Origin of the sequence: Paenibacillus psychroresistens, assembly GCF_009728935.1 — a bacterium.
Lineage (GTDB): Bacteria > Bacillota > Bacilli > Paenibacillales > NBRC-103111 > Paenibacillus_AC > Paenibacillus_AC psychroresistens.
In genome coordinates this window covers 7,909,559-8,024,901 of sequence record NZ_CP034235.1, presented here as the reverse complement: position 1 = coordinate 8,024,901, position 115,343 = coordinate 7,909,559, and the positions used below count along the sequence as shown (strand labels likewise).

The window sequence follows — 115,343 nt, the reverse complement described above, 5'->3', positions numbered from 1 at the left end:
CAGTCAGTAGGTTGGGTATACCTTCGAAAATCTTTTAGTAGTTTTGAGTATTATAGAAACCTTAAAGAAGATTATTTGGACTATTATCTAGGGATAGAATCTCTTGTTGATAGAGAAAGAAAACAGGAATTGGAAAAAAAATTAAAAAATAAAGAAGAAGAAATTAAATTTTATTTAAATTTAGAAAAAAATAACGATGAATTTCAAATTACAAAACTAGTTGATGAAGAGTTTATTGAGGAATCATTAGAGTATATTAAGTCGCACAGTGAAAATCAGGTAAAATTAAATGAAAATGAGGAAGAATATATTTCTAAATGCAATGAACAGAGCTATTTTAAAGAAAGACAGTCTTTACTTCGAAAGGTGTCAAGACATCACAAGGAACAAAACCCTATAAATGGTACATGCCCTGCTTGTGATCAAAAGCTTTCTTTTAGTATAAAAGCATCGTATAAATATCTACAAGAAGAGAATGATACTGAGGTCGAAATGAAAAAATGTAAAGAAATTATAAAGAAACTACAAGGGGAAATCAATTCCCTGGGAAAGAATATAGATACCAACAAACAAAATATATTAAAAGCATATCAAATATTAAAAAAACATTTTAATCATAATATTTCCTATGATAGTTGGCTAGGAAATAAAGTGAATGTAAAATTGATTAACGATATTATATATAAGTTAGGAGTACTGACTACCGAAAAAGTAGACATTGAAAATAGTCTCAAAGAGTTTAAAACTGAAGAAGAGGTTGAAAAATCCAGATCATACAAGAATAAAGAATTTGAGCGTATTTTTCTAGCATATATTGATGATTTAGGTATAAAAACTTTAATAGAAGAAAGATATACATCATTATATAAAATTTCAGCATTTCCTTCACAAGGGGTCGAACTTCATAAAACGGTACTTGCATATAACTTTGCATTAAATAAATTAATTGAAAGTACACAGGATATACATCGTTTTCCATTTATGCTCGATGCAATTTTTAAAGAAGATATTGAGCAACACAATAAAAATGCAATTGTAGAGTTTATTGGAAAATATAAACTTAATGATACTCAATTAATACTATCAATAGCAGAGACAAAAGAAGACGAAAAGAATATACATGAATATAATAAGAGCTATTTTAATGGAAATGCTAAATTGATCTGTATAGGAGAAGGAACTAGAGAACGTGCCTTTTTATCTCTCTATGATGGAAGCATGGAAGATTACTTAGAAGAAACTTTGAATATAATTAATTGAAGGATATTGAATGAGCAACCTGATGGAATTAGATATTTTATTGATATAATGTATTAAATAACACAATATAACAAAATATCTAATTAATATTAAAAAATGACAAGTTTTTATCTCAAATAGGATAGAGGAGATATACTTTTGAAAAAATCAGGTAAAAGTAAAAAACTAGGTAATTTTCCTTCAATAAGCAATTACCTGAAGGGAAATACAATATTAAACTCTACTCAAATTGAAATGCTTCAGAGAATATCAACAAAATTAAATTATTACTCTGATAATTATAATAATCTTCACTCAAATTACGCTCCTGAAGGAATTATTTCATTTCTCCGTGATCAAGTAATTGCTAAAATACAGAATGGTGGTATAAATAGTCAAGAGAGTGAGGAAGCAATAGTTTTGATAAATGAATTTGAAAGTAATCTAAAGCAATTTAATGAATAAATGTTTCACTATAGACTAGCACAAATGTTATTGTGTTTATTTGTTTAAACAAACGGAGTACCAACCTTTAGGTTAGTACTCTATTTTCTCAACAGAAATCAAAATTCGCATCAAAAGTGATACGCTGAACCGTATCACAAGTAAAGCGAATTTTTTTGGTAGGAAGTCTTTTGGGCTTAGGGGGATAAAGGTCCATCCCACCGAATTGGAACGCAGCATAAGGCATTGCCTTAAAAGATAAAATACCAAATTAACACAGTGAATAGATTAAGAATATGTTTACAAAAAAACTGTTTAGGTTTCTCAACATGCTGAGCATTTCTTAGTATAAAGAAATGCTTTTTGTCTTTGTATAAAACTTTAGTGTTATGTTTAAAACAACAATAACATATCTCATAACAATTAAAATATATTGTAAAACAATATGTTTTGTGATAAATTCAATATTGAAAAGGCAAAGTAATTCGTTTATCCACCAGTTGAGGTGATTTGTAAGGCTTTAGAATGTCGGCTTGGCAATATTTTAGAATACAAAAGTAGATAGGGCTTAATATGACAATTATTAGGGGAGGTTTTACCATGGATATTAATAATCATATTATTGAAAATATTTCCAATCCCAATGAGCTGGAGAGAATGTTTAGAAAAGAACCCGAAGCTTTTAAAAAGTCATTCTCATACGCCTGGGAACAAAATCCTGATTCGCAGGTTCTTGCCGTTTGGTATGAAAGATTGCTTTTTAAGGAGACGGCAAATACAGAAAAAGCTTTTTGGCTTCAAAAAGCTTTCTTATTCATGGGCATTTTAGCCATTCTGGCGGGGATAAGCACCAGGGTCATTTTTCATTTTGTCGAACAGCAAGCAATAGCCCCTATTAATCTTGTTTTTGGTATACTTCCCTTTATTGCTGCCTATTTTGTATACAATAACCCCCCCAAAAAAAATGTTCTCTACACCCTTGCATCGCTATTCCTCATCTCCGGATTTTATCTTAATATACTGCCGCTAGAGCTGAAAGACACTATTATCCTGGCTTATATACACCTTCCCATTTTCTTATGGGTATTACTAGGACTTGCATTTGCAGGAAATGAATATAGAATAGGCAGCAAAAGATTAGCCTATCTTAAATTTAATGGGGAATTTGGCATACTCTACGCCAGTATGGCAATCAGCGGGATGTTGCTAACAGCATTAACCATGCAGTTATTTAGAATGGTCGGCATGGATATATCTGAATTCTATTTTAAAAATGTCGTTTTATTTGGTGCTGTCGCTCTCTCCATTGTGGCTGCATACCTTGTATCAAGTAACCTGAAACATTCTAAGAATATTGCACCCTATATAGCCAAAATTTTTAGTCCTCTTGTACTGGCCACAATGTTGGTCTATCTTATAACAGTTATTTGGGTCGGAAAGAATCCGTTCTTGGACCGCAATTTCCTCTTATCCTTCAATGGAATACTTCTTTGTGTATTGGCCGTCACCATATTCTCCATTACCGAAAGCGGCACAAACGAGAAAAAGAACATTTCTGATTATATAAATTTTGCCCTAATCGTTCTTGTTCTTATTATAGACTGTGTGGCTTTATCAGCCATAGTGTTCAGGGTTTCTTCTTACGGGATTACGCCCAACAGACTTGCTGTTTTAGGTGTAAACATACTTATCTTGGCCAATCTAATTTGGATTATGCTCTCCTATATACGTTTTCTACAAAACAAATCCGGACCTTCAGCCATTCAAGATGCTGTTACTAAGTATTTGCCGATTTATGGACTTTGGGCAGCTTTCGTTGCATTTACCTTTCCTTTAATTTTTTAACTCATTCCTGTTCGGGATTCTTTTTTCTCATTTCGAGGAAGATAGGGTTTTTGGAAAACGCTTCGAATTCCTTAGTAGAGACTGAGTTTGCATATATACTTTAAGACATAGTACTTACAACGGATCGCCTATGATATAGGCGGTCTTATTTTTCATTCTATTTCCGAAAATTATCCTGTCGGCTTATTTTATCTAAATCAATTCCCTGTAGAAGAAGTATATTCCTTTAAAGGATAGGGAGGGGATACAAATGGATTGAAGTTGTTGTAGTTGGATGTAAACAGTGTTACTCTAATAACGGTGAACTCAAAACCTATGTTTTGCAATACATCCAATAATAGTCACTATTTTAGTTATAAAGAATTTAGTTATAAAGAAAGGTAATACTATGATAAAAGTTGAAAACTTATCCTACTCATTTCCGCAAAAAGAACTATATAAAAACATTTCATTTACGTTAGAAGAGGCACAACATTGCGCTTTTATAGGAACAAGTGGAAGCGGGAAAAGTACATTGATAGATATATTGATGGATCCAGAAAGATATATGTTCGAGGGCATGTTAGAAATAGACCCGGATTGCAAAATTGGGCATGTAAGTCAATTCTCACAACTAGATAAAACTAAAGAAACAACCGTTTTTGAATATATAGGGGAAGCATTTATTAAGATACAAAATGAAATAACCTCTATTTGTACTGAAATGGAAACATCCTCGGATATTGATTCGTTATTAGAAAAGTATCAATTTGCTTTAGACGCATTTGATTCAATCGGTGGGGATGATTTTGAAAGCAATATTAATAAGAAACTAAATTTAGCAAACCTCATGAAGCTAAAAGATATTAGGGTATCCGACCTGAGTGGTGGGGAATTCAAACTTATTCAAGTGATGAAGGAAATGCTTAGTAGTCCAGATTTAATGATTATGGACGAACCAGATGTATTTTTAGACTTTGAAAACCTAAATGCGCTTAAAGATCTTATTAATTCTCACCAAGGAATACTGTTAGTTGTTACGCACAACCGATATCTATTGAATCATTGTTTCAACAAAATTATACACCTTGAAAACACGGAGATCCAAGAGTTTGATGGGCGATATATGGATTATAACTTCTCATTACTTCAGACTAAAATTGAGTTACAAGAACTGACAATCGCTGATGATGAAAAGATTGAGAGAAACGAGAACCTAATCATTAATCTTAGAGCTATTGCAACTTATAATGCAGAAGCATCTAGAGGGAAAGCATTAAAAGCTAGAGTTAAGTTTCAAGAAAGATTGGAAGCGCGTAGAATCAAAGCGCCATTTGTTGATATTAAGCAACCGAATATTAGTTTTGGTATTGATAATGAAATGGAAGACACCATTGTTATAAATGTCAATAATTATAGTGTTGCCTTTGATGAGTTGCTTTTAGAAAATGTTAACTTTGAGATAAAATCAACTGATAAAGTAGCCATTATTGGTGCAAACGGTACCGGGAAAACGACTTTACTCCGAGATATCTTTAAAAATAATCATGATTCAATTGAAATAAATACGGATGTTAAAATGGCTTATTTATCTCAGGTTCAAGGCGAAATGCTAAAGGATTCTAATACAATCCTAGAAGAATTCATCGATGCTGGATTTAAAACTTACGATGAGGTTAGATCGCATATTTCAAACTATGGCTTTGAAGGAGAAATCGTTAATCGAAAGATAGAATCTTTATCTGGTGGAGAAAAAAATCTGCTTCAATTGGCTAAAGTTGCTGCCAGTAAAGCAAACGTATTGCTTCTTGATGAACCGACAAGCCATTTAGACACCTATGCACAAATAGCGCTGGAGAAAGCCATTGAAGCCTATAAAGGTGCTGTTCTCATGATTTCTCATGATTTCTATTCCGTTGTAAATGGTATGGATTATGTTTTGATCATTGATGATAAGACGATTAGAAAAATGAGTATGCGAAAATTTAGACAAATGATTTATGCTAGTCATTTTGATATGGACTATATAGAAACTGAACAAAATAAAAAATCAGTTGAAATGAAAATAGAATTGGCTTTAAAAGATACTGATTTTGAACTTGCAAAAGTATTGGTTGTTGAGCTAGAAGAGCTGATTAAGCTGCTTTAAATTACAACCCTCTGATTGAAATGATTACAAGAATCCATTATTTTTGGCCATAGCAATGTGTTGAGGATCTTTCTCCAAGAAACTCTGACTTCATCTCTTAATGAATGTAATCAAAATGAAGAAGGAACAACAACGTTGTCCCTTCTCAAACTGTGTAGCTTTAATTCTAAGTTCATATCATATCGTATACATATGCAACAAATATGACCGTAAAATCCATTGAACCGTACCGTAAGTAAAGGCGAAATGAATCACTCCTTTTACAATTGTTATGGTACAATTGTATGCAATAAGACTTATAACGAAATTAAGTTATTGATATATCGCGCCAAGGACATATTATGAAACAGTGCTTTAATAAAGGAGTTGTGTCAAATGAAACGCTCTTCAAAAGCAGAAAACATTCTACGACAAATCAATAGTAAAACTATGCTAGGCGACTTACGAAAAATCGCGAAGGACAATAAAAAAGATCACGAACTAGCTATGGAACTTTGGTCAACCGAAGAGTTTTTGCCCAGACTATTAGCAATCTTAATTATGGACAAAAACCTTCTTTCACAAGATGTGCTAAGTAAGCTTGATAAGGATATGCAGATTCACACATTTGTTGAGCGAAATAACTTAATGGATTGGTTAATGGCTAATCAGCTCACCAAAGACAAGAAGAAAATTGCATTGATGGAGTTATGGGAAAAGAGTCCTTCTGCTCTTCAAAGGCGAGCCTTCTGGTATTATAAAGGGCGATTGAGATGGACTGGACAAACACCGCCTGATAACACCGCAGATTTACTATCTGCAATTGAAGCTAATATTACGCAGGAAGAACCGGAAGTTCAATGGGCTATGAATTTCACCGCAGGCTGGATAGGCGTCTATGATCAAAAGTATCGAGCACGTTGTATTAAACTTGGTGAGAAAACGGGTCTTTATAAAGATGAAATGGTATCAAAGGGCTGTACTCCCAATTATTTGCCGGAGTTCATTGCGATTGAAGTTAACAAAAGAAATAATAATTAGTTACCCCTGAAAAATTCATCAATATGGAAAAAGGATCTGAAAGTAAGCTTCCAGATCCTTTTTGCGTGGAGGGCAATTTTTTATTCCCGCCAACCTCCTGTTCCGACAGCAGTATAAGAGGTTTATTCTGGCTTTCAACTGTTCGCTAAAACATCCATTCTTTCCAGAAAACCCTCCAAAACCTCTTTCGGCACCTCCATAACCTTGATGTCTCCACCTAGGAAAAGCAGCCAATTTGTTATTTCAGCTAAATCCTCCGCATGATGAACATTAATGAAAGTTTTTAGAACAGCAGTAGTTTGATAAGGATTCGTGTATGAAATGGAAATATTTAATGGGTGGTATTTTTTGAACTGGGCAATCGCCTTTGGACCGAGTCCGAGGACTAGGTTGATGGCTTCTTCATCCTTGCTTAGTTGTTCGACAATCTTCTTCTTGCTTATTCTTTTTTTCTCAGGGTATAGTTTGACATCAGTGAGATTGTCGACAGGAATTATCCGCCTCTTTTCCTCCTCTAAGTCAAAGCCTTCAATTTGCCATAAGCTTTTTTCACGATATAGATGCAGTAGGTAAATGGGATAAGACTTTATTTCCTTTCCTTCTTCGACGGAAACCACTAAATAGCTGTCCATAAGAAAGATCTGGATGAGTTGTTCCAACATAGGATGGGGCAGATCTGACAGTTCAAGAAGGTCGGGATTGTGGGGGTTGGTTCCTTCGAACAGCAATATTTGATTTAACAGAACGTATCAAGTGAAAAAACAAATCATTTGATTCATTTAAAAAAAGGAGTGTTGATCATGGCAGCGTATACCCTTGAGGAAAAAGACAGCTTTATCATTCTAGGTATTGGAACGGAGCTAAAGAGCGATTACACAGATTATGCCGGAATGAACAAGGAGAAGGAAAACTTTTGGCGGGCAGTGGAGCAGGATGGAAGGCTTGATGCCTTAAAGGTCATTGCCACGATTGACTACATTTTTGCCGTGAACGAATTGGTGAATCACAAGAGGATGTATTATGCTGGCGTCATAACAGAAGCATCGGTACCGGAAGAACACAGTGTAATCCAATTCCCCAAGGGACAATACCTCGTCATTAAAGGCGAAGGGAAGACGGCTGATGAGTTGAGTAGTAAGCTTACCGGCATTGCCTTTGGACAAGTCTTGCCGGAAGCCGAGAATTTCGCCTATGTTGGCGGACCCAATGCAACGGTTGAGATGGGGCAACGAGACGGTTTCGTATATGGGGAAATGTGGATTCCTGTTGTTAAGAAGTAAACGAGATATAATTCGACATAATTTATAATTAGTAAAAACTTATCAAGTGAAAAAACAAATCATTTAATCCATTTCAAAAAAAGGAGTGTTGATCATGGCAGTGTATACTCTTGAGGAAAAAGACAGTTTTATCGTTCTAGGTATTGGCACGGAGCTGAAGAGCGATTACACAGATTATGGCGGCATGAACAAGGAGAAGGAAAACTTTTGGCGGGCAGTGGAACAGGATGGAAGGCTTGACGCTTTAAAGGCCATTGCCACGAATGACTACATATTTGCCGTGAGCGAAGCTGTAAATCAAAAGATGATGTATTATACTGGTGTCATGACAGAAGCATCGGTACCGCAAGAACATAGAGTTATTCAATTCCCGAAGGGGCAATACCTAGTCGTTAAAGGCGAAGGGAATACGGCGGAAGAGATGAGCAATAAGCTTACCGGCATTGCCTTTGGTCAAGTCTTGCCAGAAGCCCAAATTTTTGCTTATGTTGGCGGACCCAATGCAACGGTTGAGATGGGGCAGCGAGACGGTCTAGTCTATGGTGAAGTATGGATTCCTGTTATTAGGAAATAAACTAGATCATTGGAGGGATGAGAATGTCCTATATCGTTGATTTCAAAAATGTATCTACGGTAGGTTTAGGGTCTTCACCTGTAGCAGAAGCGCTTACTGGTTTACGTGCTAATGAAGCCCGTTACTTTATGAACAAATACAAACATGAATTTACGGTTGTACCCGCTAGCGAAAGTCAGGAGAACCTTGATTATGTGAACCGCATTTTGAAAGAACGTGATATTGCGTTTGCGGCCAAACCTTTAGAAACTTCGCGTTTTCAAGTGGAAAATATTCAATTTACCTACATCTTTTATGAGGATGGTCTTGGGATCAATGTCATGTATACGGTTGATGACCCTAAGAAGCGGGCCGTTGGTTTTAAGCTTTCTGAGGGGATGGAGGTACCAAAGGAGTTGGAAGGTAAGTTTAAGTTTGCTAGGCAGAAGTCTAAACTAGCTGGAACAATTCGGGGCTCGTTCTTTGTAATTAAAGGACAATATTAAAGTAAGACTTGATCGTGGAATTGAACTTCGATCGGTTTGTTTTATTTATATTCATGATTTTGAAACCAGAGAAACTCCTCACAGTTTATTGTGGGGAGTTTCTCTTTGCTATTGAAAATTAGTTTTATAGTAAGCAGTGTAAATATAGATTGAAAATCAAAAGAAGCTTTCTGACCATAACGATATAACTAATGAAAGTATTAATTGTAGAATGATGAACAGAGCGCCGGACAGACTGTACAGATCAAGCTTGTAAACCTCATCGGGGTTGGTCAAGTTGCTATTTTTTAATTTTATATAAACATGACTTTAGTCATATAAATTCACTATTAATGTCGAATAAGAGCTTTTATCCTCATTTCTAGTGACCTTCTGCATCTAGTTTAGAGTAATTCATTTATTATAAAATGAACTGGTTGAGACATGCTTGCTTAAGCGATGAGTTAGATAGATTTTGAGGAGGAATTATGATGCGTGTTAGTTATAAAAGAGGAATTTCCATCCTCTTAATAATATTGATGGTGTTAGGTGGATTGAACGGACTGTTTATCAGAGTTGACAAAGCCTATGCAGAGGTAGCTTTTGCAGGTGGAACGGGTACAATAGGAGACCCATACCGAGTAGCCACAGCTGTCCAGCTCAATGAGCTCAGGAATCATACAGGTGGGGGCATTTATTTCAGGCAGACAGCAGATATTGATTTGAGCATCTATACTAACTGGGTGCCAATAGGTGATCTTGGAGATTCTTTTTTTGGAGGTAACTTGGATGGTAATGGTTTTAAAATCACGAATCTTAAAATCAATCGATCGGGAACTGATAATGTGGGTCTCTTTACAGCGATTGCATATGGAGAACTTAAGAACATAAATCTTGTAAGTATTAATGTGGTTGGTAAAAATAATACAGGCGGCTTGGTAGGGCAAAATCAAGGGACTATCAGCAACAGCTCCGCTACCGGAACTTTGCGCGGTGTAAATAACACTGGTGGATTGGTCGGACTAAATCTAATGTATATCAGAACCTCGTACTCCAAAGTAAATGTGACTGGGGGAACTGGCGTAGGTGGTTTGGCAGGATATAGCCAAGAAGCAATCAGCAGCACCTATGCCACAGGAACTGTAAGCGGGACAAGCCAAGTTGGGGGTTTGGTCGGAACCAACGCGCTTACTATTAATAAGAGCTACGCTACCGGGAAAATAACAGGCTCCAGTGCAGGCGGTTTGATCGGGTCTAATACAGGAACAATCACTAACAGCTTCTATGACAAAACTACAACAAAACAATCGGATACAGGAAAAGGTGTGGGTTATGTAACTGCAAGCATGAAGTTGCTGACAACTTATACCAATGCAGGCTGGAATTTTTCCGTGGTTTGGGGGATGGATTCTGCGGTTAATAGCGGATATCCCTTTTTAGATGCATTGCCAACCTCAGTCATAGCAGGAGTAGCTGTACCGGTAGCGGGTGCAGCGCCAACAGCATCAATTGCTGCAACCTCGGCTTATACTGCGGCGATTGTTTGGTCCCCAGCGGATGCAACCTTTGCTGGAAATACAGCCTATACGGCGACGATCACTCTGACCCCGAAAACCGGATATACATTAGCTGGTATAACGGCAAATTACTTTACTGTTGTTGGAGCCAACTCTACGAATGCAGCGGATTCAGGTGTTATCACAGTGGTATTCCCTGCAACTCAAGCTATAATCATAGCTACAGCCGCTGTAGTGGGAGTAACTGCGCCGGTAAAAGGAGGAACACCCGTAGCATCGATTGCCTCCACAGCACAATATACCGCAGCGATTGCTTGGTCCCCCGAGGATGCAACGTTTGCAGCAAATACAGCATACACGGCGACGATCACTCTGACTCCGAAGGCAGGATATACCTTAACCGGAGTGCCGGCTAACTACTTTACTATAGCCGGAGTTACCGCAACGAATTCAGTTAATGCAGGTGTGATAACAGCGGTATTTCCGTTAACTGAAGCACTAAGTTCTACTGCAACGTTGACATCGACAATTGGAACAGTAAGTACGGGAGTAACAGCGAATGAAACGATCATGGACATTCCATATTTAACAACGCTAACTGCATTGAGGACAGCGATCACGCCTGCAGTGAATGCAACGTTTGATATATATGATGCAGACGGAACAACCTTAGCAACAGCAGCTTTAGCAACAGGACAGAAGCTCATTGTTACTGCCGAGGATAGAATAACGAAGATTACGTATACTTTAACAGTGAATGCACCACCAGACATAACACCACCAGTCATTACATTGATAGGAAACGCAACAGTAAACCTGACCTATGGAGCTAGTTATATGGATGCAGGTGCAACGGCATTGGATAATATCGATGGAGATCGAACGAGCCATATTGTGGTAACAGTTAGCAATGATGTTTATGGGGGAAGTGTACTGAACACAGCGGTAGCCGGGACGTATACGTACCACTACAATGTGAATGATACGGCAGGCAATGCCGCCGTAGAAGTAACTCGAAGTGTAGTAGTAGCAATACAGGATACTACATTGCCAGTCATTACATTGATAGGAAATGCAACAGTAAACCTGACCTATGGAGCCAGCTACACGGATGCGGGTGCAACGGCTTTAGATAATATCGATGGGGATCGAACAAACCATATTGTGGTAACAGTTAGCAACGATGTTTATGGGGGAAGTGTACTGAACACAGCGGTAGCTGGGACGTATACGTTCCACTACAACGTGAGTGATACGGCAGGCAATGAGGCTGTAGAAGTAACTCGAAGTGTAGTAGTAGCTGTACAAGATATCACTCTTCCAGTCATTACATTGATAGGAAACGCAACAGTAAACCTGACCTATGGAGCCAGCTACACGGATGCAGGTGCAACAGCATTGGATAATATCGATGGGGATCGAACGAGCCAAATCGTGGTGACGGTCAGCAATGAAGTTTATGGGGGAAGTGTACTGAACACAGCGGTAGCCGGGACGTATACGTACCACTACAATGTGAATGATACGGCAGGCAATGCCGCCGTAGAAGTAACTCGAAGTGTAGTAGTAGCAATACAGGATACTACATTGCCAGTCATTACATTGATAGGAAATGCAACAGTAAACCTGACCTATGGAGCCAGCTATATGGATGCAGGTGCAACAGCATTGGATAATATCGATGGAGATCGAACGAGCCATATTGTGGTAACAGTTAGCAACGATGTTTATGGGGGAAGTGTACTGAACACAGCGGTAGCTGGGACGTATACGTTCCACTACAACGTGAGTGATACGGCAGGCAATGAGGCTGTAGAAGTAACTCGAAGTGTAGTAGTAGCTGTACAAGATATCACTCTTCCAGTCATTACATTGATAGGAAATGCAACAGTAAACCTGACCTATGGAGCCAGCTATATGGATGCAGGTGCAACGGCATTGGATAATATCGATGGAGATCGAACGAACCATATTGTGGTAACAGTTAGCAACGATGTTTATGGGGGAAGTGTACTGAACACAGCGGTAGCTGGGACGTATACGTTCCACTACAACGTGAGTGATACGGCAGGCAACGAGGCTGTAGAAGTAACTAGAAGTGTAGTGGTAGCCGTACAAGATATCAACCTTCCAGTCATTACATTGATAGGAAATGCAACAGTAAACCTGATCCATGGAGCTACCTATACAGATGCGGGTGCAACGGCTTTAGATAATATCGATGGAGATCGAACGAGCCATATCGTGGTAACGATAAGTAACGATGTTAATGCGGGAAGTGTGCTGAACACAGCGGTAGCCGGGACGTATACGTACCACTACAACGTGAGTGATACGGCAGGAAATGCGGCAGTAGAAGTAACTCGAAGTGTAGTAGTAGCTGTAAAAGATATCACTCTGCCGATCATTACATTAGTTGGAAATGCGAATGTAAACCTGATCCATGGAGCCACCTATACAGATGCGGGTGCAACGGCATTGGATAATATCGATGGAGATCGAACGAGTCATATCGTGGTAACGATTAGTAACGATGTTAACTCGGGAAGCGTGTTGAACACAGCGGTAGCCGGGAAGTATACGTACCACTATAATGTGAGTGATACGGCAGGCAATGCGGCCGTAGAAGTAACTCGAAGTGTAGTAGTAGCTGTAAAAGATATCACTCTGCCGATCATTACATTAGTAGGAAATGCGAATGTAAACCTGATCCATGGAGCCACCTATACAGATGCGGGTGCAACGGCATTGGATAATATCGATGGAGATCGAACGAGTCATATCGTGGTAACGATTAGTAACGATGTTAACTCGGGAAGCGTGCTGAACACAGCGGTAGCCGGGAAGTATACGTACCACTACAATGTGAGTGATACAGCAGGCAATGCGGCCGTAGAAGTAACTCGAAATGTAGTAGTAGCTACACAGGATATCACTCTACCGATCATAACATTGATAGGAAATGCAACAGTAAACCTGACCCATGGAGCCAGTTATATGGATGCGGGTGCAACGGCATTGGATAATATCGATGGAGATCGAACGAGCCATATCGTGGTAACGATAAGTAACGATGTTAATGCGGGAAGTGTGCTGAACACAGCGGTAGCAGGGACGTATACGTACCACTACAACGTGAGTGATACGGCAGGAAATGCAGCCGTAGAAGTAACTCGAAGTGTAGTAGTAGCTACACAGGATATCACTCTACCGATCATAACATTGATAGGAAATGCAACAGTAAACCTGACCCATGGAGCTAGCTATACGGATGCGGGTGCAACGGCATTGGATAATATCGATGGAGATCGAACGAGCCATATTGTGGTGACGATTAGCAATGATGTTAACTCGGGAAGCGTGTTGAACACAGCGGTAGCTGGGAAGTATACATTCCACTACAACGTGAGTGATTCGGCAGGTAACAATGCCGTAGAGAAAACTCGAACAGTTGTTGTGACACCTTATACACAACCAACAAATGTACCGACTGCAACTCCAGCTCCAACAGCAACTCCTTCACCTATATCTACTCCAACTGTTGCACCAACACCTACTGCTACTCCTAAAGTGGATGTATTTATTAATACAGCAGTAAGTACTGGGAACACAGTTAAGAGTATTGAAACTAAAGTTACTGAAGCTTTGAAAAATGATGTTCCTATAGTAGTTCCTACAGATACAAAAGGACATTGGGCAGAAAAGACAATCGACGTATTCCTTAAATTAGGTATTCTTCAGGGGTATGGAGATAAGACAATTAAACCAGATGCAGATATCACGCGTGCTGAATTTGCAACTATTCTTTCTAAAGTATTTGATATAGCAGGTGGTACGTCTATTCCTAATATGGGAGATATCGGTGATCATTGGGCTAAAGATGCTATCGAAAAGCTAACTGCTGCCGGGGTATTAAGTGGTTATGGTGACGGTACATTTAGACCTGATCGTACAATATCGCGCGAAGAAATGATTGTCATTATCTCCCGTATTGTTAACTTATCAGCTGTAGAGTCTGTAACTGATATGGATGAAACCTTCACAGATATTGGCAGTTCTTATGCCAAGGATGCTTTAATTGAAGCTTCCAAAGCTGGGTTAATCAGCGGTAGAGGAGATAACAAGTTAGAGCCTAAGGCTAAGTCGACACGTGCTGAGGCTCTACAATTGATTCTCAATGCGTTAAACTTGAATCCAGAAGTAAAAACATTGTTAGATTCTTTGGGTTAAGGTTAATAAAATGAGTATTGTTCCATAAACACCAATAGGATTGCAAAACATTCGCAAAATAAACGTTAGGAAAGAGCAAAGATTCAAGCTGAAACAAAGCTTGGCTTTGCTCTTTTTACGTTACATCAACCCTCCAGTCGCCAATGAAACTGTATTCTCTTCTTCACAGATTGTTGCTAATTGATGTGATTGTAATCACACAATACAAGGTTGTATCTCATGTATACTTGGCTTCATACCCAGTCAATGAAAGTGAGGAGATTCCATGCTTAGCAGTGAAACAATAAGAATCATTAAATCAACAGTTCCAGTGTTGGAAAAACACGGAACGGATATCACGACACGATTCTATCAATTACTTTTTACGAATCATCCGGAGCTACTGAATATATTTAATCATGCGAATCAGAGTAAAGGAAAACAACAGACTGCTCTTGCCAATGCTGTTTATGCAGCAGCACTGCATATTGATAAGCTGGAGATGATCTTACCGGTAGTGAAACAGATTGCACACAAGCACCGTAGTCTCGGTATTAGAGCGGAGCATTATCCCATAGTTGGAGAAAATCTTCTTGCTGCTATCAAGGATGTTCTTGGTGACATGGCTACGGAGGAAATCATGCAGGCATGGGCGGAGGCTTACGGTGTAATAGCCAATGCCTTTATTGGAGTGGAAGCCGAACTGTATCAACAGTCGGAGAAGCAAAAAGGTGGATGGGCAGGCTTTAGAGCATTTCGAGTAGATAAGAAGGTTAAAGAGAGCGACGTGATTACATCATTTTATCTGGTACCGCAGGATAGGGAAGCAATTGCTTCGTTTAAACCAGGACAGTATATCAGTGTGAAGTTAGAAATACCGGGCGAATCAAATACGCATATACGTCAATATAGTTTGTCTGATACTCCGGGTAAACCTTATTACAGAATTTCCGTCAAGCGAGAAGACGCGATCCTGGATAAGCCAACTGGGAAGGTATCGGCGTACTTACACAAGCATATTGATCAGGAGCATATACTCTGGCTATCGGTACCTTCCGGTGAATTCACTCTGGATGAGCATGACTCTCGACCGATCGTCTTCATTAGTGGCGGGGTTGGATTAACACCGCTAGTCAGTATGCTTAAAACTCTGGCAGAAACCAATCCGAACCGAGCTATCACATTTATTCATGCCGCTCAGAATGGGAGTGTTCATGCCCTAAAACAAGAAGTAGAGGAACTTGCTAGTTGTTCTCCGCAAATATCTGCCTATTGGTGTTATGGTAAGCCAACGAATCTAGATAGAGAGATGAATGCTTATGATAAAGAAGGCATTATCGACTTGCCTTGGCTTCAGCAAGTAATTTCAACTAAGGAAGCGAGCTTCTACTTCTGCGGTCCCGTGCCATTTATGAGAACTGTGAACAGCCTCTTGAAGAAATGGAAAATTAATGCCAATGATATTCATTATGAATTTTTCGGGCCATCTGGCAGTTTGGAAGATGCCCAAGGCTCTGAGCTAGAGGTACCTATCTCGTAATGAGAAGTTTAGGTATGCTCCTCCATTTCTGATTGGCTGCGAAGCAGTCGATTAATTGTCTCGCGACGAAGACCAATGAATTGGCCAATTTCGTCCTGTGTCAACACATCCGTTATAGTGGCAGGTGTGATGTAAGAATGGAACCAGGATTGAAGTTTCCGAAGTTTCTCTACAGGTGAGACTTCGGTTAGTTGGTCGACACGTTGCAGCATCATTCGTAATTTGTCTTGCAGCTGTAAGGCGATGGATTGATATCGTTCCAGGTTTAGTTCTAGCTCCGAATACCATTCCACTTCCGACAGGATATCGATCTCGCAGGTAACGAGGGCCAAGGCTGTCCCGTAATAAGGATTGGGGCTTATTAAAGAATGATGAGGTATGATTTCATCGGGCACAATAATATTGACTAAAATCTGCGATCCATCTTGATGGGTTCGAAGAATTTTTAATAAACCGCTGCGTAGGTGATAAAGCGGTCCAGACTCTCCTTGCCGAAATAAGGTCTCACCTTTGTGTAATATCATGTACATCCTCCATAGTGTAGAAAAGCGAAGGCTGGCACGTTCAGGCATTTCGCTTTTTTATTAATTTATAAGCATTATACCAGTCAGGATAGTTTAACTAAAAACTTGCCGATACATACTAAACGCTGCGAAGACAGTTGATATCTAAACTATAATTTGGTAGCAAATATCCAAGTGAAATTGTAGTATGAAGTAATCTAGTCGATTTATTATTTTCATAGGGGGCGGATGGTACATGTTATTAGATCAATGGAAAGTGCAAACAGACAGAGCTTTTCGTATCTGTACGTTTGGTTCAAGTAATACAGAGCTGTCTTTTGCTAATAACGGGAGACACAATTGGGTGGATTGGTTTTATATTAATCTAAGACAAGAGATTGGAAATCATGTCACTGTGACTAATCTAGGTATTGGCGGAGAATCGACGATTAACTTACTCGATCGAATAGAGCGTGATGTAAAGCCACATCAGCCAGCACTAGTCATTGTTACCATTGGAGGTAATGATGCTAATCAAGAGATGCCTATAAAAGAATATAAGGAACGTTTAAAGGAAATTTGCTCCTTGATCCAGCAGTATCAAGCTATTCCTGTGCTGCAAACCTATTATTGTCCGGTTTATCATCAGGGTAATGATAAATTTCATGCTTTATTTGAAGCTTATATGCAAGTAAATAGAGAATTATCACAAGAACTCGGGATTCCCTTAATTGATCAGTATGCTTTCTTTGAACCATTTTATCGTTCAGAACCTGATGAGTATCAGAAATTAATGAGAGACTGGTTACATGTAAATTATTTGGGGAATTTAGTCATGGCACAAGTGATTTCTCGTACTTTCGGGCTTTCTTCCATTGCAATACCTGATGATATAGCCAACGAATTTGATCCACTTTATGAGAAAATGCTTGCTCTGGTAAAAAAAAAATAAAAAAAGAAAAGGAATGGATGGAAATGTCGTATATCGTTGATTTTAAAAATGTGTCTGCAGTAGGTTTAGAGTCTTCACCTGTAGTAGAAGCGCTTGCTGGTTTACGTGCTAATGAAGCCCGTTACTTTATGAACAAATACAATCATGAATTTACGGTTGTACCAGCTAGCGAAAGTCAGGAGAGCCTTGATTATGTGAACCGCATTTTGAAAGAAGAACGTAATATTGAGTTTGCGGCCAAACCTTTAGAAACATCGCGTTTTCAAGTGGAGAATATCCAATTTACCTACGTCTTTTATGAGGATGGTCTTAGCATCAATGTGATGTATACGGTTGATGACCCTAAGAAGCGGGCCGTTGGATTTAAGCTTTCTGAAGGGATGGAGATTCCAAAGGAGTTAGCAGAAAAGTTTAAGTTTGCTAGACAGAAATCTAAACTAGCTGGAACAATTCGAGGTTCTTATTTTGTAATTAAAGGACAATATTAAAATAAGCTAGAGCGCTAATAAACGGACAGGGATATTGCAAATAAAAAGGACAACCTTCAAAGTAAAAACAAAAACCTGTTGGGTCTGGAACTCAACAGGTTTTTGTCATAATAACGCAGCTTATTTTAACTCGCTAAAAAAATCATGGATCATTTCGGAAACAAGCTGTGGTTCTTCAAGAGCCACAAAATGCCCGCCTTTATTTAACTCTCTCCACTTAATAATATTGGCGAAAAGACGCTGAACAAACTCAATGGGTGGACGCTCAAACTGCTGTAAATCAAATCCCAGTAAATAGCAATTAGATATTAAATGTTGCTAAGACGAGTGCAAGGAGTAATTATAATGGTAGGAATTAATTGGTAAATATGCTATCGTAATTAAATGGCAATTTGACAAAATTCGGCAAGAATGGGGAATGTAAAGAATGAGGAAGTTAGTACATATTATAGCGTTTTTTGCTTTACTGCTAGGTTGTATCGGATTGAAGAGTGGGATTGTTGCTGCGGAAGGAAAGGCACAGATTGTCGATTTGATAGGGAAGAATACGCTGCTAATGAATGACGGAACCATGTGGTCCATGTTCTACGGTACGGACAGCATTCAAATGACGGGGAATATAGCTTCGATTAGTGGTAATGAGGTAGACGGTATTGGCACAACCCGAAGTGGTGATTTAGTTTCCTGGGTATTGGGAGAACTGAAGATTATAGAAGGGCAAACAGGAGTCAAACAAGTAGCTTACCCTTATTGGTTAAAAACAGACGGAACGGTAGTGTCGACAAATCCAAGAATGGACAAGCTTCAAGGAATCGCTTGGATTGCCTCAGATCAAGATAAAAGCTTTGCTTATTTAAAGCAAAATGGAGAACTGAAGGTTAAGAGCTATAATCTTGAAACGACACTTGGAATCATCTCAGATGTATCTTCTATAAAAGCAATGGAGGTGCATTTAGGAAGAGTTGCCGTGCTGTTCAACTCTGGGGCTGTCGTGATTTACTCAGATTCAAATTTCGATGATAAGGGACGTATTGTCCCTTCCAAGATTACCGAAGATGCTGTGGATATTGCCTTAACTCCTGATGCAGGTGATCTGCTGATTGCGCGTAAAGACGGATCTGTGTGGACAACGGGTCATAGCAATGGCCAGTTTAAACTGGATAACCAATTACCTGGATTAGATCAAGTAATTCAATTAGCTTTAGTTAAAAGTATCGATCAATTCTATGCTAAGAAAAACGATGGGAGTTGGGAGTCCTATAGTGCAGGAGATTTGACACCGTTTGATGCACCCATCGTAAAGTCACTGTCGCTCACTACATCAGACGTCAATCCGCTTGTAGGAGATACTGTGCATATTGGAATAAGTGCAACCTATTCTAATAATGGGAAAATCAATGTTCCAGCGTCTGTAGATAATGTAACGGTTGATAAACCTAACTTATTAAAGCTCCTGCCTAACGGAGCGTTTAAAGTAATAGGTGTCGGTCAAACCCAGGTTACAGCAACCACTGGTGGTGTTTCGAAAAGCGTAACTATCTCTTCAAGCTCGCGTTCTAATCTCAAGTATGCCAAGAAAGTAAAGGATGTCGTTTTCGTTCAAGTCAAACCAATAGTCCAAGCTTTAGGTGGCACTGTAGCAACTAAGGATGGAGGAGTGGATATAGTAGTTGGCAATACTAAGCTAACTCTCAAAGCGGGAAGCTTAAACGCTTTGCTGAATGGTGAGAATAAGGTATTAAAATCCGCTCCATTAGCGGACAAAACCGACATTTATATGCCGGCTTCGATCCTGACAGATGTATTTGGTGCTAAGGTGCTGTGGAATGATAAACTAAAGCAAGCCGATATTTCTTTTGGAACCGCACATATGACTATCGTATCAGCAGAAACGGCTGCTTTAGTCAAAAAGGCAGGACAAGGTACTTTAATCAAGTATATTGGTAAAAGCTATTGGATTAATTACTATCAGCAGTGGGATCGTTTCTCCAAGGTTACCGTAACGGATATTCAACCGGATAACAGTGGGAGCTTCACGGTAATTTTCAAATCGGCTGCAGGTAAAAAGGTGAGCAGTGAATCGATGACCGCCTTTAACGTAACCGAGCTTTTTGAAGATGGTGCTTCTTTATTAAAATATGATCCGTATAAGAAATATGCTTGGTCCACCGCAACCTGGAAGTTGGTTAAAGCGGAGGAAGTAGCAATTGGCATGAATAAGGATCAGGTAACGATGTCTTGGGGGGTACCTTATAATAAGAGTGTGCTGTCGTCAAATGGCAAAACAATCGAAATATGGTATTACACTAGTGAGGAAACAGTTGGCTTTGTAAATGGCATTGTTAAATATACGATTACGTAGAATAAACAATTAATTCAATAAATGACAAAAAGGACAACCCTCATAGGATTGTCCTTTTTCCTTTTTTCTCGACGAACTTATCTGTCAGCGGAGTAGAAATTCGTAAAACTAGTAAATGCTCGCAAACTACTCTAGTAAAATCGCCTCAATTTGCTTGTGCAGAGCAGACAGATCGTTGTGAAAGTTAGCTAAGATGAGCAGGGTTCTATTGCGTGCCGTATATCTGGTAAACATGGAAGTATAACCTGCCCAGCCACCATCGTGATAGATTTGCCCTTCCTTCTGATCCGCAAACTCTAGACACCACCCATAGCCATAGGGAACATATTCGCCGCTATTGGTCGAGGAACCCTTGAACAGCTTGGCAAGTGTTTCCCGATTCAGCCATTGATCCGAATAAAGCGCCTGATCCCACAACAGCATATCATCGAGGGTTGAATTAACAGTACCGTCGCCTTGTATGCCATCCAGGTAAATCACATAATCATGCTGCTGTATAAAATCTGGCAGCACATAGCTTTCTTTTGCAGAATCGAATAAATAGGCGTATGCATAGTTATCAAGAGTCGTTTTTGAATATCTTCTATTGAACAAAGTGGTATCCTTCATACCGATCGGTTGAAAAATATACAGAGACAGGAATTCGGCAAAGGACATTCCGGACACATTTTCTATGAGCAATGCCAGTAGGACATAACCGGTATTGCTGTATTCATAGCGGTCATTCACTTCGAAGTGAACGGCCGGTTGATGGATTTTCAACATATTCAGCACATCGGAGTTCACTGCGATTTGCTGTTTGTCCCAATAGAGCTCGAACAAATCCATATAATCCGGTAGGCCAGACGTATGATGAAGCAGATGAGAGACCTCCATACCCGTGTAGGGAAAATCCGGGAATAAGCTCTCCAGCCGGTCATCTAGCTTTAGCTTGCCTTGTTCCTGCAGCAGCATGGCGGCCGCTGCCGTAAAAGCTTTTGATACGGATGCCAGATCAAAGATGGACTGTTCCGTTAAAAGTCTTCCTTGTTCTTTATCCGCAAAGCCGAATGCTCCTTTGTAGATTGGAATACCCTCTTCCGCAACTAACAAACAACCGTTAAAAGCTCCTTGTTCATGCAAAGCCAGTGCAATAGAATGAATGCGTTCCTGTTTGTTCAGCTTTCTCTCCTCCTAAGTTTCACGGACGTATCAATAGTTCGCTTGCGGCTGCAAGCTGCCATTCGAGTGACGTTGCATCGGGATATCCCCATAAATGGTGCAGCATATGCACCTGCCCACGCTTGCCTAGTGCAATCTGCTCACGAATTTGCTGAATCCATGCCGGATCGGTTTCGTCGGAAGCAATTATGAATACCCGGTCACCTATATACCGTAAAAGCTCCGACAAGGGAATGGTTATGGCAAAATGAGGATTATGCCGGGCTAGTGATTCAATTTCCTGTGGGGGCTTAAACCCAAGGACATCATATATAGTTGTAAACCAGACAGGTGCGTACAGCCAAATGTCTTTGTGAGCTCCCAATTTGAGCACAGTTGCCGTTTCAGTTGTGGATAGATAAGTGCTTAGTGTCTGTCTGATGGTGTCTTTGCGTATTTGATAGCGGTTGATCCATAACTTCTCCTGCTGCTCTTTCCCCATCAGTTCGGCAACAATATGCAGATGTTCAAATATGGATTGCTTCCAATCAATCTGCAATGTCGGAGCAATTCGGGATAAATCCTCCAAAAAACCGGGTCTGTTATAATTCCCTGCCAGAATGATGTCCGGATTAAGTGCTGCAATTGCCTCCAGATTGGACTCGGCATCAATCAGACTTGTTGAGCTATCCAGCCTGTCTGCAAAAAGCGGCATACTCCAATTAATTACCCCAACGGGCTTTACACCCAGCGCGAGCAGTTCACCGCTATATTCGAGCGAAACCACCCGAGGCGAGGCTTGCTGAAAATGCCGAACGTAGGTGCCAGGCGTCATCCCCGTACGCTGTTTGAAACGCCTGTTAAAATAGAATTTATCTGGAAATCCGGAATGATTAGCAATGGTATCCTGCGAATCCGAGGTGAGAAGCAGCAGCAGCTTGGCTCGCTTAATCCGCAGGTCGGCTAGATAATCACTTGGGCTTTCGCCCGTCATTTTCTTGAACAGCCTGGAATAATGCCTGACACTCATCATGGCTTCCTTTGCAAGCTGTTCGACGCTTAGCTGCTTATCATAATTTTGATGAAGCTGATCTAGGCTGTGTTCCACAGCTTGGCGAAGCTCACTGCTCCTGCCCTCGGAGGGATAGCTATCCACCATAAAGTCAAGAAACTGCTGAAATGCCGTTTGACAGTGTGTCTTATCCGCGATATATAACGGGTTCCAGCAATCGTAGAGGGTTTTGAGCTGTACCAGCATCTTAGAGAAAGGCTGAATATCCAGCTCGCCTTTACAAGAAAACAAACGATCGCCGATCTCTTTGTCCCTGTCTGCAATTGCAGGAGCGCCTGTTTGGATTTTTTCAAAAGTAAGAAGATGGCAATAAAGATTTCCTTCCGATCTGCATTCCAATTCCGCCACCATTTGGGGTAGCACAAGATAACATTTTCCTGCTAATAAAGGATACTTTCTAGCTTCTATCCGTAAATTCGCCTCACCATGCTCCGCAATAAACAGCATAAAGCTATCTGCGCGAGTCATCCATTTTTCCGTATGGCGATCAGGCAGATTATGGCGGATTTGAATATCCTTCAGAGCATAGCTAGTATCCATTGCTTATTCCTCACTTGGCAGAGTTCGTTTTGAGCACCTCAACGGCTTTTTCGGTTTGTATTTCCAGGGATTTTACATCGGCATTATCCCATGTTTCATCAAGTAAGTAAATATGGCCGTTTTTAAAAGCAGGCGTATTGCGTAACGGGCTGTCAATCAGCTCTTGGTAAGAAGCAGCGTCAACTCGCAGGAAGATGCGATCCACCTTGTATTCGGCCAAGGCTTCCATGGAAATCGCTTCGCCAGCAAAATACGGATCTTTCTCTAATAAAGGTTTTATAGCGTCCGGTGCAGCAAATCCCATTAAATCATATATCCCAGGGAACCAGATTGGGGAGAACATAAATAACCCCTTCGCATTCCCTTTCAGCAGCAATGCAGTTTCCCCCTTCGCTACAAGCGGACTGAGATTCTCCTGCACGGCTTTCTTTTTAACTTCATAACCGGCAATCCAGGCTGTTTCTGCCTGCTCTTTTCCTATCAGTTCAGCAACGTTATGCAGTCGCTCCGCAAAGCTCGTATTCCACTTTAATACGGCTGTTGGTGCTATTTTGGACAATTTTTCAAGCTGTTCAGGTTCAATATAATCCGCAACTATAATTAAATCGGGCTGCAGTTTGATAACCGCCTCCAGGTTAGGCTCGAATTCTCCTACAGATGCTACATCCTTAAGGGCTTCTTTAAAAATATTCAGAAAATAATCATTGGTTCCAGCCGGTGTTACTTCTAACGCCGATAATTCTCCGACATTCTCTAATGCGAGAATTTTCTTGGGTTCCTTTGGAATCTCCAGTTCTTTTCCCAAGCTGTCGGTATAAGCCCTTGTGTCGGTTTTTACGTCATCAGAGCTTTTCCCACAGCCCGACAAGCTCAGTGACAGAAGAATGAGAAATAGGATACAGCCATACTTTTTTAATCCAGACACAAAAAACCACTCCCAATTAATAATGATATTCATTATCATTAAGATTAGCCTTATCATCTGTATAAATCAATGGACTAATCGGACTTTTTGATGCACGGATTAATAATACTTCTAGAGAAAGACAAAAACATTTTGAAGCGCAAGATGATTTGCAGGGCTCTTTATGCTGTCGAAGTTTGTCATTTTGCCGTCATTGGGGGGTGGTATACTTATTTTTGCATGGGAGTATTTTTAAATATTGAACACATTAGGAGGCAAAAGATGAAAGATATTGGCAAAAAAGATCAGGTAGGTCGATGCTTACTTATTCAGTAGCGATAAATGTGAAGTAGAACACAAAGTAGTTCAATATACAAAATAGGAGAGTGTAAAGTGGTAGGTTCAAGCTTATTTTTATCGAATAAGAATAGGGTACGCAGATTTATAGTATTAATGACATTGGTGGTTTTATTGTTCTCACTTGTATCTCAATTAAAAGTTAGTGCTGCAGTAGCAGATCCAAGCACTCCTGCTAAGATTACTGGAGTAGACGTCACTTCTGATGAAACTACTGCAACCGTAACTTGGAACGCAAGTAATCGTATGGACTTAAAAGGTTATGATGTATATATGGACGGAGTGAAGGCTACTTCGGAGTCGGTAACAGGTTTATCTTATACGGCTACTGGTTTGAAGTATGGTACTGAATATAGCTTCGAAGTAACAGCTTCTACCCTAACGGATGAAGAGTCAGTAAAGAGCGATTCTGTATCAATAACGATAGTCAATCCAAATGCTCCTGCAAGCCCTACAGGGGTATCAGTTGTATCGGGAAGTCAGCATGCTGTTATTTCTTGGACGGCAAATACTGAGTATGACCTAGCAGGTTATGAAATTTATAATGGTAATAACCTTGCAGGGCAAGTAAATGCAAATGTTACTTCTTATGATGTGACAGGCTTAACAAATGACTCAACCTATTCGCTTAAGGTACTAGCTGTGAACACAAGTGATAAATATTCAGCTTTCAGCGAAGTCTTTTCTGTTACACCTTTGTCAGATAACTCTAAATTAAAGACTTTAATAATGGGTGGGGGGATCCTTACCCCAGTATTTAGTCCTACCGAGTTAAATTACACTGTGCATGTAACAAGTGACGTTACTTCCGTAACCGTTACTCCGACTGTATCAGAACGTTATGAGACAGTTAAGGTAAACGGGGTTACAGTTGTTCAGAATTTCATGCCAGGAATGCCGGGTTTTCCAGGAATGCCAGGAATGCCGGGTTTTCCAGGAATGCCGCCTATGCCAGGTACTCCTGATATGTTATGGGGTAACACATCAGAAAACCTTCCTGTGCATGCTGGTGCAAACATTATCGACATTGCAGTAACAGCTAAAGATGGTAAAACGGTCAGTCATTACGTAGTGACTGTTTACAAAGCAGGTTCTTCAAATTCCGATTTAAGTGATCTAACTACTTCTGTTGGTGACCTTGATCCTATCTTCAACACAACGGACTCAACTTATTACTTGACTGTAGATGCTGATGTCAGCAGTATGAAAGTCACACCTACAGCAGCTGATAGTCATGCTTCTGTCTCTGTAAACGGGGTTACTGTTACCAGTGGTGATGACTCCCTACCAATCGATCTTAATGTTGGTGACAATGTTATTGAGGTTAATGTAACTGCTGAAGATGGTGATACTAGTCAATCCTACACAATTTATGCCTATCGGGTTTCAAATGATACAAGATTAGGTTATCTTGAAATTTCCGACGGTGAATTAAGTCCTGAATTTAATTCTGCTACTGCATCTTACACGGCTTCGGTATCTAATGATGTAAAGGGTATTGATGTAACGCCAACGGTAGCGTATTACAATTCGTCAGTTACCGTAAACGGTGAACCTTTAACAGACCATTCTAATCCGGCTTTTGCCAAAATAGGAGGGGTATCGCCTTTCGCCCATGTTGCTTTATCTGTGGGATCTAATCCAATTGATATTGAAGTAACTGCAGAAGATGGAACTACTAAAACCTACACAATTAATGTTACACGTGAGGCTTTACCAATACCTTCCGATATTACTAACTTGGTAGAGACTCACACAACGACAACAGTAAACTTTACTTTCTCGCTTCCTACTGATCGTGGTTTTTCTACAGTTAACATTTACATGAATGGTAATGCTGTTGATTCTGTTACTTCAGGTGTATATAACGTGAAAGACCTTACTTCTAACACGTCATACACATTCTTATTCAAAGCGATAAACGAAGCAGGTGCTGAAAGTGTTGGGGTTACACACACAGTTAAGACGGATGCTGTAACACCACCAGTTGACGAGCCTGTAGTTATACCACCAGTTGACGAGCCTGTAGTTATACCGCCAGTTGTAAAACCAGTGGTTACTCCTACTGCAACACCTGCACCTACGCCAACACCTGTAGTTACACCTGCACCTACGCCAACTCCAGTAGTTACACCTGCACCTACGTCAACTCCAGTAGTTAATCAAGATAAGCCTGAGCTTAACGACAAGGTTAACGTTGGTATAATAAGGGCTATTGTAGAAAAGGCACAAAACACACCTTCTAAACCGTTTAGCGATGTACCAGCAAAGTCTTGGAGTGCAGCTACAATTGATCTTGCCACTCGAATGGGAATTGTTTCAGGGGATACAAACAGTTCTTTCAACCCAACAAAACCTACAACTCGAGCCGAATTTGCTACAATGTTCGTTAATGCACTTGGTTTAACTCCAAGCGGTACAGGTAGTTTCTCTGATGCTAAAGGACACTGGGCAGAAGATGCAATTCAAGCTCTTAAGTCTAATGGTATAATTTCAGGTTATGGTGACGGCTCATTCAAACCAAATCAAACTATCTCCAGAGCAGAAATTGTAACTATGATCAGCAAAGTTATGACTATTAAAGCATCCACCTCAGGAAAACAGTTCTCTGATGTTAAAGGTAACTGGGCACAAAATGCTATCAACGCAGCAGCTGATGCAGGAATTATCAGTGGTACGGGGAATGGGAAATTTGACCCTAATGCTAATGCTACCAAAGAACAATCAGTTGCAATGATTCTTCGTATGTTGAACGTTACACTTGATCTTGGACTTAAGCTTTAATATTAACACCTAAAATACGGTAGATACTGAATAATCAGTGTCTACCGTATCTTTTTATTAAGTGTATATGAAGAAGATTTGGGATTTGCCGTTAGAGACAGCGCGGAGGTTCACCTTTGTTAATTTTAGGCTGCAACTCTACTTTTTACCCATTGCATTTATATATTTATTACATATCTTATTAGAGTGAAATAGTCGAACTTTAGGTATAGGATCTCGATATTTTATATAGTAGGAGAGTGATAAAATGTCTAAAAGAGATATACAGTTTATAGATCATTTGAAAGCACCTTATTTACCCCTTTACCATAAATATTTTCCAATGACCTTATTTTGGACTCCCAAGAGCGGTTGCACGACTTTAAATCGGTGGTTTTTTTTCCAGCTTGGATTATTTGATGATGTAAGTCATAGATCAGGTGGAGAGGTTCATAGGTATAGAAATGATATATTCACAAAAGAAACGGAGTATTCATCCATATTAATAGAGAGTCTTTTAGCGGAAAAACAGGATACTTATAAACTTGTTCGTAATCCTTATAGAAGGGCAGTTAGTTCTTTTTTATCTACGATTTGTTCCCCGTGGCTCATTTCCATGTTCCATGGTGATCTTAACAGAGGTATGTCCTTCAAACAATTTTTATATTATCTTAAAAACTTAGGATCAGAAATAAGCTCCGTGGACCCTCATATCGGGCTTCAGTATATTAACGGGGAAGAACATTTTATAAAAAATTATATCTATTTAGAGAACTTCAGCACACATATAAGAGATATTGAAAATAAATATGGCTTATTAGAAGCTCCCCTCTCCGAGATTACAAAATCACCGCACCATTTTGCAGAGAAAATGGTCAAAAAAGGCGAATTTGCGGAGATGATTATGACTATGGGGATATTTGATTGGTCTTTCCCAACTTATGAGAGCCTCTATAATCAAGAAACAAAAGATCTGGTTAGAGAAATATATAGGAAGGATTTTGAAGCATATGGCTATGATCAAGATGATTTAAAATTGGCTTCCACAGTATTGTAGCCGAAAAAAAACTGTCCCCTTTTTGGAAGGAGGCAGCTTTCTTAGAGAAACGGAAAGATTATTGCTTAATTTCGTAAATTTTGTACATCTCATCGAGCATTAGGTTCGCTGCTTTTATGCCACCAGCTGTGTTCCAAATGGCATCATCAACTTTGTAGGCTTGTCCGTTCTTGACTGCATTTAAATTTTTCCATAGCGAGTCATTTGTCCATTCCTGTTCCGTTTGGTTTGCTTTTCCATCGCCAGTTTCATACGTGAAGAAGAATATGCGATCAGCATCTGCTTCCGGAAGCCGCTCCTTATTAATTTCGTCGACAAACGCGTCTTTCGCATTCTTCGTCATTTCTGTACGGGCGATACCGATTTTATCGAAAATAACGCCTGAAAACGTGTTTGTGTGGTAGACACGTGTTTTGCCAGCCATGAAACGAACGACGGATACAGTCTGCTTTAACTTGTCGCCGGCTTTCACTTTGAAATCTTCAATCCGCTTATCGAATGCAGCCATTAGCACATCACCTTCGGCGGTTTTACCCAGCGCTTCTGCATACAGATTGAAGTTGATTTTCCATTCACCGCGCAAATCTTCTGATAGGACGGTCGGAGCGATTGCTTTCAACTGTTCGTATATTTTTTCTTGCCGTTTTTTATTGCCAATGATTAGATCTGGCTGCAGACCAGCAATAAGCTCAAGGTTTGGTTGACCCTCCTCACCAAGCACTGTAACGCCTTCCATGTCAGCTTTGATATGATCATACCACGGATCGCCCGTCCAAGATTTAACGGCACCAATCGGTTTTACTCCAAGAGCTAAGAGTGCTTCAGTACCTTCGTTTGTCAGTACTACAACCTTTAGCGGAGTCCCCTTGATCTCCGTTTCTCCCATAGCGTGCTTTACCTTACGCACTTGATTATCCGTGTTTGCAGCTGTCTCTGGCGGATTCGTTGCCGTGGAATTTGTTTGATTTGCATTGTCGGATGTCTCTTTACTTCCACATCCTGAAAGTACCATAACCAGAATAAGCATCAGCATCCCAAACCAAGCTGTACGGTTACCGTTTGTTTGTGTCCCTCTTACTTTCATGACTTTCTTCCTCCTAAGTTGGTTTTCTTCTCGTTGTGAGAACGATTATCATTTGCAAGTTTAAACTATAAAGGGAAAGCTTTAAACTGTCAATAACTAAATGATAATGATTATCATGTTCATTGACAAGCTGTTTTACTTGCTTTAGAATGCAACAAGAGCATACCTTGACTAAGGATCGCAACCTAGAATAGCTGGTTTAGAAGAAAGTGGATTATATGAGAATTGTTTTTTTAATGGTTTCGCTTATTATTCTTGCGACTGCCATTATGTGCAGCATCGCTTTTGGGATTACGGATATCCCTTTTAGGGTCGTCTGGGAATCATTCACCCATTATAATACGAGTAATGAACATTTGATCATTCGTACAGCCCGAGTTCCCAGAGCGCTAATTGCCGCATCTGTCGGAGCTTGCTTGGCCATTTCAGGGGCGGTCATGCAGGTCATAACACGCAATCCTATTGCCTCACCTAGTACACTTGGAGTAAATTCTGGAGCTGCTTTTTTCATCATTATGTCGTCTGCTTGGCTGGGGATATCGGGTATGCAGGCATTTACTTGGGTTGCGCTAATCGGCGCAACCTTCAGCGGTGGACTTGTCTTCTTGTTAGGAAGTATCGGTAGAGACGGTATGACCCCGCTCAAGGTCACGCTGACTGGAGCCTCCATGACCGCATTTTTTGCCTCGCTTACTCAGGGGCTGATGCTTACGGACGGCAGAATGTTTGATCAGCTACTCGTCTGGCTAGTAGGTTCGGTTGCTGGGCGTGATATGGATCAACTCATATCCGTCTGGCCCTATATGGGAGCAGGTATACTGATCGCTTTACTGCTTTCACGACATTTGAACGTGCTCGTGATGGGGGACGATGTTGCACAAGGACTAGGCCAGAACACTGCATTTATTAAGATGTTCTCGGCGGCTGCAGTCATTCTTCTTGCTGGAAGTTCGGTCGCTATAGCAGGTCCTATCGCCTTCGTAGGAATCATCATCCCACACATCGTTCGGTACCTGATTGGTAGTGATTACCGCTGGATATTGCCATATAGCGCGGTGCTAGGCGCATTGTTGCTGGTAGCGGCCGATTTGGGTTCCCGCTACATCGCCATGCCGAAGGAAATTCCCGTTGGTGTTATGACTGCGATTATTGGAGTACCGTTCTTCGTATATATCGCAAGGAAAGGCAGACGAATGTAATGGGCAAATATAGATCGTTCCGATCGGCAGATTCCAAGTATTCCTTTTTAATAGAGAAAAAAACTATATGGATTAGCATTATTTTGTTTGTGCTCTGTATTATCGTTGTAATAATCAGTACAGGAATTGGCAGTAAATATATCTCACCCTTTGACGTCATTAAAGCTCTTTTAGGTAAGGCAGAGCCTATGGAACAGGTTATTGTGGAGAAGCTGCGTCTGCCGCGGATTATTATCTCCATACTGATCGGTGCTTCTTTAGCTGTTGCGGGGGCTATCTTACAAGGCATCATTAGGAACCCGCTGGCTTCACCGGATGTAGTAGGCATTACGGAAGGGGCTTCTCTTGGCGCTGTTCTTTTTATTTTCTTTTTCGATGGTATAGTATCGATTCATTGGATGCCGCTTGCTTCAATTAGCGGAGCGCTCTTCGTTACTGCGTTGTTGTATATTCTCTCATGGAAGCGTGGAGTTGAACCGTTGCGGCTCATTCTTGTTGGCATAGGCTTTTCGGCAGCTATCAAGTCCATCTCTTATATGTTAATTATCTCGGGTCCTCTAGAGCTAGCCGATCGCTCTATAATTTTTATGAGCGGAAGCATCTATGGGACATCATTGGAGAAGGATGTGTTCACACTGCTGCCTTGGGTAGCAATTCTTCTGCCGATCACTTGGCTGCAAGCCCGAAACGTTAATATTCAAGCACTTGGCGACGATGTTGCCAACAGTGCCGGGGCTCATGTACAGAAGCATCGGCTGGTACTAATTGTACTTAGTGTGGCTCTTGCTGGTTCTGCCGTTGCAATAGGTGGGGCGATCGCCTTCATCGGGTTGATGGCACCGCATATGGCACGCAAGCTCGTGGGCTCGTCTTTTGGCAGTGTGCTGCCTGTCAGAGCTCTGCTTGGAGCACTGATTCTACTAGTGGCGGATTTGGTGGCGCGTACCGCCTTTTTACCACGAGATGTGCCAGCTGGTGTATTAACTGCGGCAATCGGCGCACCGTTTTTTATGTATCTGCTGTACCGTAACCGAAATCGTCGTTATTAAGCCAGGAGGCATGCTGATATGAGTACATTGGAAGCAAAGGGACTTGGATTATCTTATGGAGGCGCATTTATTTTTGAGGATTTGAACCTGGCCATTCCGAAGGGGAAAATTACCGTATTCATTGGTAGTAACGGATGCGGCAAGTCGACGCTGCTCCGCTCCATGGCTAGGCTACTAAAGCCACAGCACGGTTCAGTATTATTGGACGGTGTCGATATTGCCAGCATGTCCACAAAGGAAGTTGCGCGCAAGCTTGCTATTCTTCCTCAGGGACCGACTGCTCCGGAAGGGTTGACAGTGCTGCAGTTGGTCAAACAAGGCCGATACCCTTACCAAAGCTGGCTGAGGATGTGGTCACGCGAGGATGAGGTAGCCGTTCAGAAGGCATTGGAGGCGACGGACATGACCACGCTTTCGGAGCAATCGGTAGATTCGCTTTCTGGCGGGCAGCGGCAGCGCGCATGGATTGCCATGACACTGGCACAGGAGACGCCAATTATTCTGTTGGATGAGCCAACCACCTATCTCGATTTGACACATCAGATCGAAATACTTGACTTACTCTATGAAATGAATGACCGCGATCAGAGCACTATCGTCATGGTGCTTCACGATATCAATCTCGCTTGCCGTTACGCTGATCACATCGTCGCGATCCGAGACGGAATAATAGAGGTGCAGGGGCGACCGGACGAAGTGGTTAATGTGCAGTTAATAGAAACCGTTTTTCGCCTCAAATGTGAAATCATTCCCGATCCTCTTTATGGAACACCTCTATGCATACCATATGATAATAGCAGGCTTCGAGCCGTTCGTGCGGCACAGCATCAAGCGATACATAACGCTCGTGGCTAGAGTTAGAAAGAATGCTAATTTTTTGTATACTTTTAGTTTCAATAGGATGAAACAATCATACATTTTTCACCCTCTCTAAGCCTTCACACAGTTGAAAGGCTTCTTTATTTCACGTACAATAGTAAGTGATAATTATTCTCATTTAAAGTGCTTATATTCGACTGTTGATTAAGAGGGAGGTCTATAATGAATACCAAAACACCAGCTACTCACGGTCCTGTGGATGATGATCGTTCAGGAAGATTAATTTTTTCTCTGAAAGAAATCTTTCATTTTAACGGAGAGTGGCATCAACAGGCGAGGCGAAGAGTTGTCCGCAGCCATACGATTGTTTTCATCAGGGAAGGCTCGGGGACGTTAACGATTGATGGCACAAAATACAAAATTGAGAAAAATAAACTGTTTCTGTTGACGCCGGGCATGCTCGTTGAGGTGTCAGTAGATGCAGGCATCCCACTGGAAACCTATTACCTAACATTTACAATGGCATTGTCAACAAGAAGCAATCAGGCTTGGTCAGTAAGTGAAGTGGAAAAAATTCCGCTAATCAATTACGGCGAGATCGCAGTACAGAACTGGATGCAGGTCGATCATATGATCAGGCGGTTGCATGAGGGGCGGGACGCCAAGACAGGACTGCTTCGCTGGAAGCAGCAGTTGGGGTTTGAGGAGATGCTGTATACCTTAATGGAGGAAGCCAAGACGAACGACGAGGACTCCAATCCGCTATATACTATGGAGCGATCCGCAATTTATATGGATAAGCATTATGCAGACAACATTAAAATCGATGATATGGCCAGACTTAGCGGGTTGAATGCCAGCTCATTCTCGAGATTGTTCAAAAAATCAATAGGTATGCTTCCCAGCGATTACCTGACCCATGTCAGGATAGAACGAGCCAAAGAAATGCTGCAGTATTCGAAGGGGATGCGGGAAGTATCGCAAAACACAGGCTTTTGCGATGAGTATTATTTTAGCCGAATATTTAAAAAGGTTGTAGGCATTCCACCTTCAATTTATGTAAAAAAGAACTGGAATACGGATAGCGCCAGAACGGGTCGCGAGTTGAAAGCGGTAAGAGTGGCAGTGACATATATCGACGAAGTGGATCATTTGATTGCTTTGGGGCTGTTGCCCATTGCTGTACCCAATGATCATAATGAAGACCATACGGAACACATAATCCCATACTTACAGGAATATTTGCAGGACGCCCCGAGAATCGGCTGTGAGCAAACGATCAGCAAAGATCTGCTACGGAAGCTGAATCCCGATATGATCATTGCTTGCAGGTTTATGAGAAATTGGGGAATAACGGAATTGGACAAAATTGCCTCGACTCATTATTATTTCTGGGAGGTGGACTGGCGGAACACCCATCGGGAGCTGGCTAAGGTTCTCGGGCAAGAAGAGAAAGCTGAACGCAATATCGAGCAGTTCAATCGGCAAGTGCTGACCGCCCGCGATACAATGCATAAGCGGGCTGGCGGCAAGAAATTTGTCTTTCTGGAGATGACGCAGCAGGGGATTCGTGTGAGCCCTTACACCAGCAATGGCGGGTGGCTGTTGTTTCAACAGCTCGAACTAACACCGGCTTCGGTCGTTACCGATAATAATTGGAACCAACTGATAATGCCAGAGGAAGCGGCAGCGATTAACGCGGATTATATCATAGTCGGCAGAAGAAGCGGTTCGCAGCAGGTATACAATCAGTTCATGGCGCATTCTGCTGTCCGGAAGAAGAAGCTGCTGGAAGTGCCGCGCTATCCATGGGCTAAGGGTGGCCCTATCGCTTATTCAAATGGAATTAACCATGCTCTGTCCCTTTTTGAAAATATGCACAAATAAATGATCAAAATTGTTAATGGATTAAGTCCTTTGAACATTGTATTATTCTACTGAGGATGATAATCATTTTCAATAGAATAATAGGAGGATTTACAATGAAGCTCAAAAATCAGGCAACAGCTGTTTTTATCAGTTTGTTGATGGTCGTTATTATTGCAGTGGGGTGCGGTACAAAGGAAGAAACTAAGACACAGACAGAATCACCGCAGGCAACTGCAGCGCCAACAGCAGCGCCAACGGCGGTGCCAACCGCATCAGCGGAACCAACGCCCGCAGCCAATCGTATCGTAACAACAATATTGGGGGATGTTGAGATCCCTGCGAATCCCACAAGGATTGCTCTGACCTATCACGATGATATTGACCATCTGATGGCTCTCGGCATTAAGCCCATTGCTGTACCCACTTATGACCGTACCGGCCAAATTGACGGTTACCTGCCTTATTTGGCAGAAGGATTGAAAGGCGTAGAGAAAATTGGCAATGTGCCTAGTGCTGAGGCCATATTATCAACAAATCCTGATCTGATCATTGCAGGCTATTCTCATAAGGATGTTATAGGCGAATTGAATAAAATTGCTCCTACCCTATTTTTTGAATGGAAAATGGACTGGAGAGAAACGCATTTAGCGCTTGGCAAGGCACTAGGCTTGGAAAGCAAGGCACAGGCCAATATAGATGAATACAATGCTTTGCTGGAAGACGCCAAGAGTAAGCTTAAGGCTGCCGTTGGGAATCAGACAGTTGCTTTCATTCGGTTAACAGCTAAGGAAATTCGAATTCACGGGTTGAAGGATCAAGTACCCGGATACATTCTATATGACCAGCTGGGATTGACACCATCCGAAGGGGTACCGAAGGAAACGTGGGCAGAGCCGATTTCCAAGGAAGTTTTTGCACAGATGAAGGTAGACCATATATTCATGCATGTTGATGAGGATTCAGATACCGAATTGCTTAAGAAGGAATTGCTGGAAAATGAGATTTACAAAAATATACCTGCTGTAAAAAATGGACAGGTGCATCTCGTGCCCAACCATCCTTGGAACCGGGGAGGCCCGCTTGCATTCAAAGAGGGCATTCAGCAGGTTCTAGCAGCGTTGATTAAATAATAGTGAACGATTCAGATTAGAGGAGTGGTAAAGGCTAATGACAACTTTAGCTTCTGTAATTCGTAATCGAAGAACAATACGGGAATTTAACGGTCATCCCGTCACTGAGCAACAAATCATTGAAATTCTGGAAACCGCTGTGTGGGCGCCATATCATGCTTCCAAAGAGCCGTGGAGATTCATATTGTTTATGGGTGATAGCAGGCAGCGCCTTGCGTCTGCGGTATTGAGCACTTACTCGCAGGAAGCTCGAGAGAAATATGGTCAGACGCTGATGGATAAGTTCACTGTTGAGACTCCTGCGCATTTAATTGTAATCATGAGCGAAGAATCCGAGCATGCGAGATTGGAGCGGCCAAGACAGTGGGAGGATGCATACGGAGCGACGAGCGCCCTGATTCAGAATATTCAATTACTGGCGTGGGAACAAAACATTGGTATGGTTTGGAAAACAAATGCTTACAACTGGGACCGGAGTTTCTGTGAAGCTATCGGTGTGCTTCCAGGTGAGAAGGTGGTCGGAACGTTGCATCTCGGCTATTATGATGAGAACAAGGTAGCCAACGGTTCGCCGCGAACACCGGTTTCGGATTTATTGACTCTGGCACATCTCTGAGAGCTTGATTAGATTAGTGGTTCACAGGTTTATAAATATCTGAATTTTCAGAATATAGGTACTGATGCCTTAAAATTCGCCTTATTATGATACGCTGAGCCGTGTCATAAGTAAGGCGGATTTTTTGTATTTTCCTCTAAGATGTCCCTTATATAGCTTTGAGAATAAAACCTTCACTGAATTGCAGAAACGATGGTAAAATAGGCGGAACTGCACAATTTTCAAGAGTATAGATTTTTGGCATCCAGAAGAGGGAGAGGCATTGTAATGGATAGTAGTGGTATTGAACTAAAGACATGGATGAATGGTCGTATTCTTGATGTTTCATCCTTTTTGAATATGGCTGTAGTGCTTGCGACATTGGCTCATACGATACATAAGCAGCAAAAAATCATGGGCATTGTAAATCCTGCTGGAATTCGCTTCGAGCTGGAAATGAATCAAGCCTATCTCGTAGAAGACTTGAAGCTCGATTATGCTTATCTATCCCCCGAACAAACAGGTAGAATGAATCGTTTGCCCGATCAACGCAGCGATTTGTATGCACTTGGTATTCTATATTATGAGATGTTTACAGGACAATTGCCGTTTCAGGCACAAGACATGGAAGAATGGGTACATGCCCACCTTGCCATCAATCCCAAATCTCTAAAATTGCTGCGCCCCGACTGGGCTGGTCCACTCGATGAAATGATTATGAAGCTGCTGGCGAAGGAGCCCGAGGAGCGTTATCAGAGTGCTTATGGGTTGTTATTCGATTTAAACCGCTGTCTTTACTCCCTAACAGAAACGGGTGAGATTGCCCCTTTTGAGATTGCTTGTGCGGATGAGGCCAATCGATTTCGTCTCCCGCGAATGTTGTTTGCCCGTGAAAAAGAGGAAGAAGAACTGCGCCGTGCTTTTGCAGCAGCCCAAGCGGGCGCTTCGGCGTTCGTCCTGGTCAGTGGTTTGGCAGGTATCGGAAAAACCGCGCTGATCCAAGGGCTTCAAGAATCGGTTACGAGTGTAGGGGCTAGGTTCATTTCGAGTAAGTGTGATCTGATGAATCATGATATGCCATTTGCGCCATTGCTTCAGGCACTTCAAAAATTGATGCAGCACATCTGGAGTGAGTCGTTGGACAAAGTTGCAGAGTTGAAAAACAAGTTAGCGGGGGCGCTGGGTCAGGGAGCGGGTGTGATTGCAGAGCTTCTGCCGGAAGCCGCGATGCTGCTCGGTGATTTTCCTGCTGTTGAACCATTGCCTTCCGCAGAAGCTGCTGTCCGTTTGCGTCGTTTACTTCCCGTTTTTATAAAGGCTTTTGCCGGCAAGGAATATCCACTTGTGCTTTTTCTGGATGATCTCCAATGGGCGGACCCGGCAACGTTGGACGTGATTCGCACTTTGGCGCACGATCCCTCCTTACAAGGCATCTTATTGATCGGTACATTTCGCACGGAAATATTGGCTGTCGAGGATCTTGGCGGAGAGGACACTACTTCAGCAGCTTTCTGGATGGAAAATACCCTCTCCCTTCAGATGGAGGAAGCATCCATACGGTTGCGGCATATTGCGCTCGAGCCGTTGTCATTGGCGAATGTGCACCGATTCACCGCCTTCGTTCTCCACGAGAATTCAGATCGCATTCGTGTGCTTGCGGAATCGCTTTACCAAAGAACGGGCGGCAACCCATTTCACCTGCACCGCCTTCTGGACAGTTTATACCGTGAAAAAAAGCTGTATTATGATCAGGAACAAGCGATTTGGATGTGGGATGCCGCGGTAGTAAAACAGATGTCAAATGATCCGGATATTCTTCATTTGATCGGGTCTCGACTACACTTGCTGCCGCATGAAACCTTAGATCTGCTTGCTATTGCAGGAGCCATGGGACACCGTTTTCGTCCAGCAACGCTTGCTTTGGTCAGCGGACAATCGCTGCAAGCGACGTTCAAGCTTTTGCGATTTGCCGTAGAAGAAGGTTTAATTCGTCGTGAGAATGACGTGGATGAGGAGGGAATAGATGATTGCTATTATGCCTTTCTACACGATCGCGTACAACAGGCGGCTTATAGCAATGTCTTGGACTCCGACAAACCATTCCTGCACTTGAAGATCGGGCGAGTCTTGCTTAGCCAGAGCCCTGATCTAGGAAAAGAGACCATCTTTGATATGGTGCATCATTTGAATCTCGGCTCGCCTGAAATCGTAGATGAAGCTGAAAAACGGGAGCTGGCCGAGTGTAATCTGCAAGCGGGTCTGAAAGCGAAGATGTCGACTGCGTTCCAGGCAGCGATTCAATTTTTGGAAAAGGGCTTGCAGCTGCTTGGTGAAGCAGGTAAAGCGGGCAAGGATCCGCTTGCTTACCGTTTCATGTTTGAGCTTCCGGAATGCGAGTATATGACGGGGCATGTGGATCGTGCCGGAGCGATGCTCGATCGGCTGATGGCCCTTGCTCATGATCGAGTGGAACGTTCCAGGATATATGTCATCCGCATCCGAATGAATGCTTTTCTAAAAAGAGACGCTATTGCCGTTGAAGTCGGGCTGCAGGCTTTGGCCGAATTCGGATGGGAAATACCCATGAAGCCTTCCAAAACAACTTTAATGAAAGAGCTAGCACTTGCGCAATTGACCTTGTACAGAAAGCGAGATGAACTGAGCTCTTTGCCGTTAAACCGTGAACCTGAGTACGATGCCTTGACCAATCTGATCATGGCGATATCCGCTTCGGCCCACGTTCTCTACCCAGAAATGTCGACTGTACTAAACGCGAAATTCATACGTTATGGTTTGAAGCATGGAAATAACGAAGCCTTTGCGTTTACGCTTTGCGCGTATGGTTTCGTTCTTGTATATCAATTTTTTCCTTTGACCCTAGGGTTTCGCTATATAGAAACAGCTAATCTACTATCATCTTCCTTTGGAAGCATGGCCTTGCAATGTCGGCTTCACTTTTTAAAAGCTCTTGCATTATTAAGTATAGATCCTGAAGAATCGAATAAGCATTTTGATCATTCCGTGCGCTTTGGGCTGGAGTCAGCGGAGCTAGTCTTTGTAGGTCTTGCTGTTACGTTTAGTATTTTTACCCATATGGGGGACATGCCCTCCTTGTCAGCCAAACTGAAAAGGTTTGAAGAAGCTACTTTGCAGCTGCAGGATCAAACCACCATGGAATTGTTTCGCATTGCAAAGTGGTATATAGCGGAAATGCAAGGTGAAAGCCATAACAGGATTGAAACGGATGTGCCAGGTCGCGCGATCGATTTTAACAAAATATACAAGCTAGAGACGTTCTATATCTGCACCTGTCATATGGAAATCGCTTATTTGACCGAGCGGTACCGTGAAGTCTTCGAATGGAGAGAGATCGCCAGAAACACCATCTATACCAAACCTCGGCTGCAGGAGCGTAAACAGAGAGTGTATCAATGCCTTTCATTAGCTGCCCTCTATGTGGAAGCCAAGCCAAACGAGCAGAAAACGATCCGTGCCCAAATTCGCAAAGATTTGCACGACAAAAAGCTGTTTGTTGGTTATTACGGACCGACATCCTCAGCCTATCTGCTGATTCGGGCTGAATACATGCGAATTGAGGGAAACGGGCAAGCGGCGATAAAAGGTTTCGAAGAAGCGATTACTTCCGCGCGCGGGGAAGGCAACAAGCTTATGGAAGCGATAGCTTGTGAACGTGCTTCACTTTACTATAGAGAAGTAAATATCGTTACGGCGGCGGATGCTTTATTGACGGATGCCTGCTCCGCTTATGGGCAATGGGGAGCTGTTGCTAAAGTGGGCCGATTGAAAGCGACTTACCCTGAGCTGTCTCAATCCGCATCAGTGGCGTACGAAGATTATGTTGCTGCGGCTGGAGAAGATGGGCTGGGCACAAAACTAGAGCAATATCCCACTGAAGAAAGCTTCCAAGGTGAAGGCGCACGTGATCAGGGATTCTTACTGGATAACGGTAAAGTGGACATTAACCAAATGGCGGAGTGGCCCAGATCAGCAGATAGACAAGAGGTGATGAGCCAGTTCCTTGCAACGGCGCTGCGATTTTCCGGCGCGGAACGGGGGTATGTGCTGAGCAGACAAGATGAAGTATTCTTCATAGAGGCTGAGCAGGGCGGTATGGACGCGGAGCTGGAAGGTGTTTCTTATGCAGAAGCTATTGTTCGCTACGTCGTCAGAACCGACGAACCGGTTGTGGTTGCCAATGCATCGCAAAGTATTTATGCTACCGATCCGTATATTCGCCGATACCGTCCTCAGTCCATTCTTAGTATGTCTGTGCTTTTTCCAGGCCACACTCAGGCATCTGTCCTTTATTTGGAGAATAACCTGATTTCCAGTGTGTTTACGAAGGACAGGCTTGAGGTGCTGGATATGATGATTGCCCGAATGTATTATCTGAAATCATTAGAGGATTCACGTATTGTACGGAGCGAGACTAGCGATTTGGATAATGGCTCTGAACGTAGTCCCTTAATCACTTCATCTCCTCTTATTGATCCCTTGACTAATCGTGAAAAAGAAATATTGCAGCTGCTAACTGCGGGGTTGTCAAATAAAGAAATCGCAATAGATACACAATTGACTGAAGGCACTGTCAAAAGCCACATTTTTAATATCTATGGAAAGCTTCAAGTTAAGAGACGTGGACAAGCAATCAATGCTGCTAGAGAATTGCATTTGTTGGATTGATCTATACACCGTATAGCGAAATCGCAAAAAAGACGGAAGGTTTAAGCCTTTTCCGGCTTTTTTTTGCGTTTCTATAACTTTAGTTAGGTTTCTTTTCGTTCCTTATGAAGTACTGTAAGGCATAGGTGTGAAAAAAATGTCGTTTAGTGTAAAGATATAACCCACCAAATCTATTAAATTAAGAGGAGACTTATTATGAAAGAAAAGAAATGGTTTAGAAAAATTACATTACTCCTATTGTGCATGTTGCTGACTTTCAATGTCACGGCTTTTGCAAACACAACAGAAGGCGCGGTACAACCTGCAAACGCAGCTCCGACTTCAGACATTACAGGGCACTGGGCAGAAGCCCAAATTTCTTCATGGATCGACAAGGGATTTATTAATGGATATAAAGATGGCAGCTTTAAGCCAGGCAATAATATTACAAGGGCGGAATTCATCACTTTAATCAATCGTTCATTTGGATTTACAGAAACAGCTGAGATCGCATTTAGCGATGTAGCTGCTGACAATTGGGCTTATGCCGAAGTGGCGAAAGCCGTAAAGGCCGGCTATATTACAGGCTATGCCGATGGGACCATTGGAGCGAGCAAACCGATTAGTCGCCAAGAGGTTGCCGTAATTGTAAATCGTTTATTGGCTTTAACGAAAACGGAAAATGCAGCTGCTGCATTTATCGATTCAGCGTCAATCGCTATATGGGCTAAAGACGCAGTAGAAGCAACAGCAGCACAGGGAATTCTAAAAGGTTATGCAGAAGACAATAGCTTCAAACCAAGCAAGTCTATTACACGTGCAGAAGCCGTTGTTACTCTAGATCGCGCTATTACAGTTCGTACCGCATCAGCTTCAACAGTAGCTTACAATACAGCGGGTACTTTCGGACCAGCAACAGGGGTAGACACCGTTAATAAGAATGTGGTTGTAAATGCAGCGGGTGTTAAGCTGCAGAACATGGTCATTAATGGAGACTTATTATTAGCAGAAGGTATTGGCAATGGCGATGCTTTCTTAGAAAATGTCAAAGTCACTGGTAAAGTAACCGTTCAAGGCGGCGGCGAGAACAGTATCCATTTTAACAACTCGGTGCTTGTGGATATTATTATTGATAAAAAAACGGGTACAGGCATTGTGCGTATCGTTTCGGAAGGAACCACTACGGTTGCCTTAGTCATTATCAATTCTCCAGCAACGCTTAAAGAAACGAATTCAACCGGGACAGGCTTTGGAAATGTAAATGTTAGCTCATTACTTCCAGCAGGTTCAAAAGTGACATTAGCGGGCTCTTTTAATACAGTCAATGTCAGCTCACAACAAATTCAAATCGATGTCCCAGAAGGCACAATAAAGAATATGAACGCAAATTCGACTGCAACAGGGATGTTGCTTAACCTTAGCCAAGGGGCGACGATAAACGAACTAGTACTGGATGCTATTGTTAAAATGTTAGGTAAAGGTACCATTGTTCTAGCAACGATGAATACAGCCGGCTCTACATTTGAGACACCTCCAACGACAACGACTACACCAACACCTAAGCCAAGTGCTACACCGACAGCATCACCGACAGCAACCGCAACAACAAAACCGACAGCAACACCGACAGCAACACCGACAGCAACACCAACACCAACACCAACCGCAACCGCAACCGCAACACCGACAGCAACACCAACACCAACACCAACAGCGATACCGGAACCCATAGGCATAGCTGAGTTAAATGCAGCTTCGAGTGTTGAAGCTGTGAAAACCATAATTGAAAAAACAGCCAATCAAACGATATTTGGAATTACGATGACAGATTATACAGCATTAGATGCAGCAGGAAAGCTAGCAGTGGCATTAGCTGTATATAACAACGGAGTGGATTATGCTACTACAGCCCAAGTTAAAATTGCTTTTGATACAGAAGTAGCCGTACAAAAATCCATCAGTGCACCACCAATAGTGGTAAGTGCTGCTTTCATAAGTGAGGGGCCATTTGTTATAACATTTAACAAGCCGGTTATTGCGACATTAAACAATTTTCCAGACTCCATATGGATCAATGGTGGTCAATACTCACTTACAGAAATATCTGGATCAGGAACAAATGCCATTACATTAACCATGTACTATTCAGTTCCTAATGGTGCTTCCACGAGTTCTATAGCAATTAGTGGTGTGACCGACTTAGCAGGCCATGTTATGGTTAGTGTTCCTAATCAATTTATCAGCAGGTACGACATCACTCCGCCAACGGTCAGTAAGCTTGGAGACGGTACTTCAGCTTATGGAGTTCAGAACGGTGTTCCAATTGAATTAAACTTTAACGAAGAGCTATCAGAACTAGCAAAGCACAATATTGAAGCAGCCATAACTGCTAATACAGGACTTCCTTTAGGATATGGTTGGTCTAATATTTATGATGGGAATGATGTTGGTAATATGCTTACTATATCAGCAGTGTTTGACACCCTCTTTACAAACGATGTGATCGTAAATGTAGAAGACAAAAATGGTAATACAGCGGTTGATTTGCTACTGATTGATACATCAAATGATAGTCAGCCTACTGCGCTTTCGGCAGCCTTCACGTCAGCAACAACGCTTGCCGTGACTTTTAGCGAGCCTGTTACAGCAGCGGCAGCCGATTTCACGCCAGGGACAGTAACTCATATCAACAATGTCGGAACAGCAAGCGGGTTCAGTATCTTAGCTGTTGCAGGATATGGAACTACTGTTATTACATTAACAGTAGCGGGTACCCTTGATGCTGCCTCTGCAGCATTGGTTGGGGGGGATACGGCTGTGGTAGGAATTGGGAATGGAATAATGGATGTAACTGGGAATGCTTTGGATCTTGTCCAATCTCTACCGATTACAAAATTCGATAATAAGGGTCCTAAGCTTTTATCAGCGGCATTTACAAGTGAAACTCAGATTGTAATAGTATTCGATGAACCGATTATAGTGGATAGCTTTACCTCTGATTATATGAATAATATTGGAGGACCTTCAGCGGCTGGGAATTTAGTAATCGAAAATTTAGCAGGATCTAATACTAATACAATTACATTAACAGTAAAGGGTACCAACTACCCAGTACCTATCGGCGCTGGGGATTATACATTACTTAGGACTGAGGCTGCAGATGACATTCAAGATTTGGCATTGAATGCATATGATACTACAGCTATCTCTGTTCAGAGACTAGACACTATAAGTCCAACGGTTACAGCAATTGGCAATAGCAATCAAGTTTTTACAATTGCAGCAGGACAGTCAGTCACAGTACATTTTTCTGAACCCTTATACGATATTTCAAAAAACACAGTTGAAATGGCAGTAACTGATCGTGCTCCAGAAAACGCTGATCTCACATATGTATGGTTAAATGAGGTATTGACGATTACGGCAGGGGCAGCAGATGTATCGTTTACAGATTCTGTATATATAGAAGAAATTCAGGATAAAAATGGAAATTATATGGAGAGTCGATCATTGTTAATAGCTTCCAAAGATAACAAGCCACCTATATTAGCTTATTTTCTACCTTATTTCCTTGACACAGAAACAATTAGATTCCGATTTTCAGAAAAGGTAACGGCTAGTATTGGAGACTTTACAGCAGGAGCAATTAATCATAATAATGGGGCAGGATTGGCATCAGGATATACCATTACAGCAATAAGAGGATCAGGAACAGACGAAATTTATTTGACTGTCCAAAGCATAGACAGCAATCCTATTACTAATTCCGATTCGGCAACGATTATGATTAATTCCAGCTTAAAGGACTTGGCTTTGAATTCATTCAATAATTCCGGGAATCCTGTAAGTATTCAATCATATGATTCTCAGGACTAAGGTAAGTCAAATGCATTAGCAACAGCCGAATATGATGAAGATAAACACAAGGACTTCCATAGGGACGTCCTTGTGTTTTGTATTTAAGGATGAGGCCATCAGAGTTCAAGAGTAACGAGGGGGTTTGGAATACAAATAATATAGCCAAACATTGAAACGAGATGTCTTTTCTTTTATTATTAAAAATAACCTCTACACGGAAAAATCTTCTATCTAAAATCCATTTAACCTTATGCTAAAATGGAAAGACTATGTTTATAAGAGTTTATAAGAATAGAAAGGAAGTACATATGAAAATAAATCAATTGATTTCGAACAATATTAATCTATTAGATGCAGCACTACCAGAAGATAAATCGCTAGGGATTGCGGGTTTGTCTGGTTCGGGTAAAACAACTTTTTGTCAAACGATTGGTGAAGAATCCAAGAAGCGTCTGGTCTCATTATTGCCAAAGGCGGAATATCAGTATTTATTTCCTGAGATTATGGAAACCAATTTTAGTGCGATTAAGATGGAAGAGATCCCTTTAGTGCTTTTTCTCGGGAAATCATCGATTTCATCTAATCCTCGTTCTACCATTGGCACACATACGGGTGTTTTTAAAGAGATTCGTGTGACTCTTGCAGAAAAATTCAATCTTTCACCAGAGGTTTTTTCCTTTAATAATGCTTTATCCTGGTGTCCTGATTGTAAAGGGCGCAGTATGACCTCTAATGTTGCTTGTCCAAAGTGCCAGGGGAGGCGCTACAAGGAGGAAGTTGAGCAATATAAGCTGGAATTATTGAATCGACCCCATAGTATTTCCGATATCAACAGCTTAAGTATTGAAACGATTCTTTCGCTTGCGGAGGAATTAAATCTGAGTGAAGCGAAGCAGCACATTCTCCAGAATATGATTAATATGAATATTGGCTACTTAAGCTTAAATCGGATTATGGGAACTTTATCAGGTGGTGAGGTAACACGACATTACTTAGCAGAGTTCATGGCAACTAGTGAGAATTCCGTGATTATTATTGACGAAATCTCCGTTGGGCTTGATCACGAAACACTATTAAAAATTCTCGAACAGATTAAACAATTGGGTTCAAAGAATCAAATTTGGCTCATCGATCATTCTGACACTGTGCTTGATACAACGGATGAGCAATTGTTTTTTGGACCTGGCAGTGGTAAATATGGCGGAAAAATTGTTGAAGAATCACCACGTCCCAAACCCATTCATTGCGAGCTTAATAAGGCAGTGCCCACAGAATACTATCAGTTTCAAGATCTTCACTGTCGTAATATTCAAATGGCTGAAATTCAGGTTCCGAAGAATAGACTTGTCACCTTTTCGGGTGAGTCAGGCTGTGGTAAATCTACACTTGTTAATGAATGTATTGTCAAAGATTTTCAGAAACGGAATCCCAAAGATAAGCTAGTAGTGGTCGGGCAGGATCGCAACCAATCGATTACCAGCCGCTCAACCATTGCGACGTTTCTGGACATTAAAAGGAAGCTTACCAAATATAGCGAAGATATGGATGATATTTTTCAGCGTTCGCTTGAGGATATTATTGATGAACTACCCAATGAAGACATCGTTCATAAACGATTGAGCCTATTGAATAAGCTTGGACTTGGTTATTTGACACTTGAAAGAAAAACACAATCCTTATCGACGGGTGAATTTCAATGTGTTCATTTAGTTTCAGAGCTGTTTGCTAATTCGAAGAACCCACATACGCTATTTATTTTTGACGAGCCGTCTAAAGGGTTATCGCAGAATATTTTAAACCAATTTATTGATAGTGTCAGGGTCATTCTGCAAGATGAATCTGTCTCAATTCTGATGATTGAACACAATGCCTATATGCTGGAAAGCTCTGATTTTATCGTTGATTTTGGAAAACGGCTGCCTGATCCTGTCGAGCATCTGGATGTTGTCAGTCATGATGATTATTATCGTCAAATAAACAGGGACGAAAGCAACGGCCCATTGCATATTCCTTCCACACTTAAGCAGCAAAAAGGGATCCACTACTTACAAGAAAATCAGATAGATTATTTTAAAAAGTCAGAAAACGTTTATAAGGGTGGTATTTTAAAAAGCTTGTCGCCCATGGCCCGTCTGATTTATGGTGAATATGAATCGGATACAATTGCACCTGTGATCGCGATTGATCTTGAACGACATCTGTATAGTCAATATAGCTTTCTCTATGAAATAGGTGGGCTGATCAACCATATTGTGGCTGCTCATCCGACGAATAAAGATACAAAAAGCTTCGATTTTTATAATCTGGACAATCACTGTCCAAGCTGTTCGGGTCGTCGTGTCATGGAACAGTTTGATATGGATATTCTTATTCAAGACAAAACAGTACCGTTCTTCGATGGTTTATTTCTTCCAGAGGTCATGGATGTTCTGAAATATTATCAGCATGCCAAAATACAGTTCATATTTGATGAGATAAAAAACGAGCTTGGCCACGATATCAGTAAAAGCTTTAATGAGATGTCAGCAGCAGAAAAGCATACTTTCTTATATGGCTATTGGGAAAAGTCATTTTATGATAAAGCAGGCAAGGCTTCGCGAACATGGGAAGGCTTTAATTACATTCTTAACCGATATATGGTTATTTCGAAGAACTTGGATATTAAAGAAGCTATGAAAGCCTCCAGAGAAATGATTACCTGCCCCATTTGCCAAGGAACCGTGTTAAAGCATCATAAAAAGCTCAAATTTGGCAGCACGGATATTCGTGAGATTATTCAGCAACCAATTGATCAGGTGATTAAAACCGTAGGAAAGCTACCCCAATTAGAAAAGCTAAAATCTATTGTTGGCGGCGATATAGCACTAACGGCAGAGATCAGCTTAATGCCAAGGGAAACACAGGTTGCGTTGAAAATGCTTGAATTGGAGCTTGCGAGCTTCGTTGGCTATGAAGTGGTTTTACAAAACGCCGTACCATTCCGGGACAAGATTAAAGGCAACCTCGAGGTGATCAGCAGCAAAAACTGGATTACGATCTGTGATTTTGCCGATATTACTGAAACTAGGGAAACTATTATTGATAAGTATTTCACCAATGGCAAATATAAGAAACTAACTTATGTCTACGAAGCGTTTGGTTACGCCAAAATTGTTACACTAATTAATAAGATTAAAGCCATTCATCCCTGCCCGTTCTGTGAGGGGAAGAAGAACATTTCAGAAGATGGTCTTCATGACGGCGTAATGAAGTTATCAGTGCCTTGTGTTAGCTGTTATGTAAGTGGGATCAATGATGAAGGTCGCAAGGAAATCGTTGAGGGCATAGATGTACAAACATGGTTAACTGGTAAAGTAAGTGATGTTGTTGCTGAAAGCTTACTTAACGAAGCCGTTGCGGACATTCCTATTTTCAATCGGATTCGTGAGTTGAATAAACAAGATATGATGTCGGTTTATCAATGTTTGGAGAAAAATACACTTGTTAGCAAGAAATAATTGCAGATGCCAAAGTAAAGGGCGTTCTCCTCGGAGGCGCCTCTTCTTTTTGGCTTTTATAGTACTGCGATGCTGAAAAGCCTACAAGCAGGGAATTGTATAATATTGTCGAAATCTAGTTAAACCAAAAATTATTTTGCTTCATACAAAAATTAAACTTTCACTTAAAAGAGGTGTACCATGTCCACAGCGAACCCTAACGAAATTCAGGCTTATACCCTCTTTACAATGCCGTCCAATCGATCGCAACGCCGATTTACATTTATCATTGGCTTGATCATTGCTGTCATTACGTTATTGTGCGTTCCATTTGCCCGAATGGACTTACTCAAGACGAATACATTCCTGCCGACTTTGCTAGGCACGGTGATCTGTTTTGAGTGGATGACGATTTTCGTGTTCTATAGTCAATTTCGGATCCAACGCAACCCGCAAATTTTGGTCTTGTGCGCAGGGTATTTGTACACTTCTCTAATGACCCTAGCCTATCTAATATTATTTCCAGGGTTCTTTCCACCGAATGTCTTCCACCCGGGCAATCAGACGGCCGAGTATTTGTACGTCTTCTGGCACGCTGGATTCCCTATTGCCATATTGCTCTATACCGTCATGGCTCGTTGGTTTGGAGACGTTCGTTGGAGTAAAAAACAAGCCCTGCGGGGAACCATCGTAGTTGGTGTGGGAGTCGTCGCCATCGTCGCCTGCATCGTATATGTTTCGTTCACTTATGAAAGATGGCTGCCCAATTTGATGAACTTCGGTGTTGTGACGAGGTTGTTTACGTTTGGCTTTGCCCTGCCAATCATGTTACTTAGCTGCGTAGCCTTAGCCGTCTTCTACAGACTGACTCGAGCAGGAACAGTGACTTCGTCCTGGCTCTGCATCGCATTGCTCGCGAACTTATTGGATGTTGGAATCGTCTTGTGCGGAGGAAACCGATTCAGCCTCGGATGGTATGTGTCCAAATTCGATACGTTTATTTTTGCTAATATCGTGCTTGCTGGAATGATTTACGAATTTACCCAAATGTACTTGAAGATGACGGGGCTGTACGATCGAAGCCGGAAGGCAGAACGCCGGATTGCTGAACAAAACAAGATTATCGAACGCATGCTGGTATCGAGCCATGAAGCGATAACGATGTGCGACAATCGTGGCGCGGTTGTGTTTGCCAATGGGAGATTTGAGGAGCTGTTCGGAAGACCTTTGTCCATTGGGGATTCGCTGATAACTTATGTTCAGGGAATGAAGCTGTTGAGTGGGGGAGTGCTTGCCGAAGGGATGCACCGATATTTTGAGAAAACGCAGACCGCCTTCCGGGAGTTCGTTGCCCACCGAGCACCGGATGGAGAGACATACTATTATGAGTGTCATGTCACGCCAATCAGGGATGAGAAAACCACGACCTTTATTGGACACTTGATCGCCTTCGGAAACCGCACTGACACTGTAAATAAGGCGCATAACGATGAATTGACCGGACTGCCAAACCGCCGGTATATCGGGGATTGGCTCGAACGCCGAGTGTCTTTGCAGCAAGCAGAAGAGAATCCTTATGCGGTGCTGTTCCTTGATCTGGACGGGTTTAAGCAGGTGAATGATACGCTGGGGCATGAAATCGGCGACAAACTCTTACAGGAAGTGTCGACCGTGCTCAAACGGTGTACTGACGAGCAGAGTATTGCAGCCCGTTGGGCTGGGGATGAATTTGTGATCCTGGTAGAAAGGGTCGAGCATAGGGTTGATTTGGATCAGCTGGCAAACAGTATTATTTCCGCCGTGCAGCAAATTGAAAAAATCGATGGCTACCCAGTAGCCATCTCCGGCAGCATGGGAATCGCTATGGGCAACGAGGCCGGCATGGATGCCAAGACCATTCTGCATCAGGCAGATCAGGCGATGTACGAGGCTAAGTCGAACGGGAGGAACCGTTACTGCTTTTATAGTGAAACCGCGTAGGCTTGAAAATTGACGGGAACTCGAAGTCTTGATAGAGCCAAGTTACCGGATACTACGTACATCAAAAAATACATAGCACAATTGATTTTAGTGGGACAGCTTGAGCCAATTTCTACAGTCGTTGCAGCTCTTCGATATTTGCCCTATGATAATATATATAAAGGGGTGCTGACGGTGGCAAGAACAAAAGCATTTGATAAGAATGAAGTACTGCATAAAGCCATGAGCGTCTTTGGGAGTCGGGGTTATGAAGGTGCAACGCTGCCGGACTTAATAACTGGGTTGGGCATTGCCCGCCAGAGTTTATATGACACATATGGCACTAAGCGTGATTTATTCCTTACGGCTGTAAAATACTATATGGATCGGAAAAATCACGACCTGCAGGAGCTGTTGGATCAACCGGGAACGGTCACTGAAAAAGTGGAGCAGGCTTTCAGCGCGATAATCAGGGTTCTCGCGGATCCAATCTTGCGCCGGGAGTGTTTCATCATCAGCAGCGCAATCGAGCAGGCGTCTCACGATGAGGAGTTGGCCGCCTACATGCACACGAATAACGAACAAGTGGAGCGGGGTTTTTATACGATGCTGGAGTTGGGGGTGGAAAAGGGCGAACTAAGCCAGGAAGTGAATATCAGAGACCTGAGCTGGTTTCTGGCGCATGAGCGATTAGCCTTGGTATCTGCGGCGAAGCTGGGAATGGATGAACAGAAGCTGGTCAGCATCATGCAAATTGTGCTTTCCGTCCTGAAGTCGAGAGCAGGGGAATTCTAATAGAAGCTGTACAAAAGAAAGGACTGTCCCCGGTCATCTGTGATGACGGTTGGGATAGTCCTTCTGTATGGTTGCTTATGAAATTAGGATTTGCTGAGACCTGGTACTGGTTGTTGAGCCGATTGAAACCAGGTTTTATTGGCCTGGATGAAATCTTCAAGCGAACGCGGCGCTCGTCCGGTTACACGCCATACAGTGTCTGTAACTTGGTCTTCCGATCCTTCCAGGCGGATACGGTTATCCAACCCCGCCAATAAAGCGGCATATGGTGCAGGTACTCCCGCAGCAATCAGTGCGTGCACCAGTTGATCCTCCGTAATGGAGAGATGTTTTACGGTTAGGCCAGTAACCTTATGGATCAAAACAGCTGCTTCAGCATAATTGAGTGATTGAGGTCCAGTAATAATATGCTCGCGGTTGTGCGGTACCTTGTCGGTTAGCGCATGAAAGCCGACCGCGGAAATATCTTCTGCATCCACGAAGCCCACTTTGCCGTCGCTGGTAGCGTTAAAAACTTGCCCTTGCTGACGTATAGTATGCCCGTGTCCGCCTTCGGTGAAATTCTGCATGAAATAAGAAGGGCGAAGCACAGCCCATTCAGGCGCGTGCTTTTGCAGGTACTGATGTATGGGACCGAAAACCGGCCCATGCTCGGACACCGATGCGCTGGATAGTAGTACGAATCGGCGAATGGAAGCATCAAGGGCTTTACGAATAAAGGGAATCATGAATTCTTCGGGATGCATATCCGGTGGAGCAACGAGATAAATTGCACTAATGCCTTGTAAAGCCGCTTCATGGGTGGAGTCATCATACCAATCAAAATTTACATGGTCGGCCAGTGCATTGTCCATCTTGGGTGCGCTGCGTCCGGCACTTCGAATGAGATAGCCTTGATTTATTAAAAGCTGCGAGATACGTGAGGAAGTTTTTCCTTGTCCCCCGGTGAGCAGAATGCGAGTGGATGGTTCAGAATTCATGAGAACAGCTCCTATATAATAAATTGATTAAACCATGGCTAAAGGATTCCAGTAATCCTGATACCGCACAATCTTGCCGTCCCTTAGCTCTACAACAGATATATATTGCTGTTCATAAGGCTTGCCTTCGGCAAGGAGGGTGCCGCTTCCTTCGAACTGTGCAAAGAATACTGGAGAGTTGGCTGACACATGAACAATCGGTGTCGTGAAAGAAGTAATCTCAATCATTTTTTCCAACATTTCAAGGTGCTGTTGCAGCGCTGCTTTGCCTACCAATTGTTTTGAATGCGGCTTTGGGACATAGGGAAATTCAAAAATTACTTCCTCATCAAATAAATCCAGCATTGCAACATAGTCTTTAGAAATAAAACGGTCTACGAAAAGCAGTATGATTTGTTCAGCCTGTTCGGAAGAAATGGTATTCATTCAGATGCCTCGCTTTCTTTGGTGGAATGGACCTTTTTAGCGAAAAGTCGAAAGGTATGGACCTACTATACTTTTTCCGGACTATTTAGTCAAATATATTCAGACTAATTAGTCTGGAAATAGATCAGGTGTAGACTTGTTTATTAAATTCGAATCCATTCACTCGCGGGTATCCTTAGATTGCGAACCGATTAAATATCCGATAATGGTCATTTCGACTGGGAGCACCAGCGACCACAATTCTTGTAATCCGAAGTCGGTCGAACGGTACCTCTCAGGCGTCAAGGTATAGACTAGCGCGATGAGGAGAATACCGAGCGCGATTGTGCCTACGATATATAAGCGGACGTTGTCCCCTGAGCCGAAAAACCTCCCGAGGAAGCCAAGCTCCGCTTTGCGTTTCTCATTCTCCGCGTTCGCGGCGATGATCTTGCTGGCGACTTTAGGGTCTTGAATTTCTAATTTATTCATTAATCCAAGACCCCTTCCCCCGCGTAAAAAGTAAATGTCAGCAGCCATGCCGTCATATCGAAGTTAATGGTTACCTCGTAACGAAGAGACAATTTGCGATTGTTTAGAACGCCGAGATGGATCATGTCCTCATTGCCAGTTGGCTTGCCTCTTGGGAAGTTAACGCATGCGATGCGCACCTCGTTGTAACGGGTAAGCTGTATGTTGGTCGTGAAGTCATCCCGTTCCGCTTCATGTTCAATGCAGAAAACAAACGTTAAAGGATCGTTCTCTTCGGACAACGTGATTTCGATTGGGCTCATTCCGTAGGCGAATACTCTTCCGTGATAAACGACTTCGAATCCACCAGACGTTATTTTCATGCTCATCCCCCCAAGGCAGACTGCCATTCGTACGAGCGTCCTTACTATTTATATGAATAAGGTGATGGGTACATGACAACAGGTATCCGATTTCCCTGAGTATATTTCACACAGGTCTCTGAGAATAATAAAGAAACCACTCCTGTAATAGGAGTGGATCGGATGAATTATTTGATTAGTATAAGCAACGGTAACCGAAAGCACGAGAGTTTCCATCCCAACTTAAATTGTCACTGATGGAAGCTATCGACGATCTGATGCAAATGCCTGTTTATATTCTTCAGGGTTAACCAGTAGCATATACTCCTTAAGCAACCGTAAGAGTTAATGTCCATCCTCCAGCGACATTTCCACTCGATATTTGGTCTATATCATCAACAATGAACAGTCTCCAAGTGCCGTTAGGATTTGTACCGTTGAATGCATTCAGCAAAGTGCTGTATGGAGGTGTCGGAGCAGGAGCAGGGAATGTAATTGTTGGTGGATATACGCTTGGCTGGAACGTCCCCGTTACCAACGGGCCTGCATTGGGAATCATTGTAGCCGCGCTATCATCAAAGGTAACCGTTTGGTTAATCACAACTGCATCACCGCCAGCACTTGCCATTAGATAAACATTTTGTCCTTGGGGTCCAACTAGCAGAATATCGTATTCTTCTGGACGTAGTGAATTTAGTGCATGAAGAGTTACCGTGGCTTTGGTGACGATTCCCACTAACCCCGAAACGTTGATGAGGGAAGGATAAGGTATAGCTGTCTGTGCCGTTGGGATGTCAATGGTGGTGAAATTTGAAAAAGTACTTGTGCTCGTACCTGAAACGCCTGTACTAACTGCGACATTAAGATTAATAACTGGATTTCCGATGTTGTTTAATGATGGGTTACCTACGTTTGAAATTGTATCCGTATCTGTATCTGTATCGTTTTGAGCTTGCGATTGGGCTTGAAGCTGTGCTTGCAGTGAGAGTTGTGCCAGAATATTTTTTAACGCAACATCAATACCGCCATCTTTATCATTATATTTGTGTCCCATGTGATTCATCTCCCTATTATATATGATATTCATTAGTACAATATCCAAATAAATCTATATCCAAATTGGCTAAATAAAACCAAGTTGCTCTCATTGTTTGGCTAAATCTTAATCTAGCTACGTACCAATGTAATATTATTATATGAATAGTCACATTATTTGAAATGGACAAACATCGTGTCAATTAGCACAAAATATCAATTGAGAAAAATATATAGTAGAGAGAGAAGTTTCATAGAGCTTAGATACATTGCGGTGAACTATATCACAAGTGAGGCGGATTTTTTGTGAAAAGCCTTATGGACGGAATTCTCACTATTTATCAGCTTTTAAATAGCTTATAATAGCAGATAGATATATTAATCTATCAACAATTGTAATACACTATGATAGGGTTATAATTAAAACAGAAAAGGTGTCTAACTAGCTCGCGCTTTAACTTGATATGACGCCATAGCAGGAATAACAACATGCTTTCTGCAAATTTTAGGATTAAGGATGGTAAAAATGAGCAGCATAGAAAATAAAACAGACGTTATCTTAATTGGTGCCGGAATCATGAGTGCGACTTTAGGGACAATTCTGAAAGAATTAGCACCAAACTGGGAAATTAAAGTGTTTGAGAAGCTTGCCAACGCAGGTGAAGAAAGCTCTAACGAATGGAATAACGCGGGAACTGGGCATGCGGCACTATGCGAGCTTAACTACACCGTCGAAAAACCGGACGGATCAATAGATATTAGTAAAGCTATCCAAATTAATGAACAGTTTCAGGGTTCCATGCAGTTTTGGTCGTATCTTGTAAACAGCAAGTTGATCAATAATCCCCAGGACTTCATCATGCAATTGCCACATATGAGTATGGTGCAAGGGGAGCAAAATGTAACGTTTTTAAAGAAACGTTTTGAAGCTCTGTCCAACAATCCCCTGTTTCAAGGGATGGAATTTTCCGAAGATCCAGAAAAACTAATGGAATGGATTCCACTTATTATGCAAGGGCGTCCAGCGAATGAAGCTATAGCAGCAACAAAAATCGACTCTGGAACGGATGTCAACTTTGGCGCTTTAACGCGTATGATGTTTGACCACTTAAAGAGTAAAAACGTCGATATACAATACAAACATAGTGTTGATAATTTTAAACGTACTAAAGACGGCTTGTGGGAATTGAAAGTACGCAATGTCCATAGCGGCAACATCGAACGCCATACTGCCAAATTCATCTTTATCGGAGGCGGTGGAGGAAGTGTACATTTACTGCAAAAAACCGGTATTCCGGAAGGAAAACGTATTGGTGGATTCCCGGTTAGCGGGATATTCATGGTGTGTAATAATCCCGAGGTTGTAGCACAGCATCATGCAAAAGTATACGGAAAAGCTAGAGTTGGCGCTCCTCCAATGTCTGTTCCGCATCTTGACACAAGATATATTGATAATAAAAAATCGTTGCTGTTTGGACCGTTTGCCGGCTTCTCACCTAAATTTCTCAAATCTGGTTCCATGTTTGATTTGGTAACTTCAGTAAAACCGGACAATGTTGTAACTATGCTGGCGGCAGGCGCCAAAAACATGCCATTAACTAAATACCTGATCGAGCAAGTCATGTTATCGAAAGAACAGCGTATGGAAGAGTTATGTGAGTTTATCCCGAACGCCAAAATCGAGGATTGGGATTTAGTGGTAGCGGGCCAGCGTGTGCAAGTAATTAAAGACACGAGTGCCGGTAAAGGAACGCTTCAATTTGGTACGGAGGTTATTAGTGCCGCGGATGGCTCAATAGCAGCATTGCTCGGAGCTTCTCCGGGTGCTTCAACTGCCGTTCATGTTATGCTTGAGGTAATTAATAAATGCTTCCCGCAACATATAAAAGAGTGGGAACCGAAAATTAAAGAAATGATTCCTTCTTATGGTGTGTCACTAATGGAAAACTCAGTGCTTCTGCGCGAGATTCATTCTTCAACAGCAGATACGCTTGGCCTAGGCCACAAAGAGCAGTTATTTTCCGTGGCTCAGTAAGGCAATTCAACTTTTGGAGATTTAAAGCCAACTAACCGCACATAACGGCTAGTTGGCTTTTTTGATCGTTCTCGTCTATGCGCTCGGATTATTATTATTTAGCTGAAGCCATGTAGGCATCCATTTGTTTCTGATATTCAGCTAATACTTTGTCGATACCTGCTGATTTCAATTTATCTGCAGCAACTTTGATATGGCTGTCGTAAGAAACAACACCTGAGAAAATCGGGATGATATCGGATGCAATCGCTGCTTTCACGTTAGCCATTTCCCCTTTGACCGGTGTTGAATCAAAGAAAAATCCGGAAGATATAAAGGATTTAGCATCAGGAATGACTTTGAAAATACTAAGATCGGAAGTCATTGCACCGCTATCTTGGCGAATGAAGTTAACGTTGCCAACCATCCAGTCCACATTAAGCGATAGAGGACTTTTCGTTGCCGGATCAATAATCATTTCAATGCCTTTGTCGCCAACTTTTTTATAGGATTTTCCATCTACGCCGTACAGAAATAAATCGTAATTTTCTTGGTTGGTATATAACCAGTTAAGAAATTTCACAGCAGCTTCTGGATGTTTGCTTTGTGCTGTAACTACGTTCACGTTTTTCGCATTCACGAAGCGGTAATTCCCTTTTTCAGGATTGAATTTTCTGTAGGACAAGGAATCCTTCGTCGCATCAGGAAAGCTTGCTTTAAAGGTTTCGTAACCAGCACCATAAGTTCCGGCGCTAAAAGGCCAATTGCCGTCTTTAATTGCTTTGTTTTTCGCATCGCCTGTCATAACTAGAATATCTGGGTTCATTAGTTTTTTAGTATAGGCTTCATGCCAGAATGCGGCTTCTTGTTTAAATTCATCGGATTCAATCCAGTTGGATACTTTTCCATCCTTGTTAATCATAGCTACACTATCACGAACATCAAAAGGAAAAGAGTCGAATGTTCTATTTAATACATCAGATGCCGCGGAACTGAAGTTACTTGGGAAAATTGGTTTAGGCGCAGGAGCTGCGTTGTACAATTTCACGGATGCATCTAACAATTCTTGAGGTGTTTTAAAATCAGAGGAGATATTGTATTTCTTAAATAAAAGGTCATTAGTGGTGAATCCAGTATCCTGTGCCGGCTCGTACCAGTTAGAAGGTATGCCGTATAATTTCCCATCTTTTTTCACTGCGCTGAATACGTCATTGGGAATAACCTTCTTAATATCGGTTCCGAATTCATCCATGCTTTTTGTAATATCTTGTAATGCACCGCGGCCGATGTAGTTCGAAAGAGATATAAAATCGTTCATAACCTGAAACATATCAAAATCTTCATGCGTGGACAGCATGATATTTATCTTTTGTTCCCAAGCTCCCCAATCAATATACTGTTGTTCGACTTGTACATTAAGTCCATCTGCTATTAATTTTTTATTTACTTCTGCAATGGTTTCTTTGTAGCTCTTTGGTTCAGTTCCCGGAACAACGTATTTGAGCGTAACCATAGGTTCATTTGCTTTCGTTTCAGTATTACCAGCTTCAGATGCAGTAGGAGCTGCACTTGAGGAATCGGTTGTGTTCTTGCTTGAACACCCTGCCATAAGAGATACAATTAATGCTGCTGAGATCATGAGACTAAATTTCTTTTTCAAACTTACCCACTCCTTTTGATTTGTTTTTATATTAACCTCTTACGAGATGAATATCATCCTTTGACTGATCCAATGATTAAGCCTTTGATAAAAAAACGTTGTAAATAGGGATATAATAATACAATTGGTCCAATCGTTAAGCAGACAACAGCCATTTTCATGGCTTCCACTGGAAGCTTGAAGCTTAAGCTCGCATTCTGAGGTATTGCCTTCAGCGCATCCAAATTTGATTTGATTTGGAACAAAATATATTGAACCGGATAAAGGTCTTTATTCGTAATAAGCATTATGGAATTAAACCAATCGTTCCAATAAGCAATGGCATAGAAAAGACAGACGGTTGCAATAACAGGTAGACATAATGGCAAATAAATTTGAATGGCTATTCGCATGTCATTGGCACCATCGATATAGGCTGATTCGCGTAGTTCATTCGGAAGACTGTCCATAAAGTTGCGAATCAGGAACATATTAAATGCACTGAACATTAGTGTAGGAATAATAAGCGCCCAAATATTATCGATAAGTCCAAGCTTGTGATTCATAATGTACCAAGGCACAATACCACCATTAAAGAGCGTGGTGATAAAGAAATAAAGAGCAATCATATTGCGATATTTCACTTTGTTGTTCGATAAGGTGTAAGCTGCCATCGTCGTGATGAAAATAGCCAGTGTCGTTCCTACAACAGTTATGAATATGGAAATGGTATAAGCTCTGAATATGACAGCGCTATTCTGGAATAATAGTTTATAGGCTTCTAAAGAAAAATGCTCTGGAAACATACTATAACCATTTTTTTCAATACTGGCTTCACTGGTAAATGAAACGATAACGGTTAGCAGCAAGGGGAACAAGCAGGCTAAACAAAAGAAGGTTAAGAATATATAAATTAAACAAGTGGAGAGTGAAAATCGCTTTTTTTTCATTAGTACAACGCCCCATCCTTGTAGAATTTCCTTGTGATCCAATTTACAAGAAAGACAAGTGTAAATCCTACAATGGATTGGAACAAACCAATTGCAGCTGCATTGGATGGATCACCAACTTGACGAAGCGCTCGGAACACATACGTGTCAATAACGTCAGTTGTAGGATATAACACTCCGTTGTCACCGATAATGGCATAGAGCATACCGAAGTCGCTATAAAATATTTTGCCAAGATTAAGCAGTGTTAATATCATAATGGTAGGTGTAATCAAAGGGATGGTAATACGTCTAATCTTCTGCCATCGAGTGGCTCCATCGATATCAGCAGACTCGTAGAGTGATTGATCAATTCCTGTTATGGTTGCAAGATAAATGATCGAACCAAAGCCGGCTTCCTTCCATATTTTCATTAATACAAGGATCCAAGGCCAAACACTTGGTTTAGAATACCAGCTAATGCCTTCTCCACCGAAGAACGTAATCAACTGATTTATAATTCCGAAATTGGTTGCGAATAGTGCGTACATTAAGTAGCTGACAATAATCCAGGAAATAAAACTGGGGAAAATCATCATAGACTGTGCCATTTTAATAAATAGCTTTTGACGAATTTCATTAAATAGAATGGCGATGGCTACAGCAACAAGGGTTCCAAAAAAGAGAAACAAAAAATTCAGTTTTAATGTGTTCATGGTGACTAGCAGCGCATCACTCGATTTGAAGAAAAAAGCAAAGTTTTGAAAACCGACCCAATCACTATTCAGGATTCCTTTTTGATAATCAAAATGTTGGAATGCAACTAATAAGTAGGGATAGGAAGCATAAGAAAATATAAATACATAAAGAACTGCAGGAAGGACAAGTATATAAGAATAACGGTTTTTCATTAATTCTCTAAGAAAGCTGTTTCTTTTTTTAATTATCATTTCGTTGCCTCCTTTGCTTCTGACTAATCTTAGACTAGTCTGAAATGAAGAAGATGTATATTTGAAATAAGAGTGATTTCTTTTGAAAGGTCAATATATCTTGTTTTCGAAAATGATCATTACAAAACAAAAAAGGACCCTGATAGAAATTGAGGTCCTTTTGCAGTAGTTTAAACAACGGATTTATGAATCTCTGTATTGGGATGGAGACATACCTACATGTTTTTTAAACACAGTTGAGAAATAAGAAACTCCTGGTATACCTACACGCGCAGCGATATCGCCAATCGATTCATTCGATTCCAATAGCATCCGTTTCGCATGAGTTATTCGAACATCCGTTACATAATCATTAAATGTCATCTTCACAAGGCTTTTGAACATCTTACCTAAATAACCGGATGAAAGATTTGTTTTATCTGCTGCATAATTAATCGTCAGTTCAACATCGGCAAAGTTTTCTTGGATTATTTTTTTGATTTCTTCCATGAGCTTTACATTTTTTATTATCGATATGTTAGTTTTGCTTTCTTCGAGAACGGTAACAATTTGAGTGCAAAAGTTCAAAAGGATTAGCTTAATTTCTTCTAAAGTTTCTACTTGCTGGATTTGAGTGAAAATATTATACATATTATTTGAATTTACTTCCCACATTTCTGTAATATTCTCAAATTCCCTAATAATCGAAAGTAGTAAGAAATTCGTGTACTGAATAATTTGCGTTGAAGGATAGCTAGAAATATAAGTATTCCAATCCATGATATCGTTTTGAATGGATTTTAAATCGCATAATTTAATAGAATCAATCAATTTTCTTTCTTTATAGGATGGATATCGCAAGGATGTAGTGCTGTCTTGTGCTACTCGACTGGAATCAACAATGCAGCTATGTCCAAAAATTAGGCGATAACCAATATATTCTTGAGCAGAGTGATAGGAATTAGATAATAGTTCAAGCGAATCGCACCAATTGCCGAGACCAGCCGAAACAGTGATTTTATAATACATCTGAATGGCATCTTGAATCTCAGCTATGAGGAGATAAAGCACATCATGCTGCCCTGCATGATCCGATTGGATGAGAATAATGATCTCTTCTTCTACCGTAGCGATTTCATTAATGTAATCCTTTCCTAATATTTCTTGCGCAATATTTCCAATAGCAAAAAGGATTAATTCACGATCCAAATGAAAAAAACTTTTTCTGAATGTTTGCAGGAAGTCTATTTTGAACAAAATGACTCTTAAATAGGGGCCTTTTAAACGTTCCTTCCACTCCTGCTCCATTTGTAAATCATTTATTTTAACCTGACCGTTTAAATGAGAGATGATCCAGCCATTTTTCAATAATTGCTTCGAATGATTTAGTTTAGACTGCATCATTTTAGCGGAATCGTACTCTTTTGTGAACACATTGGATAATAGGAGATACTCATCTTTTTTAAGTAAAGTGCCTTCATCGATTTCTTTTCCACGGGATTCTGTAACGCGATCCACTAAAGCTCGGACAGGGTTATAAATATTGGCAGTGACAAATAATGAGATGACAATTCCAAAGACAATTAGAAGCAATGTAACGGTAAATATCCATTTGCGTAAGGTGTACAGATTGGATAATAATTCGTTATACGGACGTGTAGTGACAAACACCCAATCGAGTGTAGATGATTTGACATAGGTGATTAAATTTTTCTGATGATCTAAGGTTTGCACAAAGCTACCTTGCTTTTTTGAGCTGGACAAAATCCTATGTATGTAATCTTGTGTAGAAAAATCTTTCATAAAGTATTCTGAATTGGTATGTGATAGCACTTGACCGGATGCGTCTATTACAAAGGTATTAGCATTCTTAATAGATGAATTAATATTTCCAATTGTGTTTTGGATATACGATTCATTCAAATCGAACACTATCGCTGATTGGGGTCTGTTCGTAATGGCTTGCCAATCTGAAACAATACGAAATGACAATAGGCGGAGTTGGACGTTAGTAATCGTTCGTATTTTTCTAGGGTAAAAGGTGATAAAGCTTCGATCTGCTTGTTCAATTACGAGCGGGTCTTCAGGTAAACCCAAGCGGTCAACATATTCTCCGTTTTGAAAATTATATAAACTAATATCCGCTAAGAACGGGTATATGCTCTGTACCTTGGAAATGATTATATTGGCGTTTGAGTTTATTAATTTATTTACTTTATCCGCATACATAAAAGAAATTATATCGTTATCGACGCTCAGCTGAGCTGTAAGATCTTGAATTTGTTTGTATGCTAGGCTTGATGTATAACTAACCTGCGATAACATTTCTTTGGAGGATATATCAATTTGCTTCACCGTTTCAATGGAGAATAAAGTATAAAGAATCGTGCTTACAATTGACATGGACAAAACAATAAGTAATAAATAAGACAAAAACAATCTTCGATAAATGCGATATTGACGAATACGCTTAAGAAATACCACTGGGTTAACTCCTTTGGTTTGCATACTTTGTATGTTAACTCCGATGGAAAGGGATGACAAGATTTGTTTGATATTATTAGGAGGGAGATTTTCTTCACCATCCCAAGACATTTTTTTTATAATCATTAATTATCTTCTTTTCGATATTAGATCTTAGGGAGGAAATCTCAACGATAAAATGATTGTATAGTTCATCAGTCAATTGATATTTGGCGGGATTATCTTTTAAAGAATTAATGTAGGATATCCGATTTACAGTAGGTGGATGAGTTACATCAAGCTTTGAATTCGACATTAAATTAAGTCTTCGTATCCGCTCTAACTCTTTACTAGGGATTTGGGCAACCTGGTTTTGAAATTCATCGAGTAAAGGATTTGAGTTGGGGTTGTTAATTGTTTTCTGGATACTGAAGTCAAAAAGAGAATCAAGATGCAGCTTGTCAAGCATGGCTAGTTTTGCATCCTTTCCGGAGATCATGACAGCATGATTATCAGCCATGTATTCAGCTCGCTGCGAATCTAACCAATCTAACTGACAGATACAATATAAATACATATAGATCAACTTTGATACAAGCAGCAAAAATAGATTAACGGGAATCATAAATAAAGCAATAATAGCAGTAAATTCAAGAGTTTCATATAGTCGGGCAGGCTTTATCATTTGGTACCATCTGGATAGTGTACTCATAGCGGAACCTATAAATATGCTCCTGTTCAGGTCTCCATTTATTCCATGCGCTAGTTCATGAGAAATTAATGATACTAATTCCTGCTTCTTAAGGATGGAAATCAGCGGTAACCCCAAATGCATAATTTTTTTTCTTTTAAAGCCTACTTGAGCGAAGGAAGCATTAAATTCCCCATTAATAATAATTCCATAGACTTTTTTTGTGTTAAATAGAGAGGATATCTCATCCACGATCTGGTAAGTAACAGGGAATTGTTCTCGTGATAGAGGTTTGGCAGTTAGCTTATAACCAATAGGGCGTGTTGCCCAAGCAATAAATACTAACAATAATCCAAACAGCATAGGCAAAATGAATGGATACATAGCTATTATTAAATATATTCCACTTAAGAGTAAGCCGAAGCTAAGAATGTGGACCAAGGCGCTGAAGCATAAAGTTATTATTTTCTGAAAAGTAACCTTGGGGAGGAGTTCTCCATTCTGAATCATTAAGCTGAGCATTTTCTCACTTGATCGTTTTCCAGCTTTTAGATATATTTTCTCGAACAAAGTTTTAGGCTCTTTATTTTCTTCTGGCTTTACGTTCCAATTACATTTATCGCACCATGCTACAAAGCCATGATCTTTAATAATGATTTCTTGGCACTGAGGGCAACTAAGTTGCTTCTTCTTTTCCATATCTATTCCCATTTCTAGTAGTCTCCTTTTGAAATAAATAGACATTTTCAATGTTTCAACATCGGGATGAAAAGCATCTGAACGAATAGACCAGCCCATGCACTCCGCCTCCTAAAGATAAACGATATTACCTTTAAGAATTGGACACTTATTCCCAATTCCCTTTTAGTTCCGTCTATATATTTAACGAGATGTCCGAGGGGAGGGGTTGCAAGAAATTTACAAATGAAATAAAATTTCGTAATTTATATTATTAAATGAAATTAAATTTTACACAACACGCGATCTAATCTCGAATTTAGTTAATGTTTCAGAGATAAAATAATAGTTGAGTTAAGGATGATTGTAGAAAGCAATCATTTATTCAAAATAAGAGGAGAGACATCATGAGAAGTTTTATAAGAAACAAAAAATTGCCGGCGATGTTGCTGGTAGTCGCGACGGTACTGAATTTATCAAGCTTTGGCGCTTTGGCGGCCAATGCAGCTCCGCCCGGCGACGTAAACGTACTGAAAAGCGAGAAAATTTCCTCCGGCGTCCACTTTACCTCGGAGGAATACAATAATTACTATAAACCGAACAATCGAGTAGTCGTTAACCGTCTGGATATTAATCCGGCTGATTCGAATACGAGGATCATTACTGCCAAGGCGTACGATACCATCAGTGCAGTGGAAACGATCGGCGGTCAGGCAAACCGGGAAATTTTGAAAGGCAATCAAGTCATTGCCGGAGTCGACGGAGATTTTTACGATATCGATCCGGCCTCCGGAAATCCGCTAGGGTTAATAATGAAGGACGGCGAGCTGATTGTAAGCCAGGCGCCAAACGAAAACGATCGCACCAGTTTTTACATGGATAATGCAAATAATCCCGGAATTAACCAACTTCATGCGGAAGGTAAAATCTCGGTTACCGGAGCCGTCTACGACGTGAACCTGCTTAACAGAAACCAGGCGGTCAATGACGCTTTAGTCATCCATACGAGCAAAATTACGAAAACGCGTAAAATGACGCATAACTACGTTGCGGACAAAGGCAAGTCAGTGTTCGCGTTGATCCGCGTCAATAACAATTTCGACGGTGTTCATCCAGGGCAAAGTTACACGGGAACCGTCGTTAACGTAACATCCACGGAAGGCTTCGATATTCCCGACGACTCCGTCGTTCTGGAAGGAGTAGGCACGTCGAAACAAATCGTCCAGGCGTTACAGACTAACGCCGAGGTTAGCTTTAAATACGATTTATACGCAGGCGAAGAAGCCACGAACAAAGATACCTTGAACAACGATATCGTGACTTCGATCACCTCTAACGCTTGGCTTGTACGTGACGGTGTAGCGGTGACGACTGGCGATCCGGGCGCTAACGCGCGTACGGCATTAGGCATGAAGGCAGACAAAAGCCTTGTCGTGGTAACCGTAGACAAGCCAAGCTCTAGTTATACGGGGAGCATTGGAACAGGTCTTCCCGATCTTGGGAAATATTTATTAGAAGCGGGAGCCGTCAATGCGCTTAATCTGGACGGCGGCGGTTCAACAGAGATGATCGTACGCCAAGCCGGCAGCGATCGTCCGGTAACTATAAGCCATCCTGGAGATGTCAATGGATCCAGACTCGTTTCCAGCTCCTTGTTATTCGTCAGCACGGCGACGAAAGGCACGACGGTCGGCAACGTGGTCGTCGATAAGAACGTGACGCTCTATACCGGCTCGAAATACGATTTCTCCTATCGGTTGGCGGATGAATTCGGCAATCCGATCTCCAAAGGCAACGGCCCCGCAGCTTGGGCGTCGACCATCGGAAGCGTCGATCCGAACGGCCATTTTATCGCGAATGCCGGAAACGGCGTGGGAGAAGTATCCGCGACGGTCGACAACGTGAAGGGAAGCGCGAAAGTGTCGGTCGTGGATGCCGTGGCTACCCTTGCTTTGACGAGCACCAACGTGGTTATGAACAATAACGCGAAAAAGCAGTTCGGATTTATCGCTACCGATGCAACCGGGGGGCAGGTTTACATCGACCCTTCAGTGGCAACGTGGAGCCTTTCCAGCAGTATCGTTACCGTGAACGAGAGTGGTTTGGTCACTTCCAACGATAGTAACGGAACGGCAACGCTTACGGTAACGGTTGCGGGTAAGACGTTAACAACACAAGTTACGGTCGGTATCAAAGAGCAGGTCATCGACAATTTCGAGACGTACCCGATCGAAGGCTACCATCTAAGCGGAATCGGTTTTAATAGTGTTTCTCAATATGCGGGAAGCGCAGGAACAAGTCCGTACTTGAGCATCTCGACGGCGGTTAAGCATTCGGGAAGCAAAAGCTTTAAATTCGATTATGACCTTAGCAAGTGGACGAACAAAAATTCGAACGGAACGCTAAACTGGATCCCGCACTGGTATAAAGGCGCGAAATGGCCCGATTCTCTCGCGGATCAAATGCTTGCCACGTATAAGACCGACGTTTATCCGAAAAAGTTCGGAATTTGGGTATACGGGGACGGCAAGGCTCCTTGGTTAAGGGCGATATTTAAAGATTCATCCGGTGGCGCGGATAAAACGCTCGATCTAACAACGGAAACGGACGACATTAATTGGGTTGGTTGGAAGTATTTAGAAGTTCCTTTCCCTGATAGCTGGAAGTTACCGATTACGCTTAACTATTTGTATATGGTTGAGACAACTAAATCGAAGCCTGCATATACTGGAACGGTCTATTTCGATGATATGAAATTTATTTATACGGACGAGGTTACGGATACTAGCGGTCCGGAGTTTACCGAGACAAGTCCTTCGTCGAATGGTTTGTTCACCAATACCCTTGATTTCTCGACTACGATTACCGATAGTCTCTCCGGGGTAGACGAGAATAAAATAACGGTTAAAGTTAATGACGTGGACTATAAGGATTACACGTACGATAAAGTCACGGGTCGTCTTAGCTTCAAGCTGGAAAATTTAATGAATGGGGATTACAAAGTATTCGTAGACGCTTACGATAAAGCGTCCACCCCCAATGAATCAGTTCCATATATCGACAAAACGTATCATGTAGATTTGACGCCGGACGAGGAAGCTCCGACGATGACAGACGTAACTCCTACGAAGGACGTCAAGGTCAAAATTCCGACGCCGAGGGTCACGTTTAAGCTATTGGACAGCAAATCGCAAGTGGATCCCGAGAGCATCTCCGTTAGGATGAATAATATCGAGCTGCCTGTGTATTACGACGCCAACACGGGTTGGGGATATGCCGAACCGACAAGCGACTTGGCGAATGGCGAGTATAGCTTAAGAATCAATGCTCGGGATAAAGACGGGAACGCCATGCCGACTTATAAGGATCAATTGTCTCTGGCCTCGATCCCGCAACCGCAAGATAGAGATAACTTCAAAATCTCGCTTATTCCAGATACGCAAGGCAACGCGTTTACCGATAAATTGTTCGCTAAGGTTGCAGCGGATGATACTTCGTTAGTCCTGCACATGGGCGATATCGTGGATGACGGTTCCCAACTGCAATACGATCAAGCGTCGGGCTTCGTCAACAAGTATTTCGGTGACCCAGGTTCTAAACCGTTCTTCGTATTGGCGGGTAATCATGAAGCGTTCCAGAACACCTTGGATATCTACTATAAGAAATTCGGTTCTCCGACGATGCATTTCGACTATGGGGATACGCTGATCATCATGTTGAACTCGGCATACATCCAAAGTCTTACCTTGTCGGATTCCACCCAGTTCCATTGGTTGGAAGAAGTTTTGAAGAAGAATACGAAGAAAAACATTATCGTTCTTGACCATGTGATTACGCGCGACGCATTCGGCACCAAGCATGAAATGGATCCGAAGGACGCCGCGCAATACGAGTCTATTCTAAGCGATTATAAGCTCGAGCATCCAGACACGGATATCTACAGCATTTTCGGACATTTGCATTCTCTTCAAAATTGGGAAGTCGGCGGAGTCAAATACATCATTACGGGTAACGGCGCCGACAAGACGTACCTCCCGCATAGCGATGGAGATTTGCTCGGCACAGGCAAGATGACGGTTTCGGGCGGCAAAATGAAGTACACATTCGACCCTCTTTTGACGAAGGTTTACATTCATAACGACGCAATTATCTCGGGCAAAATGAACGCTGTAATCGGATCTAAAGTCCAAATGGATTTGTTCGGGGACTTCAGAGAGTATCCTGCTAATTACTTGACTCAAATCAATAACCGCAAATTAGTTGGGATTGACTGGAAATCGAGCAACGAAGACGTCGCTTCCGTGGACGAGAATGGCGCAGTCACATCCAAGTCAAGCGGTTCCACGGTTATCACGGGAATTTCCGGAGGAAAAGCCAGCTCCGTCACGATAGAAACGGTGAAGCCTACGGACGTCAAGCCGGTTAAGTTGGATTTGTACGTTCCTAAATCCCCTCAAGTCGGCGACAAGTTCATCCCGACGATTAAAGCGACCAACGCTTACGGCGTGGTTTACGCCCTTGACGCGAAGGACGTTACCTTCAGCTTCAAGTATGGAAAGGCACACATGCAAGATGATGGAATTATCATCGCAGATGCCGATGGCGACGAAGAAATTACGGTTACGTTTAGCGGTTTGAAGGCTGAGAGTTCTATTACAATCAACAAAATTAAAGTAGATGAAGTGAGACTTGAGCAAAATGAAGGAACAATGACGGTTGGCGAGAATCGGCAGTTGAAGGCTACAGTTTATCCGGCCGAGGCTAGCGATACGTCAGTGGTTTGGTCCGTTTACAGCCCTAGTTCATCAACAGTAGCAACGGTTACCGCAGAGGGCATGGTAACGGCAGTTATTCCAGGAACTGTTACATTGAGAGCAATGAGCCAAATGGATAACACCAAATTTGCAGATTACAAACTTACTGTGAAGATGCAAGAGGCAGATCCAGATGTGAGCGAGGTAAAATTTAAGACAACATCACATGAATTGGCAATCGGTGAAACACTAAAGCTTAATGCCACAGTTCTTCCGGAAAATGTGAAAAATAAAGAAGTGACTTGGTCAGTACGCGAAGAAGGCTCGACTGGGACAGCCACAGTAGTGGATGGTCTAGTAACAGCGCTTAAACCTGGGACTGCATTCATCCGTGCTACTAGTAATAAGGATACGACCAAATTTGCGGAAATGGTGCTTGTAGTGAAAAAAACAGACCAGCCGCAACAGCCGGTAGTACCAGGGGATAATGGAGGCACAACCCCACCATCAACTCCAATACCTGCTTCACCAACACCGACACCAACACCGACACCAACCGGAGATACTACTCAGGTGGATAACGGTAAAATCACAATCGATTTCAAGGTAGACACTACTACTTCAACGGCTAAGTCTGAAATTAAGCAGGACGTTTTGGACGCTGCATTGAAGGAAGCTAAAAAGGATGCATCAGGTGTAGATACCATTCGGATTGAGGCTAACAAAGCTCAAGGAGCTCAAAACCTCGAAGTAAAGTTGCCTGCAAATGCACTAACGCAATCTATATTGGATTATAGAATCGATATCGCGACAGAGTACGGAGTCGTTACACTGCCATCCAACTTCCTTAAGGATGAAAGTGCCAAAGCGGCAGCATCCATCAGTTTAACTATTGGAAAGGCGGATATCTCGCTTTTAACAGTGGACAAGCAGAAGGAGATTGGCTCTAGGCCAATAATTAGTCTGGAGATTAAGCAGGACGGACAGCTTCGCTCATGGAGCAATCCAGATACATCGGTACAAGTGGCAATTCCTTATAAGCCGACTTCGGAAGAATTGAGAAATCCAAACGGTATTGTCATTTGGTATATCAATGAAGCAGGACAAGCAACTGCAGTTCCGAATGGAAAATATGATCCGAAAACAGGAGCTGTTCAATTCGCGATCAGTCACTTCAGCAAGTATGCAGTAGCATTTGTAAACAAGACGTTTACGGATATCGGACTGCACGCATGGGCAAAGCCATCCATCGAAGCATTAGCTGCAAGAGACATTATTAATGGTATTGGAGCGGGTCAATTTGGACCTTCTAAGAACATTACACGAGCTGATTTTGTCACGATGCTGGTCAGAACATTAGAGTTGAAGGCCACTGCGACAGGCAATTTCAATGATGTTAGCAACGGTCAATATTATTATGAAGCACTAGGTATTGCTAAAGAGCTGGGCATTATCGAGGGCACAGGAGACAATGCGTTTCAACCTAACCATACAATTTCCCGACAGGATATGTTCGTGATATCGGCAAGAGCATTGAACAAGCTAGGAAAAATGAAGCACGAGGGTAATGAATCAACGTTATCCCGCTTTTCAGATCGTGAACAAATCGCCGGATATGCAGCCAGCAGCATGGCTGACTTGATTGGTGCAGGGTTCATAGCAGGAAGCGGAAAAGAGATTAATCCCCAAGAAAAAGCAACGAGAGCTGAAGTGGCCGTGTTCATGGAACGAATGTTGCAAATATAGATAGAATAAGCTACAAATCTCGCCATGGTGCGCATACCTGCAAAAGGTTGCGCACCATGGCGAGATTCTTTATAATTTTAAGCAACTGGAGTAGTAATTGCTACATCCGGTCCTTAGCATTTTTAATAGGTCGCTCCAAATGATCCACAGAAAGCAGGTTTATAGGGAATGGCAGAAAATAAACAACAGAGATTCCGCTTCAGCGAAGCGCCAATATGGGATTTGCAACGGGCTTATTATGAAGAAGAAGGAATGAAGGCTTGGAATAATGACCAGGTTCCACAATATATAACGAGCAATCCGATGATTGCCACAGCTTATGCGGAAATGATTTTCGGATTTCTTCAGGATTTGTCCGTTAAGGGGAGTATATCTGAACCTGTTACGATTCTCGAGCTGGGAGCGGGAGCGGGGCGCCTCGCATTTCATGTCTTGCATAAACTATGTGAGCTGAGAGATTATGCGGGTATTGTGCTGCCGCCCTTTCGCTATGTTATGACAGACTTGGCGTTAAAGAATGTTACCGCTTGGGCAAGTCATCCTGCTCTTCAGTCTTTCATCCAACAGGGACTACTGGATTTTGCAAGGTTTGATGCCGTACATGACACGAAGCTAAATTTGGTTGTATCTGAAACAACCATCCAACCGGGAGATCTGAAGCAACCGCTGCTGATTGTCGCTAATTATTTTTTTGACAGTATTCCGCAAGAGCTGATCTATGTAGGTGACGGTAAGATATATGAATGCGATGTATTAGTTGAGTTTCCGGAGAATTTCAATCAGCTTAAGCCGTCAGAAGCATTAGAAAAAATGACGTTGAATTACGAGTATCGTCTCGCGCCTGAATACGAAGCAGAAACATACCCGTATTACGATGTAGTCGCGCTTTACCAGCAGGAGCTTGAAGATTCACATATTCTGTTTCCGACTGTTGGTTTGAGATGTCTGGAACGGCTTTCTCAACTATCACGGTCAGGTTTTCTACTGATCACTGCGGATAAAGGCGATCACCGGATGGAGAACTGGAAGTTTGCGGATCCGCCCCGGTTAATTCATCACGGCAGTTTCTCGTTAACGGCAAACTATCATCCGATTCAACATATGTTTGAGCAAAGAGGCGCACTGGCACTCTTCACCACCTCACATCATTATAGAGATATAAATGTTGGGTGTATCTTCATGCTGGAAACACCAATGAACTATGCCAATACGCGGCTAGCTTATCGGCGGTTTATTGAACGTTTTGGACCGGATGATTTTTTTAGTATGAAGGAATGGGTAGACCAGCGTATCGAGACGATGGGACTACAGCATATTTTGGTTTTTTGGCGTTTAGGTGGGTATGATGCGGAGCTTTTCATCCAATGTACTAAATTTATCTCGAGTCTGCTGCCAGAGGCAAGCGATGAAGAAATGCTGGATATCCAAAGCGGCATACATATCATGTGGTCATCGTATTATGCGATGGAGCAGCGCTATGATTTGGCGTTGGATGCCGGACTCCTGTTGTTCGAGATGGACATGTACGAGGATGCGAAGTGGTTCCTGGAAACGTCTATACATGCAGATGAAGACGAGTCGGTATCGACTGTTCTATACTGTCTGGCTGTGTGCAACTACGAGCTCGGGTTTGAAGAAGCTGCGCTGAAATACATACGCGAGGCGTTAGTTCTGGAGCCTGAGGATGAGGAAGCTTTGGCGCTGCTAAAAGCTTTGAGTGAAGGGGAGCAAGCTTTCTAAATGGTTTAATTAGGAAGGATGCCTTCTCAATTTGGGTTCGAATTCGAGTAGACCTGCACATTCTCGTTATCGTCAATGGTAGCTAATACTACATCGCGGATTTCCATATTAGAAGGGGCTATCTTTTTTTCAAGCCAAGTATAGTCTTTATCCATTTCTTTAAGCAGCGACATATCGATTTTTCCTTCAACGATGATCGGCTTTATAAGGGTAAACGGTTGGGTTGCTAGCTTCATATCTGCAGGAGTAAGCGGTTGGAATTGAGTGTCCATAAAAATGGAGATTGTTCCACCCGGTTCCCATATTGCAAGGGATACTTTTTGTATATCGTCCACTTTTTCTTTACGAAGCTCAGAAAATAAAAATTCAATTGAAATTCTTGCTTTAGATAGATTGGAAAATTGGATCTGTCCATTTGTAATTAGGTTGAGCGGTGGAGGATCGAGATATCTTTTAAATAACGACCATTTTAAGCTCAGCCACGTGGATGCAATATATAATAAAATTAGAACAAGGGTGGTTATTACAGATCCCTTTAATCCCAATTCCGCATCTGAAAGTGGATGGGCTATAATATTGCCGAGGGTCAGAGCAATAATGAAATCGAGAAAACGTAATTGAGATATCGAGCGTTGTCCCATTAGTTTGGCTGCAAGAAGTAAAAAGATAAAGCCAACAATACCTCTTAAGATCCATTCAAGGCTTGTCAATGAATGTTGACTTTTGAGAAAATCCAATTCATTCACATCCCATAAATCCGAATTAGTAACGCTATATTCTAATGAGATTAGTGTTTTGAACCCATATACGCTTTAGCTTACATAGTTTTCCTCTTCCCCTTTGCGATTATGCATGGGGCATTTTTTTGTTGATTTTGACTGGATTTAGTCTTTATTTTATAAAAGTAAGACTAAAAATCAAAAAGACAAAGCATTAATAAATGAATAAAATTAGACTATATCGAAACAGATGTGATTTATTCTGAACAGGAAGTGTATGAAAGATGAGTGAGTTTACAATTGTTTTTGATGTTGGAGGTTTATACATTAAAGCTGCTGTATTAAATCAATATGGCAAAGTGGTTCCAAACACATATGCGGTATATCCTTCTAAATCAAAAGAAAATAAGGATGAGCTGTTGAATCATTTTGTGGATTTATTCAAACAACAGGTCAGCCGGATTATGGAAAAGCAGGTTCAAATTAATGGCATCGGATTTGCGTTTCCCGGACCATTCGATTATGAAGAGGGCACATGTTATATCCAAGGCGGCGATAAATTCGAATCGATCTATGGTGTGAATCTTAGAACAGAGCTGATGCAAATGCTGAGCCAAGAGTCCTTTTTTGCTCAGAAGCAATCCGCGGATTTTCACATAGTTTTTGAGAATGATGCCAATTTGTTTGCTTTAGGTGAGCTCGTCTCCGGAAAAGTAAAATCAACAGGCAAATCTATATGTATTACGATTGGTGCAGGGCTAGGATCAACTTTTATCGAGAATGGTGAAATGGTGAAATATCGGGACGATGTTCCGAATCATGGCTGGATGTATGCAGCACCTTTTCGTGATTCCATTGTAGATGATTACATCTCCAGAAGGGGATTTAACCGCTTAAAGTCCGAATTAGGCATCGACTTGACGTTGGATATAAGAGATTTGATGGAAGCGGCCAGGCAAGGCGATCTTCTAACGGCCAGCTTATTTCATAGCTTTGGCTTGATGCTTGGAGAGATGCTGATCCCCTTTGTGCAGGCTTTTAAACCGGAAGCTTTATTCATCGCTGGCGAAATTGCCAAAAGCCACGATCTATTTATTGGCGGCTGCCGAGCTGCTCTCGAAGGTTATGAGCTCAGCATTGAAATATCGGATGAAGCCTCGATGAGTACATTTATCGGCGTTTCTAAATTATTGGAGCAAAGTAAACAAATATTAACTAGCATCGAATAGACTCAATATGGAAATGGGGAAGCACTATGTCTAAGATTAAAGAAATTCTTGTTTATCACCACAGTCATTTGGATGTGGGCTACACGCATCCGCAGCCAGTACTATGGGAGCTGCAGAATACCTATATTGACCAAGCTATCGACCTATGCGAGCAAAGCCAGCATGAATCGGAAGAAAAACGGTTTTATTGGACCTGCGAAGCTACGGAGCCAGTGATTAAATGGTTGGAAACTGCAAGCAGCAGCCAAGTCGAACGCTTCCATACCTTTTTGAAAAACGGGCAAATTTGTCTAGCTGCTTTAAATATGCACAATACACCATTGAATAATGCGGAACAATTGGCTCGATCACTTTATTCGGTTCGTGTGCTTCGCGAGAAATTCGGAGTGCCTATCCTTACAGCGATCAATCACGATATTAACGGCCAACCCTGGACGATAGCACAAACCCTTTTGGATGCAGGCATTGAGCTGTATGCAACAGGATTGAATATGCACTTTGGCGGAAATCCACTGCAAAGACCGCGAGCTTTCCGTTGGGTTGCACCAGACGGCAGAGAATTGTTAACTTTCCACGGTGAGCATTATTCGTTATTCACTCAATTTTGTCGTTTGGAGGAGAAAAGCACTCAGCTTATGAAAGAGGGGCTTGATCGGTACATAACGCGAATTGAAAACAAAGGGTATCCGTATGATTTCGTTTATTTATCTGCTACGAATTTACCGTTTTTAGATAATACACCTCCAGATCAAGAGCTCCAATATATGATTAACAAGTGGAACGAGGAAGGGCACCAGCCTCCTATCCGAATGGTTACACCACATACTTTACTGAAGCGATTGAAAGAGCAGCCTGCCGATACGATAGCGACCCATAGAGGGGATTGGACAGACTACTGGAATTTTGGAGCTGCCAGCTCAGCTGAGGAAACCCGGTTGAACCGCCGCAGTAAAGTCAGCCTGAAAACAGCTGAGTTTCTATCTGCATTTAAGCCGAACGAGAAGGATAACCAGCTCTACAAGGATGCTTGGGAGCAAGTACAGTTGTATGAAGAGCATACATGGGGAGCCAATATCTCGGTGACAGAGCCGGATACTTTATTCACGAAAACCCTCTGGATGCATAAAGCGCATACCGCCTATCAAGGGAACAGCCTTAGCGGCTACGTGCTGAACAAACAATTAGAGCAGCTTGCGGCAAATCCATTACAATCTGAAGCGCCTAAAAGTGTTCTATTAGTAAATCCGACTCACATCACTCAAACCTGTGATCTACATTTGCCAAAAGAATTTACGCATGAAGGAAGACATGCTTCTACGGGTAGATTCTATTATCATCAGAACAACTATGATACCAATTGGACAAGCGCTTCTTTGGGTACAGTCGAGCTGCAGCCGTTCAGCTATAAAATCATTCCGCTTTCCGCTTTGCCTCAAGTCAGCCCAGCTTCCGATGCTGCCCTTAAAAGCATTATAGTTACGGAAGAGTCGATTGAAACGCCTTATTACCGGCTTTCTTTTGACAAGAAATCAGGAAGAATTAAAGAGCTGTTAGATAAAACAAAGGGCTGGCAAATGATTGATCCGAACAGTGATTGGACCTTCTTCCAATACGTTCACGAAACCCCGGATCCGCTAATCAATAAGCAGCATAGAACCACGTTCTACAATAGGGATCTGGATGATTGCAATAACAGTATAAGCTGCTGGAATAATGATTGGGCTGCGAGCAGAAATGGTGCGGAGAGTTTAGTTTCTTTCGAAATAACGGAACACGATTCCGGAGTTACATTGAATTTGGTGTGGAAAGCCCCTGGAGTCGCACGTTTGGAGCAAAAAATCACTTTCTTTAAGAATAACCCTAATATTGAGCTGATTGCCATTCTAGATAAATTGGATAACACGCTTCCGGAATCGATCTATTTTGCATTTCCATTAAGCTTGGAGAAGAATTGGAACGCTGTTTTTGACACTGCCGGTACTTTCGTTTCCCTAGATAAGGACCAGTTGCCTCATTCCTGCAAGGATTGGGTGACGGTTGACCAGACGATTTCCTTATACGATGATAAGCGAGGAGTCACTTTGGCTTGTCCAGATGCGCCTCTTGTCCAGATTGGTGATTTTAATTTTGGTAAAGAGCAGACGTCCATTGATCGCCAGGAGAATCCGCTTCTGTTAGCGTGGCCGATAAACAATTATTGGGATACTAATTTTAAAGCCAGTCAGCCAGGGAGAATTACGGTCAAATATGTTTTATCTACATTCACTGAATTTCTTCCGCAGGAAGCAGAGAAAAAAGGGATGGAGGCCTCTCATCCCGTTCAAATTTTCCCTGTTATTGATGCTGCTGAGAAGGAAGAAAGGTTCCTTGATGTAACTGGGGATGGTGTTGTTGTACAATATATCAAGCCTGCTGCGGATGGAGACGGGATGATCATTCGATTGCTTAATTTGACTGATAAACCGGCTGATTTCTCCATTAAGGCACCGTTATACCCAATAGAAAAAGCTTATTTAACTAATATATTGGAAGAGAATATAGATGAGGTTACCCTAGTTAATGGAGCTCTAAACGGGACGATCGGTTCCCGGCAACGGTCTGTAATCCGGATCCGTAAATCCATGAATTAAAGTTGATCCTCCAGGATCCTTCAGTCTTTTGATGAATTGTCCTGGGGGTTCACCCATTTCCGATTTAAAGATTGTGGTAAAGTAATGGACATTATCGAAGCCTGTTTCTTCAGCAATTTGTTTAATAGACCATTCCGTCGTCGAAAATAGCTTAACGGCTTGGCGAATTCGTTCTTTCCGCACATAGTTGGAGAAGGATTGTCCCAATTCGTCCGTAAACAGTCTGGAAAGATGTCTAGAGGACACAAATAAAAAGTCGGCTACTTCCACTAAGCTTAAGGTTTGGGACAGATTATCACGAATATATAGCTTGGCTTTATGCACAAGCGTTGTGGACGAAGGTTGTACTGCAACGTTTTTTGTTGCTTTCTTAATATCGCAAAACGTACATTCAAAAGATGCTAATAAGGCGCTGGATAATCGCAGGATATTATCCTCAAGAAAATTGTTGGCATAAAGGACTTGTTTAAGAAGAGCGGTCCAGATCATAACAATAGGGGATTGCTCCATTTTTTCTAAGTGAAATACAGGTGATTTTTCCATGCTTTTAAATCGGGCGATTGCTTCCTCAGAGGACTCCGATTCGATTAATTCAAAGGCAATAAAAATAATAAAAAGCCCTTCGGTGCTAATGATTTGATGTTGAATATGAGGACGAGATAAAAAGATGGTTCCTTTATTCAAAGGGAGATTGTGATTTTTTTCAATATAGACACCTTCACCATCGACAATGTAGCAAATTTCAAAAAAAGAATGCTTATGGACATGGTTCGTGAATAAGACTCGTTCACCACCCCAATAATGGACATAAAAGCTGAGCTCTTTTCCGCTGAGGTTTACGGCATATTCATTAAGGAAAGAGGTGCTGTCACGCAGCTCTTGTTGAGTCATTTCCATCGTTTCACCACCTAATCGTCTGCAAATATAGCGTTGTCGATCCAATACCTCTATCATGATACTTGACCATTTCATTAAATTCAACCCTTTTGGAGCTTTCTGAAAGTCGGGAGGGATGAATTGTAAAATGTCTAATTTTTATAAATCCATGTCTTTTATCTACAAAGACTTAGATGAGGAAAATCAATATTATTGGTAGTAGATACAGGAGCTATCGTCCTAGGCAATCTTTACTTCTGTACAAAAATTATAAGACCGTTAAGGGGATGGAAGCGTATGCAAAAGCGAAAAAGCTTATTTATCGGAATGTGTCTAACGTTGTTGTTGGCATCAGGTTGTGCTTCAAAAAGTACAGAAGACAATAGTGCTAGCCCAGCAAGCAGCGGCACAAGTACGGAGGAAAATGTAACCTTGAAGGTATGGGGAGACACAGCCAACCAGGCAACTTTGGAAGGACCGTTTAAACTAATCAATGAAGCTTTTACTAAGAAATACCCTAACATCAAGGTTGATTATCAATGGTCTGAAACAGAAGACTCCTTGAATGTGGCTTTAACCTCCAATTCATTGCCGGATGCTTTCTATGTACAAGGCAATAAATCAACTAAGATGGCGGAAATGGTTAAGAACAAACAAATTATTGCTTTGGACGAGTACGCTCCGGATGCTAGCAGGTTTCCTCAAGAAGCTGTTGATTATGCAAAAGTAGACGGAAAAATCTACAGCTCTTTCCCAACATTCTTCGATTATGTAATGGTTTATTATAATAAAGATATTTTCGAGAAGAATAATCTACAAGCACCTAAGACTTGGGATGATTTCGTGAAAATAAATGACACTTTGCTTGCAAATGGTGTGACTCCAATCGCATTTGGCGGTAATGGTGATTTTGACCGATATTGGCCGGTTCAAGTGTTTGCTCCAGCCCTTATGAATGACGTAATGATTGGTATTGCAGATAAAAAGACAGATATTGATTTCGCACCTATGACGGAGCTGTTCAATACGTATGCAGCCTTTGCCAAAAAGGGATACTTCGGTAAAGATTATGTAGCCATGGATGGCAAAGCATCTCAATTGGCGTTCACCAACGGTAAAGCAGCTATGATCATGGACGGCACTTGGAGCAACTCGATTTATGAGGGAACTTCCTTGAAAATTGGTAGATTTGCAATTCCTGATAAAACAGGAGTAAAATACGCTCAGTCAGGTATGAACAACTCAACAACTTATGCAGTTGCCGCAACAAGCAAACATCCAAAAGAAGCTGCTGCCTATGCAAATTTCCTTTCGAGCGTAGAAGCAACACAATTTGTCGAAGATGCGAACGGCAATGTACCGATTGTTAAAGATATCAAGCCAAAAGGCGATATCGTTGCTGAGTTCTCAGCGTTTGATAAAATTGGAAAAAATATTTATCATGCTTTATCTTCTGCCGCAACTGATAAAGCTAAACCGCAAGACTTGTTATTGACTGAAATTCTGCCTAAATTGATGACGGGTAAAATTACAGGCGAAGAAGCAACTAAGCTGATCCAAGACGAGTTAAATAAGAAGTAAGAGGATTAGGGTAGCCATCATACCGATAGAGTGATCTATCGGTATGATTATTTTAAACAAGAAAGCAGGTGATTTCTGGTATGTCTTTTATCAGGAAAAGACCTTATCTATTTTTTCTCGCGCCTGGTTTTGTTATTTACACGTTATTTGTGGTATACCCTATATTCGCTGCAGCCAGCATCAGTTTTTACAGCTGGAATGGGATAGGTCCCAAAACATTTGTCGGTTTTGCCAACTATGTTGAATTATTCACCAGCTCGGAGCTGATCTCGCAATTTACCAATGCGCTGCTTAACAGCTTGAAAATTTTTGGTTTGAGCGTGGCCATTCTAATCCCTTTGCAGATCATAGCCGCTTACATGATCTACAGTGAAGTAAAAGGCTTTAAATTTTTTAGAGTAGCCATTTTTTCACCACAGTTTATTTCTACACCGGTTATTGCCTTCATTTTCACATTATTGCTCGATAGCAACGTAGGAGTCGTTAATAAATTGCTAGAAGTGATCGGCTTGGGCGAATATGTACGGCCTTGGCTAGGCGTTCCTGAATTAGGCATGTATATCGTTTGGTTTATGATGTCATGGACGGGCTTCGGCGTAGGAATGATTTTCTTTCTTGGTGCGATGAAAATGGTCTCCCGTGAGTCCTTGGAGGCCGGTTATCTCGACGGTGCAGGTTACTGGAGACGATTAATCAGCATCATCCTTCCGCAAATCAAAGTAACGATTCTAAATATGGTATTGATCACCTACATTGTTTCTATGACAATTTTTGATTTCAACTTTATTCTAGGCGGCGTTTCCGGGGGAACGAATCATTATTTGGACGTTATGTCGTTGTTCTTCTACCGGATTACCTTTGGAGTATCGAATAACCCGCTTGGCGGGAATTTAAGTGAGAACGCTATGGGGCTAGGCTCTACAGTCGCTTGTATTTTGTTCCTGATGATTTTCGTAATCTCGCTGCTGCAAATCATATTGACGTACAAACGTAGGGGGGAGGACGTCTAGTGTTAAAGGAAAAGAAATTATCATCCACTCTAGCTTCCATAGTGCTCTGGGGCTACTCTCTATTTACGGCATTAGTACTGTTATATATGGTCTACAACTCCTTTCGGAGTAAATCGGATTTATTATCAAACACATTTGGTAAACCGCGCGGTTTAAGCTTGAAGACCTATGGAGTCATGTTCAAGGAACAGCATTTTCATATGTTCTTTTTCAATAGCGTATTTATCCTTGTCGCATCCTTAGCGATTATTGTGTTATTTTCATCGATGGTCGCCTATGCTTTGGGCAGATTTAAATTTCGTTTGAACGGAACGATGCAAATTTATTTCTTGTTAGGGCTGATGTTTCCCGCACAGCTAGGCGTTTTACCGGTGTTCTTGCTGATGAAGAGTATGCATTTGTTGAATTCGCCATGGTCTGTTATTTGGATTTTGTCTGCGGGTATCTCGATGCCGGTGTTGCTGCTGACCGTTTTCTTTGCAAAAATGCCATCCGAAATTTACGAGTCAGCGCTTTTGGATGGTGCATCCGAATGGAAAATATTTTACCGAATCATGTTTCCACTAGCTAGTCCTGTTATTTTCAGTATATGTATTATCATGTCTGTGCAGATTTGGAACCAGTTCTTTATGCCGCTGATCTTTCTGCAAAGTGAAGAGAAGAAAACCGTACCGTTGATTGTTATGAAGTATACAGGTAATTTGATGTTGTCTATGGATAAAGCGCTGGTAGCTTCTGTGCTGGCAACAGTTCCGATCCTGCTCCTGTTTATTATATTCTCAGAAAAAATTCTAGATGGAGTAGCGTCCGGTGCCGTCAAAGGCTAGAAATAGAAAGAGGGTTATAAAGACTTGTCGAACTATGATAAAGAGCCATTTATTGCTATAAAAGGCATGGACCATGAGGTGTGGGAAGGCTACGCAGCCATTTCCGCACAAATACAGCAGAAAATCAAAGCAGACGGCAAAACAGTTATCGTGATTGAATGTTACCCAGCGGTAAGAACGGACGAAATTATTAATGGCTTGAAGCTGTTAAACCCTAGTTTAATCATTCCAATTGAAGATGCAGCATTAGAACCGCAGGAGCTTGAGCATAAGCTGTCCAGATATTTGACAGAGGATCGGGTATTTGGTTACATGGCTCCTTTTCTCATTGATGAATTCTATGATGCTGTGAAGCTGGAGCAGATCAAACGCCAAATCGAAGCCATCGAAGCGGGCGTAGTTATCGTAATAGGCTTTGGTGCTTCCTTGGTTGGAGAACAGGATATTCTCCTTTATGCTGATTTAGCGCGTTGGGAAATTCAGCAAAGGTTCCGCAGTAAGGAATTTGGCAATTGGCGGGCTGATAATCACGATGAGGATATTCTTCGGAAGTATAAAAGAAGTTATTTCATTGAGTGGCGTGTAGCGGATCGATTGAAGCGTGCCTTGTTTCAGAAGCTGGACTTCTATCTAGATACCAATAAGCGGGATGAGCCCAAGATGGTAACTCTTGTTGCCTTGCTAACTGGGCTTAAGCAAGTGGCTAGTCAGCCGTTTCGACTTGTTCCCTATTTTGACCCCGGTGTTTGGGGCGGTAATTGGTTGGAGGAGAAAATCGGCCTTGAGCCTAAGGGAAATCCATACGCATGGGGCTTTGATGGTGTACCCGAAGAGAACAGCCTTTATTTCCAATATGGCCAAACGCGAATAGAGCTTCCTTCTATTAATCTCGTGTTCTTTGAATCAACGGCATTGTTAGGAGAAAAGGTATATGCGCGATTCGGAGCCGAATTTCCTATTCGATTCGATTTCTTAGATACCATGGGAGGCCAGAATTTAAGCCTTCAAGTGCACCCGCTTACGGATTATATTAAAGAAAAGTTTGGCATGTCGTATACCCAAGATGAAAGCTATTATATGTTGGAAGCTGCGGACGATACGATTGTTTACCTCGGGCTCAAGGAGGGTGTCGATCCCGAGCGGATGATGGATGATTTGGAAAAGGCGCAGCAAGGAGCCGGCTCTTTTCCCGCTGAAACCTATGTGAATATATTTCCGGCTAAAAAACATGACCACTTTTTGATTCCTGCAGGCACGGTTCATTGTTCAGGGACGAACAGCATGGTATTGGAAATTAGCGCTACCCCGTATATTTTTACTTTTAAGCTGTGGGATTGGGATCGTTTGGGATTGGATGGCAAGCCCCGCCCGGTTCATTTGCAGCATGGCAGCCAGAATATTATCTGGGATCGGGATACGGATTGGGTGCAGCGTAATTTAATCGGCCAAGTGGAGAAGCTGGCAGAAGGCGAAGGCTGGGTTGAGGAAAGAACCGGTCTGCACGAGCTTGAATTTATTGAGACTCGGCGCCATTGGTTTACAGATAAGGTAACGCATCATACAAACGGCGGTGTGCAGGTTCTTAATCTCGTCGAAGGCGAAGAGGCTATTATAGAGAGCCCTAATGAGGCATTCGTACCTCTCGTCATTCATTATGCAGAAACAGTTATTATCCCTGCAGCTGTAGGCGAATTTACCCTTCGACCAACTGACCGCAGTGCAGGCAAACAGCTTGGAACGCTTAAAGCATTCGTCAGAACGTAAGATTAATGGAACTACGGATATGAAGTGCCGTGGTTTTCCATAAGTTTGTAACCGCTTTCATAAATCTAAATCGAGAAATGAGGAATTATAAACCATGGCTAATCAAATAGTTCGTAAAACGCTAGTTTATTTTTTGATGCTTTGTTTAATGTTCACTTCATTCAGCGTTTCCTATGCACAATCAGCTCAATCGGACATTCAAGGCCATTGGGCGGAGAATCAATTAAACAGCTGGAAGGATCAAGGCTTCCTTAAAGGCTATCCGGATGGGAGCATGAAACCGGATCTTTCCATAACAAGAGCGGAGTTTATGGCTTTAGTCAATAATTCGTTTGGTTTTACAGAGAAGGCAGAATTTCATTTCAGTGATGTTAAATCAACAGATTGGTTTTACAGCCAAGTGGCTATAGCTGTTAAAGCAGGTTACATTAAAGGCTACGCGGATGGAACAGCTGGTTCGAACAAGCCGATCAGCAGACAGGAAGTTGCCGCTGTAGTTAGCACCTTGCTTAATCTTAAAGCAACGGATAACCAAGCGGCTTTGGATTTCGTTGATGCGGATAAGATTCCTTCCTGGAGCAAGGAAGCCATTCAAGCCAATGTTTTCAAACAAATTATGCAAGGCAGTCCGGATAAAATGTTCAAGCCACTCAATCCGATCACTCGTGCAGAAGCTGTTGTTACACTGGATCGGGCTATTCAAGCCAAAACTGGTATTTATAAAACAGCTGGTACATATGGTCCAACAGCAGGAGCAGAAACCTTCACAGGAAATGTGACGATTAATGTTCCAGGTGTAACACTTAGGAATACGGTCATTTCCGGGAATTTAATATTGGGGAAAGGAATTGCCTCAGGTGATGCAACCTTAGCTGGTGTAACGGTTAAAGGAACAACAACCGTTAATGGCGGTAGTGTAAATAGTATTCATCTAGAAGATTCCACGCTTGCCGATGTAATTATCGATAAAGCAGACAGCGCAGTGCGTGTTGTCGCGGAAGGTTCGACTAAAGTAGGCAGCGTAACTGTAAAAACTTCAGCTATCTTGGAGGAGAACAGTGCATCAGGTTCAGCAGCTGGAGTCGGATTTGGCGATGTTATCTTATCTGAGGCATTACCAAAGGGATCGGATGTAACCTTGAAGGGTTCTTTTGGTAAATTAGACGTTCAAGCTAAAGATATTCATATTAATGTTCCTGCTGGGCAAATAAATGAGATTGTCATTCATCAAGGAGCTACAGGGGTTGATTTAGACTTAAGTTCAGGAGTAACGATTAATAATTTGCAAATTAATGCTGTGTTGGTCGTAACGGGCGAAGGGAAAATCACAGCTGTGGATGAAAAAGTAGCGGGGTCGACATTCGTAACGATTCCATCTTCTTCAGTTACACCAGCACCGACACCAAGCGCATCACCAGCACCTGTTTCTTCGTCTGCACCTACAGCACCTGGAGATTCAAAATCACATGAAACAAATATAAACGTTATATCAGGTAAAGAAGCGGTGGTTACGGGTATTTGGCCAGGAACGATTCGTGTTGCTTTTAGTACATCCGTTAGCCAGGTAATGGCAGCCGTATATGCAACGGATAACTCTACCCAGACCTATGAAGTACTTACTGCAACAGGTGGAACCAAGATAAGTACGGGAACCACAGTATTAATGACAACGAATGTATTAAAGGTTACAGCAGCTGATCTTTCTACGACTGCTGAGTACGCAATTACAGTTAATCCGGTTGGCGATACTACTATGCTGATACCGGTAGCAACAACAACAGGCAGCGAAACTTCGCTTAATAGGGCATTCTATGCAACAAATAACTCCGGCATGTCCGGATATTATGGTGATCAAGATTCCCACGATAATGACGCCAACGGTGCAACCATGTGGTTGACAAATGATAACCCGGGAGCGAATAACTGGATTAAGGTCGATCTTGGAGCCGTATATCCCTTAGGGAACATGTTGGTATGGAATTACAATCAGCCTGACGCAACGAATAGCGGAATAAAAAATGCGCAGGTGCTTTATTCAACGGATGGCAGTACTTGGGCCAGTCTAGGCGGTTCAGGCACTACCCAACAGTTTGCACAAGCAAGCGGATCGGTGACAGATAAAGCAGATACAGCTATTGAGTTTAATGGCCTTGCTGCCAGATATGTGAAGATCGTTCCGAATGAAGCTGCAGGTGATGGAAATTGGGGTGCAGCAGACCCAACTACCTTTGGATTGAGCCAAATTCGTGTCTATCGATATACAAGTAATATCACAGCAGTTGATCAGAATGTAACGGTTCTGGATGTCACTGCAGGTAGTACGGATTCCGAAAATACACCTGCAATTAATACGATCAACAATTACGGGATGTCGGGTGTATCTGGGAAAACGGACTCCCATAACAATACAGCCACAGCCATGTGGATGACTCCGCTCAATCCTGGTGCGAACAACTGGATTAAATTTGATCTAGGCGGAACGTATCCGCTGAGTGAGATGCATGTATGGAACCACAATGCACAAACAGGTGAATATGGGATTAAGAATGCGCAGGTGCAGTATTCTGTTGATGGAAGAACATGGACAACTCTAGGCTCCTACCAGTTTGCAAAGGCATCTGGATCGGCAGCAGAAGGACCAACGGATCTTATAGGCGGAGGAGTAGTTGATTTTAATGCAGCCAGTGTCAGGTATGTTAAGATTGTGCCGGATGTAGCAGCAGGCAACGGGAACTGGGGCAGTGATGCTGTTTTTGGACTGAGCCAAGTGAGATTCTATAGCGCAGCTGGAACGATAATCGAGCCAGCGCGTGATTGGACGGATCTTCTGACCAAAACCTCGGGTTGGACAGGATCTGATGGGATTTATACGATAGCCTATAACGGATACGATGCCCCTGGAAAGGCTGATCTGACCAAAACTTTATTCTTGTTCAGTGATACTTTTGTTGGACATGCGAATCCGACTTCCAAGCATAGAGATGTTTCAGATTTTACGAATAACACCTTGGGAATATTGAATGGAGCCAATCCGGATCCAGCAGCGATGGATTTCATTTGGGGCAAGGAAGTGGACGGAAAAACAAATTCGGGCTTATTCGTACCTCATACGGCTCACTCTACTCCTGAGAATTGGTACTGGCTGCAGGATGGCATTAAGTTGAACAACAATGTGTATATTTCTGCGATGAATGTAGCGCCAGATCTAACACAAGCACCAGGCTGGCAGTTTAAAGTAGAAAGAGTTTCCATGATCAAGGTTCCGCTTATCAATGGCAATCTTGAGGTTGAAAATCAGACCCAAGTGGATACGGATCTGCTTTACCATACGGATTTAGATTTTGGAACAGGAGCTCTGCTAGCTTTGGAGAATCAATTTGGTGCAGGATTTATGCCTAATACGACTGAAGCTGGGGCACCTAATCCTGACGGGTATATTTATACGTATGGCTATCAAACCTTCGTAGGCCTTAGAGGCTTACTTGTAGCTCGAGTGCTGCCGGCAGATTTTGAGGATCAAAGCAAATGGCAGTTCTACAGCAATAGTGGCTGGACTAGTGATATTAGCGCAGCAAAGGTGATTTCCGATAGCGCTATTGATGTATCGCCTGAGTTAAGTGTTAACCCCATTATAGGTGGACCGAACAACGGAAAATATCGTCTCGTTTATTCAACAGGTCTGTTTAGTGCAGATCATGGCTTGCTTAAAGAAAGCATTGGCGATACACCAGTTGGACCTTTTGGCCCGCCTACCACATTATTTTATACACCGGAGGATAAATCGAGTGCTGCAGATACATTTATCTACAATGCTAAAGCACATCCGAATATCTCAAAACCAGGTGAGCTGCTGATTTCATATAATGTGAATTCAACTCAAGATAGCGGTAATGTACACTATGCCAATGGCGATCTGTATCATCCGCGTTTTGTAAAGATGCGTCAGATTTATAGCGGGACTAATACAGGAATAGCTGCTACAACCGGACAAGGTGCGGTAGTCAGACGTATTGGCGCAGGAGTTATTAATATCGTCGAAGGATCAACGGTTAATAGTCTGAAATCAGCTGTTTATTCCGCTGATGGATCAACGCAGACCTATGATGTCTACACAGATGATAGCCTGAGTACCCCAATAACGGTTGGAACAGCATTATTATCGGAGGGTAATATATTTAAGGTTACAGCAGCTGACAATGTTACTAATGCCGTTTACTCCATTCATCTGAAATCTCTAATCGCAAGTACAAATACCGAGATAGGGGTTAAAGCTGGAAAGGAAGCCATCGTAACCGAAATCGGAGCAGGGACAATTAAGATTGGTTATGGTTCAACAGCAAGCAGTGTAACTTCAGCTGTATATGCTATGGATGATTCTGACCAGACATATGAAATCTATACTGCAGACGGTAGAACTTTGATTTCTGGAGCGGCTAAAATAGAGGATGGTTATGTCCTAAAGGTTACTGCAGATGACTTTACAACAATTGCAAATTACACTATTGCGGTTAACCCGACTTCAACTGTTGTTAACGATTCCGGCATGTCGGGTCCAAACCGAAAAAATGACACACATGGCAATAATTATACAAGTATGTGGAAGACAACGGATGATTTCAACAACTGGAGTATATTTAGGCGGTTCTTATAATGCCCGTCTGTTTAATAGGAGGATAGACATCTTGGATATAACTATCGATTTCGGAGGTACAACGATTAAATTAGGCCTGGTACGTGATGGAGCGCTTATTTCCAGAAAAAGCTTGCCGGCTTTATCTGGAAGCGGGTTGTTACAGAGATTGCCTGATGTCGAGCTGGCTGTGCATGAGATGCTGCAGGAGTTGCAGATCTCTTTGCAGCAATGCAGAGGAGTGGGCATGGCCATTCCTGGTCTTGTAGATTCCACGGCTATGACCTTAATGTCAGCTAATGAGAAATATGTAGATGCGGTTGGTTTTTCATTTGCAAATTGGGCGAAAGAAGCTTTTTCCTTGCCGATTGTGCTTGAAAATGATGCAAGAGCAGCTTTATTGGGCGAGACTGCCTTCGGAGTTGCCAAAGGAGAGACAGATGCTGTTCTTATGATATTTGGGACGGGCATCGGAACGTCAGCCATGATCAATGGACAAGTTATCCGCGGTAAGCATCATCAAGCCGGTATCCTTGGCGGGCATTTCATTACGGATGTGTATGGATTCAAGTGTACTTGCGGAAATCAAGGCTGCTTGGAAGCCCATTCCAGCCATTGGGCGCTGCCTAGTATAATCAAGCAGCATGCGCAAGGCCAAGCTACGATACTCTCGACACAGGAAGAGAGTTCCTATCTTAAGGTCATTCAAGCCACAGAGGCTGGAGACCAAGTTGCAGAAGCTGTATTAGAGGATTTAATCATGCACTGGAGCGCAGGAATTATTAATCTGGTCCATGCTTATGATCCTGAAATTATTATTCTTAGCGGCGGACTAATGAATTCGGCAGACCTGCTGCTTCCACGTTTCATCGAAAGAGTACATCAGCTTGCATGGGCACCCTGGGGCAAAGTTCGGTTTGCCGTCGCGGAAGATCCCGATCTTTCTGTACTGTTAGGCGTCTCACATTTACTAAGTATCAGATCTGCAGATAAATAGACGTACCCAGTTCAAGAAAAAGGACAACCAGACTAATTGGGTTGTCTTTTTTGCGAATTATCGCTCATTTCCGTTGCTACTGCTTGATGTCTGTTAGCGTTTATTCGTTACAAAGGTTATAATCGCGTGGATAAGGTAAATTTTCTAAATGATGAGGGGAGTAAGCGATAATGCTCCAAGAAACGGATATAATAAGAAGGAATCCACGGTCATGGAGACTGTTTTTTGGGCTAAAGCTCGTGTTTGATTTAGCACTAACGGGCATTTTTTATTTTGAAAATTCGATTGAGATCTTTTGGAGACTAAGCTTTGTTGTCTTCTCCTTGGTGGTTTTTCTTGCAGTTAATTTTTTCTACTTAAACATGAAAAAGCGACAAAATTGGCTATTTCACCTGCTCATCATAGATTTCTTGGTGTCCGCATCTTATGGTTACGTCTATATCGGTGGAAATTTCCCAAATCACCTTTTTATTGGAATTACAGCTTTAGCCATTTTAATGTTTCTAAAGAATACGCGTATTCTCATCATTACTTGTATATTGCTGCTGGTTCTCTATATCATTACGATGGGCAGCATTGAATGGTATTTATATAAACAATTTAAAGAAATAAACTATTTTATTACTTGTTCGTTTATTATTTTCGCGGGTATTGTGAGTTATTTAATTAATTACTATCAAGTCGCACGCAGGGATACGCTGCAGCTGTATGCCCAATTGAAGCAATCTCATGAGCGGCTGCAGGACTATGCACTCCAAACGGAAGAGTGGGCTGCAACGAGGGAACGGGTGCGAATTGCAAGAGATATTCATGATACGGTAGGTCATAAGCTAACGGCATTATTGGTTCAAATGCAGGTGGCTCGCAAGCTAAGCAAATTGGATGCATTACGCAGTGAACAAACCTATCTGGAATGTGAGGATTTAATTAGAGCTTCCTTACAAGAGGTCCGACTTTCGGTAAGGGCTATTCGGGATGAACCTATTAAATCGACTTCTTTAAATGACAGCCTTGTAAAGCTGGCGGAGGAGTTTACCAAATTTGCAGAGGTTCAAACTATGTTTGAAGTGGATGGGTTTCCCGTTGCACTGCCAGGCAATCTTCAATTAACGGCTTATCGGATTGTGCAGGAATCACTAACTAATGCTCAGAAGCATGGACATGCGAAAAATGCGTTAATCTTGTTGGCCTACTCCGAAACCGAATTTTCACTTTGCATAAGTAATGACGGTGATATACCTGCTGAGCTGAAGCCGGGGTTTGGTTTAATTAATTTACAAGAAAGAGTTAGGGAATGGAACGGTGAGGTGCATTTTCGGATGGATCAGAAGATGGGCTTTGCTGTTGAAGCGAAATTCCCTTATGCGTTAACGGAAATGGAGCGTGTAGTTAATTGAAGATCCTGATAGTTGACGATCAACGCCTCATGAGAGAGGGTCTTGCGACCATCATTGGTTTGGAAGCGGGTATGGAAGTGGTTGGCACGGCAGTGGATGGGAGAGATGCCTATACCAAAGTACAGGAATGGCGGCCAGACGTGGTGTTGATGGATATTCGCATGCCAGGAATGGATGGCGTAGAAGGATCTGAATTGATTCTCAAGCACTTTCCGGATACGAAGGTTTTGATTCTGACCACTTTCGATGACGCAGAATTGATCATGCGGGTTTTGGAGAATGGCGTTCATGGTTATCTATTGAAGGATATGCCATCGGAGGCGATCATAAGTGCCATTCATACGGTATACAATGGTGGAACGGTGCTTCAACCGGATATAACGGCTTTGCTGCTAAAAGAGTTCAAGAAAATGTCGGAATGGAATCCAGATAAAGCTCACCCGTTAAATAAAATTCAACCAGATGGACTGGAGCTTCTGACCGAACGAGAGAAAGAGGTACTAGCTTTATTGGGACAAGGCTTAAATAATAAAGAAATGGCCGACTTGCTTTTTATTACGGAAGGTACAATGAAGAATCACGTTTCCAATCTGATTGCTAAGCTTGGGCTACGTGACAGAACGCAAGCAGCTGTATTCTCAGTTCGTCATTCAATATAATTCAATGGGCATGACTTTTGGCATAGAGCGTGAGATTTATCATGCTTTAGGATCAAATGTTCTGCCTTTTTCTTTGTGAATCCATGACCTTTCGCAGATTTGCCCACGTCCGTTTCTTGTTAAGATCAGAGTGTAAGAAATAAGCGAAAGAAGGAGAGTGGATCTAATGCCAGTAAAAAAATCTCGCTTGTCAGTACGTCAGGTTATCGTTGTGTCGCTTCTCGTTATTCTAGCGGCTGGATCATTTGTTGAAATAAATTGTTTTTTGAACTACTAAGTTGAGGACGTCCCGTCCTCCTAGATACAACGGAGGTGAAGCGGAAATTGAATTTCAGAAAAATTAAATTGTATGTGTTGCCTATTGCCGTGATAGCCGTTATTATTTATTTCGGCTATGCTTCTTTTCACAAGAATAAAATTGTGCAAGCTCAGGAGGTTTGGAGCATGGTTGCAGAAGAATCGAGTGTGAATTATGAGACCGCGATTTTTGCTGGGGGCTGCTTCTGGAGTATGGAAGCGCCTTTCGAGAAGCTTGAAGGTGTCCTGAGTGTTGTAACGGGCTATACCGGAGGGCAAAAGGTAAATCCAACCTATGCAGAAGTATCTTCTGAAACTACAGGACATCTCGAAGCGGTGGAAGTTCGTTATAATCCGAACCAAATTACGTATGAAATGCTGCTCCAAGTTTTCTGGAGAAGCGTTGATCCTACGGATGCAGAGGGTCAATTCATAGATCACGGCGCACAATATCTTTCTGCGGTATATTACAATAGTAATGAACAGCAAAAGCTGGCTGAAGCATCGAAAAAGGCATTAGCTTTATCAGGAAGGTTTGATAAACCGATTGTTACTAAGGTTTTACCTGCATTAACGTTTTATAAAGCTGAGGAAAACCATCAAGACTATTATAAAAAAAATCCAATTAGCTACAAAATAAATCAGCTCGGCTCGGGGAGGGGTACCTTTTTGGATAAAACTTGGGGCAATGATCGTGACGTGAAATCTCCTGTAAGTGATTATAAAAATTTTAATAAAGCGGAAAAGCTAAAAACGCTGACTAAGCTCCAATACAACGTTACTCAATATGGAGCAGACGAGCAGCCGTTTCATAACGAATATTGGGATAACAAAGCGGAAGGCATTTACGTAGATATTGTTTCGGGTGAGCCTTTGTTTAGCTCTAATGACCAATTTGATCCAAATACCGGCTGGCCTAGTTTTAGCAAGGTTTTAGAACCTAACAATATTGTATTTAAAGAAAGTGATGGTTTATTTTCGGCTATTACGGAGGTCAAAAGCCATTATGCGGATTCCTCTTTAGGTCATGTGTTCAATGACGGGCCTAAACCAACGGGACTGAGATTCTGTATTAACTCTGCATCCTTAAAATTCATACCAAAAGATGAACTTGAAAAAAGCGGATATGGCATGTATGCGGGGCAATTTTAAGCGGATTTTAGAAAATAAAGATTCAGGAGGAAAGTGAATGCGAGATACTTTTATATTCGAAAAATTAGATAAACATCTTGGTGAGTTGCTTCAGTTGGTTGAGGGATGTCCAGAGAACAAACGTAGGGTTGTGCCTGAAGGTTTTAAGAACAGTCTTCATTGGCAGATCGGACATGTTCTTACAGTTACAGAGTTCCATGTGTACGGTCTTTCTGAGCAAACCGAGACTCTTCCAGCAAACTACCAAGCCTTATTCGCATACAGTACGAAACCCGCGGATTGGCAAGAAGAGCCGCCTGCGTGGGATTTATTAATCGCTCAGCTGAAGGAACAAAATAACCGGATCCGCGAGTCGTTGAAGGACAAGCTGGAAGTGCCCGTGAAAGAGAATTTTCTGAAAGCGGAGAATATTGGAGAGTTAATTTTTTCCACTGTGCTGCATATGGTCAATCATGTTGGTATCATATCCACTCAGCTGAAAGTATTGAAATAACAGAGTAAAATAAAAACAGCCGTTCAAAGGCATACTTTGAACGGCTGTTTTTGTATGGGCGCAACCTCGAAAAAGTGTGGGTTGACAACCGTTGGAGAAAAATATATAGTAACTCATGGGTGATATTGATAATCATTATCATTTTAAAAGCCCCATTATAACTATAAACAAGGAGACTCAAACATGAAAAAGAAATTATTTATCCCTATTATCCTGCTGCTGATGGTCGTGATTAGCGCATGCGGCAACAAATCCACGAATAATACCGATGCTTCGGCTTCGGCTTCGCCTTCGCAGAATGCAAATGAACCGGCTTCAACCGTAGCGGCGTCCGGGACAATTACTTATCAATCCGAGAGCGGTCCTGTTGAGGTTCCTTCCAGTCCGAAGCGGATCGTTGCCTTATCGAATGCACCGAACGTGCTCTCACTAGGCGGAACGCTGGTTGGTGTAGACCAATGGACGAATATGAACCCTCTTTTCAAAGAGAAACTGGCAGGTGTCGAAGTCGTATCGGAAGCGGACTTGGAGAAAATCACCGCCTTGGATCCGGATCTGATCATCGCCGGCACAGAGATAAAGAATCCGGATGAGTTAAAGAAGATTGCGCCTACTGTCACTTATACGTGGGGCAAGCTAGACTACTTGGCACAGCAGCACGAGATCGGGAAGCTTCTGAATAAAGAAAAAGAAGCGCAAGCATGGATCGATGATTTCAAGCAACGCGCGGAAGCGGCCGGTAAGGAAATCAAAGCCAAATTAGGTGAGAATATTACCGTGTCCGTGTTCGAGACGGATACGAAAGATTTCTATGTATTCGGCAACAATTGGGCTCGCGGTACCGAGATTCTGTACCAAGCCATGGGCTTGAACATGCCTGAGAAGGTCAAAAAGGATGCGCTCGGGCCAGGCTATTATACGCTGTCGCAAGAGGTTATTCCTGAATATGCCGGAGATTACATCGTGTTAAGCAGAGGCGTCGCTGACGACAACGCGTTCATGAAAACCGAAATTTGGAGCAACATTCCAGCCGTCAAGAACAAGCATGTCATTGAGATCGATACTAAAACGGCTACCTATAGTGACCCTATAACGCTCGAATATTTGCTGAAAATCTTTACAGAAGGATTCCTTGGTAAAGAGTAAGGTCTAAGTATTTCATTTCCGGTAAAGGTGACGTCGTAGTAACAATACTATAAGTAAAAGGACAATCGTCTAAGACGGTTGTCCTTTTACTTATTCATATGTGGAGAAAGTAGAGTCTCTTATTTGACGAGGCTTTTGTTCTGCCTGTATTCACCAGGCCTGATTCCGGTGGAGCGTTTAAAGGCAACGCTCATATATTCGGTATGTTTAAAGCCTGTGCGTTCAGCTATCGCAGCCAAGTTGAGCTTAGTTTCAACCAATAGCCTTTTTACTAGCTTCAGTTTTACAGCTAAAATCTCATCATGCGGAGTACGTCCTAGTGCATTCTGAAAGCGACTTTCCAGAATACGACGTGAAATCGAAAAATGGTCGAGAAGATTCTGAACCTGAATATCTTCGTGAGCATGGTTGCGAATGAATCGTACGGCATCCGAAACGATTTTGTCCTCAACTGCAAGAACATCGGAGGATAATCGGACTTGAATACGGATGGGCTCAATCAGTTGAATCGGATCATCCAATGTCTCACCCGCCATCATTCGATCAAGAAGCTCTGCTGCACGATAACCTGTCTTCAGGGCATTCGTTTGAATGCTTGATAAAGGCGGGTTAGATAATTCGCAGAGAAGCGCATCGTTATCAACCCCAATGACAGCCACTTCATCCGGGACAGCGAGATCAGCAAGCCGACAGGCTTCAAGGAGCTGTTGACCGCGAATGTCATAGCAGGCCATAATACCGATTGGTTTAGGAAGCTCCTTCAACCAGTCGATGAGCTTCTCCTTGCTTAAATACCAGGACTGCTCTTGTAAAGAATCCGTTTGGGTTTCAAAGCTATGGCAGATATAGCCCTTCGAAATCAGATAATTCTGATAATAGGCTCCGCGTAGAGTGGACCACTGATAACGGGAATCTCCGTAAAAGCCAAAGCTCTTAAAGCCGCGTTCTATGAAATGCTCTGCCGCCATTATAGCTATGGATAAATCGTTGGTTTCAACACAGGGTAATGACGGAATCCTTCTGGAGGCGCTGAGATCAATTGCTGGGAGTCCAGAGCTCTTAATATAATTTGCAGTCTCTTCGTTTTCTATCCGTGCAATAATGCCATCCCCATACCAATGACTCAGCCATGACAAATCGATATTGTTTCGACTGTATTCACCTAGATATACAGACCAAGATGAATGCTCTCGGAGATAAGCATTTATCCCGCTTAGAAGTCCACGCGCATATTCATTAGAGGTTTCAATCAATAAGGCGACTTGCTTGCGTTTGGGTGACGTGAATAAACTCATTCATTCCAACCTCATTTCTCGTATATTATTTAATATACATCTTTTAAAAGCTAATTTATAGAGTTACTATGTGTGAAAAATCTCATTTAATTAATAAATTATCGCATCGACTTGCCTACCCTTTAAGCATATAGTTAATTTTATTAAGAATAGTTTATAAGGAGGCTAGCCAGTTTGAACAAGAAAATTCGTGTGGCAATTGTTGGTCTAGGCTTTGGCTCGGAGTTTATTCCGATCTACCAAAATCATCCTTTTGCAGAGATGTACGCCATATGTCAAAGAACTCCAGATAAGTTAAACGAGATTGGCGATCATTTTGGAATTGAAGTCAGATACTCCAGTTTTGAAGAGATGCTTAAAGATGATAGTATTGACGCCGTTCATATTAATTCCCCTATTCCTAATCACGCTGAGCAAAGCATTGCGGCACTTATGGCCGGTAAGCACGTAGCTTGTACCGTTCCGATGGCAACAACCGTGGATGAATGCAAACGAATTGTGGAAGCACAGCAGCAATCCGAAAAAAATTACATGATGATGGAAACATGTGTGTATACGCGGGAATTTCTATATGTGAAGGATTTGCGTGATGCTGGAAAGCTGGGACGAATTCAGTTTCTTCGCGGGGCACATCAGCAAGAAATGGCTGGCTGGCCTGGATATTGGGAGGGACTCCCACCTATGCATTATGCGACACATGCAGTTAGCCCTCTCCTAGCGCTTGCAGATAAAGAAGCTGATTTCGTTTCTTGTTTAGGCTCGGGTCAAATCTCAGATGAGCTTACTATGAAATATGGATCGCCATTTGCAGTTGAATCTGCACTTTTCAAATTACGTGAATCAGAGCTTGCCATGGAAGTCACTCGGTCCCTATTCGAAACGTCACGTGAATATGTAGAAAGCTTTGATGTGTATGCGGATAAAATGAGCTTTGAATGGCAGCAGCTTGAGGGTGAATCACCAGTAATCTTCACTGGAGAGATAGCTGAGCGGGTCGATATTCCAGATTACGCGCATCTGCTCCCAGAAGGCATACGGAAATTTACCACAGAGGGCGTCTATGATTCAGCAGAAAATGTCCATTTATCCTTTAAGCAAGGAAGTGGTCATGGTGGATCTCATCCGCATTTAGCCCATGAGTTTATTATGAGTATCGTGGAGAAACGCGCTTCATTCCCCGATGTTTATACTTCAGCTAACTGGACCTGCGCCGGCATCTGTGCACATGAATCCGCGATGCGTAACGGTGAACAAGTCAAACTGCCTAAATTTCGCTAATAGATGAAGGAGGATCAACTATGCAAACGCTTAACTTAAAGGTTGAAAGCACGGAAACGAGTATTCGGATTTATCGCAGTAATGAGGCAGTACCTATTCTTGAACAGCATGCAGATAAGGATAAGCGACCCTATATTCATCCGATTCTTGCTCCTGACGGAAACGGTATTCTGACAGAGAATGCCCCGCCTCATCATCCCTGGCAGCACGGGATATATATTGGATTGAATGATGTGAATGGAATCGGATTCTGGGAGGAAGGCTTAAGAAATAATCCCAAAGATGGCAGCTTCCAGCCGCTACCGCTTAAACCAGCTATTGTTGATCAAAACCAAGTTTCGTGGGAGGTTGAGACATTGTGGCTGGATCCAGAAGGAAAGCCTATGCTAACCGAGTTGCAGCAATGGCGTTTGGTGGATAAAGGGAGCAGCTATTGTCTTGATTTTGAATGGTCCTTGAAAGCGGCGATTGATCTGACCTTTGGCCAGTATGGATATGGCGGGCTTTTTCTGAGAATGCCTTACAAGCAGGAGCTTGGAGGAGAGGCTATTAATAGCGAAGGCCAAATCAACAGCGAAGCAGAAGGAAAACGCGCTCGTTGGGTGGCAAGCAGTATGCCGATTGAAGGTAGAACGGATCATGCAGGTATAGCTTATATGGACCATCCTAACAATCCCGAGCATCCAGTACCTTGGCGCGTTGACAATCAAATGGGCATATCGCCAAGCAGATGTATTGCAGGACAATGGGAGCTTGGGAAAGATGAAGTGCAGGCCTTCCAATATCGGATTTTGGTATTTTGCGGTAGTACGGATACAAACCATGTGAATGCAAGCTGGCTGGATTTTGCTAGTTCCATATAAATTTGAGAAGGAGTGGAATTCACTATGAGAACTGTTATTATTGTTCATCCTCGTTTTGACATCGTCTGGCCTTGGACAGCAGACTATTTCCATAAGCTTTTTAGTGCACAAGGTTCTGTAGAATTTATTCGACTTGCTCCTGATGAAACAAGCACGCTGGATCAGCTTGTTCCCGATCCAGGCAGTGTGATTAGATTAGTTTCTTTACTAGTGAACGTGACAGCAGATGGCTTACGTGCTTTCAGCAGCTTAGAAGAAATTGCAATTATCATGGATCCCTATAATCAATCATTGGCTGATGAGCTTAAGAGTACTTTAGTTGAGGCAGGGGTAAAAGTATATAGTCACACCAGTGAAGGATATTGGGGGCAGTCGGTATCCGAGTTTGGACTAGCTTTAACTTTATGCGGCTTACGTAGAATTCCCCAAACCCATCACGAAATTATTACAAGCTTAAAGCCTTGGGATTACGAACCGCTAAGCGGCATTCCTAATCCTCCTGTAAGAGGGCATCAGTTTGGCGATGATCCTAATTTTACGAATGGGACAATCGAAGGCAAACGCATTCGCATGGTTGGCGCAGGGAATATCGCCTCGCGTTATGCAAGCTTTGTTAATATGCTAGGGGCAGATGTTGCTGCATGGGATCCGTTTGCGACAGAACCTTCTTTTCACCGTACGGGAACCAGAAAGGAATGGCATTTGAACCGACTTGTTCAAGATGCCGAGATTTTCGTGCCTATGGTGCCATTAACGCCTCAAACAAGAGGGCTTGTAACAGCGGAGTTGATTCATGCACTACCGAAGGGCTGCTTGGTTGTACTGGTAACTCGTGCAGAAATTTGTGATATGCAAGCTATACGTGAACGCGTGTTGAATGATGAGATCAGCCTTGCTGCAGATGTTTTTGATATTGAGCCCTTACCTTTGGAGGATTCTTTATTAGGTAGGCATAATGTAGTTCATACTCCACATAACGCTGGTCGCACGGTTCAATCGAACCAACGCTGGGCGGAAAAGTTATTTGAACAATTTATTCCCAAGCTGTAATGATTAATAGGCTTTTATAAAAGTGGTGCTACTCCTAGGGGATAGCACTATTTTTTTCTATTAATGATTATATATCCTAACTTTAGCAGCGCTTTTTGATTGACGAAGCATAATTACTACGGGCACTAATGCAATCAAGAAACTACAGATGGCAAGCAACGATACCACAGACAAATGAAAAATCGAATATCCGAGATAAGTCTGCCAGCCTATAGCCACTAACCCTAGAACATAAGCAATACCGGTTAAATGGACAAAAGTATGTCTATTCAATGTGTTAAGCGATTTGCGTTCTGCCAACCATGCTGCAAAAGGCACAGCTTGCAATGCATGAAAGCCAAGGCCATGAAGCCAGATAATGTTGCCATGCAAACCAGTGAAACGACCTTGATTAATCGAGATCCATATGCCCGCCGCAAACGAAAACATAACAGCAATCATGGAATATCGAATCCCTACTATGAGTACCGCATGTTGTACATAAGCTTTCCTACGGAAAAAATGAACCGCGAAGATTAAGTAATTCAGAACTAATAAGAAGGCAGCTAAACTAAAAAGTGCACTTACAATATTATCGAAAGGTGTCCCATTCTCCACGAATCTTGGGTTAACTCCGCGGAAATTTTGTGCAGTTTCTGCAAAGTAGCAAAAAAGCGTAATTAGGATACTTGATCGACGAAAGATTTTTATACTCTTTGTTCCCATGGCAGCGAAAGGAGTGATCGCCGCAGTTGTAAGCAGAAATATGCCTAATGCAGCATCAAAGGAAACTGCTTTTAGTACATCACCATTAGGGGCAACCGGTCCCCCATTCAATATGACCCATACCGCACATATTCCTGCAAGGAGTAAACCAAGCAGTCCAGTAAGCACCATCCATTTTTCTCCTTCAAAAAACTTAACCGGTACAACTGGGTTCATGCTGCCCATTTTATTTTTGCTCATATTCGAACACTCTCCTATAAAGTATTATTACCTTTATTTTACAGGTGGAGTGATTCTAAAAAAACTGGCTTAGGACTGGATTGCGACTAGACTGAAGAATGATTAGTTTCCAAGACTTAAGACAACCGAGCGTTTTTCATTTTGCTGTCGAGGTTTGTCATTTTGCTGTCATTGGGGTGTGATATGGTTGTTTAAAATATCACAATTAGCAGGAGGAAATTTTTATGAGGAACAAATTAATCAAGAAGTTTGTAGCATCGGTTGTCATTGCATGCTTATTATTCTCATCATTTGGAGTGGCTTTTGGTGCAAGTGCAGCATCTCCAACAACGGATATCAAGGGACATTGGGCAGAAGGCCAAATTACGGCATGGATCGACAAAGGTCTAATTAAAGGATATGAAGACGGCAGCTTTAAGCCGAAGAATAAAATTACTAGAGCAGAATTTATCGCTTTAATTAATCGTTCGTTTGGATACACAGAAGCTGCACAGATTACTTTTAGTGATGTAGCCTCAGATAACTGGGCTTACGCTGAAGTAGCCAAAGCCGTTAAAGCGGGTTATATTACGGGTTATGCTAATGGAACGATTGGAGTCAATAACCCAATCAGCCGCCAAGAGGTAGCTGTAATTGTAAGTCGATTGTTGAAGCTAGAAGCGGCAGTTAGCGCTGCTCCAGCAGCCTTCCTAGATGCAAGCAAATTTGCAAGCTGGAGCAGGGGGGCAATCGGAGAAGTGGTTGCTGAGCAAATCATGAAGGGCTATGATGCAGACCATACCTTTAAACCAGAAGCATCCATTACCCGCGCTGAAGCGGTTGTTACTTTGGACCGTGCAAATTTAGTACATGCTAATGCGGCTTCAACTGTGGCTTATAATGCAGCAGGGAGCTACGGACCGGCAACAGGTATAGAAACCATCAATAAGAATGTAGCTGTAAATGCAGCAGGAGTTACCCTGAAGAATATGGTCATTAATGGGGATCTATTATTAGGAGAAGGTATTGGAAATGGCGATGCTTTTCTAGATAACGTCAAGGTCACGGGGAAAGTAACGGTTCAAGGCGGCGGAGAGAATAGTATTCATTTTAACAATTCCGTGCTGGTTGATATTATTATTGATAAAAAATCAGGAACTGGAATGGTCCGAATTGTTTCCGAAGGAACAACAACGGTTGAGCTAGTCATAGTTAATTCCCCAGTAACCATTAAAGAAACCAATTCAACAGGTGCTGGGTTTGGAAATGTAAATATTAGCGCTTTACTACCAGCAGGTTCAAAAGTAACATTATCAGGTTCATTTGAAACGGTGAATGTCAGTTCACAGCAGATTCAAGTCGATGTTCCAGTAGGAACGATTAAGAATGTAAATGCTAAATCAACAGCAACAGGAATGTCACTAAACCTTAGTGAAGGTGCGACGATAAATTCCTTGGTGCTTGACGCTGTAGTTAAAATGCTCGGTAAAGGTACAATTGTCGTAGCAACCGTGAATATAAGCGGCTCAACTTTTGAGACACCTGCGACTACAACGACTACACCAACACCAACACCAACACCGACACCAACAAATACACCAACACAAGCGCCAACAGCAACACCAACACCAACACCAACACCAACACCAACACCAACACCAACACCAACACCTAGTGTAATTCAGGTAAGTTCTATTACCGTTACAGGTGCAGGAAGTGTAACTACTGTTGTATATCAAGGGACATTGCAGATGAGTGCAGCCATTACACCAGCAAATGCAACAAATCAGACAATTGCATGGACAGTTGCTTCTGGAACAGGGACTGCTACGATAAATGTGACAGGCTTATTAACAGCAACAGGAGAAGGAAGCGTAACGGTAACTGCAACTAATTCGGCTTCTGGAGTTACCGGGACTAGAGTGATCACCATAACAGTGGCGGATTTGGCAGCGGAGTATACCAATGCAGCCAATGCAGCTGCCATTCAAAGCCTACTGGATGCGAATATATTGGAATTAACATTAACAAATTATGACAGCTTAGATGTAACCGGCAAGACAGAAGTAGCCACAGCCTTATTTAATACAAAAGCTGCTTTAACAACAAAAGCGTTGATCCAGTCTGCAGTAACCACGGCAATTGGTTTAGCAAAAACTGCATCAGACATAAGAGCAGGGGCATCAGCTTATACGAATGCGATAGATGAAGCAGCAATTGAAGCTTTGCTAGCTGGGAATGTATTGGGATTAACATTAACCAATTATGCTGGCTTAGATGTGACCGGCAAGGCAGAAGTAGTCGCAGCCTTATTTAATACAAAAGCTGCTTTAACAACAAAAGAATCAATCCAGTCCGCAGTAACCACGGCAATTGGTTTAGCAAAGTCTGCATCAGACATAAGAGCAGGGGTAGCAGCTTATACGAATGCGACAGATGAGGCAGCAATTGAAGCTTTGCTAGCTGAGAATGTATTGGGATTAACATTAACTGATTATGAAAGCTTAGATGTGACCGGCAAGATAGAAGTAGCCACATACCTATTTAATACAAAAGCTACTTTAACAACAGAAGCGCTGATCCAATCCGCAGTAACCATAGCAATTGATTCAGCAAAATCTACATCAGACAATAGAAAAGATGAGGTAGCTAAGTACACAAATGCCGAAGACGTAGATGCCATTGAAGATTTGCTCTGGTGGAATGAATTGGATTTAATCTTAACTAATTTTGATAGCTTAGATGAAACTGGTATAACAGAAGTAGCCACAGCCCTATTTGATACAAGAACTACATTAATAACAAAAGAGTTGATCCAATCTGCAGTAACGACGGCGATCGGGAATGCAAAGGTTGAATCGGACTTGAGAATTGAGCAAGAATGGCTTGATCAATTTGCAGATGCGTATGATGAATCAAGTGTTAAATATATGCTTGACGAGAATGCAATAAACTTAACCTTAACCAATTATGATGGCTTAGATGAAACCGGCAAAATAGAAGTGGCTTCAGCCTTATATAATGCACAAGCTACATTAACAACAAAAGCATTGATCCAGTCCGCAGTAACGGATGAGATCGCGAATTCAAAGGGTGCATCAGACGAGAGAATAGCGTGGGTAGCTGCGTATACAAATGCGGTAAATGTAGCAGCAATTGAAGCTTTGCTAACCGCGAATGAAATGGAATTAAATTTAACCAATTATGCTGGTTTAGATGAGACCGGTAAAACAGAAGTAGCTACAAACTTATTTGGCTCGAAAGACTACCTAACAACAGTAGAATCAATCCAAGATTATGTAACATATGCGATTAATATATCAAAAGGATCGTCAGACGATAGATTAGAATTAATAGATGGATACATGAATGCGGGAAGTATTACCGCAGTTAAAACCTTGTTAGGTGAAAATGATTTTGAATTAAATTTAACTAATTATGCTACCTTAGATGCGGATGGAAAGACAGAAGTAGCCACAGTCCTATATGAATCTAGAGTTGGTTTAACAACAGTAGGCTCCATCCAAAATGCTGTAACAGATGCGATTGAAGGCGCAAAGGGATCGTCAGACGATAGGATATTGATTGTAAGGGTAGCTGCTTATACGAATGCAGCAAGTGCAGCCTCCGTTCAAACCTTGCTCGATGGAAATGTTTTAGGCTTAACCAGAACCAATTATCCTGGATTAGATTCGATAGGGAAGAATGAAGTAGCCACAGCCTTATTTAATACGAAAGCTACATTAATAAATAAAGCAGTGATCCAGTCTGCACTAACCGCGGCGATAATACCAGCTAAGAACCCCTCCGATGTGAGAATAGAGGAAGCATTGGTAGTAGCATATAAGAATGCAGCAAATACAGCAGCCATTCAAGCTTTGTTGGGTATAAATGTACTGGACTTATCATTAACCAATTATAGTGTATTAGATCCAACCGGCAAAACAGAAGCAGCCGCAGCCTTAAACACTATAAAAGGCACATTAACAACAAAAGCATTAATTCAGTCCGCAGTAACAACGGCAATTGCTGATGCAAAAGAGGGTTCAGTCGCGAGAGGAACTCAATATACAGGATTGGACGCATTTAGGTATGCATCAAGTATAGGAATGGTTCAAGCTTTGCTGATCACGAATACATTGGGGCTAAATATAACCATTTATGTTGGCTTAGATAAGATCGGTAAGACAGAAGTAGCAACAACGATATTTAATAATAAAAGTCAAGTGGATTTTCTTTCAATGCATTTGGGTGGTGCATCATTCTCAGCAGAACCTGCATCAAACACGCGAATAGCAGCACTAGTGCCTGCATATACGAATGCAGAAGATGCAACAGCAGTTGAAGCCTTGCTTGGTCTAAATGAAATAGGTTTAATCTTAACGAAATATGCTGGATTAGATGCAACCGGCAAGACAGAGGTCGCCACAGCACTATTTGATACAAAAGTCACATTAACGTCAAAAACATTGATCCAGTCGGCAGTAACAACGGCAATCGGTACAGCTAAGACTGCAACAATCGCGAGAACAGAAGTGGTTCTGGTAGCAGAATATACGAATGCAGCAGATGCAACGGCTGTTCAAACCATGCTTGGAGTTGACGCATTGGGGTTAACCTTAACCGGTTATGCTAGCTTAGATACAACGGGTAAGACAGAAGTGGCTACAGCCCTATTTAGTACAAAGGAAGCATTATTCACAAAAGCAGATATTCAGTCCGCAGCAATAACAGCAATCGAAGCAGCAAAGAGTGCATCAGACGTGAGAGTAGAAGCGGTAATGATGTCAGCATATACGAATGCAGTCAATATAACAGCCATAAAAACCTTGCTTGGAGCGAATGCATTGGGATTAACATTAACGGATTATGCTAGCTTAGATGCTATTGGCAAGACAGAAGCAGCCACAATCTTATATAGTACAAAAGGTACATTAACCACAATAGATGAGCTTCAGTCCAAAGTAACAGCAGCAGCCGGCTCAGCAAAAAGTGCAACAGATGCGAGAATAGCTGCTGCAGTTGCAGCAATCAATGGTGCCACAGATGTAGCAGCCATGGCAACAGCAATAAGAGATTATGCAACAACACTTGGATTAGACTTAACCATGTACAATAATGTATACAATAAAGTTCGAGTGCAAACAGCCATGTTAGCAAAAGGCTTTGCAGATAGAGCAGAAATCGTGGCCGCTTTCAATAATGCTGTAACCTTAGAATATCAAGATTAAGAAAAGGAAAATGAAAAAATCTTATGTAAGCTAAGCAAAAAAAACAGAGTTCTGCAGAAGATGCAGGCTCTGTTTTTTTGCGTGTTCAGCTTTTCTTATAATATTTATACCGAGTGCTGAGTGTGAAAGGGTATAATAAAGGAAGGAAGATAACCTTAAAAAGAAAAGAAGAACAGGAGCTAATATGACAAAGAATAATGATAGTATAGAAACAGGATGGAATCTTGATAATAGCTACGCCAGTTTGCTGGAATCCATGTTTACCCATATCAACCCAACTCCAGTACGAGCGCCGAAGCTGATCATTCTCAATCATCCATTGGCAGCAGATCTGGGGTTGAATGTTGATGAGCTGCAAAGCGAGAATGGTGTAGCGGTGCTTGCAGGCAACCAAATTCCAGCAGGTGCTTTGCCGCTTGCTCAGGCTTACGCGGGGCATCAATTTGGGCATTTTAACATGTTAGGGGATGGCCGGGCAGTGCTGCTGGGTGAGCAGATCACCCCACTTGGTGAACGGTTTGATATTCAGCTTAAGGGCTCAGGCCCAACACCATACTCCCGATCAGGCGATGGTCGAGCGGCTCTTGGGCCAATGCTGCGCGAATACATCATCAGCGAGGCCATGCATGCATTGGGTATTGCTACTACCCGCAGTTTAGCAGTGGTGGAGACTGGAGAGACCGTATTCCGTGAGATGAACCCGCCTGGTGGGATTCTGACCCGCGTGGCTGCGAGTCATTTGCGTGTCGGCACCTTTCAATTTGTTGCAAATCGGGGTACTGTCCAAGATATTAAGGTTTTGGCTGATTACACCTTACAACGACATTATCCGGAAGTTGAACCAGATGAAAACCGCTATCTTATGCTGCTCCAGGAAGTGATCAAGCGGCAGGCTGATCTGATTGCTAAATGGCAGCTGGTTGGTTTTATTCACGGAGTGATGAACACTGATAATATGGCCATTAGTGGAGAATCTATTGATTTTGGCCCTTGTGCCTTCATGGATACTTTTGACCCGGCAACGGTGTTTAGTTCCATTGATTCTCAAGGGCGCTATGCTTATGGCAATCAGCCGCAAATTGCAGGATGGAATCTCGCACGATTTGCTGAAACCTTATTGCCTCTGCTGCATGATAATATAGAGCAAGCCGTAGAATTAGCCCAGGCTGCTATTTCAGGTTTTATTGAGTTGTTTCAGAGTTATTATCTAACGGGAATGAGACAGAAACTCGGATTATACAACGAAGAGGTACAGGATGAGAAGCTTATTGAAGACCTACTCAATATGATGCAGAAGTATAGTGCGGACTATACGAATACCTTCCTTGCTTTAACTTTTGATACGGAGAATACTGCCCTGTTCGGAACTCCAGAATTTGCTCAATGGCATGAGGAGTGGCAAGCGAGGTTAGGCAGGCAGCAGGAATCGAAGGCTAGCTCGCAACAGTTGATGCGAAACAGCAATCCTGCGCTAATTCCGCGGAATCACCGGGTTGAAGCTGCACTAGAAGCGGCAGTGAAACATGGAGACTACAGCGTGATGGAGCAGCTGCTTGTTGTGCTTGCGAATCCTTATGCGCATTCCCCTGAACAAGCTGATTATTCCACATTGCCAGCAGAATCGTCCCATCCATACCAAACATTCTGTGGTACATGACTAGTAAAGATCAGTACTGCCGTATATACAATTTAGCTACTGCTGCTCTGGCGACCAAATTGCCTGGGCGGCAGTTTTTTATTCTGGAGATTATATAATTAATGTAAGCGCTACAATTACGCGAGTTAATATTTATGGTATAGTTTAACAATAAGGGGGCAATCAACCATGATCAATCACATTCCCGATTATGCTATAAATCCAGGTTTGTTAGAAACAGAAAAAACGTATTTTCAATCAGTGATAAGCTCTATAAGTAAGGCCATCTTTGCGGAAGCGGGAATGTTTATAAGGTGTAATAATACAGAGCAGGCTACACTTATTGCTCATCATAATTTGCCCTTGCATCAGAGCGAGGAGTTTTTACATACCTACAATCAAATTTTGAATATGGAAACAATAGAAACTATAGGGAACTTTTTTGATATAAAAAGATTCTTAGGTAAAGCTATATTTGAAAAGGTCATACTTGTGCCTTTAGAAAGCTCAGGTCATGGTTTGGGGCATATGTTGTTCTTCTACCATGACGAAATGAATCCGGAAAGCTTGATTCCGGCCCTAGAGCTGCTTCGTTGTCTTATTTCTTCTACTGTCACTTTACTGGAAGATATAGAAGAAAAGCTCAAGACGCAAAAGAAGCTGTTGGATTTAGAGATTCAAGAGCGCAAAATGGTACAAGATGAATTAATGCTAATCTTGGATTCAGTGCCAGCAGCTATTTTTTATAAAGATAAACAAGGCAAGCTTCTTCGCGTCAACAAAACACATAGGAATTACAATCAGTTGTCTATGGATGGCAATGTTAATAAATGGGATACGGAATTATACTCTAAGGAAAATGCTGAGAAATTTCGTTTGGACGATGAAGAGGTTATTGCTTCGGGAGCTTCAAAACTAAATATCATTGAGCAAATAAAGACACCAGACAGCGAGCATTGGTTAAGAACGGATAAGGTGTGTTTAAAGAATTCACAAGGGGAAGTCATTGGAATCATTGGGTTTTCTCTTGATATAACGAAGGTTAAGAAATCAGAAGAAGAAGTGTTAAAGCTAAATCGATTTTTAAACAATATTATGGAAAATATCAATGTATGGTTTGCTGTTGTTGGACAAAATGATGAATTGCAGATATGGAATAAGGCTGCGGAAATGATAAGTGGCTATGAAAAAAGCGAGATGGTAGGTTTAGGAGCCGTTCTGGAAGCTTTGTACCCAGAACCAGAATACCGTGCGAAAGTGTTTCGCGAGATTCAGAGTATAGAATCATTAGTAAATTATGAATCTATGGTTTGTTGTAAGGATGGCAGCAGTAAATTATTAAGCTGGAATGTTCGAAAGCTCTATGAAATGGATGGAAATTACGAAGGAATTATCTTCATCGGGATCGATATAACAGAAAAGAAAAAGGCAGAAGAGAACATCCGTTATTTAAGCTATCATGATAAACTGACAGGACTTAACAATCGTGCTTATTTTGATGAAGTGATCGAAATGCCCTTCCGTTTGTCAGAATATCCAATTTCAGTCATGATTGGTGATTTAAATGGCCTGAAGCTAACCAATGATATCTTTGGACATTATGAAGGGGATAAGCTGTTGATCGAGATGGCTAAGATCTTAAAGGGAGCTTGTGGAGATAAAGCAATTATTTCTAGATGGGGTGGAGATGAGTTTGCCATCCTCTTATTGAAGTGCTCGGAGTCCAGTGTAGAAACAGTTCGCAAGCGTATTATGCAGGAGGTTATGGAGAAGAATAGGAGCCTGATGAAATTTAGTATTGCATTAGGTGCTGTAACAGTAGAAAATCCTGAAATAAACCTTATTCAAGCTCTAAAAGATGCGGAAGATAAAATGTATCGCAACAAGCTTTTAGAAAGCAGAAGCTTTCGAAATATGATGGTGACCTCACTAGAAAAAACGTTAGCCGAAAAGAGTCATGAAACGGAAGAACATACAAAACGTGTTCGACAGACTTGTTTAAAGATCGGGAAGGCCATCGGCCTAACAGAAGAGAAAATTAATGAACTGGGCTTGCTCGCAACATTGCATGATATCGGTAAAATTGCCATACCTGAACGAATTTTAAACAAGCCAGGGCCACTGGATACAGAAGAAATGTCTATTATGCAAACGCATTGTGAGATTGGTTGCAGAATTGCACAAGCTTCACCTGAATTATCGCATATAGCGGGTGCTATTCTTTCGCATCATGAGCGATATGATGGTAAAGGATATCCGCAAGGACTGAAGGGTGAAGAGATCCCGATCATTTGTCGGATCATTAACATTGTAGACTCCTTTGATGTTATGACCCATGACCGTATTTATAAGAAGGCTATTACATATCAAGAAGCGGAGACAGAATTGTTGCGCTGCGCTGGAACACAGTTCGATCCTGATCTGGTGAAAAAAATTGTCGATGTTTTTAAGTCGGGAGTGACGGCGGAATAGAAAAGCTGAAGCCAGAAGAATAAAACATACTTGATTAGCGTTTTTTTGAAAATCTACCCACAATTGTTATCACAATGAATATCAAGATAAAAATAACAATCGATTCAAAGAGAGTGCCTAGTTTAAAGCCTTTGCCATTCTGCCCAATTCCGAGGAAAAGTATGATAGCAACAACGATACATGCATAGATTACGAATTTAAATGCTCTTTTGATCTTGTCCACATCCTTAATTTAATAGATTAATTCATTATAATACGAATCATCGCTGAATAGGAAACGGACGCAGCAATGACCGAATCGGGCGACAACCATTGGGTTAGCGCTTTTTTTGCTGTTTAAAATGGTAACCTTGCACATCGTATATGAAAAACAAACACTATTAATATGAAAATATGGATGATTGTATCTGCCTTTCTGAAAACAATAGCATATAAATAATAAGGTAACTTATTTTTAGGGGGAAGGGGATTTAATAATGAAACATTCAAGCATTCCTAGTAATATTCCGAAAATTTCTATTACAAGAAATGAAGCTATAAATCTACGGTTATCTTCTATTGTAAAGGAAAATTTGGAACTAAAGCAAAATATGAAAGCAAGTGAAGAAAAGATATTGAAGGTAATTGCTAGAAGATTAGCTTCCATTTCAGATGAGACTCCGAGTCAAATAGAATTGACAGATGAACCAGAAGATAGCATGTCATTGAGCGCTGCTATAGCCTACTCGTTTCCTACTTCGGTTAATCGGATTTATGTGACAAATGCCGGTGGCAGCAATGTTTCCGTCATTGATGGGAATACCAATACTGTCATAGCAACGGTTACGGTAGGATTTGTACCATTTGGAGTTGGGGTGAATCCAGTTACCAATCAAATTTATGTGGCAAACTTTCTTGGGGATAACGTATCTGTTATTGATGGAAGCATGAATAGCGTTATAGCTACCGTTACAGTAGGGAGTGAACCATTTGGAATTGGAGTCAATTTCAATACAAATTTTATTTATGTGACGAATTTTAATAATAACAATGTCTCCGTTGTTGATGGAAGTACCAATACCGTCACAGCTACCATTACAGTCGGCACTGGACCAATGGGTATTGGAGTGAATCCCACTACCAATCGTATTTATGTGACTAATCGTAACGAGAACACGGTCTCTATCATTAGTGGGATTTCCAACACGGTTATAGCCACTGTTACATTAGGTTTTGAGCCAGAGGGCGTTGGGGTGAATCCGATCGACCATCGTATTTACATGGCAAATGCCGGCAGCGACCATGTCACTATACTGAGTGGGTTTTCTAATATAATCATAGCAACCGTTCCAGTAGGTAACGATCCGGAGTTTGGCTTAGTGGTGAATCATCAAACCAATCGAATCTATGTAGTTAATACATTAGAAGGAGATGTTTCTGTAATAGATGGGAATACGAGTACTGTCATAGCTACCATTATAGTCGGTAATGAACCATTTGGAGCAGGAGTAAACCCTCTGACTAATGGAGTTTACGTAGCAAACAATGGCAGTAACAATGTCTCTGTCATTGACGGTAATACGAATAGTGTTGTAGCCACCATTACAGTAGGTAGTGTGCCATTTGCCGTAGGAGTAAATCCGTAATGATTACCATTAGCCTTTGTATGATCGTGAAGGACGAACAAGATACTTTGGGGAGATGTTTACTATCCATTAATGAAGCTGTGGATGAAATCATCATCGTAGATACGGGGTCGACAGATGGTACCAAAGAAATCGCTAGGAAGTGGACTAATCAAATTGTCAATTTGGAATGGACTCATGATTTTTCAAGAGCTCGAAATCGTTCCCATAAGGAAGCCACAATGGATTATATCCTGTGGTTAGATGCAGATGATATTTTATTGCCTGAGGATCTTCAGAAGCTTTTGCAATTAAAACAATCCTTATCTCCTGCTGTCGATGTTGTTTCTATGCTCTATAATTGTGATTTTGACGAGAGCGGGAATGTTACTTTACAGGTTCGACGTGCAAGATTGGTTAAAAGGTCCAAAAACTACCTATGGATGGGTACAGTTCACGAAGACTTGTTGATCGAAGAAGGCACATTCTTGGACAGTGATATTGTGATTACTCACAAGAAAAATCAGAGCACCTCGGACCCAGATCGGAATTTAAGGATTTATGAGCTGCTTTTATCTTCAGGTCAGGATTTTACACGACGGGATATTTTACATTATGCTATGGAGCTTCATCAACATCGTTTATTTGAAACAGCCATACAGTACTATCAAAAGTTCATAGACTTGGAACACCTAACAAAAGAAGATAAAATTCATGCATACGCGAAACTCGCTGATTGTTATTATTACCTTGGCGATCGAGAGAAGGAGCGGGAGATCACATTCAAATCATTTGAGTACGATATCCCTCGTCCAGAAGCTTGCTGTCGTTTGGGTTATTATTTTTTGGAGAGTCAGCAATTTGAGCAAGCTGTATTTTGGTATAGACTGGCCATAGAATCGCCAATTCCTAATAAATCGTGGGCCATCTCAAATCAGGTTAGCCGAACGTGGCTGCCACACATGCAATTGGGGATTTGCTACTACCAACTGGGTGAGTATGAGCTTTCCTATCATCACAATAAAATCGTTTCGGAATACCGCCCTAAAGACCAAGGGGTTATTAATAATATGTACCTTCTAGAAGAATTGATAGTACAAAATAAAACGAAAACAAACCCCATGTAAACAAGCTAATGTTCGGATAGGTGTAATAGGAGGCAATTTCACAACTAAATGAAGAGGGTAGAATGAAAAATTAATGAAATCTAATTGATAACGAAAGGGGTAAGTGAATGTCACAAGCGAATATACCAAATATTACACCAACAATTAGTATAACTAGAGATGATGTGTTCAATCTCTTGTTAGCATCGATTGCGATGGAAGAATTAGGTCTAAGCCATATTATTAATGCCGAGGCAGAAAAAATTCAGTATAGCTTGGGGACTCTCCCAGGACTAACTATACCGACTTCCATTAGTACAATCCTACTAGTGAATGAAAGTGTTCAAGCGACAATGAGAGAAGCGATTAAGAAAGAAATGCTTTTAGAGAATAAGCTCGAGGCCATTCTGAAGGCTACAGCTTCCTCTGGAACGGTAGGAACTATGGGTGCTACTGGAGCAACGGGTACTACTGGAGTGACAGGGGCAACGGGTGATCCGGGAGTAGCGGGGGCAACTGGAGTGACGGGTGCAACGGGCGATCCGGGAGTAACAGGAGCAACTGGGGTAACGGGTGCAACTGGGGTAACGGGAGCAACTGGGGTAGCGGGTGCAACGGGCGATCCGGGAGTAGCGGGCGCAACTGGAGTGACGGGAGCAACTGGGGTAACGGGTGCAACAGGCGATCCGGGAGTAGCGGGAGCAACTGGGGTAACGGGTGCAACAGGCGATCCGGGAGTAGCGGGAGCAACTGGCGTAATGGGTGCAACAGGCGATCCGGGAGTAACAGGTGCAACTGGAGTAACAGGAACAACAGGAGTAACGGGTGCAACTGGCGTAACTGGCGCAACAGGTGTAACAGGCGCAACTGGAGTGACGGGTGCAACAGGTGATCCGGGAGTAACAGGAGCAACTGGGGTAACAGGTGCAACAGGCGATCCGGGAGTAGCGGGAGCAACTGGGGTAACGGGTGCAACAGGCGATCCGGGAGTAACAGGTGCAACTGGAGTGACGGGTGCAACGGGCGATCCGGGAGTGACGGGTGCAACTGGGGTAACGGGTGCAACAGGCGATCCGGGAGTAACAGGTGCAACTGGGGTAACGGGTGCAACAGGCGATCCAGGAGTGACAGGAGCAACTGGGGTAACGGGTGCAACAGGCGATCCGGGAGTAGCGGGAGTAACTGGAGTGACGGGTGCAACGGGTGATCCGGGAGTAACAGGCGCAACTGGGGTAATGGGTGCAACAGGTGATTCGGGAGTGACAGGAGCAACTGGGGTAACGGGTGCAACAGGTGATCCGGGAGTAACAGGAGCAACTGGGGTAACGGGTGCAACAGGCGATCCAGGAGCAACAGGAGCAACAGGAGCAACAGGAGTAACGGGTGCAACTGGCGTAACTGGCGTAACTGGCGTAACTGGCGCAACAGGTGTAACGGGAGCAACAGGAGCAACTGGAGTAACGGGAGTAACGGGAGTAACGGGAGCAACGGGAGCAACAGGAGCTACAGGAGCAACAGGAGCAACAGGAGCAACAGGAGCAACTGGAGTAACAGGAACAACAGGAGCAACGGGAGCAACGGGAGCAACTGGAGCAACAGGAGTAACGGGAGCAACAGGAGTAACGGGAGCAACAGGAGTAACGGGAACAACAGGAGTAACGGGAGCAACAGGAGTAACGGGAGCAACTGGGGTAACGGGTGCAACTGGAGTAACAGGAGCAACAGGAGTAACGGGAGCAACTGGGGCAACTGGAGTAACGGGAGTAACAGGAGCAACAGGGACAAGTGCAGCATTTATTGAAACTGTTAAAATAGGGGACATAAATTCATTAATTGCATTTAATGTTGGTGGAGGAAACAACCAGGCACTAGGAGCGCTTGCTTTTAATGGACAACAAACTCCAATCAGTAGACTTGCCGTTTATGTCACTCAAATAGGTAGTAACGTAGGTACCTTCCAACTGGCAGTCTTACAACCACTTTCTTCTTCGTCCGCTATAGTTGTTGCTGTAACTACGGTAGCAACTTCATTAACAGGTGGTTTGTTTATCTTACCGTTAACTACACCTACTACTCTTTCAGGTAATATTTTATATTATCTTGCTGTATACAACCAAATTAACGGATCAACTTTAGGTGGTCGTAGTACAGGGTCAGGGACAGTAGTAAACGCTTTTGCGATCAATTTCAGGGTTCAGAATATCTTAGGATTTACAGTTGGCCAGTTAATAAATACAAGTGATACAAGTTTACTATTATCACCTTGGATCGCTGGGTTAGTTTAATTCATCGAACATATACGAATCAATAAAGAGCAATCATTCAGGAGTAAAGATCCTGTTTGATTGCTCTTATTGTGTAAGAATAGAGGTTTATTATTTAGCAAGTTCTTGCATTAAGGAAGCACATTACCTGCAGCAAGAAGGATAGCATACCATTCTTCACGTGTCAGATGAATATCGCTTGCTTTAATACAGTCCTTTAACCGATCAATATTCATCGTGCCGATTACAGGCTGCATGTGTGCAGGATGGCGCAAAAGCCAAGCGATTGCAATCGTTGTGTTGCTAACTTCATATTTCTTTGCAACTTCGTCAATTTTTTGGTTCAATACCGGAAATTTAGCATTATCGAGGAATACACCCTCAAAGAATCCGTATTGGAATGGTGACCAAGGCTGGATAGTGATATCATTCAGTCGGCAATAATCAAGCACGCCTTCGTCCCGACTTACTGCAGCAGCATTCTCCATATTCACATTAAATCCATGAGTAATCATAGTTGCATTGGTAATACTTAATTGCAATTGGTTGGCAACAATCGGTTGCTTCACTGATTTCTTCAACAGTTGGATCTGCATAGGAGTCTGATTGGAAACACCGAAATGCCTCACTTTACCGGAGCTTTCAAGAATATCAAAAGCCGCTGCTACTTCTTCCGGTTCAACTAACGTATCTGGGCGGTGCAGTAGTAGAATGTCCAGATAATCGGTTTTCAATCGTTTCAAGATGTTGTCTACTGACTCAAGGATATGTTCCTTGGAAAAGTCGAACATGCCTTTTCTAATGCCGCACTTGGATTGCAGGATGATTTTCTCACGAATACTTGCATTCATGTGGATAGCATCCGCGAATATTTCCTCACATTTACCAGCGGCGTATATATCTGCATGATCGAAGAAGTTTGCACCTTCTTCAAGCGCTGTTTGAACAAATCGTTCAGCCCCAGCTTTGTCTAGTGAATCAATACGCATACACCCTACTGCAACGACCGGCACCTCTAATGTGCTGGAACCCAGTTTTATTGTCCTCATTGGTTTATTTCCTCCTAAGTGATTACATTACTTGCTGGAATTAGTATAGCTGAATTAACAGTCGTAAGTAAGGGCTGAAATATTAGTAAGTAAGTTAAAGAAAAGTAACTGTGGTTATTGTAAAATAAGACTAAGCTTAAATGAGGAGTGAGATAATGGGGGCATGGGGAACGGGGATTTCTAGCAATGATACCTACTGTGAAGTGTATGAAAGATTTTTCTCCATGTACAATGAGGGTCAGGAAGCAGATGAGATTTCAAGAGCGTTAATTGAGATATTTGATGAAACCATTCGCTGTGAAGAGGATCATACTAATTTTTGGTTTGCATTAGCCAAAGCACAATGGGAATGTAAGGCACTTGAACCTGAGGTGTTTGAAAAAGTAAAATCTTTGATAGAAGGTTAAGAAGATATACGAATCTGGAGAGAGCTTGAAGCAAGTGAAAAGGACATAATTGCAAGAAGAAAGGTACTCTCCAAGTTCTTAGCAGCTTTTTCTGTAGTTAAAGAGAGTCCAAAAAAACGAAGGAAATTTCGCTATAAGCCAGCAATATTTCAAAAGGGAGACTGCATTGTTTTTCAGCTTTCTAATGGGAATTATGGCGGGGCGTTCATCTTAGAAATAGTTGAATCTAAAGAATGGGGGGATAACGTTATTGTTAAAACTAGGATTAATCAGGAGGAAAAACCTTCACTCCGTGATTTCGAATCGGCTGAAGTGCTTGTTCGTCCAATAAAACAATTTGAAAACGGCGCTTATATCACAATGGAGAGTGCAGATGTCCAGTGGTTTACTCCGGATGGCTTTAAGCCATATTCAGATTTATTCGAAGTAATTGGTAATCGTGAATCGCATAAATTCATTGATTTAACTAAAACAAGAACATATTCAGGAGGATGGAACCTCATAATTAGTCAGACCTCGGAACAATTTGAACAAGAGCGAACAGAGGATATTTCAGAGACCAAGATCCGGCTTATGGATTATATCAAGAGTTAGCTTTGTCGCATTTAGTGGAATCCTTGCCGTAATTCAAATATACTTGGATCAACAACATCGAATGGAGACTGTGAAGTTATGGCGGATTTACCTAATTGCCCACAATGCAATTCACAATACACTTACGAAAACGGAAGCCTTTTGGTTTGTCCAGAATGTGGTCATGAGTGGACTTTAGAAGTAGAATCTGGAAACAGTGAAGAGAACAATATTGTCAAAGATGCCAATGGTAATATTTTAAATGATGGTGATTCGATTACTATAATCAAAAACCTTAAGGTAAAAGGAAGCACATCTGATCTGAAAATAGGCACGAAAGTCAAAAATATCCGCCTGATAGTGGATGGGGATCACAATATTGATTGCAAAATTGACGGCTTTGGAGCTATGAAATTGAAATCTGAGTTTGTTAA

74 protein-coding genes and 2 pseudogenes (2 of these 76 running past the window's edge) are annotated in these 115,343 nt (G+C 41.9%); 55 read left to right on the top strand and 21 right to left on the bottom strand.

Annotated elements, in window-relative coordinates:
• The 6 genes and pseudogenes from EHS13_RS35815 to EHS13_RS35795 all read left to right on the top strand — a co-directional run.
• On the top strand, positions 1-1,260 hold the 3' portion of the coding sequence (locus EHS13_RS35815; RefSeq protein ID WP_155705090.1) for a hypothetical protein. Its footprint begins 465 nt before the window's first position; 1,260 of the gene's 1,725 nt are visible here — the last part of the coding sequence; the start codon falls outside the window, past its left edge; the stop codon is at positions 1,258-1,260.
• A 138-nt stretch (positions 1,261-1,398) separates the two neighbouring features.
• Positions 1,399-1,704 (top strand): hypothetical protein, encoded by a 306-nt coding sequence (locus tag EHS13_RS35810; RefSeq protein WP_155705088.1) that lies wholly within the window; start codon positions 1,399-1,401, stop codon positions 1,702-1,704.
• 450 nt (positions 1,705-2,154) lie between these two features.
• Positions 2,155-2,248, top strand: a pseudogene (locus EHS13_RS37705) (helix-turn-helix domain-containing protein); the annotation flags it as partial.
• A 35-nt stretch (positions 2,249-2,283) separates the two neighbouring features.
• The gene (locus EHS13_RS35805) at positions 2,284-3,528 is read left to right on the top strand and encodes a DUF4153 domain-containing protein (RefSeq protein ID WP_155705086.1); all 1,245 of its coding nucleotides are present in this window, start codon (positions 2,284-2,286) and stop codon (positions 3,526-3,528) included.
• Positions 3,529-3,916: 388 nt separating this feature from the next.
• A complete protein-coding gene (locus EHS13_RS35800) occupies positions 3,917-5,656 on the top strand; it encodes an ABC-F family ATP-binding cassette domain-containing protein (RefSeq protein WP_155705085.1) in 1,740 nt (579 codons plus the stop codon).
• Positions 5,657-6,031: 375 nt separating this feature from the next.
• Positions 6,032-6,676: a DNA alkylation repair protein gene (locus tag EHS13_RS35795; protein ID WP_155705084.1), complete on the top strand. Its 645-nt coding sequence runs from the start codon at positions 6,032-6,034 to the stop codon at positions 6,674-6,676.
• 134 nt (positions 6,677-6,810) lie between these two features.
• Here EHS13_RS35795 and EHS13_RS35790 read toward each other — a convergent pair.
• A pseudogene (locus tag EHS13_RS35790) lies at positions 6,811-7,422 on the bottom strand (helix-turn-helix transcriptional regulator); the annotation flags it as partial.
• Positions 7,423-7,476: 54 nt separating this feature from the next.
• Between EHS13_RS35790 and EHS13_RS35785 the strand changes: the two are divergent.
• The 5 genes from EHS13_RS35785 (at position 7,477) to hmpA (ending at position 16,260) form a co-directional block, all read left to right on the top strand.
• Positions 7,477-7,956 (top strand): GyrI-like domain-containing protein, encoded by a 480-nt coding sequence (locus EHS13_RS35785; protein ID WP_155705083.1) that lies wholly within the window; start codon positions 7,477-7,479, stop codon positions 7,954-7,956.
• Positions 7,957-8,050: 94 nt separating this feature from the next.
• A complete protein-coding gene (locus EHS13_RS35780; protein ID WP_155705081.1) occupies positions 8,051-8,530 on the top strand; it encodes a GyrI-like domain-containing protein in 480 nt (159 codons plus the stop codon).
• 23 nt (positions 8,531-8,553) lie between these two features.
• On the top strand, positions 8,554-9,015 hold the full coding sequence (locus EHS13_RS35775; protein ID WP_155705080.1) for a DUF8821 family protein: 462 nt from the start codon (positions 8,554-8,556) through the stop codon (positions 9,013-9,015).
• 467 nt (positions 9,016-9,482) lie between these two features.
• Complete coding sequence (locus EHS13_RS35770) at positions 9,483-14,741, top strand: immunoglobulin-like domain-containing protein (RefSeq protein WP_155705078.1); 5,259 nt, start codon at positions 9,483-9,485, stop codon at positions 14,739-14,741.
• A 265-nt stretch (positions 14,742-15,006) separates the two neighbouring features.
• On the top strand, positions 15,007-16,260 hold the full coding sequence (gene hmpA, locus EHS13_RS35765; RefSeq protein WP_155705076.1) for an NO-inducible flavohemoprotein: 1,254 nt from the start codon (positions 15,007-15,009) through the stop codon (positions 16,258-16,260).
• A gap of 8 nt (positions 16,261-16,268) precedes the next feature.
• Here hmpA and EHS13_RS35760 read toward each other — a convergent pair whose 3' ends face one another.
• The gene (locus EHS13_RS35760) at positions 16,269-16,784 is read right to left on the bottom strand and encodes a Crp/Fnr family transcriptional regulator (protein ID WP_155705074.1); all 516 of its coding nucleotides are present in this window, start codon (positions 16,782-16,784) and stop codon (positions 16,269-16,271) included.
• A 235-nt stretch (positions 16,785-17,019) separates the two neighbouring features.
• On the opposite strand from EHS13_RS35760, the gene EHS13_RS35755 reads away from it, so the two are divergent.
• The 3 genes from EHS13_RS35755 (at position 17,020) to EHS13_RS35745 (ending at position 20,565) form a co-directional block, all read left to right on the top strand.
• Positions 17,020-17,715, top strand: a complete 696-nt coding sequence (locus EHS13_RS35755) for an SGNH/GDSL hydrolase family protein (protein WP_155705073.1) — start codon at positions 17,020-17,022, stop codon at positions 17,713-17,715.
• 23 nt (positions 17,716-17,738) lie between these two features.
• The gene (locus EHS13_RS35750; protein WP_155705071.1) at positions 17,739-18,203 is read left to right on the top strand and encodes a DUF8821 family protein; all 465 of its coding nucleotides are present in this window, start codon (positions 17,739-17,741) and stop codon (positions 18,201-18,203) included.
• A 427-nt stretch (positions 18,204-18,630) separates the two neighbouring features.
• Positions 18,631-20,565 carry a stalk domain-containing protein gene (locus tag EHS13_RS35745; protein ID WP_155705070.1) on the top strand — a complete coding sequence of 645 codons (1,935 nt, stop codon included), beginning with the start codon at positions 18,631-18,633 and terminating at the stop codon, positions 20,563-20,565.
• Positions 20,566-20,691: 126 nt separating this feature from the next.
• On the opposite strand, the gene EHS13_RS35740 is transcribed toward EHS13_RS35745, so the two are convergent.
• The 3 genes from EHS13_RS35740 to EHS13_RS35730 are packed head-to-tail and all read right to left on the bottom strand — an operon-like array spanning position 20,692 to position 24,242.
• A complete protein-coding gene (locus EHS13_RS35740) occupies positions 20,692-21,687 on the bottom strand; it encodes a serine hydrolase domain-containing protein (protein ID WP_227013721.1) in 996 nt (331 codons plus the stop codon).
• 58 nt (positions 21,688-21,745) lie between these two features.
• Positions 21,746-23,317, bottom strand: a complete 1,572-nt coding sequence (locus tag EHS13_RS35735) for an AraC family transcriptional regulator (protein WP_155705066.1) — start codon at positions 23,315-23,317, stop codon at positions 21,746-21,748.
• 10 nt (positions 23,318-23,327) lie between these two features.
• The gene (locus tag EHS13_RS35730; RefSeq protein WP_162463420.1) at positions 23,328-24,242 is read right to left on the bottom strand and encodes an ABC transporter substrate-binding protein; all 915 of its coding nucleotides are present in this window, start codon (positions 24,240-24,242) and stop codon (positions 23,328-23,330) included.
• A gap of 372 nt (positions 24,243-24,614) precedes the next feature.
• On the opposite strand from EHS13_RS35730, the gene EHS13_RS35725 reads away from it, so the two are divergent.
• Both EHS13_RS35725 and EHS13_RS35720 read left to right on the top strand, forming a co-directional pair.
• Positions 24,615-27,362, top strand: coding sequence for a cadherin-like beta sandwich domain-containing protein (locus EHS13_RS35725; protein ID WP_155705063.1), 2,748 nt, complete (start codon positions 24,615-24,617; stop codon positions 27,360-27,362).
• 247 nt (positions 27,363-27,609) lie between these two features.
• Positions 27,610-28,398: a sulfotransferase family 2 domain-containing protein gene (locus EHS13_RS35720; protein ID WP_155705061.1), complete on the top strand. Its 789-nt coding sequence runs from the start codon at positions 27,610-27,612 to the stop codon at positions 28,396-28,398.
• A gap of 58 nt (positions 28,399-28,456) precedes the next feature.
• Here the strand turns inward: EHS13_RS35720 and EHS13_RS35715 are convergent, their stop codons facing one another.
• Positions 28,457-29,482 (bottom strand): ABC transporter substrate-binding protein, encoded by a 1,026-nt coding sequence (locus EHS13_RS35715; RefSeq protein ID WP_155705059.1) that lies wholly within the window; start codon positions 29,480-29,482, stop codon positions 28,457-28,459.
• A 218-nt stretch (positions 29,483-29,700) separates the two neighbouring features.
• Between EHS13_RS35715 and EHS13_RS35710 the strand changes: the two genes are divergently transcribed.
• From EHS13_RS35710 to EHS13_RS35660, 11 genes are all read left to right on the top strand, one after another.
• Positions 29,701-30,681, top strand: coding sequence for a FecCD family ABC transporter permease (locus tag EHS13_RS35710; protein WP_155705058.1), 981 nt, complete (start codon positions 29,701-29,703; stop codon positions 30,679-30,681).
• Entirely contained in the window at positions 30,681-31,730 is a 1,050-nt protein-coding gene (locus tag EHS13_RS35705) for a FecCD family ABC transporter permease (RefSeq protein WP_155705056.1), read from the top strand. The genes EHS13_RS35710 and EHS13_RS35705 overlap by 1 nt, the downstream gene beginning before the upstream one ends.
• 18 nt (positions 31,731-31,748) lie before the next feature.
• A complete protein-coding gene (locus EHS13_RS35700; protein WP_155705055.1) occupies positions 31,749-32,585 on the top strand; it encodes an ABC transporter ATP-binding protein in 837 nt (278 codons plus the stop codon).
• A 186-nt stretch (positions 32,586-32,771) separates the two neighbouring features.
• Positions 32,772-34,436, top strand: coding sequence for an AraC family transcriptional regulator (locus EHS13_RS35695; protein WP_155705053.1), 1,665 nt, complete (start codon positions 32,772-32,774; stop codon positions 34,434-34,436).
• A gap of 95 nt (positions 34,437-34,531) precedes the next feature.
• Positions 34,532-35,548 carry an ABC transporter substrate-binding protein gene (locus EHS13_RS35690; protein ID WP_162463419.1) on the top strand — a complete coding sequence of 339 codons (1,017 nt, stop codon included), beginning with the start codon at positions 34,532-34,534 and terminating at the stop codon, positions 35,546-35,548.
• A gap of 37 nt (positions 35,549-35,585) precedes the next feature.
• Positions 35,586-36,164 carry a nitroreductase family protein gene (locus tag EHS13_RS35685; protein ID WP_155705049.1) on the top strand — a complete coding sequence of 193 codons (579 nt, stop codon included), beginning with the start codon at positions 35,586-35,588 and terminating at the stop codon, positions 36,162-36,164.
• Between the two features lie 267 nt (positions 36,165-36,431).
• On the top strand, positions 36,432-40,847 hold the full coding sequence (locus EHS13_RS35680; protein WP_155705047.1) for an AAA family ATPase: 4,416 nt from the start codon (positions 36,432-36,434) through the stop codon (positions 40,845-40,847).
• Between the two features lie 195 nt (positions 40,848-41,042).
• Positions 41,043-44,702: an S-layer homology domain-containing protein gene (locus EHS13_RS35675; RefSeq protein WP_155705045.1), complete on the top strand. Its 3,660-nt coding sequence runs from the start codon at positions 41,043-41,045 to the stop codon at positions 44,700-44,702.
• Between the two features lie 290 nt (positions 44,703-44,992).
• A complete protein-coding gene (locus EHS13_RS35670) occupies positions 44,993-48,181 on the top strand; it encodes an ATP-binding cassette domain-containing protein (RefSeq protein WP_155705043.1) in 3,189 nt (1,062 codons plus the stop codon).
• A 180-nt stretch (positions 48,182-48,361) separates the two neighbouring features.
• Entirely contained in the window at positions 48,362-50,140 is a 1,779-nt protein-coding gene (locus EHS13_RS35665; protein ID WP_155705041.1) for a diguanylate cyclase domain-containing protein, read from the top strand.
• A 174-nt stretch (positions 50,141-50,314) separates the two neighbouring features.
• The gene (locus EHS13_RS35660; protein ID WP_155705039.1) at positions 50,315-50,914 is read left to right on the top strand and encodes a TetR/AcrR family transcriptional regulator; all 600 of its coding nucleotides are present in this window, start codon (positions 50,315-50,317) and stop codon (positions 50,912-50,914) included.
• 83 nt (positions 50,915-50,997) lie between these two features.
• On the opposite strand, the gene EHS13_RS35655 is transcribed toward EHS13_RS35660, so the two are convergent.
• From EHS13_RS35655 to EHS13_RS35635, 5 genes are all read right to left on the bottom strand, one after another.
• Positions 50,998-51,894: an NmrA family NAD(P)-binding protein gene (locus tag EHS13_RS35655; protein WP_155705037.1), complete on the bottom strand. Its 897-nt coding sequence runs from the start codon at positions 51,892-51,894 to the stop codon at positions 50,998-51,000.
• Between the two features lie 27 nt (positions 51,895-51,921).
• Positions 51,922-52,320: a nuclear transport factor 2 family protein gene (locus tag EHS13_RS35650; protein ID WP_155705035.1), complete on the bottom strand. Its 399-nt coding sequence runs from the start codon at positions 52,318-52,320 to the stop codon at positions 51,922-51,924.
• Between the two features lie 159 nt (positions 52,321-52,479).
• Entirely contained in the window at positions 52,480-52,791 is a 312-nt protein-coding gene (locus EHS13_RS35645) for a hypothetical protein (RefSeq protein WP_155705033.1), read from the bottom strand.
• Positions 52,791-53,153: a DUF6864 domain-containing function gene (locus tag EHS13_RS35640; RefSeq protein ID WP_155705031.1), complete on the bottom strand. Its 363-nt coding sequence runs from the start codon at positions 53,151-53,153 to the stop codon at positions 52,791-52,793. Before EHS13_RS35640 ends, EHS13_RS35645 begins: the two co-directional genes overlap by 1 nt.
• A gap of 307 nt (positions 53,154-53,460) precedes the next feature.
• Positions 53,461-54,186 (bottom strand): hypothetical protein, encoded by a 726-nt coding sequence (locus EHS13_RS35635; protein WP_155705029.1) that lies wholly within the window; start codon positions 54,184-54,186, stop codon positions 53,461-53,463.
• Between the two features lie 498 nt (positions 54,187-54,684).
• Between EHS13_RS35635 and EHS13_RS35630 the strand changes: the two genes are divergently transcribed.
• Positions 54,685-56,202 (top strand): malate:quinone oxidoreductase, encoded by a 1,518-nt coding sequence (locus tag EHS13_RS35630; protein ID WP_405083541.1) that lies wholly within the window; start codon positions 54,685-54,687, stop codon positions 56,200-56,202.
• A 94-nt stretch (positions 56,203-56,296) separates the two neighbouring features.
• Here the strand turns inward: EHS13_RS35630 and EHS13_RS35625 are convergent, their stop codons facing one another.
• The 5 genes from EHS13_RS35625 to EHS13_RS35605 all read right to left on the bottom strand — a co-directional run bounded on the left by EHS13_RS35625 (position 56,297) and on the right by EHS13_RS35605 (position 63,543).
• A complete protein-coding gene (locus tag EHS13_RS35625; RefSeq protein ID WP_155705025.1) occupies positions 56,297-57,841 on the bottom strand; it encodes an extracellular solute-binding protein in 1,545 nt (514 codons plus the stop codon).
• Positions 57,842-57,894: 53 nt separating this feature from the next.
• Positions 57,895-58,770, bottom strand: coding sequence for a carbohydrate ABC transporter permease (locus EHS13_RS35620; RefSeq protein WP_155705024.1), 876 nt, complete (start codon positions 58,768-58,770; stop codon positions 57,895-57,897).
• Positions 58,770-59,699, bottom strand: coding sequence for an ABC transporter permease (locus EHS13_RS35615; RefSeq protein ID WP_155705022.1), 930 nt, complete (start codon positions 59,697-59,699; stop codon positions 58,770-58,772). Before EHS13_RS35615 ends, EHS13_RS35620 begins: the two co-directional genes overlap by 1 nt.
• A gap of 183 nt (positions 59,700-59,882) precedes the next feature.
• A complete protein-coding gene (locus tag EHS13_RS35610; RefSeq protein WP_227013719.1) occupies positions 59,883-62,162 on the bottom strand; it encodes a helix-turn-helix domain-containing protein in 2,280 nt (759 codons plus the stop codon).
• Between the two features lie 94 nt (positions 62,163-62,256).
• Positions 62,257-63,543: a M48 family metallopeptidase gene (locus EHS13_RS35605; RefSeq protein ID WP_162463418.1), complete on the bottom strand. Its 1,287-nt coding sequence runs from the start codon at positions 63,541-63,543 to the stop codon at positions 62,257-62,259.
• A 374-nt stretch (positions 63,544-63,917) separates the two neighbouring features.
• Here EHS13_RS35605 and EHS13_RS35600 point away from each other — a divergent pair, with 374 nt between their 5' ends.
• Positions 63,918-70,010, top strand: coding sequence for an S-layer homology domain-containing protein (locus EHS13_RS35600; protein ID WP_155705016.1), 6,093 nt, complete (start codon positions 63,918-63,920; stop codon positions 70,008-70,010).
• A gap of 168 nt (positions 70,011-70,178) precedes the next feature.
• The gene (locus EHS13_RS35595) at positions 70,179-71,750 is read left to right on the top strand and encodes an SAM-dependent methyltransferase (protein ID WP_155705014.1); all 1,572 of its coding nucleotides are present in this window, start codon (positions 70,179-70,181) and stop codon (positions 71,748-71,750) included.
• 26 nt (positions 71,751-71,776) lie between these two features.
• On the opposite strand, the gene EHS13_RS35590 is transcribed toward EHS13_RS35595, so the two are convergent.
• Positions 71,777-72,487: a DUF421 domain-containing protein gene (locus EHS13_RS35590; RefSeq protein WP_155705012.1), complete on the bottom strand. Its 711-nt coding sequence runs from the start codon at positions 72,485-72,487 to the stop codon at positions 71,777-71,779.
• A gap of 266 nt (positions 72,488-72,753) precedes the next feature.
• Here EHS13_RS35590 and EHS13_RS35585 point away from each other — a divergent pair, with 266 nt between their 5' ends.
• On the top strand, positions 72,754-73,698 hold the full coding sequence (locus EHS13_RS35585) for an ROK family protein (protein WP_155705010.1): 945 nt from the start codon (positions 72,754-72,756) through the stop codon (positions 73,696-73,698).
• 26 nt (positions 73,699-73,724) lie between these two features.
• Positions 73,725-76,328 carry a glycoside hydrolase family 38 N-terminal domain-containing protein gene (locus EHS13_RS35580; RefSeq protein WP_155705008.1) on the top strand — a complete coding sequence of 868 codons (2,604 nt, stop codon included), beginning with the start codon at positions 73,725-73,727 and terminating at the stop codon, positions 76,326-76,328.
• Here the strand turns inward: EHS13_RS35580 and EHS13_RS35575 are convergent.
• On the bottom strand, positions 76,266-77,300 hold the full coding sequence (locus EHS13_RS35575) for an AraC family transcriptional regulator (protein ID WP_155705006.1): 1,035 nt from the start codon (positions 77,298-77,300) through the stop codon (positions 76,266-76,268). The genes EHS13_RS35580 and EHS13_RS35575 overlap by 63 nt on opposite strands.
• Positions 77,301-77,501: 201 nt before the next feature.
• Here EHS13_RS35575 and EHS13_RS35570 point away from each other — a divergent pair, with 201 nt between their 5' ends.
• The 11 genes from EHS13_RS35570 (at position 77,502) to EHS13_RS35520 (ending at position 93,157) form a co-directional block, all read left to right on the top strand.
• Positions 77,502-78,785 (top strand): ABC transporter substrate-binding protein, encoded by a 1,284-nt coding sequence (locus EHS13_RS35570; protein ID WP_155705004.1) that lies wholly within the window; start codon positions 77,502-77,504, stop codon positions 78,783-78,785.
• Positions 78,786-78,865: 80 nt separating this feature from the next.
• Complete coding sequence (locus EHS13_RS35565) at positions 78,866-79,795, top strand: carbohydrate ABC transporter permease (RefSeq protein WP_155705002.1); 930 nt, start codon at positions 78,866-78,868, stop codon at positions 79,793-79,795.
• Positions 79,795-80,622 carry a carbohydrate ABC transporter permease gene (locus tag EHS13_RS35560; protein WP_155705000.1) on the top strand — a complete coding sequence of 276 codons (828 nt, stop codon included), beginning with the start codon at positions 79,795-79,797 and terminating at the stop codon, positions 80,620-80,622. The genes EHS13_RS35565 and EHS13_RS35560 overlap by 1 nt, the downstream gene beginning before the upstream one ends.
• Positions 80,623-80,646: 24 nt before the next feature.
• The gene (locus tag EHS13_RS35555; protein ID WP_227013717.1) at positions 80,647-82,386 is read left to right on the top strand and encodes a class I mannose-6-phosphate isomerase; all 1,740 of its coding nucleotides are present in this window, start codon (positions 80,647-80,649) and stop codon (positions 82,384-82,386) included.
• A gap of 94 nt (positions 82,387-82,480) precedes the next feature.
• Positions 82,481-87,037, top strand: a complete 4,557-nt coding sequence (locus EHS13_RS35550) for a DUF5005 domain-containing protein (RefSeq protein ID WP_155704998.1) — start codon at positions 82,481-82,483, stop codon at positions 87,035-87,037.
• 31 nt (positions 87,038-87,068) lie between these two features.
• On the top strand, positions 87,069-88,013 hold the full coding sequence (locus EHS13_RS35545) for an ROK family protein (RefSeq protein WP_162463417.1): 945 nt from the start codon (positions 87,069-87,071) through the stop codon (positions 88,011-88,013).
• 362 nt (positions 88,014-88,375) lie between these two features.
• Positions 88,376-89,410, top strand: a complete 1,035-nt coding sequence (locus tag EHS13_RS35540) for a sensor histidine kinase (protein WP_227013716.1) — start codon at positions 88,376-88,378, stop codon at positions 89,408-89,410.
• Entirely contained in the window at positions 89,407-90,069 is a 663-nt protein-coding gene (locus tag EHS13_RS35535) for a response regulator (protein ID WP_155704993.1), read from the top strand. Before EHS13_RS35540 ends, EHS13_RS35535 begins: the two co-directional genes overlap by 4 nt.
• Positions 90,070-90,393: 324 nt before the next feature.
• Positions 90,394-91,518: a peptide-methionine (S)-S-oxide reductase MsrA gene (gene msrA, locus EHS13_RS35530; RefSeq protein WP_319633410.1), complete on the top strand. Its 1,125-nt coding sequence runs from the start codon at positions 90,394-90,396 to the stop codon at positions 91,516-91,518.
• A gap of 37 nt (positions 91,519-91,555) precedes the next feature.
• The gene (locus EHS13_RS35525) at positions 91,556-92,011 is read left to right on the top strand and encodes a DinB family protein (protein WP_155704991.1); all 456 of its coding nucleotides are present in this window, start codon (positions 91,556-91,558) and stop codon (positions 92,009-92,011) included.
• A 183-nt stretch (positions 92,012-92,194) separates the two neighbouring features.
• A complete protein-coding gene (locus tag EHS13_RS35520) occupies positions 92,195-93,157 on the top strand; it encodes an iron-hydroxamate ABC transporter substrate-binding protein (protein WP_155704990.1) in 963 nt (320 codons plus the stop codon).
• Between the two features lie 119 nt (positions 93,158-93,276).
• On the opposite strand, the gene EHS13_RS35515 is transcribed toward EHS13_RS35520, so the two are convergent.
• Positions 93,277-94,452 carry an AraC family transcriptional regulator gene (locus EHS13_RS35515; protein WP_155704988.1) on the bottom strand — a complete coding sequence of 392 codons (1,176 nt, stop codon included), beginning with the start codon at positions 94,450-94,452 and terminating at the stop codon, positions 93,277-93,279.
• Between the two features lie 174 nt (positions 94,453-94,626).
• Here EHS13_RS35515 and EHS13_RS35510 point away from each other — a divergent pair, with 174 nt between their 5' ends.
• From EHS13_RS35510 to EHS13_RS35500, 3 genes are read left to right on the top strand one after another with little or no spacing between them, the layout of a single operon-like run.
• Positions 94,627-95,730: a Gfo/Idh/MocA family protein gene (locus EHS13_RS35510; RefSeq protein ID WP_155704986.1), complete on the top strand. Its 1,104-nt coding sequence runs from the start codon at positions 94,627-94,629 to the stop codon at positions 95,728-95,730.
• Positions 95,731-95,750: 20 nt separating this feature from the next.
• Positions 95,751-96,593: a DUF6807 domain-containing protein gene (locus EHS13_RS35505; protein WP_155704984.1), complete on the top strand. Its 843-nt coding sequence runs from the start codon at positions 95,751-95,753 to the stop codon at positions 96,591-96,593.
• Positions 96,594-96,617: 24 nt separating this feature from the next.
• Positions 96,618-97,643 carry an NAD(P)-dependent oxidoreductase gene (locus tag EHS13_RS35500; protein ID WP_155704982.1) on the top strand — a complete coding sequence of 342 codons (1,026 nt, stop codon included), beginning with the start codon at positions 96,618-96,620 and terminating at the stop codon, positions 97,641-97,643.
• Positions 97,644-97,703: 60 nt separating this feature from the next.
• Here the strand turns inward: EHS13_RS35500 and EHS13_RS35495 are convergent, their stop codons facing one another.
• Positions 97,704-98,588 (bottom strand): hypothetical protein, encoded by an 885-nt coding sequence (locus tag EHS13_RS35495; protein ID WP_193571468.1) that lies wholly within the window; start codon positions 98,586-98,588, stop codon positions 97,704-97,706.
• Positions 98,589-98,812: 224 nt separating this feature from the next.
• On the opposite strand from EHS13_RS35495, the gene EHS13_RS35490 reads away from it, so the two are divergent.
• The 6 genes from EHS13_RS35490 (at position 98,813) to EHS13_RS35465 (ending at position 112,901) form a co-directional block, all read left to right on the top strand.
• Positions 98,813-103,798 (top strand): S-layer homology domain-containing protein, encoded by a 4,986-nt coding sequence (locus tag EHS13_RS35490; RefSeq protein ID WP_155704980.1) that lies wholly within the window; start codon positions 98,813-98,815, stop codon positions 103,796-103,798.
• 184 nt (positions 103,799-103,982) lie between these two features.
• Positions 103,983-105,455 (top strand): protein adenylyltransferase SelO, encoded by a 1,473-nt coding sequence (locus tag EHS13_RS35485; RefSeq protein ID WP_155704978.1) that lies wholly within the window; start codon positions 103,983-103,985, stop codon positions 105,453-105,455.
• Between the two features lie 168 nt (positions 105,456-105,623).
• Positions 105,624-107,906 (top strand): HD domain-containing phosphohydrolase, encoded by a 2,283-nt coding sequence (locus EHS13_RS35480; RefSeq protein WP_155704977.1) that lies wholly within the window; start codon positions 105,624-105,626, stop codon positions 107,904-107,906.
• 476 nt (positions 107,907-108,382) lie between these two features.
• Positions 108,383-109,531: a YncE family protein gene (locus EHS13_RS35475; protein WP_155704975.1), complete on the top strand. Its 1,149-nt coding sequence runs from the start codon at positions 108,383-108,385 to the stop codon at positions 109,529-109,531.
• Positions 109,531-110,637, top strand: a complete 1,107-nt coding sequence (locus EHS13_RS35470) for a glycosyltransferase (protein WP_155704973.1) — start codon at positions 109,531-109,533, stop codon at positions 110,635-110,637. The genes EHS13_RS35475 and EHS13_RS35470 overlap by 1 nt, the downstream gene beginning before the upstream one ends.
• Before the next feature lie 107 nt (positions 110,638-110,744).
• On the top strand, positions 110,745-112,901 hold the full coding sequence (locus EHS13_RS35465) for a beta strand repeat-containing protein (RefSeq protein ID WP_155704972.1): 2,157 nt from the start codon (positions 110,745-110,747) through the stop codon (positions 112,899-112,901).
• 110 nt (positions 112,902-113,011) lie between these two features.
• Here the strand turns inward: EHS13_RS35465 and EHS13_RS35460 are convergent, their stop codons facing one another.
• The gene (locus EHS13_RS35460) at positions 113,012-113,929 is read right to left on the bottom strand and encodes an aldo/keto reductase (protein ID WP_155704970.1); all 918 of its coding nucleotides are present in this window, start codon (positions 113,927-113,929) and stop codon (positions 113,012-113,014) included.
• A 155-nt stretch (positions 113,930-114,084) separates the two neighbouring features.
• Between EHS13_RS35460 and EHS13_RS35455 the strand changes: the two genes are divergently transcribed.
• The 3 genes from EHS13_RS35455 to EHS13_RS35445 form a co-directional block, all read left to right on the top strand.
• Positions 114,085-114,336 carry a hypothetical protein gene (locus tag EHS13_RS35455; protein ID WP_155704968.1) on the top strand — a complete coding sequence of 84 codons (252 nt, stop codon included), beginning with the start codon at positions 114,085-114,087 and terminating at the stop codon, positions 114,334-114,336.
• Between the two features lie 312 nt (positions 114,337-114,648).
• Entirely contained in the window at positions 114,649-114,930 is a 282-nt protein-coding gene (locus EHS13_RS37105) for a hypothetical protein (protein ID WP_155704966.1), read from the top strand.
• Between the two features lie 78 nt (positions 114,931-115,008).
• Positions 115,009-115,343 carry the 5' portion of a zinc ribbon domain-containing protein YjdM gene (locus tag EHS13_RS35445; RefSeq protein WP_155704964.1) on the top strand. The gene runs 10 nt beyond the window's last position, so only the first 335 of its 345 coding nucleotides appear in the window; it begins with the start codon at positions 115,009-115,011; its stop codon lies beyond the right edge, outside the window.

What these genes read in the sequence shown, in the direction of transcription:
- EHS13_RS35750 (WP_155705071.1), top strand. Translation starts at nt 17,739, where the DNA reads ATGTCGTATATCGTTGATTTTAAAAATGTGTCTGCAGTAGGTTTAGAG.
- EHS13_RS35715 (WP_155705059.1), bottom strand. Translation starts at nt 29,482, where the DNA reads ATGAAAGTAAGAGGGACACAAACAAACGGTAACCGTACAGCTTGGTTT.
- EHS13_RS35645 (WP_155705033.1), bottom strand. Translation starts at nt 52,791, where the DNA reads ATGAATAAATTAGAAATTCAAGACCCTAAAGTCGCCAGCAAGATCATC.
- EHS13_RS35770 (WP_155705078.1), top strand. Translation starts at nt 9,483, where the DNA reads ATGATGCGTGTTAGTTATAAAAGAGGAATTTCCATCCTCTTAATAATA.
- EHS13_RS35515 (WP_155704988.1), bottom strand. Translation starts at nt 94,452, where the DNA reads ATGAGTTTATTCACGTCACCCAAACGCAAGCAAGTCGCCTTATTGATT.
- EHS13_RS35680 (WP_155705047.1), top strand. Translation starts at nt 36,432, where the DNA reads ATGGATAGTAGTGGTATTGAACTAAAGACATGGATGAATGGTCGTATT.
- EHS13_RS35540 (WP_227013716.1), top strand. Translation starts at nt 88,376, where the DNA reads ATGAAAAAGCGACAAAATTGGCTATTTCACCTGCTCATCATAGATTTC.
- EHS13_RS35640 (WP_155705031.1), bottom strand. Translation starts at nt 53,153, where the DNA reads ATGAAAATAACGTCTGGTGGATTCGAAGTCGTTTATCACGGAAGAGTA.
- EHS13_RS35755 (WP_155705073.1), top strand. Translation starts at nt 17,020, where the DNA reads ATGTTATTAGATCAATGGAAAGTGCAAACAGACAGAGCTTTTCGTATC.
- EHS13_RS35700 (WP_155705055.1), top strand. Translation starts at nt 31,749, where the DNA reads ATGAGTACATTGGAAGCAAAGGGACTTGGATTATCTTATGGAGGCGCA.
- EHS13_RS35670 (WP_155705043.1), top strand. Translation starts at nt 44,993, where the DNA reads ATGAAAATAAATCAATTGATTTCGAACAATATTAATCTATTAGATGCA.
- EHS13_RS35500 (WP_155704982.1), top strand. Translation starts at nt 96,618, where the DNA reads ATGAGAACTGTTATTATTGTTCATCCTCGTTTTGACATCGTCTGGCCT.
- EHS13_RS35690 (WP_162463419.1), top strand. Translation starts at nt 34,532, where the DNA reads ATGAAGCTCAAAAATCAGGCAACAGCTGTTTTTATCAGTTTGTTGATG.
- EHS13_RS35455 (WP_155704968.1), top strand. Translation starts at nt 114,085, where the DNA reads ATGGGGGCATGGGGAACGGGGATTTCTAGCAATGATACCTACTGTGAA.
- EHS13_RS35800 (WP_155705085.1), top strand. Translation starts at nt 3,917, where the DNA reads ATGATAAAAGTTGAAAACTTATCCTACTCATTTCCGCAAAAAGAACTA.
- EHS13_RS35665 (WP_155705041.1), top strand. Translation starts at nt 48,362, where the DNA reads ATGTCCACAGCGAACCCTAACGAAATTCAGGCTTATACCCTCTTTACA.
- EHS13_RS35710 (WP_155705058.1), top strand. Translation starts at nt 29,701, where the DNA reads ATGAGAATTGTTTTTTTAATGGTTTCGCTTATTATTCTTGCGACTGCC.
- EHS13_RS35805 (WP_155705086.1), top strand. Translation starts at nt 2,284, where the DNA reads ATGGATATTAATAATCATATTATTGAAAATATTTCCAATCCCAATGAG.
- EHS13_RS35735 (WP_155705066.1), bottom strand. Translation starts at nt 23,317, where the DNA reads ATGGATACTAGCTATGCTCTGAAGGATATTCAAATCCGCCATAATCTG.
- EHS13_RS35620 (WP_155705024.1), bottom strand. Translation starts at nt 58,770, where the DNA reads ATGAAAAAAAAGCGATTTTCACTCTCCACTTGTTTAATTTATATATTC.
- EHS13_RS35720 (WP_155705061.1), top strand. Translation starts at nt 27,610, where the DNA reads ATGTCTAAAAGAGATATACAGTTTATAGATCATTTGAAAGCACCTTAT.
- EHS13_RS35655 (WP_155705037.1), bottom strand. Translation starts at nt 51,894, where the DNA reads ATGAATTCTGAACCATCCACTCGCATTCTGCTCACCGGGGGACAAGGA.
- EHS13_RS35525 (WP_155704991.1), top strand. Translation starts at nt 91,556, where the DNA reads ATGCGAGATACTTTTATATTCGAAAAATTAGATAAACATCTTGGTGAG.
- EHS13_RS35520 (WP_155704990.1), top strand. Translation starts at nt 92,195, where the DNA reads ATGAAAAAGAAATTATTTATCCCTATTATCCTGCTGCTGATGGTCGTG.
- hmpA (WP_155705076.1), top strand. Translation starts at nt 15,007, where the DNA reads ATGCTTAGCAGTGAAACAATAAGAATCATTAAATCAACAGTTCCAGTG.
- EHS13_RS35695 (WP_155705053.1), top strand. Translation starts at nt 32,772, where the DNA reads ATGAATACCAAAACACCAGCTACTCACGGTCCTGTGGATGATGATCGT.
- EHS13_RS35705 (WP_155705056.1), top strand. Translation starts at nt 30,681, where the DNA reads ATGGGCAAATATAGATCGTTCCGATCGGCAGATTCCAAGTATTCCTTT.
- EHS13_RS35480 (WP_155704977.1), top strand. Translation starts at nt 105,624, where the DNA reads ATGATCAATCACATTCCCGATTATGCTATAAATCCAGGTTTGTTAGAA.
- EHS13_RS35635 (WP_155705029.1), bottom strand. Translation starts at nt 54,186, where the DNA reads ATGGGACACAAATATAATGATAAAGATGGCGGTATTGATGTTGCGTTA.
- EHS13_RS35575 (WP_155705006.1), bottom strand. Translation starts at nt 77,300, where the DNA reads ATGAAATGGTCAAGTATCATGATAGAGGTATTGGATCGACAACGCTAT.
- EHS13_RS35505 (WP_155704984.1), top strand. Translation starts at nt 95,751, where the DNA reads ATGCAAACGCTTAACTTAAAGGTTGAAAGCACGGAAACGAGTATTCGG.
- EHS13_RS35550 (WP_155704998.1), top strand. Translation starts at nt 82,481, where the DNA reads ATGGCTAATCAAATAGTTCGTAAAACGCTAGTTTATTTTTTGATGCTT.
- EHS13_RS35465 (WP_155704972.1), top strand. Translation starts at nt 110,745, where the DNA reads ATGTCACAAGCGAATATACCAAATATTACACCAACAATTAGTATAACT.
- EHS13_RS35775 (WP_155705080.1), top strand. Translation starts at nt 8,554, where the DNA reads ATGTCCTATATCGTTGATTTCAAAAATGTATCTACGGTAGGTTTAGGG.
- EHS13_RS35460 (WP_155704970.1), bottom strand. Translation starts at nt 113,929, where the DNA reads ATGAGGACAATAAAACTGGGTTCCAGCACATTAGAGGTGCCGGTCGTT.
- EHS13_RS35780 (WP_155705081.1), top strand. Translation starts at nt 8,051, where the DNA reads ATGGCAGTGTATACTCTTGAGGAAAAAGACAGTTTTATCGTTCTAGGT.
- EHS13_RS35475 (WP_155704975.1), top strand. Translation starts at nt 108,383, where the DNA reads ATGAAACATTCAAGCATTCCTAGTAATATTCCGAAAATTTCTATTACA.
- EHS13_RS35600 (WP_155705016.1), top strand. Translation starts at nt 63,918, where the DNA reads ATGAGAAGTTTTATAAGAAACAAAAAATTGCCGGCGATGTTGCTGGTA.
- EHS13_RS35745 (WP_155705070.1), top strand. Translation starts at nt 18,631, where the DNA reads ATGAGGAAGTTAGTACATATTATAGCGTTTTTTGCTTTACTGCTAGGT.
- EHS13_RS35585 (WP_155705010.1), top strand. Translation starts at nt 72,754, where the DNA reads ATGAGTGAGTTTACAATTGTTTTTGATGTTGGAGGTTTATACATTAAA.
- EHS13_RS35580 (WP_155705008.1), top strand. Translation starts at nt 73,725, where the DNA reads ATGTCTAAGATTAAAGAAATTCTTGTTTATCACCACAGTCATTTGGAT.
- EHS13_RS35615 (WP_155705022.1), bottom strand. Translation starts at nt 59,699, where the DNA reads ATGATAATTAAAAAAAGAAACAGCTTTCTTAGAGAATTAATGAAAAAC.
- EHS13_RS35565 (WP_155705002.1), top strand. Translation starts at nt 78,866, where the DNA reads ATGTCTTTTATCAGGAAAAGACCTTATCTATTTTTTCTCGCGCCTGGT.
- EHS13_RS35650 (WP_155705035.1), bottom strand. Translation starts at nt 52,320, where the DNA reads ATGAATACCATTTCTTCCGAACAGGCTGAACAAATCATACTGCTTTTC.
- EHS13_RS35495 (WP_193571468.1), bottom strand. Translation starts at nt 98,588, where the DNA reads ATGAGCAAAAATAAAATGGGCAGCATGAACCCAGTTGTACCGGTTAAG.
- EHS13_RS35760 (WP_155705074.1), bottom strand. Translation starts at nt 16,784, where the DNA reads ATGATATTACACAAAGGTGAGACCTTATTTCGGCAAGGAGAGTCTGGA.
- EHS13_RS35630 (WP_405083541.1), top strand. Translation starts at nt 54,685, where the DNA reads ATGGTAAAAATGAGCAGCATAGAAAATAAAACAGACGTTATCTTAATT.
- EHS13_RS35490 (WP_155704980.1), top strand. Translation starts at nt 98,813, where the DNA reads ATGAGGAACAAATTAATCAAGAAGTTTGTAGCATCGGTTGTCATTGCA.
- EHS13_RS35595 (WP_155705014.1), top strand. Translation starts at nt 70,179, where the DNA reads ATGGCAGAAAATAAACAACAGAGATTCCGCTTCAGCGAAGCGCCAATA.
- EHS13_RS35470 (WP_155704973.1), top strand. Translation starts at nt 109,531, where the DNA reads ATGATTACCATTAGCCTTTGTATGATCGTGAAGGACGAACAAGATACT.
- EHS13_RS35795 (WP_155705084.1), top strand. Translation starts at nt 6,032, where the DNA reads ATGAAACGCTCTTCAAAAGCAGAAAACATTCTACGACAAATCAATAGT.
- EHS13_RS35605 (WP_162463418.1), bottom strand. Translation starts at nt 63,543, where the DNA reads ATGGGAATAGATATGGAAAAGAAGAAGCAACTTAGTTGCCCTCAGTGC.
- EHS13_RS35485 (WP_155704978.1), top strand. Translation starts at nt 103,983, where the DNA reads ATGACAAAGAATAATGATAGTATAGAAACAGGATGGAATCTTGATAAT.
- EHS13_RS35675 (WP_155705045.1), top strand. Translation starts at nt 41,043, where the DNA reads ATGAAAGAAAAGAAATGGTTTAGAAAAATTACATTACTCCTATTGTGC.
- EHS13_RS35785 (WP_155705083.1), top strand. Translation starts at nt 7,477, where the DNA reads ATGGCAGCGTATACCCTTGAGGAAAAAGACAGCTTTATCATTCTAGGT.
- EHS13_RS35570 (WP_155705004.1), top strand. Translation starts at nt 77,502, where the DNA reads ATGCAAAAGCGAAAAAGCTTATTTATCGGAATGTGTCTAACGTTGTTG.
- EHS13_RS35685 (WP_155705049.1), top strand. Translation starts at nt 35,586, where the DNA reads ATGACAACTTTAGCTTCTGTAATTCGTAATCGAAGAACAATACGGGAA.